The organism is Halomonas sp. BL6, from assembly GCF_006228115.1.
Lineage (GTDB): Bacteria > Pseudomonadota > Gammaproteobacteria > Pseudomonadales > Halomonadaceae > Vreelandella > Vreelandella piezotolerans.
Window position 1 is genome coordinate 533,257 of record NZ_VDGL01000002.1, and the last position, 113,595, is coordinate 646,851.

Sequence of the window (113,595 nt, forward strand, 5' to 3'; positions counted from 1 at the left end):
ATCGCGGACTGGCTAAAACGGCCATCGACGCACTGGGGCGCGAGCTGGTCAAGCTGGGCTATATTCTGCCGCGCATGGCGGCGCTGTTCATGCTCAGCTGGATTCCCGGCCTCAACCTACTTGCGCCGCTTTTGTGGGCGCTGTTTTCCGCCTGGGTGATGGCGATCACCTATCTGGATTATCCAATGGATAATAACAAAGTCACGTTTCGTGATATGCGCAGCCGCCTCTCGCGACGCTGGTGGCCCAGCCTTACCTACGGCGGGTTGATCATGCTGGTTACCTGGATTCCCCTTGCCAACCTGTTTTTGATACCCGGCGCCGTCGCAGGAGCAGTGCTCATGTGGGACGGGCATTATCGCGGCACACAGGATGTAGTGAATCCTTGACGTCGCGTCAGTGGGAGGCATAGACACAAAAAACCCCGCCTAGGCGGGGTTTTAGGGATATAGCGCTGAGCTTACCAACGGATACCGTCACCTTCGTCGCGGTTCAGCTCATTGGCGTCATAGCCCGTTTTGCGGGTGGCTGTATCGGTTGAGTCGTTGGCGCTGCTAGACGTAGAGTAATCCAGCGTGTCACCTTCGTCATGGATCAGGTCACTAGTAGAGTACTGGGCCGGACCTGACGTATTGTGCGAGCTTGGCTCGATAATATCGTGACCTGCAGAACGGTCTTTATTCAATTCAATGGACGTGTGGGCAAAGGCCATTGGACTTGCAACCAAACCGAATGCAACGCTTAGAACAGCCGTCTTTTTCGCTAACTCGTTAAATAACATCGCTACGTACTCCTTTAACGTGGAGCCAGTCGGCGTAGGCCAGAACCAGAACACATGAGCGCCTACGACTAATGGCTAACTTAACACCTAGTTAGTGCACACAAGATGCCAAATTACATAGAAAATAAAAAATTATTTTATAAACATGTATTTATACAAATTACATTGTGCGCAATATAATGCAGCAACGTCAAAAATACCTCAAATATATTGTGCAATAATGACACATGCGCCGTGTACGTGGCGCAGAATGACTCACCTTAAGAAAGATTCCGCAGACTTTCATGCAGGCTCGTTCTAAAGAAAACCTTACATACCCTCTGCATATGCCGCAGGCACAAAAAATTAGACCCCGCAGGGCGGGGTCTTGGTCACTCTTACTTGTCAACGATACTGACGTCTGGCTTCCTATCCTTTTGCGGGGTGCCAACCTTGGTATATCCCCTGACCAGCGTATTGATCGTTATCTGATTCTTTCCATGAATCTTTGAGCATCCTTGCTATAGGACATCCTTGCCCCTTAAATGCTCACTCCTAAGCGTAAGAGTTTTTAACAGCTTTGCAAATAAATGTTACAACTTACATGCCGCTATTTTCTTCCGGAAGCTCTTCGGTGCTGTCGTATGTCGCATCCGAGTCATCGCTCATGGAATTCGGCTCCATATCGCTGGCGTTATCGCCTTCGTCATGGGTTAAATCTTGGTTGCCATGATCAGATGTCATTCCAGTATTGCTGGATTGAGATTCTACCGGCTGCTCATCTGGAGAAATATTGTCGGCCGGGTCAGCAGGCTCTTGGGCAAAAGCCAATGGGCTTGCTACCAAACCAAACGTTACACCTAAAATACCAGCTTTCTTGAGTAGTTCCTTGGACATCATATTCCGCCTCCTCGATCGCTGTGAAATACCGCTTTAGTAAGGAAGAGCGACTTCATGTCTTACCAGTTCCTGCGGTAATCTTCCTTACCAGAATTTTTGCATCCGACATGCCAAAATTTCAAAAAAATAGAAAAATACATATAAATACAATAGTTTATAAAAAAATAAAGCCATGCCAAAATAGCTTCAGCCGCGATTTCATAGCGAGTTAATTGGCTACATATGGCACATGCGCGGTGTTTGACCATGCTTACATGCCAATATGACACACTTGTACATAGATTATGCAAATCGACGAATGAGGAAGGATTGAGTGTACGAGGTGAGGCCGGTGAAACAAGTGGCCGAGCGGCGCTTTTAATCGTTGACCACCCGAGTGGCCGGGAATACGCAACGGAACAGTGCCCCTTCACCGGGCAACGACTCCACTTGGAGCTGCGCATCGTGGCGCAGGAGAACGTGTTTTACAATGGCTAGGCCCAGCCCAGTGCCACCGGTGGCGGTGCTGCGGCCCTTATCGACGCGGTAGAAGCGTTCGGTGAGACGCGGGATATGGACCGGATCGATCCCTTCACCGTCGTCGTCCACTTCGATGCAGGCACTGCCATTGGGCAGAGCCGCCCAGCGGAGCGTGATTTGACTTCCCTCCGGCGTATAGCGCACTGCGTTGAATGCCAAGTTGGAGATCGCACTGCGCAGCTCCTGCTCACTGCCGATTAGGCGCGCTTCGCAATCGAGTACGATCTGCACGCTGTGTTGCTGGTGAGACAGCGCCAGCGCATCGCGGCGAATACTCTCCAGCATCGGCCCGACGGCAAGCGGCTGGTGATCTTCTCCCCCTCGATCGATTTCGAGCCTAGAGAGTAGTAGCAGGTCGTTGACCAAGTTCTGCATGCGCTTGGTCTGCTCCTCCATTTGACCGATGCCTTTGCCCAAACGGGGCGGCAGCAGCTCTTTCAAATCGCCATAGGTTTCCAAGTAGCCCGACAGCACGGTCAGCGGTGTACGCAGCTCGTGAGACACGTTGGCCACGAAGTCACGGCGCATCTGTTCGAGGCGATGCAAGCGCGTAATGTCCCGGGCCATGACCAAGCGCTCGTCATCACCATAGAGCGTGATTTGATACTGCAGAATACGCCGCTCATCGATGGGTGAGGTGAGTGTTAGCGGCTCGCCATACTCCCGGGCATTGAAGTAGCTAATGAAGCGTGGGTCGCGCAGCAAGTTGGTAATATGCTGCCCGCGGTCATGGGCGGTTTGCAGGCCCAACATCTCGGTAGCCGCGCTGTTCCACCACTCTAAATCACCATGCCGATCCAGCATCACGACGCTATCACGCATCGCTTCCGAGGATTCCTGAATACGCGCAAGGGTCGCCCGCAGGCGGCTTTGCGTGATGCGTTGGCTCTTTTGATAGCGGTAGAGACGATCGAAAAGCTCACCCCAAAGCCCCGTTGCCGCGGGCGGCTCATCGTGAGGGTGAAGCGTCAGCCATTGGAACAGCGCCTTTAATTGGCGCAAGTGATAAATCAAACAGAATAAGAGGCCAGCGGCGAGCCCCACACCGGGATACCCCACCAGCCACCCCAGGCACATGCCCAATAGCGCCAGCCAGGTAATGCGCCACCATTCACGGCTCCACAGGCGCACGACTACACCCGAGCAGAGAAACGATACCCAGTGCCCCGCACTGTTTGAATCAAATTCTGGTGCGCCTCCCCTAGCGCCTTACGCAACCGGCGAATGTGCACGTCCACCGTGCGCTCCTCTACGTACACGTTGCCGCCCCACACCTGATCGAGAAGCTGGCTACGGGTATAGGCACGCTCTTGGTGGGTCATGAAAAACTGCAGTAATCGATACTCGGTAGGGCCCATCTCTAGCGCCTTGCCATGCGCGCTAACACGATGGCTCACCGGGTCTAACAGCAGCCCATTGATTTCGATGGGATCTTCCACGCCGCGCGGGGTCGCCCGACGCAGAACGGCTTTCAGGCGCGCTACCAGCTCACGGGGCGAAAACGGCTTGGTGATGTAATCGTCGGCGCCCGCTTCCAGACCTTGGATCTTATTATCCTCTTCGCCCTTGGCGGTCAGCATGATGATCGGCAGTTCCGCAGTAGCCTCTTCGCGCTTGAGACGGCGTGCCAATTCGATGCCGCTGGTGCCAGGCATCATCCAGTCCAGCAGCAGCAGGTCGGGCTGATGATCTACGACCATCGCGTGGGCATCCTGGGCGTTATCCGCTTCAAGCACGCGATAGTCAGCCATTTCCAGCGCCACAGCGATCATCTCGCGAATGGGCGCCTCATCATCGACGATCAGTACGGTCTTGGCGGTCATTCCAGGGCCTCACGGTGTGCTAAGAAAGCTCATGTATGCGAAAACGGTTCAGTGACATGTCTGTGACGATAACACCATGACTTAATGACAATTCTATGACACCCAGCAATATTAGCCAGCCACGGGCCACTCGCTTAGAGCAATGCCGGCAAAGACCAAGAGCCCCGACCAGTGATTATTCAAAAACGCTTGGAAACAGCGATCACGCTCCCGGTGAACGATCAAACGCTGTTGATGGGCAAAGGTTGCCGCCATTCCGACCACACCGAGCCAGAAGAAACCGCCCAGGCTCGCCATCAGCCCCACCCAAATCAACAACGCCAGGGTGGCAAGCTGCAGCAAGCCAATGATGAGACGGTCGGCACTGCCAAACAGCACCGCCGTGGATTTGATGCCGATCTTCAGGTCGTCATCGCGATCGACCATGGCGTATTGGGTGTCGTAGGCCACTGTCCATAGCACGTTAGCGCTGAACAGTAGCCACGCCACGAGTGGCACCTCGCCAAGCACGGCGCCAAACGCCATTGGAATCGCCCAGGAGAACGCCGCCCCCAGGACCACTTGGGGAAAGTGGGTATAGCGCTTCATGAAGGGATAAATGAACGCTAGCAGCACACCGCCGAAGGAGAGCAGCACGGTAAACCAATTGGTCAACAGGACCAACACGAAGGCCGCCGCCACCAGCGCCACGAATAGCAGCTGCGCCTCGGTTTCACTAATACGGCCGGTGGCCAGCGGCCGCTGCTGGGTACGCTTTACGTGGCCATCGAAGTGGCGGTCGGCGTAGTCGTTCACCACGCAACCTGCCGCGCGCATTACGTACACCCCGGCAATGAAAATCAGCAGTACATCGCGGCCCGGCACCCCGTCCGAGGCGATCCACAGCGCCCATAGCGTTGGCCACATCAACAGCCAAGTACCTATCGGCCGGTCCAAGCGCATTAGCTGTAGGAAATCGGTCAGGCGGGCCCACCCGGTTGGGCGCAACAGAGAACGGTCCATGCTCATGCTTACCTCGTCGAAAAAGTCGCTGCGTTAGCCTAGCGCGACGGCAGGCCCAGTGCATCTGTCATGGTGGATAAAAAGTACTCCTGCACCAGCAACGACAGCCCGCCGTGCTCAAAGACGGAGCGCCGCCCCCAAAGGCTACTGGACGACGATCCCAGCGTCAGCCGGTTGAATGGCGGCGCGGCCGACGTTACTTCCAGCGGCCCGCGCACCAAATCAGGCTTCTGGAATAGCCAGCTGCCTAGCGAACGCTCACCTAAGTTGCCCAACCCTTTGCCCTGCAGGTGGTGAAGCGGTGCCACCGAACGCGCCACGACCCACGGCGTATCATCGATACACAGCGCCACCTCACGCAGCCACGCATAGCGGCGGTGTGCAATGCCCAGGGCAAGGGCTTCATCGCGCTGGGGCAGGCCGATGGTCTGGCGCAACACGCGCACCCGAAATGCGCCCGGCTTACCGGCGGCCATCAGGCGGGCGGTCAACGAATCCGTGGAGGCGACCCACTGCCACCAAAGCGCGCTCATGGCTGGCCGAGCAGCGGCCACCGGCAGCCACTGAGGAAAGAGTGAAAACTCGGGGGCGGTCACCTAGGCCTCCAGGGCAGTCAATTGAGAGTGAGCTAGTGTAACATGGTGGTTTGTAGGCTTTTGTTCCACCGACGTCAGGGGACGGTATGCCCAACTCACACACGACCTCTTCCACGCCCTCTCCTCACTCAGCTGCGCTGGCGATCGTCGGAACCGGCATGGCAGGCGTGGGCCTAGCGCGTACCCTGCGACGCCAGGGAGATACACGCACTATCACGCTGATCAGTGCAGACAGCGGCGATGACTACAGCAAGCCCCTGCTTTCCACCGGCTTTGCCAAACGCCTCGGCCCCGACAAGCTCGCCCAGCGCGATGCCAGTGCACTGGCAGACGAACTCAAAGCCGAGGTCATTACCCACACCCAAGTGACGCATCTAGATGTGGACAACCAAACGCTACACCTGAGCAGCGGCGCCACGCTTCGTTACGATGACGTGGTGCTGGCCACCGGTGCCGCCCCTCGCAGGCCATTCAGCGTGCCCAGCGCACTGGCGGAGCGTTGCTTTACCGTCAATGACTTAGACGACTACCGGCACCTGCATGAAGCACTCACTCAGCCGAGCCGCGTGGCGATCATTGGGGCCGGGCTCGTTGGCTGTGAATTCGCCAATGACTTGCACGCAGGCGGACACCAACTCACCGTAATCGCGCCGGAGAGCGCCCCACTGCCGCGGCTGCTGCCCGAACCACTGGGTCATGCGCTGGCCAATGCGTTTCACGCGGCAGGCATTCGCCTCGCACTAGGGCGCAGCTTGGACACGCTTTCCCAAGCGGCCGACAACGCCGTAGCTTTGCACTTGGATAACGGCGAGCGGCACGCGGTAGATCTCGTCCTCTTCGCCACCGGCTTGATACCACGCACGGCGTTAGCAGAGGCCGCTGGCCTAACCGTAAGTGCCAGCGGCATTCACGTCGACCGCCAACTCCGCACTCGCCAGCCTAACGTTTATGCCCTGGGTGATGCGGCCTGTATCGACGGTGTGAACGCCATGTATGTCCAGCCGCTGCAAGCCAGCGTTAAAGCGTTGGCGGCGACGCTCACCGGCACGCCTACCGCGGTTCGCTTTGGCGCATGGCCCGTGGTGGTCAAAACGCCGCTACTGCCCATCGTGGCCTACCCACCAACGCAGCCACCCAAACGCTGGCGAATCGAAGGCGACGGTGACGATTTCACCGCCTTGGCCGAAGATAAAGACGGTCGTTTGATTGGTTTTGCGTTGACAGGCGGCTGTGTGAGAAGGAAAGTGGAGCTTTCCAGAGCCGCCCCCACCCTGCTAGGCTGATTTTCGCCGCGTTCGCGACTAGGCTAAAAAAGCTCCGCCTGCTGGGGTAAGCCGAGCAACCAACAACATTGATGTCTGTTTTTTCACAAGGGAGATTCCTTTATGCGCAAACCTGAACTCGCTGCCGCGATTGCTGAAAGTGCTGACCTGTCCAAAGACAAAGCGGGCCAAGTGCTCAACGTCATTCTGGACGAAATCACCAACAGCGTCGCCAAGGGCGAAGACGTCGCCTTGATCGGTTTTGGCACCTTTACCGTTCGCGAGCGCGCTGCCCGCACCGGTAAAAACCCGCAAACCGGCGCACCGCTGCAGATTCCGGCCAGCAAAAACGTGGCATTCAAGCCAGGCAAAGCGCTCAAGGACGCCGTTTCCTAATGAAGCTTTCGCTGACGCTGTGGCTGCTGGGCTTTATGCTCAAGCGAGCCCTGCGCCGCAAGCCGCGCTTTCGTGAGCAGCTCGAGCGCATGCGCGGCCTGGACTGGGGTGTCGCTACGGAAGACTTAAGCACCGCCCGCTACTACCGGATGGCGCCTAACGGCATCACCACCGGCAAGGGGTTGCCCGTCGATCTAGATCTTGAGCTGCGCTTTCGCGATCAAGACGCGGCGCTGCGTATTCTCAAGAAGCCTACCCAGCAGGCGTTTCTAGACGGCATGGTGGCAGGAGACGTCCGCCTCGTCGGCGACTCCTCCGATATGAACAAGCTGCAAAAATTGTTGAAGTATTTGTAGCAAGCTTTGCGGCATGGAACGAACAGTCAAGGGGCAATCCCGCAGAGGTATAACGGCTATCGATGGACATACCTCATCAACGCTTAGTGTACTTCCGCGTTACCCTGGAATCTGGTTCTGTGCGCCGAGCGGCAGCGCGCTTGGATATCGCTCCCTCGGCCGTCAGCAGGCAAATTGCGCTGCTGGAAGAGGCCCTGGGTGCGACGCTCATGGAGCGCCAGCGCGACGGCATCTCACCTACTCCCGTAGGTGAGATGCTGCTTGAGTATTGTGAACGTCGTGGCGCCCTCGATGAAGGATTCATTGCCTCGCTGGAGTCCTATCAGCGCATGGAGACCGGCAAGATATCCCTGACCGTTGGCGAAGGGTTTGTCAGCGACTTGGTGGCTTCTCCTCTGCATGAGTTCACTCAACGCTATGCGGGCATTCAGCTCGACATCCACACGGCGGGTACCTCGGGCATCATCGAGGCGGTGGTGGGCGATCACAGCCACATTGGCTTGATGTTCCATGAGCGCACCCATCCCCAACTTCGTTTCTGGGCCTCCAGCCCGCAGCCGCTGATGGCGATTCTCCCGCCCAGTCATCCCTTAACCTGCCAAGCCACCCCGCTCACGCTAACTCAGCTTAGCGATCAGCCGATGGCCATGTGGGATACCACCCATGGCGTGCGTCAAATGGTCGATCAAGCTTTCCAGCAGGCTCGCATTGCCCCCCGCATGGCGATGAATACCAACTCCATGGTGATTCTGGCGCAATATGTCCGCAGCGGCATGGGTATTACCCTGCTGCCCGCGTTTGCCGTCGCCCACGACCTGGAAGCGGGAACGCTGGTAGCACGCCCCGTCGATCACCCGCTATTTCAGCGCTCCCAGGCCCACATGGTCACCCGTGTAGGCCGCCAACAGCCCAAGGCCAGCATCCTGCTACTGCGCCATCTACAGCGCTGGATGCAAGCCTTCCGCGACCCGGCGTTAGATCAGCCGACGCCACTGCCATAACCAAACGCCACGCTGGCTTCTGGCGCGGTTTCCACCCAGACGCTTTGCGGCACGGTGTATTCGCGTAGGCCATCCAACCCGCTGGAGCGACCAAAACCGCTGTCGCCAAAGCCACCGAACGGTGACATCACGCTGATGGCCTTGTAGCTATTGATCCATACCGTGCCAGCGCGCAGCTGACCGGCCACACGATGTGCCCGCGCCACGTCCTGGCTCCATACCGCCCCCGCCAAACCAAAGCGGGTGTCGTTCGCCAATCGAATGGCTTCCTCTTCATTGTCAAAGGCCATCGCGACGAGCACTGGCCCAAAGACCTCTTGTTGGGCAATCTCCATATCAGGGGTGACATCCACCAGCACGGTAGGCGCGATAAAATAGCCCTGGGCGTCGTCAGGCAAACCTTCAGGACGTTTGCCACCCGTCAGCACTCTCGCGCCTTGCGCTTCTGCGGCCTCGATCATGCGCGTTACCTGCTCGAATTGACGACGATTCTGCAGCGGCCCCATACGGGTGGCTTCATCGCTGGGCAGGCCCACGTGAATCTGCTCCGCCGCGCGAGCCAAACGCGTAGTGACTTGCTCAAATACCGAACGCTCGATCAACAGGCGCGATCCTGCCACACAGCTTTGGCCCGCCGCCGCAAAGATGGCCGCCTGGGCGCCAGCTACCGCTTCGTCTAACTTGGCATCGGCAAACACGATATTGGCGGATTTACCGCCCAGTTCTAATACGCTGGGCACCAGGCGGCGGGCCCCCGCCTCGGCAATCATCCGTCCACTTTGGGGCGAGCCGACAAATACCAATTTGCCTATGGCGGGATGGTCGGTCAGCGCCGCGCCGGTCGTTTTGCCTAGCCCGTTGACGATATTGATCAACCCCTTAGGTAGCCCACCACGTTCGAGTTGTTTGGCAATCACGACCGAGGTGAAAGGGGTCAGCTCGGAAGGTTTCAGCACCACCCCGTTGCCCGCCGCCATGGCCGGTGCCAGCTGCCAGGCACAGGTGAACATCGGCGCGTTCCAGGGCGTGATCTGCCCCACCACTCCATAGGGCACGTGGCGCACATAGTTAAGATGCGAGGTAGGCACTGGAATGACCTCGCCGTGCTGCTTGTCGCACCAGCCCGCGTAGTATTCGAACATCTCGCGCACTTTGCCTACTTCGGCCCGGCAGTCACGAATGGGCTTACCGGCCACCACGCTTTCTAACTGCGCCAGCGCTTCTTCATGGCCCTCTAGCGCACGTATGGCAGCATTCATGCGCCGCCCACGCTCGCTGGCGGTCAGCGCCATCCATTCGCGTTGCCCCCGCTGCGCCGCTTGTGTCGCCCGCTCAATCAAGCCCGCACCCGCATCGCGGTAGCTGACCAGCGCATCCCCCGTCGCCGGGTTGATCAGCGTGATCTCTTCACCTTCTCCGGCCACCAGATCACCATCGATCCAGTTGCTCAACGGCGTTTTTGCCGCTAACCCAAAGCCGTTTAGGAGTGCGGCAAGCTGGTCGCTGGCGTGTTGGCTAAGTGAATTCATTGGTTACCCTCCGCTTGGCTGGCACGGGCTAAAATCGGCGTGGTGATATGGTTGAAGTCATCGCTATCGGTGGGCTGTTCGGTGTTGTCGTGCCAAGCATCGACAACCATTTGTAGCAGCGGTAAAGGAAGGCCCAACTGCTCAGCCGCCTCCCGCGCCAGGCGCAGGTCTTTACGCATCAATCCCGTGGTAAAGCCAGAGTCGAAGCGCTCGCTCAGCACCCACTCGGGGAAATTCACCTCACTGATAGCGCTACGCCCGGAGCCGCTATTGATGCCTGCCAGACAAGCAGCGGGGTCAACACCGGCTTGGGCGGCCATGGCAACTGCCTCGGCGGTCGTGATCAGGTGCGCCGCACACAGGTAGTTATTGGCCAGTTTCACCACATGGCCGCTGCCTGGGCCACCAACATGGGTGCATTTGGCGGACATCGCCTCCAACATCGGCCTGACCCGTTCAATGGTGGTTTCATCGCCGCCTAGCAGCATGCCTAGCTTGCCGCTGGCCGCCCCTTTGGGGCCGCCGCTGACCGGGGCATCCAGCCAATGAAGCCCTGCGGCCATCACTTTTTCAGCCAATTCACGACTCATGGCAGGGTCACTGGTAGAGGTATCGACAATCACACTGCCCCGAGGCGCCCGCGCGAGTAAACCAGGGGAGGTTTCAAGCACCTCACGCACATGGGCTGAGGTCGGCAGCGATAGAAGGTAGACATCACTGGCTGGTAGGGCATCAGGCGTCACAACATTCAAGCCAAGTGATGCGAGCTTGGTACGCGCGGCGTCAAAGACATCCGTGCCGGTTACAGCAAACCCTGCTGCTTTAAGCGTGAGCGCCATATTGCCGCCCATCTGTCCCAACCCAATCACCGTCAACGATAAAGACCTTGAGGTTTGAGGCATCACAAAACTCCTTACAGTGCAGAAAACGCTGAATGCTGGGTAGACGCTCCCCTACCCAGTGGGCATAAGGAAGCGAATAACGCGAGTTAAATCGTTTGGCTATTTAGACCAAGAGCGCTTTGACCAACTCCACCCAGTAGCGCGTTCCTAGCGGCAATAGCGCATCGTTAAAATCGTAGTGGGGGTTATGCAGCGACGCCGAGTCCTCACCGTTGCCCATCCAGATGTAAGCACCGGGCCGTTCGGCAAGCAGGAACGAGAAATCTTCGGACGCCATGCTAGGTGGCGGGTTACGCAACACATTTTCTTGGCCTAGCAAGCCCGCTAATACCGTTGCGCAGTGCTGGGCATGCGCTGGCGTATTGATCGTGGCGGGGTAGCAACGCTGGTAATCCAGCTCAACGGCTAAACCATGGAAGTCGGCCAAGCTAGCAATCGCCTGTTTGAAACGCGCTTCTAGGCGTTCTTTCAGCGCCATATCGAAACAGCGTAGCGTGCCGCGCAGCGCCACCTGCTCGGGAATCACATTGAACGTGTCTCCCCCGTTGATGCTGGTCACACTCAGCACCGCCGATTTATCCGGTGGCGTTTCACGGCTTATCAGGCCTTGCAGTTGGCTGATCAGTTGGCAACTCGCCAGCACCGTATCAATGCCTAGATGCGGCATCGCTGCATGGCAGCCTTTACCGGTCAATGTCAGGCTGAAAATATCAAACGCGGCCATGACGTCGGTATCGTGCACCGCTGCCACACCAACGGGCAGCCCAGGCCAGTTGTGCAGGCCGTACACCGCGTCCATCGGAAAGCGCTCGAACAGGCCGTCCTCCACCATGGCACGGCCACCGCCTTCGTTCTCTTCGGCGGGTTGGAAGATGAACACCACCCGCCCTTTGAAGTCGGGCTGCTGCTTCAGCGCCCAGGCCGCCCCCAGCAACATCGTGGTATGGCCGTCGTGACCGCAGGCGTGCATCTTGCCCGGCGTCTGCGAGGCGTAGGCAAGCCCGGTCTCTTCACGGATATCCAGGGCATCGATATCGGCCCGAAGGCCGATCGTTTTACCTTCACCCTGCTGACCGTCTAACGCGGCGACCACGCCCGTTCCAGCGATTCCAGTGGTCACTTCAAAGCCCCACTCACCGAGCAGCGCGGCGATACGTGCACTCGTGCGCTGCTCCTCGAACGCCGTTTCCGGATGCTGGTGGAAATCGTGTCGCCAAGCGGTGAGTTCTTTACTATCAGGCAAGGGTATTGACGTCGCCATGTTTTGTATTCCTTAAAGCATCACGTGAGCCACCACCGCCGACCCAATAAAGGTGCCGGTGAAGACGAGAAGGGCCACAATGACCAGCTTCCAGCCGGTCTGCTTGAACATCGAGAATTCACGGTGGGTCAGCGCTAGTCCGGCATACGCCAGTACGGGGGTGACCACCGCCAAGAAATTCACCTCTGCCAACTGCCCAATGATCCAGCCGTTACCCGGAAAGACGGGGAGCGTCGCGATGATACTAATCAGCGAGACCCACGCCACACTAGGCAGATAAAAAGGGCATAGCCGCCCGACCACTAAGCCGATGATGACCATGACATACAAAATTAGCATGCCAGGCAGCGCATCCAACAAAGGCGAGCCGTTGACGATGTTGCTAAACCACGCCGCCACACAGACAGCCGCCAGCACAAGGGCTGTTTTACCTAGCTGCTGTTCGGGGCGCAGCTCTTTTAATGCCTCAGCGTCGAACTGATCGACGGTGCTCTCATGAGTTTTCATGGCGAACCTCCTGACGGGTACCCTTCAAACGCGTAAACATCCACTCGGTGACCGGTAGCGCAATAAAGAGCGATACATACAATCCGGTGGCGTAGGTGAGCAGATTGCTGGCGCCGGCAAAGGCAAGCAGCTCATCTTTGGCGGCAGGGACGGCTTCTGCCAACGCTGCCGAGCATGCCGCTACCATGCTGCCACTGCCGACACCGCAGGCCATGGCCAGCGCGCGGATATCGAGGATATCTAGCGAGGCGATGTAGCCCGCCATCAGGGCAAAGTAGAGCGTACCGAACATAGTACCCACCACGTACACGCCCATAATGCCGATGCCTTCAGGGCTTCTTAGCCCGTAACGGTCTGAAATAATGGCAATGTTGGGTTCGCGGGCAATGGAGTAGGTCGCACCAATCGCTTCCCGGCCCATTTTGAGCACGAGTACCGCAAAGGGCAGCGCGATCAGCATGGTGCCAAGATTCCCCAGCTCTTGAAGAATCAGCGCAGGACCCGCCGCGATAATTTGCTCGATCGCTGGCCCAATGGTGGAGCCAAACTTGGCAATGAACGGCAAAATGGCGATCAGAATGATGGGGCCCGCGGCATGACTCACCGGCTTGGGAATGGCCTTGCCCATTGCTGAAAAGAGATGAGGATTGAAGAGTACGCCAATGATAAACGCGTAGAGGAGTGGTAATAGTAGTAATGTTCCCGGCCCAAGCGGAATCCGAATGATGCCGATCCACTCGGAAAACATCGACGTCAGTATCACCAGAAGATGTAGACGCCAGTCCAGCAGCAGTTTTAGATCCATGGGAGTGATCCTATTTTTTTTAGAGTCACTCCGAGTATCGAAAGGTTACTGTTTCAATCATAGCGTTTTGGTGCACTAATTTTTAGAACACATGGCCGCGATAGCATTAGCGTTGATAGGTCAAGAGCGACATCATCGTTGCGATGCCTCTATACTAACCAAGACTAAAGTCTAACATCACTTGTCACACGAGCCTCTATGCCCCTGACCCATTCCCTGCGCCGCCTTTGGACACTGGACAAGTTCGCTTACAGCCTGCGGGTGTTCATCGCCTTCAGCGGGGCGCTGCTGTTGAGCGGGCTAGCGGGGGATGTGGCACTGGTCATTCCGCTATTTTTGGGCATCATTGCCAGTGCCCTCTCCGAGACCGACGATAGCTGGCAAGGGCGTTTGCAGGCACTGGTAGTGACGCTGCTCTGCTTTGCATCGGCGTCGTTCGTGGTGCAGTGGCTGTTTCCGTGGCCGTGGCTATTTGCGGTCGGCTTGGCGCTCTCTACCTTCACGCTGATCATGCTGGGGGCGATTGGCCAGCGCTACGCGACGATTGCCTCGGGTACGCTGATTCTGTCGATCTACTCCATGATCAATATCGAGCAGCACGGTGGCGTGGATGAAGACGTCGCCTCGCGCCAGCTGCTGCTTTTGGCCGGAGCGGCCTGGTACGGCGCGATTTCCGTGGTGTGGTGTGCACTGTTCTCCCGCCAGCCGGTCAAGCAGAGCATGGCGCGGGTCTACAAAGCCCTGGGGGAGTTCTTGATCTTGAAGTCGGCGCTGTTCGAGCCGGTACGCGGTGTGGATGTCGAAGCTCGCCGCGTGGCATTAGCACGGCAGAACGGCCAAGTGGTGGAGGCGCTCAACCAAGCCAAGGAGATGATTTTTCGCCGCCTGGAGGGCCAGCGCGGCAACCGTAAGCTCAACCGCTACCTGCAAATTTACTTTATCGCCCAGGATATCCACGAACGGGCCAGCTCCACCCACTACCCCTACAGCGCGCTTACTGACGCCTTTTTCCACCACGATGTGCTGTTTCGCTGCCAGCGGCTACTCGACCAGCAGGGCCGCGCCTGCCGCCAGCTGGCCAAATCGCTGCTGCTGAATCGCCCTTTTAGCCACGAGCAGAGCGAGCAGGCGCTAGCCGACCTGCGCGCCTCGATCGATAATCTGAGCGAGCGCGGCAAGCCCGAATGGCGGCCACTGATGCGCCCGTTGAATGCCTTAGCGGACAACCTCACCACGCTCGAGGCGCAGATTGCCAGCGCCCACAACCCGGATACCGACGACGAACGCCGGGATAGCGCGCTCTACGACCGCTCTCCTTCGAGTCTGCAGGAGGCCTGGAAACGGGTGCGGCTCAATATCACGCTAGGCTCGCCTACCTTTCGCCACGCGGTGCGCCTAACCACCGCGCTAGTGGCGGGCTATGGGCTGCTGCAATGGCTCGATCCCCAGCAAGGGTTCTGGATTTTGCTGACCACGCTGTTCGTATGTCGACCTAACTTTGCCACCACGCGGCGCTTTCTCTCCCAGCGGATAGTGGGCACGGTACTCGGGCTGGTGGCAGGCTGGGCCTCCATCAGCCTGTTTCCCCAGCCGCTAATCCAGAGCATGATTGCCGTGGCGGCGGGCGTGTCATTCTTTGCCAATCGTGAAAAGCATTACGTGATCGCCACGGCCTCGATCACCCTGCTGGTGCTGTGCAGTTTCAATCAGGTGGGGGATGGCTTCGACCTTATCTGGCCGCGGCTGTTCGATACGTTGATCGGCTCGCTGATTGCGGGACTGGCGGTATTTTTCATTCTGCCGGACTGGCAGGGCCGCCGCCTCTACCGTGAGGCCGCCAAGGTGCTGACCAACCACCGCCGCTACTTGGACGAAATCGTCCACCAGTACGAAGAGGGCAAGCAGGACGACCTAGCTTACCGCTTGGCACGGCGCAATGCGCACAACGCGGATGCGGCGCTCTCGACCCTGCTCACCAACATGCTCCACGAGCCAGGGCACTACCGGAAGCAGGATGCCGACAACGGGCTGCGCTTTTTGGTGCTCTCCAACACGCTGCTCAGCCACCTCTCCGCGCTAGGTGCCCACCGCCACCGGCTGGCAGAGGATGAAGACGATGCCACCCTCGTGCCGCAGGCCAAGCGGATCAGCGCCTTACTGGAACAGCTAGCGGAACAGCTGGATAAACGCCTACCCGTGGAGCCGCTGACCGCGCCTGCCAACGAGCTGCTGAGCCAGCTAGGTGAGCACGGCGGCAGCGGAGAAGAGAAGGCCATCACGCTCTATCGACCCATTCAAAGCCAGCTGCGCCTGATTGCCGAGCAGCTTGGCCCCTTGAGCGATGCCGCCCATCGTTTGACCGATTCGAACGCAGAGTCGCTGCACGCCCTCGATACGGCCACGTGACCCTTGGCCACGCCTCGATGCCACTTCACTACACCGCCATTACACCTGCCCGTAGCGGCCCGCCGCCTCGCCCAGCCAGCGGCGCACCAGCACGGCAGTGACCTCGGTGTTGCCCTGGAGCGCCTGAGCCAGGGCGGTGACCCGCTCTAGCTGGTCGGCATCGCGCTCTAGATCGGCGATTTTCATCTGTGCGAGGCCGGTTTGGCGAGTCCCTAATACCTCGCCAGGGCCGCGGATTTCCAAGTCTTTTTCAGCAATACGGAAGCCGTCGGTGGTTTCCCGCATCACGCCGAGCCGTTCCCGAGAGCTTTTGGAGAGCGGTGGGTGGTACAGCAGCACGCAGAAGCTTTCGGTGCTGCCGCGTCCCACCCGGCCGCGCAGCTGATGAAGCTGGGAAAGCCCCAAACGCTCAGGGTTTTCGATGATCATCAAGCTAGCGTTGGGCACGTCGACTCCCACCTCGATCACCGTGGTCGCCACCAGCAGGTCGAGCTCACCGGCTTTGAAGGCCTCCATCACCTCGGCTTTTTCGGCCGCCTTCATACGCCCATGAATCAGCCCGATGGCCAACTCGGGCAGCGCCTGGGTGAGTTCATCGCGGGTCACTTCAGCGGCCTGGCACTGCAGCGCCTCCGACTCTTCGATCAGCGTACACACCCAATAGGCTTGGCGACCGTCACGGCAGGCGTTGCGAATACGCTCGACCACCTCGGGGCGGCGCTCGTCCGACACCACCACGGTTTTCACCGGCGTGCGTCCCGGCGGCAGCTCGTCGATCACCGAGACGTCCAAGTCCGCATAGGCGCTCATCGCCAGGGTGCGGGGAATCGGCGTGGCGGTCATGATCAGCTGGTGGGGCGTCAGTCCACCGGCTTCGCCCTTTTCCCGCAGGGCAAGGCGCTGGTGAACGCCAAAACGGTGCTGCTCATCGATGATCGCCAGCCCCAGACACTGGAAATGCACGTCGTCTTGAAACAGCGCGTGGGTGCCCACCACCATCCGCGCTCGGCCGTCGGCAATGGCGGCTTTGGCATCCAGCCGCGCCTTGCCCTTTAGCTTGCCTGCCAACCACGCCACTTCGATGCCCAGCGGCTCGAACCACGCTTTGAAGGCGCGGTAGTGCTGTTCGGCGAGGATCTCCGTGGGTGCCATCATCGCCGCTTGGCAGTTGCCCGCCAGCGCCGAGAGCGCCGCCATGGCCGCCACCACCGTCTTGCCCGACCCAACGTCCCCCTGCACAAGGCGCAGCATGGGCGCGGGGCGGGCCAGGTCGAGGGCTATTTCTTCCAGCACCCGACGCTGGGCACCGGTGAGCGCAAACGGTAGCTGCGCCAGAAAGCGCGTTTGCAGGCTGCGCCCCGACGGTAGCTCCGGTGCGCCGTCGGCCTGAATACGCAGGCGCACTTCCCGCAGGCTCAACTGATGGGCCAACAGCTCTTCCAGTGCCAGGCGCCGCGTGGCGGGGTGGTGACCATGGGCCAGCTGCTCCAAATCCACGTCCGGCGGCGGCTGGTGCAATAGCTGCAAGCTAGCGTGCAGCCCCGGCAGTTGGAAGCGCTGACGCAGGGCATCGGGAATCACATCGGGTAACGCTTCGGGCGCTTGCTCTAAAAGGCGCAGCGCCTGCTGGGTCAGCGCCCGCAGACGGGTTTGGTGCAGCCCCTCGGTGGTGGGGTAAATCGGCGTGTAGTACTCCTCCACCGGCGTTTCACTGCCACCGCTAAGGCGGTATTCCGGATGATAGATCTCTAGCCCTGTGGCGCCTGCCCGAGCTTCGCCAAACGCCCGAACGGTCACGCCGGGGCGAAGCTGCTGCTGTTGCGCAGGCGAGAAGTGGAAAAAGCGTAGACTCAAAATGCCGCTATCGTCGCGCAGACGAATCAGCAGGCTGCGCCGTCGCCCTTTGACGATATCGCTGGCGGTCACTTCCCCCTCGACCACCGCTTCATGGCCTGCCCGCAGCAGGCCAATGGGGGTAAGTCGCGTGCGATCCTGGTAGCGTAGCGGCAAGTGAAACAGCAGATCACTCACGCGCTCCACACCTAGGCGGGCCAGCTTGATGGCCAGCGCCTCGCCTACGCCCTTGAGCGCCGTCACCGGTGCGGACAGCTCACTCATGGGGCTTGCTTCACCTTATGCACCGGCTGCTGGCACTGGCTGATCGCGTTGGCCAAGGCATCGATGGCCTTCGGGCGCGGAAAACTGGCTCGCCAGGCAATGGCCACCGTGCGCGAGGGTGCTGGTTCTACGAAGGGGCGGCTGACCAGCATGGCGTTCTCGTACTGGTCGGTGCCGAGCGCCGACTGCGGCAGCACGGTAATGCCGAGTTTGGACGCCACCATATGGCGAATCGTCTCGAGCGAACCGCCTTCGGCAATCAGGGTATTGTTGGGACTGTTGAGCTTTTGCGTAATCGCCGGGCAAGCTTCGAGGATTTGGTCGCGGAAGCAGTGGCCTTCGCCCAGCAGCAGCAGCCGCTCTTCTAATAGATCTTCTTTATGGATCGCCTCGCGCTCGACCCACGGGTGGCTGGCAGGCATCAACACCTCGAAATGCTCGTCGTAGATCGGCTTGGTGACCACGTCGGTTTCGGTAAACGGTAGGGCCACGATGATCACGTCCAGCTCGCCGCTACGCAGCTTGGCGCGCAGCGTGCCGGTCATGCCCTCTTCGATATACAGCGGCATTTGCGGGGCAGCGCTGGCCAGTGCTGGCACCAAATGGGGGAATAGGTAAGGTCCAATGGTATAAATCGCGCCGATGCGCAGCGGGTTAGCGAGCTGGTCTTTGCCCGCGCTGGCCAGCTCGTAGATCAAACCGCTCTGTTCCAATACGCGCTGGGCCTGGGCAACGATCTTTTCGCCCAAGGGCGTGACTTGCACGGTGGATTTAGAGCGTTCGAACAGCGGAATGTCCAGCTCGTCTTCGAGTTTTTTCACGGCGACCGAGAGCGTCGGCTGGGAAACATGGCAGCGCTCGGCGGCGCGGCCAAAATGGCGCTCTTGGGCAAGGGTTACGATGTAGCGAAGTTCTGTTAAAGTCATAGCAATGCCAGTGGCATCCTCTCGTTGCAGCTCGAGTCATCGTGTTAGCGAGACGGAAAAGGACAGACAAGCCCTATTGAAGATGGCACATCTCATAGGGACTTTGTATCTGATAGGGAATATTTATCAAGAGGGGTGAGCAAGGTGAAACTAACGGTACTGATTATCGGCTGTGGAGACATCGGCGTCACGCTTGGACAAGAGCTGCTAAACGATGGGCATCGCGTGATAGGTGTGCGCCGCCAAGCCAACGCATTAGAGCATACCGGCATCGAGCCGCTATCCCTCGATCTCAACGACCTGGAAGGAGCCGACGCCAGCGCCCTGCCCCAAGCCGACTACGTGATTTACACCGTCAGTGCAGACCGCTTCGAAGAGAGTGCTTACCAAAGCGCCTATCCAGACGGTCTCAAGCGTGTGCTCAGCGTACTGGAGCAGCACGACACACCGCCACGGCGCATCTTCTTCGTCTCCTCTACCAGTGTCTATGGTCAGCAAGAGGGCGAGGTGGTCAACGAGGAGAGCCCCACGGAATCCACTAGTTTCTCCGGCACCCTGATGTGCGAGGCCGAACAGGCGCTGCTCAATCACCCGCTGCCCGGCACCGTGGTGCGCTTCTCCGGTATTTATGGCCCAGGGCGTGATCGTTTGATTCACCAAGTGGCCGAAGGCCGACTGGCCGCCGTCACGCCGGTGATCTACTCCAACCGCATCCATCGGGACGACTGCACCGGCATTCTGGCGCACCTGATCCGCTGCCAGGAGAGCGGCACACCGCTGGCCGACCTTTATCTCGGTAGCGACTGCGAACCGGTGACCATGCACAACGTGATGGCGTGGTTGGCCAAACAGTTGAAGGTGGAGTCCACCGACACCATGCAGTCGCCGCTGCGCCGTCGTGCCAGCAAGCGTTGCGACAACCGCCGTATTCTCGAAACTGGCTACACCTTCCGCTATCCGACCTACAAAGAGGGCTATGCCCAGGTGTTGAAAGAGGGCGGTTTTTTAGAGTTGCAAAAAGCCTAGCGCTCCAGCCGCGAGTCGATTGGAACGCTAGAAAACGCAAAGAGCGAGCCTCATAGGCTCGCTCTTTTTGTATGCGTCGGTGTCACGCCGTTTAGTCGCCGATCACCATCACGGCTTCGGCTTCTACTTGGCTGCCTTTGGGCAGCGCCTTCACGCCGACCGCCGCACGCGCCGGGAACGGCGTGGAAAAGAACTCTTCCATCACCTTGTTGACGATCGCAAAGTTGTCCAGATCGACCAAATAGAGGTTGAGCTTGACGATATCGCCCAGCGACCCAGCGGCTTCTTCACACACGGCCTGCAGGTTGGTAAAGACCTGACGCGCCTGAGCTTCGAAATCGTCCGAGACGATTTCCATGGTGTCTGGGTCGAGCGGAATCTGGCCCGACAGATACACCGTGTTGCCTGCTTTGATGGCCTGGGAATAAGGGCCGATGGCGGCAGGGGCCTTTTCTGTGTTGATAACCGCTTTGTTGCTCATTGGGTGTCCTTCTCCTGTAAAAATGAAACGTTGCTTATTATCGCCATGGCTGACGCTGCCAGCGTGAAACGCCAGCCGTCGACGCATGGGTGTTTAGTTAGCGGTACGGGTAATTTTGCCAACGTTGGGCAGGTTACGGATGCGTTTAATGATGCGGGCGAGGTGGACACGCCCTTTGACCGACAGCGTGAGATTGACGGTGGAGAGGCGCGCGTCGCGCTCTTCGATACCAATGCGCTCGATATTGGCATCGGCATCGGTCACCAGTCCCGCCAGCTCGGCCACTAAGCCACGGCGGCTTTCGATTTCGATACGCAGTGCCACCGGGAAGTCTTCGTCGATGTGTTCCGACCACTCCAGCGCAAACAGCTTTTCGGGATCGTTTTTACGCTCGGCGAGATTTTTACACTCGCTGCGGTGTACCACCAGCCCTTTACCGACCGAGAGATGTCCTACCACCGGGTCGCCGGGCAAGGGGTGGCAACAACGGGCAAAGTTGATCACCATGCCTTCGCTGCCGCTGATGACCACGGCCTTGTCGTTGCTGTCAGACAGTGTCTTATCGAAGCTGTCGCCATGGGCGACATCCACCAAGCGACGCGCGACCACGTGCGCCATGCGGTTGCCTAACCCCAACGACTCGAGCAAGGCATCCAGCGACGGTGCGTCCAGCTGCTCGAGCGCCTGCTCGAAGATACTTTCGTCGAGCTCTTCCAGGCTCGTTTCGAACGGTGCCAGCGCCTTGTTGAGCAGTCGACGGCCCAGCATCACCGCCTCCGCCTGCTGCTGATGCTTCAACGCATGGCGAATGGCGGAGCGCGCCTTGGCCGTGGTGACGAAATTCAGCCACGCCAGATTGGGACGCGCGCCGGGGGCAGTAATGATCTCCAGCGTCTGGCCGCTTTCCAGCCGCGTGGAGAGCGGCGCGAGGTGACGGTCGATCCGGCAGGCGATGCAGTTATTGCCGATATCGGTGTGTACGCTGTAGGCGAAGTCGATCACCGTGGCTCCCTGGGGCAGCTCCATGATGTCGCCTTTCGGGGTGAACACGTAGATATCGTCGGGGAACAGGTCGTTCTTGACGTGCTCGATGAACTCCAGCGAATCCCCCGCGTGGCGCTGCATCTCCAAAAGCCCCTTCACCCAGGCGCGGGCGCGAGCGTGGCTACCTTCGGCAATCGGGTGCGCGGTCTGGCCGGCTTTATAGAGCCAGTGGGCAGCGATCCCGTTATTGGCCATGGCTTCCATCTCTCGGGTGCGGATCTGCACTTCGATGGGCATGCCCCGCTGGCCAAACAGCGTAGTGTGCAGGCTTTGATAGCCGTTCGCTTTGGGAATCGCAATGTAGTCTTTGAACCGCCCCGGCACCGGCTTATAAAGGTTGTGCACGACGCCTAGGATTCGATAGCAGCTCGCCACGTCTTCGGTGATGATCCGAAAACCGAAGACATCCATGATCTCGATGAAGGGCTTACGCTGATCGCGCATCTTCTTGTAGATCGAGAGCAGGTGCTTTTGGCGACCAATCACCGTGCCTTTCAGGCCTTCATCGTCGAGGCTCTGCTGCAGAGATGACTGAATTTCCCGCATGGCGCTGCGACGATTGCCCCGCGCACTGGCCACGGCGCGCTTGATACGCTCGGCGCGCATGGGGTGAATCGCCTGGAACGAGAGGTCTTCCAGCTCGACACGAATGGTATTGATGCCCAACCGACCCGCAATACGCGCATAGATTTCCAGTGTTTCCCGGGCAATGCGGCGCTTTTTGTCTGGGCGTAACGCGCCCAAGGTGCGCATGTTGTGCAGCCGGTCGGCCAGCTTGACGATGATGACGCGAATATCCCGCGACATCGCCAGCACCATCTTCTGGAAGTTTTCCGCCTGAGCGACGGCTTTGTCTTCGAAGGTGATCTGGGTCAGCTTGGAAACACCGTCGACGAGCTCGGCTACCGGCTTGCCGAACTGGGCCGCCAGGGCTTTTTTGGACACGCCGGTGTCTTCGATCACGTCGTGCAGCATGGCGGCCATCAGGCTTTGATGGTCCATGTGCATGTTGGCGAGAATATTGGCGACCGCCAGCGGATGGGTGACGTAAGGTTCACCCGAGCGGCGGCGCTGGCCATCGTGGGCCTGCTCGGCGTAGTAGAAGGCGCGCTTGACCTGCTGGATCTCGTCCGGGGGTAAGTAGCCGCCGAGTCGATCGGCCAGGTCATCGATGGTGAACATGTACCGCGCCTCTAATCGCTGCCTGCTTAATCGTCGATTTGAGTGCTAGGCGTCATGGCGGGACGCGCGCGCACCGGCGCTTCGACCGGCTCGTCCAGAACGCTGTGATCCACCAGGCCTGCGGCGATTTCGCGCAGCGCCATGACGGTGGGCTTATCGTTTTCCCAGGGCAGTTGAGCATCGCGGGAGCCGCGGGCCAGCTGGCGAGCACGCTGGGTGGAAATCATCACCAGTTTGAAGCGGTTTTCTACATTTTCCAGACAATCTTCAACGGTTACGCGAGCCATGGGGCCTTCCTGTAATGACGACGCCGGGCCGGCGTTGTTGAACAACGTCGCCGACCCAGCGAAAAGAGTGGTGATAGGACCTGATAGATTACTCGACGCTAGGCGCCTGTGACAAGAGTGCATCGAGCAGCGGCGCGTGGCGTTCCTGCATGGTGGCGCGCGTCAAGCGGCGGCTGATCACCAGCGATTGGAGTTCCTGAAGCGCCGTGGTGAAGTCGTCGTTGATGACCAGGTAGTCGTACTCGTCGTAGTGGGACATCTCACTGACTGCATCGCGCATGCGTCGGGCAATCACCGCGTGTTCGTCGGTGCCACGGCTGGAGAGACGTCGCTCCAGCTCGCTACGCGATGGCGGTAGGATGAAGATCGACACGGCAGAAGGCATCTGCTCGCGTACCTGCTGCGCGCCCTGCCAATCGATCTCTAGGATGACGTCTTGCCCCGCGTCTAGCAAGGTTTGGACCGACTGACGCGACGTGCCATAGTAATTGTCGAAGACCTTGGCATACTCGAAGAAGTCGCCGCGGCCGATCATCGCTTCGAAGTCAGGCACTTGGGTAAAGTGGTAATTGACGCCATTGACCTCACCTTCGCGTTTGGCACGCGTGGTATGCGACACCGACACCTGAATACCGTCCAGGCTTTCGATCAGCTCACGAACGAGGCTGGTTTTACCCGCGCCCGACGGGGCAGAAACAATAAACAGCGTACCCTGGGACATGAAGCGCTTCCCTAGTTAGTCAAAATGGTCGTTCGTCATCACGCAGGCTGGCCACTGCCGACGTCATAGGGTGCGCAGTATCGCACACCCATGGCAGGGACTGTAGCGTTTCCAAACAGCCGCAAGGAGGTCAGCATGCGCAGCACATTGTTCATTTTATGCTTGATTGCGCTGGGAGTGGCGCTGCAAAAAGGGATGATCGAGATTCCCCGGCACTGGGCTCCCTGGGCGCCGTTACACGTCGATGACCCTATCACGCCCATTACCCAACTGAAGCTCAAGCGCTTGAACGACGACCGCACCGCCTGCCTCGCAGCGCTCGACACCGTGCCCGAAGGCGAACTGCGCTACACGCCACTGGCCGATTACACCCCTACCGCCAGTTGCCCACTCAGCAATATCGTACGCATGCAACGCAGTAGCGTGCGCTTCAACCAGAGTTTCGTGGCCTCCTGCCCGCTAGCGCTGGCGTGGGTGATGTATGAACGCCATGCGTTGCAGCCTGCCGCACAGGCCATCATGGGCAGCCGGGTCGCCCAAGTGAACCATGTGGGTAGTTTTGCCTGCCGCAACGTATATGGCCGTGAGACGGGGCGACGTAGCGAGCACGCAACCGCCGAAGCGCTGGATGTGGTGGGGTTTCAGTTCGAGAACGGCCAGCGAATATCGCTCATTAGCGACTGGGACGATACGGGTAACGCGGGAGCGTTTTTGCGAGCCGCGCGGGATGGCGCGTGTGAGACGTTCGGCAACGTACTTGGTCCTGAGTACAACGCCGCGCATGCCGACCACTTTCATCTAGGCATGCGCGGTTTTAGCCTATGCCGCTAGGCAGGTGAGTTATTCGAGGTTGATATCCTCTTCATCGGTGGCTGCCCCCGTGGCGGCACCCACACCACCACCAATGACAGCCCCTTGTGTGACGCTACCACCGGTCACGGCAGCGGCCCCTGCACCAACCGCCGCCCCGACACCGGCACCGCTGGTGGCCCGCTCACCGGTCGTGGAACCACAGCCCGCCAGCCCGATGGTCAGTGCAGCAATGGCGCTCAACGTGACAAGACGCGAAGTATTCACTGAAGTATGCATAGGTCACCTCCTTATGGATTGCACCTTTACACCCTAGGAACGATACGCGCTTTTTGCCACTTTAAATGACATCAGCATTTATTTAGCCATACCTTATTTACAACCATGAGCAACCGTTGGTTGCGCTGACCCCGTGCGCTTCTCCAGCCAGCGCCCCCAGGCAAAAATCACCAGGCCACACAGCGCAAGCCCCGACCCGACCAGTCCCGTGCTCGACCAGCTAAACCCAGCGCTAATCGCCAAGCCCGCCAGCCACGCGCCCAGCGCATTGGCACCGTTGAATGCCGCGTGGTTCATGGAGGCCGCCATGGTTTGGGCGTCTTCGGCCACGTCCATCAGCCGCGTTTGCAACGACGGGGCCAGCGCCATGCTGGTGCCGACCAACCCCACGAACAGCAGTCCCGACCACACCTGGTTGGCAGCAAAGTAGAACAGCCCCTGCACCACAGCGCACCACACCAAAATGGTAGGAATGGCCCGCATCAGGTTTTTATCCGCCATGCGCCCGCCCACCAAGTTACCGGCGATGGAGCCCAGGCCAAAGATGACCAACACCAAAGGTCCCAGCGCTTCGCTCATGCCCGCCTGCTGGGTCAGCGTCGGCATGACATAACTGAAGATCGAAAACATACCGCCGCAGCCGATACAGGCAATCGCAATGGTCACCAGCACGCGCTGTTTGACCAGTGCGGAAAGCTCTCGCAACGGGCTGGCGTGAGCATCGACAGGCTGCACAGGCACAAACAGGCGAATCAACAGCGCCGTGAGCAGCGCAATGCCGCCGACCGCCGCAAAGGCGATCTGCCAGCCCAACAGGTTACCCGCCCAGGTGCCCAACGGCGCACCGATTAGGATGGCCACCGTCAGCCCCATCATGACGCGGGCGATGGCGCGCGCCCGTTGATCGACCGGCACCGCGCCGGCGGCCACCAGCGCCGCCACACCAAAATACGCCCCATGGGGCAGCCCTGCTAAAAAGCGCAGCCCGACGAACGACCAAAATCCCGGGGCCATGGCGCTGGCAATGTTGCCCAAAGCAAATACCAACATCAGTGCGATCAGCAGGGCTCGTTTAGGCACCCGCGCGGCCAGTGTCGAGATTAGCGGCGCCCCCACCACGACCCCCAGCGCATAACTGCTGATGGAGTAGCCTACTTGCGGCACGCTCACGGCTAGGTCTTCCGCCACGCGGTTCATCAACCCCATGATGACGAATTCGCTGGTGCCGATGCCGAACCCGCCCAGCGCCAGCACGAACTCCGCCCATCGCGGATGCCGCGCCAGCTCCGTTGATGATGATTGCATACCTCTCTCCCCAGGCGCTGTGTAAAGCGCCTGTTCACTGAAACGATCCTGGTTAACCGCAAATGATGGCAGGATTAGACGAAAGTATAAATATACGACGCTAAAAAAGTTAGCATGCAAAGGGCAAGGCATTCTGCACTTTCGCGTCATCATCAAAGTAGCAACTGCTAGGATGTTACGATGCTCTATTGATCAAGAGAGGTGGCCATGACTCCCTGTACCCTCGAGCGCGCCATGCAGGCCTTGACCAGCGCCGATCCCGACATTGCCCGCGCTTACCCCTTGGTCGGCGCGCCCAACCCGCGCCAGCGCGACCCGGGGTTTGCCACCTTCTTTTCGACCATCGTCAGCCAGCAGATCTCCACCGAGGCCGCTCGGGCGATCATGGGCCGGGTGAATACGCTGCTGCCCGAACTGCATGCCAAGGCGGTGATGGACGTAGAAGGCCAAGCACTGCGCGATGCAGGGCTATCGTGGCGTAAGATCGAGTACGCCAAAGGACTGGCAGAGGCGGAGCTTGCGGGTACGTTTAGCGCCGATGGTTTGGCGCATCTCAGCGATGACGAGGCCATTGCCGCGATTACCCAACTGCGTGGGTTTGGCCGCTGGAGCGCGGAGATCTACCTGATGTTCTCGCTCCAGCGCCCCGACATTTTCCCCGCCGACGATCTTGCGTTACGTGTCGCGCTGGGCCGGTTGAAGGGCCTGGAAGAGAAACCTACGCCGAAGCAGGCCCGACAGTTGGTAGCGCACTGGTCGCCCTGGCGCAGCGTAGGGTCGCTGTTTTTATGGCACTACTACCGCGGCGAGCCGGTGTAGAAGCAGCGCTTATCGACTTGGCCCTGCGCGTATGGCGTCATCGTCAGCGCCCTCCTCGTAGCCTTGGCTATCCACCGAGACGCGCCCTCGTCGCACGCGAAGAACGTCCGCCATGATCGCCAGGGCGATTTCCGCCGGGGTTTTGCTGCCCAAATCGAGGCCGATGGGCATGTGGATACGCTCGATCTCTGCCTCGCTCAGCCCGCCGGTTCGGCGCAGGCGCGCGGCCCTGGCTCGGGAGGTTTGTCGAGAGCCCATGACGCCAATGTAGCTCGCCGGGGTTTTGACCGCTTCCATCATGGCCAGGTCGTCGATTCGCGGATCGTGGGTCACGGCCACCACGGCGGTCGACGACGTACACATCCCCGGCAGGGCAATGTACTGGGACGGCAATTGGGGAACGAACGTCATCCCCTCGGGCCACTCGACACTGGCCGTGACCTCCTCCCGCGGATCGCATAGCACGACCTGATACCCCAACCGCAGGGCGAAGTGCGCGCACGCTTCGGCCACCGAGGAGTATCCGGCGAGAATGAGTTTGGCCACAGGCCCCACGCGCAGGAGCACGCTCTCCCCATGCGCCTCGTAGCACACACGCGGCCCGCCAGCGCTCGCGGGCGCAAGCGACGCGGCGCCATCGGCCAGGCTGACGCGTCGCAGCAACTCCTGCTCACCGGCCAGCGCCGCGCTGAGCTGTTCGAAATGCTGAACGTTCGCCGACGCCGCCTCGCGTCGCTCGACCAGCACATCGAGTATGCCGCCACAGGGCAGGCGCACCTGGGGATGGCCATCCCCACTCCCGGGGGCGCCATAGCGCACGATCACGGCGGGCATCGTGTACTCACCGGCCATCACCCGTGCGAGGAAATCCTCCTCGACACACCCGCCGGAGAGCGACCCCACGTGGTCACCGCTGGCGTTGGCCACCATGATGGAGCCCGGCTCCCGTGGGGACGAGCCAAAGGTCGACAGGACCGTGCAGTACCAAACCGTGTCGCCGCCCCTGGCCCACTCAAGGGCCTGCGCGACAACTTGGGCATCCAGACTCTGCATGCTCAAGTACTCAGCTGGTCAGCAACGGGCAATTGCCGGATACGCTTGCCCGTCGCCGCATAGATCGCGTTGCACAAGGCAGGAGCGACCGGCGGCAAGCCGGGCTCGCCGACGCCTCCCATGGCATCACCGGGATTGTCGATGAGATGCACCCTCACGACCTTGGGCGCATCCGGCATGCGGGGTATGAGGTACTTGTCGAAATTGCTCTGCTGGGCGACCCCGTCTTCAAAGGTCACTTCGCTCTTCAGCGCAATACCGATTCCCATCACGCACGCTCCTTCGAGCTGCGAGCGGATCCGCTCGGGGTTCGCCTGCGGGCCGCAATCGAAGGCGATGTCCGCCTGATGGATGATCACGCCGCCCTCGCTGTCGACTTCCACATCGAAGACGATCGCGGTATACGACACGAAGCTATGGTGAAACGCCAGCCCCAATCCACGCCCCTCGGGCATCTCGCGGCCCCAGCCCGCTTGCTCGGTGGCGCGCTCGATGACCCGGCGCAGGCGCGCGGTATCGATGGGATACAGGTCAGGGTTTTCACCGTAATTCCAGCCGTCCCCCAGGGTCAGGTTATCGATTTTGCGGTCGGGGCCGAGCAACGCCAGCGCGTACTCTTTGTGGTCACGGCCAGCGGCCACGGCCATTTCATGGGCAAAGCTCTGGATCGCCCAGGCGTGAGGCAGGTTGTAGACGGCGCGAAACCAGCCGATGCGCACATGGGCGGGGGCAGGCGGGTTTTCCAGGCGCACCGAGGGAATGTCGAACGGCATCGTATTCAGGCCCATCCCCAGCTCGAACGCTTGCTTATGCTCAGGGTCCGGGGCAAACAGCGAGGCAATGCTGGGCGACAGGGTGCGGTGGAGCCAGCCCGTGGCGTTACCGTCGGCGTCGAGACTCGCCTCCAGATGGTCCACGGAGACCGCGTGAAAAAAGGCGTGCTGCACGTCGTCTTCACGGGTCCACTGCAGTTTGACCGGCCGGCCCTCGAACGCCTGGGCCACCCAGGCCGCTTCGCTCACGAAGTCCGGCTTGGACTTACGCCCAAAGCCACCACCCAGCAGCGTTTGATGGACGGTCACGTTCTCTAGCTCAAGCCCCAACACACTGGCCACCCCCTCGCGGGCGGCTCTGGGGTGCTGAACCGGCGCCCACGCTTCGGCTTTGCCGTCTTGGACACGCACGATGGCTACCGGGGGTTCCATGGGGGCCTGCGCCATGTGCGGCATATAGTACGTCGCCGCGACGCGCCGGTGGGCGCTACTCAGCGCGGCGTCCACATCGCCGGACTGACGAACCACCTTACCCGGCGACTGCGCCGCCTGCTCCAGCGCTTGCCGGTAAGCTTCTGAACGATAGTCGGCGTTATCGCCCGCGGCGCCGGTATCCCACTCGATGTTCAGCGCCTTGCGCCCCTCGATGGCCGCCCAGGTATTCGAGGCGATCACCGCAATGCCGCCCAGCGGATTGAATGCCGCGGGCTGTGTCGCCGTGTCGATGCGCATCGTTCGTTGAACACCGGGCACCTTGAGCGTTTCGCTGTCGTCGACGCTTTGGATGGTCGCCCCGTACACCGGTGGGCGAGCCACCACGGCGTAGAGCATGTCGTCCAGCGCCACGTCGGCGCCGAAGATCGCTTTACCGCTGACAATATCCTCGCCATCCGATGCCTTGGGCGACGACGACGTCAACTCACCGTTGACCCAGCCGCTCTCCTTGCCGACGAAGCGCAGCTCACTATCGGACTTCAACACCAGATCATTTCTGCTCGGCACGTCCAATTCACGCGCCGCCTCGGCGAGCTCGCCAAAGCCCAGCTCCCGCCCGGTGGCCGGATGGGTCATCTTGTGCAAGTCGGCGTGGACTTCCCAGACCGGCACTTCCCACCGCTGGGCAGCGGCCTGCTGTAGCATGAGTCGTGCCGCAGCCGCAGCGCGGCGAATCGGATCGTACCAGTGGCGCATGCTGCGGGAACCGTCGGTATTTTGGTTACCGTACTTCTCTTGGTCGGCGGGTGCTTGCTGCACGCGCACCTGCTCCCACTGCGCGCCCAGCTCATCGGCCGCCACCATCGCGAGACTGGTGCGAATCCCCTGGCCCATCTCGGCACGATTGTTGATGAACGTCACCAGGCCATCGGTATCGATCTGGATGAACACGTTGGGATCGTCCACCCAGCCACCCGGCATGGCGCCCGCCCCAAACTGCGCCTGTTGATTGGCCATGCTCATGTCCCAGCGAGCCGCCAGCAGCAGCGCCGACATACCGGCGATGCCTTTCAACACGCCCCGACGGCTGACGTTGGCCAGCAGCAATGCATTGCGAGAATCGCTCATGAGTTGGCCTCCTCACCGGCGGCGCGCTCCACCGCCGCCAAAATGCGGTTGTAGGTGCCACAGCGACACAGGTTGCCTGACATGGCGTCGATGATCTCCTGGGATTGCGGCGTCGGGTTGTGCTTGAGCAACCCCGTCGCGTTCATGATCTGGCCACCCTGGCAGTAGCCGCACTGGGCGACCCCTAGGTCCAGCCACGCCTGCTGCACTTTTTGGCCAACGGGGTCGTCCGCCATGGCTTCGATGGTGGTGACTTCACCGGTGACGGCAGAGACCGGCATCACGCAGGAGCGCGTCGCCACCCCATCGATATGCACGGTGCACGCGCCGCACTGGGCAATGCCACAACCGAACTTGGTGCCCTTCATGCCCACGACATCGCGAATCGCCCAAAGTAGGGGCATCGTGTCGGGGATATCGAGTGAATGCGACTGTCCATTGATGGTCAGGTTGATCATTGGTCTCTCCCAGTCCCGGTTATTGTCATTCGTTCACGGCGTTGCAGCGTCACTGCCTTGAGTCTAGCCAGTGAACAAAAATTAACCATTTCGCGCCATGATAGGGAACGAGAACCGCCAAGATTCCGACGAATCATCAAATAAATCGGACGAATAGGCATGAAAACGGTGCGCGACGACGTGTCCGCGCACCGCTCGCTATGCCGCCATGCGGCGACTTACGCGTCTAGCCCGCCAAACTTGCCGTTCTGGTAGTCTTCGACCGCTTGCACGATCTCGTCGCGGGTGGTCATCACGAAGGGGCCGTGGGAGTAGACCGGCTCATCGATCACCTCGCCATGACCAAACAGCAGGCGCGCGTCGCTGGCGGCCTCGATGGTGAGGTGGTCACCGTCGCGGTCGACTTCGATCAAATGGTGCGCTTTGACAGGCTCGCCACCCACCGTCACCTCACCACTCACCACGTATAGAAACACCTGCCGCCCAGGGGCGACGGGAAGCTGCTCACGCGTACCCGCAGGCAGGGCGAGTGTGGACATGAACACGCCGGTCAGCGACTCGATAGGGCCTGACTGCCCCTGCCACTCCCCGGCGATCAGGTTGAGCGTACCGCCGCCCGCCAGTGGAACGGCGGGGATGCCGTCCTCCTGCAGGCCTACGTAGCGGGGCTCGCTCATCTTGAGCCGTGACGGCAAGTTGACCCACAGCTGCAGAATTTCCAGCGGCCCGCCGTCGCGCAGAAACTCCTCCGGCGAAATTTCCGCATGCACGATGCCGCTGCCTGCGGTCATCCACTGCACGCCGCCTGCGTGAATCACGCTCTGATGCTTGGCGCTATCCGCGTGGGCCAATGAGCCTTCCAGAATGAAAGTGACCGTCTCGAACCCGCGGTGCGGATGCGGCCCGAACGGCAGCCCCTGGTTGTTGGGCGGGTACGTCTGGGGGCCGTGGTGGTTCAAGAACAGAAACGGATCGAGCTGATCCAGCCCCGGCCCCGGCAGCGGCCGACGGGTGACCAAATCGCCGATGTCGTCCCGACGAGCCGCATGCTGAGCGACCACGCGGCGAACGGATGGGGTATTGGCTGATGACATAACGTCCTCCTTATCGATACGCCCAGCGTAAAACCTCAGTTGATGGATGAGGAGCGAATAATTTACCCCGGTTCATTGAAGGAAATGCACAGAAACCGCTAGCGGCTGGGAACGTTCAGCCGCCCCACCACCGTAAAACCCTCCTCTTGGGGGCGCACGACCACCATTTCTCCAGAGCTGACGCCGCCGCCGGTCAGCGCCGTGATATTCACCTGATGCGTGACCAGCAACAGATTCCCCGGCCCCTGCCACCCCGCCATACGTTCACGAGCCGCTTGGGTAATGGCCACCTGATCCCCACGCCCGCGAAAGAACGAATTCAGCCACGGCGCAGACATGACAGGCCCCACCGCCATCAGCTCAGCGGTGTCCAGCGCTCGGCACCACTGGGAGCTGTACACTGCATCGATCGCCACGCCCTGCTCCCGTAACGCCTGCCCCGCTGCCACGGCATGGGCGCGACCTTCGCTGGAGAGGTTGCGCTGGGTCTCGCACGCCTCCAATACGAACCCCGGCGGGTCGCCAATGCCGGGCGCCAGCGAATGGCGCATGAGAATGACCAAACCGCCCTCTTGGAGGGCTTGCCAGGTGGCGGTGTTGGCCTGAGCAGTGAGGGGTACAAGGCAAATCAGGCCCGAGAGCATGTACAGGATAAGAATGCGGAGCGGGGACATTGGCAAACCCTCTGATGAGAACGAACTCCCCCTCTTTTATCAAAATTTCGTGACGACGGTGACTCCCACGCCTTCGAACTTATCCATATCGATCAACGCCTGCACCGACTCCTCCAACGTAATGCGGCGGCCAATCAGCCGTTCGGGTGCCAGTTTGCCCGACTGGATCATCGCCAGCATGGCACCGTAGCGATGCGCCTGCATGCCGTGGCTGCCCAGAATTTCCAGCTCGTTGGCAATCACCTTGCTCATGGGGATGGCAGGCGTGCTGTAATCTGCCAGCATCAACCCTACCTGGACATGCTTGCCGCGCTTGCGCAAATTGCTAATAGAGTTGAAGCAGGTGGTGGGGTGGCCCAGCGCGTCCAGCGAGATGTGCGCGCCCCCTTGGGTGATCTCGACCACCGCTTCCACCACGTCGGCCACTTGATTGGCATTCACCGTAGCCACCGCCCCTAGCTGGCGCGCCAGGGCCAGCGCCTGCTCGGAAATATCCACCGCCACCACGTTGGCACCGGCTGCGCTGGCGATCATGATCGCCGACAGCCCCACGCCACCACAGCCGTGCACGGCCACCCACTGCCCGGCGGACACGCGGCCCTGGTCTATCACCGCACGAAAAGAGGTCACGAACCGGCAGCCCAGGCTGGCGGCGGTATCGAACGTCAGGGTGTCCGGCAGGGCGACCAGGTTTACGTCGGCGTAGTGAATGCTCACATTCTCGGCAAACGAGCCCCAGTGGGTAAAGCCCGGCTGAAACTGGTGATCGCACACCTGATGGTGACCCGCGTTGCACTCCGGGCAGGTGCCACAGCCGCCCACGAACGGCACGGTCACCCGATCCCCGACCCGCCACTTCGTCACGTCTTTGCCTACCGCTTCCACCACGCCGGACAGCTCATGGCCCGGCACATGGGGAAGCTGGATATCCGGGTCGTGGCCCATCCAACCGTGCCAATCGCTGCGGCATACGCCGTTGGCCATGACTTTGACCACGACGCCGTGGGGCTCGGGAGTCGGATCCGGCACCTGCTGAATAGTGGGCGGGGTAGAGAACTGCTCGAATACGACGGCTTTCATGGGCCACTCCTCAATATCTAGGCGGATGATTCGCTAAAGTGACTATAGCGAGCCTGACCTGAAATGAGCTTTCCATATCATGGACAACACTGACCAATGTGAAGCACTCTTTCTTTTTATAATGTGTATAAGAAAGGGACTTGCAATATGAGCTCACTGGATAAAAAAGACGCCAAATTAGCAGAATTACTTCAGTCAGACGGAAGGATGCCCAATGCGCGACTGGCTGAACAGCTGCATCTGAGCGAAGCCACCTGCTGGCGACGGCACAAACGCCTGGAAGAACTGGGGGTAATCGAAGGCTACCAAGCCATCTTCAATCGACGCAAAGTCGGTGCCAGCGTTCTGGCCTTTGTGCAAATTACCTGCACCCAACACAGCGAAGCCGCGACGGCGGAGTTCGAGCGCATCATCCAATCAAGCTCTCGGGTGCTAAGCTGCCACAACACCACCGGCGAGGCCGACTTCCTGCTACAGGTAGTCGCCAAAGACCTGGACGACTACAGCCACTTCGTCGAAACGGTGCTGCGCCAGCTGCCTGGGGTATCGAGCATCCGCTCCAACCTCTCGCTGAGGGAAATGAAAGCGACCAGTCATTTGCCGGTTGAGGAGTTGTTGGGGCTGTGAGCGAGGCAATGGAGAAGAGCGCTGAAAGAAGGTGTATTCAGCAGCCATAAGATGGATATAACCATGTCCATAAATGGCTAAAATAGCCTAAAATGGATATAGTAGTATCCAGATAAAGAAAGTGAGCTTATGCCCCGTGTTCTGTTGTTAGACGATACCGATGTTCAGCAGGCCTTTGCTGCCCACCTACGCAGGTTGCGTGAGCAGGCCAAGCTATCCCGTGCGGCGCTGGCGCAGCGCAGCAACGTGCCCGCCCCCACCATCAAGAAATTCGAAACGACCGGCCAGATATCCTTTCGCCAACTGCTGTTGCTCTGGCAAAGCCTGGATGACCTGGCACGGCTCTATGCGCTGACCCAACCCAATACCCTCGCCGCTAAACAGCCCTCCTCCATCGAAGAGGTGCTCAAAGAGGGTCTAGAAGTTTGAGCAGCGGTTGAACGTCAACGAACTAAGCTGATCGCGTTACTCAACCATCTGGCTCAACGCACTCCCGCGCGGTAGCTATCGGGCTCCAGCCAGAGCTGTTCGTGGAGATCGCCTTTCAGGAAAAATAGTTTCGGGCCCTTACGGAAGTTGAACAGGCGGAACAAATGATAGTGTTCAGAATGGGTGCGCGAACAGTTTAGCTCGTTAGGTGTGATGAAAAACGCGCACTCCTTGGCAAACGCGGTTGTTTTGACTTCGATCAGCCGGTCACGGCCGTCAGGCTCGAAGGAGCGGATATCGAACCCTAATCCATCGCCCTCAGTCACCGCGACGTGCTCTACCCGCTCAGCCAGCTTATCCAGCCCTGCTTGGAGCAGCCGATGCTGCTCAAACCGCATCACTAGGTGCTCACCTGCAAGCCCTAGCTCACGATTGCGGGTTTCCCGAGCCAGGTAGTCGCGTTTTTGCGGCGGGCGGACCGAATAATCAGCATGAAATTCGCGAACGCCTTGTTGCGGTGGTGTCGTTCTAGGAGGTTCGACAATGATACGTTCATCGACGATGCCAACGGTATCCACCACTGGGAGATCAGCAGCCAAACGTGCTGCTCGATCAACGAGCTCGTTGCCTAGCAACAGCTCCTCGACAACGTCAACTAGGCTTTGTTGATAGTTACTACGAGGCTTGTAGCCATCGACATAGGGGCAGTTAGCATCGCGCAACACTGCACTGATATTACAGTGCTTGAACTCAATGGCACCGGCCGAGCGGCCATCAAGCTGTGCCATCAGTGTTCGGTTAAGTGCACGCTTGTTATAACTTTGCCCGCTCAGTTCCGCTACTAACATCTGCCGGTAGGTAGCAACGGTTGCCTCTACCTCCCTTGCACTCCAAGCTATCGCTCGACTCATGTTCATCACTCAATATTCTGAATCTGCTCCCGCATCTGCTCGATCAACACCTTCAGCTCCACCGCGCAGCGGGTGGTCTCTGCCACCACGGATTTCGATGAGAGCGTATTCGCTTCGCGGTTGAGCTCCTGCATCAGGAAGTCCAAGCGGCGGCCTTTGGGGCCTTTTTGGGCGAGCTGGTGGCGCACTTCGTCGATGTGCGCGGTGAGGCGGTCCAGCTCTTCGTCCACGTCGGCTTTTTGGGCCACCAGTACCAGCTCGGCTTCCAGACGCTGGGGGTCGAGTTCGGTTTTGGCGATGTCTAAACGCTCTAGCAGTTGGGCGCGTTGGCGCTCCAGAATCTGCGGCAGCAGGCTGCGTACGGTGGCCACTTGCTCGCTGACCGCCTCCAGGCGGGTGGTGATCATCTCGGCGAGCTTGTCGCCTTCGCGGGCGCGGGCGTCGATCAGCTCGTCCAGGGCTTGGTCAAACAGCGCGTTGGCGGCGGCTTTGATGGCGTCTTGGTCGAGGTGTTGGGTTTCCATCACGCCGGGCTGGTTGAGCAGTGCTAGCGTGGTGGGCGGCACGGCGCCGGGCACCTGCTGCTGAATGGCGACCAGGGCATCGGCTATCTCTTTTAGTCGCTGGGCGTTCACGGCCGGTGCTTGGGCGGTATCAGCGCTCTCAAAGCGTACGCTGCACTCCACCTTGCCACGCGCCAGGCGCGTGCGCAGCGCTTCGCGCAGCACCGGCTCTAGATCCCGCAGGCTTTCGTGTAGGCGAAAGTGCGGCTCTAGGTAGCGCTGGTTCACCGAGCGAATCTCGACCTGCAGGGTGCCAAACGGGGCGGCCTGCTCGGTGCGGGCGAAAGCGGTCATGCTATGTACGTGGCGGGAAGCGGCCATAAGTGAGCATCCTATCCATCAATGTGATTCCGGACAGTCTAACCGATAGGCCCATCCACGCACGCTCAGACGTGTACAATAGAGGGCTTTCCACTTTTAACATGATGTGAGGTGCTATGCGTCCTGATGTTGTTCGCCCCAGCGGTCGCGAGGCCGACCAGCTCCGTGAGATTCGCTTGACCCGTGACTACACCCGCCATGCGGAAGGCTCCGTGCTGGTGGAGTTTGGCGATACCAAGGTGCTGTGCAACGCGAGCGTGGAAGCGGGCGTGCCGCGCTGGCTGCGCGGTAAGAATCAGGGCTGGATTACCGCCGAGTACGGCATGCTACCCCGCGCCACCCACTCCCGCAGCGGCCGCGAAGCGACCCGCGGCAAACAGGGTGGCCGCACGCTGGAGATTCAACGGCTGATTGGCCGCAGCCTGCGCGCGGCGGTGAATTTGAAGAAACTGGGCGAATTCACCATTACCGTGGATTGCGATGTCATCCAAGCCGATGGTGGCACGCGTACAGCGGCGATTACCGGTGGCTGCGTGGCGCTGGTGGACGCGATTCGCTATCTGCAGCGGGAGAAGAAGATCAAAGGCGACCCCTTCAAGCAGCTGGTCAGCGCGATCTCGGTGGGTATTTACAAGGGCGTGCCGGTGCTGGACCTGGACTATCCCGAAGACAGCAAGGCCGACACCGACCTGAACGTGGTGATGACTGAAGACGCTGAGCTGATCGAAGTGCAAGGCACGGCGGAAGCGGGCGCGTTCAGCCGTAAAGAGCTGAATGCCATGCTGGACCTAGCCGAAAAAGCCGGTAATGAGCTGCGCGAGAAGCAGCGTGAAGCACTGGGCATTCGACCTTGAGCGAGCCAAACGCAACAGGCCAGCGGTAAGCTGGCCTGTTGGCGGTGCGACGCGGGAAGTAGCTAACGCTTAAAGCGCTAGATCGTACTCGACGATCAGCGGTGCGAACTCGGAGAAGGTCGCATCGTAATCGATCCACGCGTCGACCACGTGACGACGGAAGTTGGGGCCGACCAGCTGATAGTCGATCCGCCAGCCCTCTTGGCGATCACGGGGCACGTCTTGGTCAAGCTTTGGCCACCAGGTGTATTCGCCAGCGTCGCGATTGATTTCGCGGAAGGTGTCGATAAAGCCGGTGGGGCCAAGCACCTGGTCCATCCAGGCACGCTCTTCCGGGCGGAAGCCGGAGGTGAGCTGATTGTCCGACCAGTTGGCCAGGTCGACGGTCTTGTGGGCAATGTGCCAGGTACCGCAGATGATGTATTCGCGGCGCTTGCGCGACATCTTCGTCAGGTACTCCTGGTACTGCTCCATGAACGCCTGCTTGGCTTTCTGGTCACTTCCGTCGGGCATCAGGAAAGTGGCAATGCTGAAACGGTCATAGTCCGCCTGCAGAAAGCGCCCTTCGTGATCGCACTGAGGAAACCCCAGGCCGTACATGATGGCCTTGGGGATTTTGCGGCAATAGAGCGCCACACCGGCGAAACCATCCTCCTCGGCATCCAGGAAATAGCCTTCGTAGCCTTCCGGATAGAGAATATGGTCACCCAGTTCAAAACTTTTTGCCTTGATGTTCTGCACGCAGACCACGTCGGCATCCTGCTGAGCCAGCCAGTCCAGGAAGCCACGGTCGACGGCATCACGAATACCATTGACATTGATGCTGGCAATTTTCATAAATCGTCCCTTTTGCGTCGCTGCTGTATGATACCCGACGTTTAGACGTTTGGGTAAATAGACAAACCAATTCTTGCTATTTAGCCCCGTTTTATTGTTGCGTTTGACTTACATTCCTATCGACCACACCTACCGACAAGAGAACACCGCCGTGGCCACCACTCTACAACCCTACCAACGCGATTTCATTGCCTTCGCTATTGAGCAGGGCGTGCTCAAGTTTGGCGAGTTCACGCTGAAGTCGGGGCGAGTAAGCCCTTACTTTTTCAACGCGGGCCTGTTCCAGACGGGCCGAGCGCTGGCCAAGCTGGGGCGTTTCTATGCCCAGGCGATTGTCGATAGCGGCCTGCAGGCCGATGTGCTGTTCGGCCCTGCCTACAAGGGCATTCCCCTGGCGGCGGTCACCGCGGCGGCCCTGGCCGACCACCACGACCGCGACATGCCCTACGCCTTCAATCGCAAGGAAGCCAAGACCCATGGTGAAGGCGGTAACATCGTGGGGGCTGAGCTGGCGGGTGATATCTTGATCATCGATGATGTGATCACGGCGGGCACGGCCATCCGCGAAGTCATGACCCTGATCGAGCAGAGCGGCGCTCGGGCGGGCGGCGTGATCATTGCTCTGGACCGCCAGGAGCGTGGCCAGGGCGAGCAGAGCGCCATCCAGGAAGTGCAGTCCCAGTATGGCATGCCGGTGGTCAGCATCGTGTCGCTTGAGCAAGTGCTCACCTACCTGGAAGAGCAGTCAGGTAGCGACCTCAGCAGCTATGCCGAGGCCGTGCGTGCGTACCGCGACCACTACGGTATCGCCGGTTAGGTTGCGTCACCCATGGGCAGTGCGCCAGCGTAGTCTTGTTGGCGCCACGCTTCGTAACTGACCACCGCCACGGCGTTGGAGAGGTTCAGACTGCGGTTGTTGGGCTGCATGGGAATGCGCAGTTTTTGCTCTGCGGGCAGCATGGCGTGCACCTCGGGGGAGAGCCCGGCGGTTTCCGAGCCGAACAGCAGCACATCCCCCGGCTTGAAGGCGGCATCGCTGTGGGCGCGGGTGCCTTTGGTGGTAATCGCCCAGATGGTGCGCCCCTGCATGGCGGTGTAAAACGCCGTAAAATCCGCGTGTCGGGTCACGTTGGCGAGGTCGCGGTAGTCTAATCCCGCGCGGCGCAGCTTTTTCTCTTCGAGATCGAAGCCTAGCGGCTCGATCAAATGGAGTCGGCAGCCGTTGTTCGCCACCAGGCGCATAATGTTGCCCGTATTGGGAGCCATCCGCGGCTCGAATAGCGCTACTTCAAACATCACCACCTGCCTATGAGTTACCTGCTGTATTTGCCCGCTGCGCCTTCGTCAGCGCCGCTGATTGTAATGGAAATCGCTCCGAAACACTTGTAGAGGTCACCCTTCGCCATGACGCCCCAACCGCCAAAGAGCATTCTTAGCCGTATCAAAGGGCTCAACCCACGCCAGCAAGAGGCGGTGCGCTACATCGATGGCCCCTGCCTGGTGTTGGCGGGCGCGGGGTCGGGCAAAACCAGCGTGATCACCACCAAGATTGCCTACCTCGTGCAAGAGTGCGGCATGAGCGCCCGCCGGATCGCCGCGGTGACCTTTACCAACAAGGCCGCCCGAGAGATGAAAGAGCGGGTGGGCCAGATGCTGAAGGGCAAGGAGGGCCACGGGCTGACGGTTTCGACCTTCCACAACCTGGGGCTCAACATCATTCGCGGCGAGCTGAAGACCTTGGGCTACAAGCCGGGGTTTTCGCTGTTCGACCCGGAAGACGCCAAGGCGCTGCTGCGGGACTTGATGAACAAGGACGCTCAGGTGGATGCCGAGCAGATCAACGCCGTTCAGGCGAAGATTTCCCAGTGGAAGAACGACCTGGTGCTGCCCGGGGATGCGCTTTCGTTTGCTGCCGATGACGACGAGCATTTCGCGGCACGGGTGTACGAAGCCTACGTTCGCCACCTGAAAGCCTATAACGCGGTGGATTTCGACGACCTGATTCTGCTGCCCGTGGTGCTCTTGCAGCGTGACCCGGAAGCACTGGCCCGCTGGCGGCGCAAAATCCACTACATGCTGGTGGATGAGTACCAGGACACCAACGTTTCCCAGTACCTGCTGGTGAAGCTGCTGATGGCCGAACGCGCCACCTTTACCGTGGTCGGCGACGACGACCAGTCGATTTACGCCTGGCGGGGCGCTCGGCCGGAAAACCTGGTCACCCTGGGGGAGGATTTCCCGCGATTGAAGGTCATCAAGCTGGAGCAGAACTACCGCTCTACCGGCACGATACTGCGCGCCGCCAACACGCTGATTGCCAATAACCCCCACGTCTACGACAAAACCCTGTGGTCGGAGATGGGCGACGGCGCGCCGATTCGCGTGGTGGTGAACCGCCATGAGGAGGCCGAAGCCGAGCGAGTGGCCAGCGAGATGCTCACTCGGCGCATCAAGGAAAAAGCCGAGTGGCGCGATTTCGCGGTGCTTTACCGAGGCAACTTTCAGGCGCGGCTGCTGGAGCTGAAGCTGCAGCACTACCAGATTCCGTACAAGCTCTCCGGCGGCACGTCGTTTTTCTCGCGTAACGAGATCAAGGACGCCATGGCGTACCTGCGGCTTTTGATCAACCCCGCCGATGACAACGCCTTTTTGCGCATCGTCAACGTGCCCCGGCGTGAAATTGGCCCCGGTACGCTGGAAAAGCTTGCCAACTACGCCACCGAGCGCTCCATTTCGCTGTTTTCCGCCTGCCACGAGCTGGGCCTGGAACAAACGCTGCCCACCCGCGCCGTGGAGCGGCTGTCGCGCTTTACGCACTTCATCGATGGCGTGCGCAAGCGGATGGACCAGGGCGATGCCATTGCCGCGATACGCGACATGCTGCGGGATATGGATTACGAGGCGTGGCTGTACCAGAACGCCAGCGCCCCGACCATTGCCGAGCGCCGCATGGCCAACGTGTGGATCCTGATCGACCAGCTGGAAAAGTCGCTGAACCGCGACCCGGAAGAGAGTACCGCCAGCACCGAGACGGAAACCGACAGCGTCGAGGCCGCTATCTCGCGGCTGGTGTTGCGCGACATTCTGGAGCAGCAGGCCGAAGAGGACGATTCGGATCGCGTGCAGCTTCTCACCATGCACGCTTCCAAGGGGCTGGAGTTTCCCCACGTTTACCTGATGGGCTGGGAAGAGGATCTGCTGCCCCACCGTAACGCCATCGAGATGGGCACCGTGGAGGAGGAGCGCCGCCTGGCCTACGTGGGCATTACCCGCGCACGGCGCACGCTCACGCTGACGCTGGCCCGTCAGCGCAAGGCCTACGGCGAGCTGATGGACTGCCAGCCCAGCCGCTTTTTGGATGAGCTGCCCGCGGATGATTTGGAGTGGGAGGGCCGCGCCGATAAAGAGGACCCGGAGAAGAAGCAGGCGCGCGGCAAAGACGCCATTGCCGGGCTGCGTTCGCTGCTGGGATGAGCGTACGAAGCAAAGGGCGCACATAAAAATATCCACAGGGGGTTTGGTACACCCGCCTGTGGATATTTTATAGGACTGACGGCCTCACCCTACGGTTAGGGTGAGGTATCCACTTACTGTACTTGCGAGACCATGTAGTCGACGACGGCCATGATCTCTTCATCGGACGCGCTGCTGCCACCGCGCGGCGGCATCACGCCTTTACCGTTGAAGACGCTTTGGTAGAGTGCGTCGGTACCCTGCTCAATGCGCGGGCCCCAGGCTTCCGCATCACCGATGGCGGGGGCACCCGCCACACCAGCGGCGTGACACGCTGCGCAGCCAATGCTAGCGTAGAGGGCTTCACCGTCTAAGCCGCTATCACCACCGGCTGCCTCGGCATCACTGGCGGCAGTGGCTTCCTCAGCGGGCGCTTCAGTGGCTGCTTCGTTAGCCGCCATGTCGTCGCTCGCGCCTTCGTCGGCGGCTTCTGCTGTTGCTTCTTCACCGCCACCCAGTTCAGGTACTTCCATCACGGGAGAGACCAAGTGAGCAACAGCGGCTTCCATCTCTTCATCAGAGAGGTTGGGGTTACCGCCACGAGCAGGCATTGCGCCAATACCATTAATGGCGTGGTCTAGCAGGGTGTCAAAGCCTTGCTCGGTGCGCTCGGCCCAGGCCGCTTCGTCACCGCGCACCGGTGCTCCAGCGGCACCCGTTTCGTGGCACGCCATACAGACATTGTTGTAAATACCGGCACCGTCAATTTCACCACCACCGCCACTGCTGGCCGCGGCCGGAGCTGCCGCCGTGCCGCAATCTTGGCCTTGAAGGCAGAGTTGTCCTACCGGCGCTAGGCGCTCAGCGATTGCGTCACGCGCTGCATCTTGGGCATAAGCACCGGATGTGCCTGCCATGACGCCGAGGGCCGCCAGCCCGCTCATGATCAGCTTAGATTTCACTCTCACCACCTCTTGAGTTTTATGTAATAAACGCGTTGCGCTTCAAAACGAGTGCGTCCGTTTTTGCTCATGCTGACTACCTAGCGCTTGGAGACACCGCTCTTGCCGAAGTGCGGCCATGCCACTATCGATGAACGCTGCCACCGGGACACCGAAACGCCAAGACATACGTATAGAGTTAGTATACCGAGAACATAAAGGGTAAGAAAATGCTACTAAGCGCGGCAATTCAACCCACGGTAATGGTGCTCATTCGTTGCGACCGCTGAAGACGACTTCAATACCACCCTAACAGTCGCTCGCGCCCCCGTAGTTCGAAGCCTGTGTGGTCATATACACGCCGTGCGGGTGTGTTTTGCGCATCGACCGTTAAGCTCAGGCTCTGCGCCCCAGCCTCGGCGGCCAACGTTTGCGCATGGCCGATGATGGCTCTCCCCAACCCTTGGCCCCGCCATTCGGGCACCAGCCCCATCAGTTGCAGGCTCCAGTGTGAGGAAGAGGTGCCCAGTAACAATACCCCCACCTCTCGCTGCTGGTACGTCAACCCAAACCAATGCGATGGTTGAGACGACCCCGCCTGAGCCTGGAACCCCGCCAGCAAAGTCGTCACGGGCAGTGCATCGCGCAGCGCTGGGCAATCCAACGACGCTTCCCCCACCCGCGCCAACAGCGCATGCTGCTCAGCCAGAGGAAACATCGTGAACGGACGTAACCCCAGCGATGGCTGGGGAGCAACGGGAGTTTGGCATGTCCATACCCGATGCTCCAGCGTGGCCATGGCCCGCATTCCGCCATGAACCAGCGTTCTTTCCCATGCGTCCCACGGCGCGGGTAGTACCACGTGGCACAACGCGATGGGCTCGCGCCTTATCCACTCTCGTAGGGCGTTTAACAAGGGCAGCGCGGCATCGACGTGCTTGGGCAACCATAGCTGCGCCGTTTGGCTCGACAGCGGCTGCACCCAAGCAGCCGCGAGAATATGCTCGCCCGTCATGGCCACCCATAGGCCTCGCCAATCGGCCGAGCGGGCCGTGGTCAGGGCGTGCTGCAAATCCGCCTGCTGGGTAGCATTATGAACAGCTGCCAAATGCAGCAGCGCCTCGCGCCGACGGTGGTCGGAGCAGGGCCGAACGACAAGGTGGCTGAGTGGCGAACGACGTGTCATGTTAGATAACCGGGTAATATGAAATAGCCCCTATGAGTCAAGGAGGGTCCCCCTACGTTATGCGCCTGTTATTAGTAGAAGACGACCCCAGCTTAGCATCGGGAATTCGCATCGCCCTAAAACCCGAACACTATACGGTGGATCATCTTACCGATGGAGAGAGTGCGCTCAACGCACTCCAAAGCGAACCCTTTGATGCCGTCATACTGGATCTCGGTTTACCCAACGTGGATGGTATAGAGGTATTACGGACGATTAGACGTCACGGCAATCACGTGCCCATTTTAGTACTCACTGCCCGTGATGCCGTGGATCATCGCATTGAAGGACTCGATTCAGGCGCCGATGACTATCTCACCAAGCCATTTGAGGTGGATGAACTCAAGGCACGTTTACGCGCCCTGCTACGTCGTAGCCAAGGCCACACGAATGACGTGTTGAGATTTCGCGGCATTAGCTTGGATCCTCAATCGTTGATCGTGACCTATCAACATCAGACGATTCCCCTGTCACGTCGTGAACTCGCGTTGCTTCAAGAGTTTATGAGTCATCCAGGACGTGTTTTCACCCGCGATACGCTCACTCGATTGATTTATGGGTGGGAAGAGGAGGTAGAGAGCAACGCCATTGAAGTTCATATCCATCATTTAAGGCGCAAGCTATTTCCCGATGTGGTGCGAACGGTACGAGGGATTGGTTATGTCATGGATAAACCCGAGCAGGTAGCTCCATGACCTCCATTCGCCGTCGCACGTTAGGCCTCGTCCTACTCGTCTTTGGCATTAGCATGCTGATCATTGGCTATATCAGCTATCGCTATGCCGCTCGCGAAATCGAGGCGTTGCACGATAGGAGCTTGGCGCAAAATGCCGTGTTGCTAGAAGGACTACTTCAAGCCCCTTTGCCCGAATACGAACAGTCATTGCTGATTAGTAGCCTAGAAAAAGCCCTATCGGCCCCCCACCAACGTGTTACCTCTGCGACAGCTGACACCCTGCGTGAACTCGCCTTTCAATTGTGGGAAGAGGACCGTCTGCTTCTACGCTCTGCCAGCGGACCGAGCACGCCGCTGGTTCAGCAACCGGCTGGCTACTCGACGATCACGGTGGACGAGTACGAGTGGCGCGTGTACGTCCTGGATGTTCCTAACAGCCCCAAACGCGTGGTGGTCAGCGAGCGCGAGGACGTGCGCGGCGAGCTGATCAGCGCCGTGGCGCTTCGCACGCTGCTGCCCGACCTCATCGGGCTGCCCTTCCTGACGCTGCTGCTATGGTGGTCCATTGGCTGGGGATTGGCACCTTTGTCTCGCCTGGCAGAGCAGATTCGTAGTCGAGATCCGCACAATCTCAAACCATTACCGCTCTATCCGATGCCACAGGAGTTGGGCACCATCGCTGGCGCACTGAACAGGCTGTTAGAGCGGCTGCGTCAACTGCGAATACGCGAAAAACGGTTTATTGCCGACGCCGCCCACGAACTGCGCACCCCTTTGGCCGTGCTGGATCTTCACGCCCAGAATGCGCTAGCGGCCGATAACGCCGAAGATCGTGAAGCGTCGCTGCACTACTTGCGTAGCGGTGTCGCTCGCTCGACGCGTCTAGTGTCCCAGTTACTCACCCTGGCGCGCCTCGACCCCGAAGAGGAGCCGCTGCCAGAAATACGCTTCGCCAACGTGCTGCAGGAAACTCAGGAAACCCTGGCAAAGCTCTCGCCACTGGCCGCCGAACGCCAACAGCAGCTGCTGCTCAATGCCGATCAGCATGCCGACTGGCAGATGGAAGAGGAGCCTGGCGCCATCGAAACACTCATACAGAATTTGGTCGGCAATGCCATGCAACACTCCCCGGCTCAGAGCATCGTGACGGTGACGCTCGAAGCCGCTTCCCAGGGCATCACGATCATGGTCGATGACCAAGGTCCCGGCATCCCTGTCCAAGCACGCAGTCGGGTCATCGAACGCTTCCAGCGTGCAGGCCCGGGAGCAGGCGCGGGACTTGGGCTTTCCATCGTCGAGCGTGTGGTCAAACGCCACGAAGGCTTGTTGCGGTTGGAAGAGGCTCCAAACGGCGGCCTGCGGGTGAGAGCGGTCGTGGCAAGAGATGCGTTGACGCAGCGCCAGGCAAAAGAATGAGAAAAAATGTAACACGGGGGATGTCTTAAGATTGTGATAAGAATTCCGTGCAAATGTGAAGGTACAAAGCAGGCGCGTGGTGAATGACCTGCTTCTTCACAACCACGGAGGTACCCCTCGATGAACCAACTCATGCACTCACATAAGCCGCTCGTTCAGTTTGGTGCGACTCCGTTGCTCACGACGCCGACGCCCAAGCAGTTGACGCCCGATAGCCCGGCCATGTCGGTACTCACCGACTTTACTCATGTCATGCCGCAATCGATCGCAGGCGACACGCCCATCGATGACGCTCATCTGAAAATGCGCCATGGCGGTATTCGTTTACTATTCGTGATGGACAAACAGTCCCACTGCGTGGGCGTGCTCACCGCCAAAGAGGTCATCGGTACCCGGCGCATCAATCTGGCCATGCAGCAGCGTAACCTAGAGCGCTCCGAAGTGACCGCCGCCATGATCATGACACCCTGGGAGAAACTCAGCGCCATGCCGCTGGAGCAGCTCGCGTCGCTCACCATCGAAGACCTCGTCCTCTCCATGGAAAGCTTTACCGAGCAGCATCTGTTGATTACCGAGCGCAAGCCAAACCAGGAGCTCAGCGTAAGAGGCATCATTTCTGCCACTGATATCCAGTCGGCCATGGGCAGCCGTTTAAATACCCAACCACCCACGACGGTGGTTCCCATGGCGCGCAGCTTCGCCGATATCTGCCAAGTCATTACCGGCCACGACTTATAAGCCACCAAGGCGCGTGGTCTTAAGTGCCATGCCGCCTGTCGACATATAGGCTCCTAACGAAACGCCCCTTATCCAGCGATAAGGGGCGTTTTTATTGGCCTGCCTAACCAAACGGCTAGGCAGGATAGCCAACCGCCTTAGAAAAGACTGGCGTTGATCAGCAGGTGTGCCACGATACTGGCTACGTAACCTAACAAAATAGCGGGCACCCAGCGCAAATGCACCGCAAACGTGTAGATACCACGGGCTTGCCCCATCAGCGCTACCCCGGCAGCCGATCCCATGGAGAGCAGGCTGCCCCCCACACCGGCCGTCAGAGTGATCAGCAGCCAGTTGCCTTCCGACATATCCGGCGCCATGGAGAGCACGGCGAACATCACTGGAATGTTATCCACCACCGCTGAGATCAGCCCCAGCACGACGTTGGCCCACACCGGGTCCCAGCCGCCGTAAAGCGTTTCCGAAAGCAGGCTGAGATAGCCCATGAACCCCAGGCCACCCACACACATCACCACCCCGTAGAAGAACAGCAGCGTGTCCCACTCGGAACGGGCAATACGGCTGAAGATATCGAACGGCACCACGCTGCCTAGCTGTTCCAGCTTTTTCCAATCTCCGCGGCGGGAGTAACGCTCACGTTTGCGCTCCAGCGAACGGGGCAAACTGCGACGCAGGTAATAGCCAAAGAATTGCAGCAGGCCTAGACCAAACATCATGCCCATAGCGGGCGGCAGGTACAGAATCGAGTGGCACAGCACCGAGATCGCCACGGTGATCAAGAACAGTACGATGATGCGCCGGGCGCCCCGCTTCAACCACACGTTTTCGGTGAGCGCAGCGGGCTGACGATTGACGATGAAAAAGTTCATGATCACCGCAGGCACCATGAAATTCACGATGGCAGGTACCAACAGTGCAAAGAAGCCTTCGAAAGGCACCTGACCGGCTTGCCACACCATCAGTGTGGTGATATCGCCAAACGGGCTGAACGCACCACCGGCGTTGGAGGCCACCACCACGTTGACACAGCAGAGGCTGATAAACTTGTTATCCCCCTCGGCGACCTTTAGCACCACCGCACACATCAGCATGGCAGTCGTCATGTTGTTGGCGATGGACGAAATACCGAACGCCAAACAGCCGGTAATCCAGAATAGGCTCCGGTAGCTAAACCCCTTGCGCACCAGCCACGCACGCAGTGCATCGAACACACGACGCTCTTCCATGGCGTTGATGTACGTCATCGCCACCAGGAGGAACAGCAGCAGCTCGGTATACTCGAGCAGCGTCTCTTTGAAGGCGCTCTCTGCCTCATGGGGCATACCCGCTTGTACGTAGACCCACGCGACCATGGCCCAGATCAGGCCAGCGGCCACCAGAACCGGTTTGGATTTACGCATGTGGATGATTTCTTCACTCATGACCAGGGCATAGGCCAGAATGAAAATGGTCACGGAGGCAATACCGGCAAGCGAGGTGGTGAGATCGAGGGGGCCAGCAGCAGCAAAAGCAAGAGAGGGAAAAGCGAAGAGGCAGAGTGCGGTCAACAACCAAGCAACGCGGCAAGCGGGATGCCGAGTTGCAAGGACGTTAGGTGGTTTCATAGCAGCGTGATCCTGGCAGGGTTAGAGAGTACCGCCACGATCATAAGCACACTAACTATGTGCTGCAACGCAGCGATGGCGCATAAGATGCGGCCATTTGCCGCATCTTGTAAAGCGCTTTATTCATTCGATTGCAATTAATTGTGACGCTTCGATCATTCAACGGTCACGCTCTTGGCAAGGTTACGCGGTTGATCCACATCGGTGCCTTTCAGGACCGCCACATGATAGCTCAGAAGCTGCAGTGGCAAGGTATAGAGTAGCGGTGCTAGCGCTTCATGAACATTCGGTAGCTCCAAAACGTGAATATCGTCTTGGGAGTTAATCCCTACCTTTTGATCGGCAAATACGAATAGCTGTCCCCCACGGGCGCGTACTTCTTGGAGATTGGATTTTAGCTTTTCCAGCAGGTCATCGTTGGGGGCTACCGAGATGACCGGCATCTCGCTATCCACCAGCGCCAGCGGGCCGTGTTTGAGCTCGCCGGCCGGATAGGCTTCCGCGTGGATATAGGAAATCTCCTTGAGCTTTAGCGCGCCTTCTAAAGCAATGGGGTAGTGCGCCCCACGACCCAGGAAGAGCGCGTGATGCTTCTCTGCAAATGCCTGAGAAAGCACTTCGATCTGCCGATCGAGACCCAACACCTGCTGACAGAGCGCGGGCAGTGCCTGCAGGGCGCCAATGATCTCTGGCTGCGCTGGCTGGCCCTTTGCTTTACTGACCGATAGCGTCAGCAGCATCAGCGCAATCAACTGAGTGGTAAACGCTTTGGTCGAGGCGACGCCAATTTCTGGGCCCGCGCGGGTCATCAGCGACATGTCGGACTCCCGCACCAGGGAGCTTCCGGGCACGTTGCAGATCGCCAGCGAGCCGACATAGCTCAGCGTCTTGGCAAAGCGCAGCGCCGCCAGCGTATCGGCGGTTTCGCCCGATTGGGAGAGCGTGACGAACAGTGTCCCTTCCGGCACGACTGGGTGACGGTAGCGATACTCGGAGGCCACTTCGACCTGTACCGGCACCCCGGCGTAGCGCTCCAACCAGTAACGCGCCACCAAGCCTGCATGATAGCTGGTGCCGCAGGCAATGATATGCACCTGCCGGGCTTTCTGGAACAACGCCTGGGCCTCTGGCCCAAAACTTTCGACCAGTACGCTGTTGGCGCTCAGCCGACCTTCCAGAGCGGCTTCGATAACCTTGGGCTGCTCGAAAATTTCCTTGAGCATGTAGTGACGATACTCGCCCTTGCTGGCTGCGCCGTCGCCATGCTCGAAGGTATGCACCGGGCGCTCGGCCGTATCGCCTTGCCGATCGACGATGCGAAGGGCACCGCCCTCACGCAGCTCGACTACATCGCCCTCTTCCAGATAGATAAAGCGATCGGTCACCTGTAAAAGCGCCAGCGGGTCAGAGGCTAAAAAGGCTTCGTCGATCCCGACACCCACGACTAGCGGGCTTCCTTGGCGCGCGCCCACCACCACATTGGGTTCGGTCACGCTCATCACGCCCAGTGCGTAAGCACCGCCAAGACCATGCACGATCTCCTGCGTCGCCTCGAACAGCGTTTTGCCCGTAGCGAGTGTTTCCGCCAGCAAGTGGGCGATCACTTCGGTATCGGTTTCCGAAGTGAACGTGTAACCGCTACCTTGCAGCGTCTCTTTGATCTGCTCGTAGTTTTCGATGATGCCGTTATGAACCACGGCAACGGTATCGCTGCTGTGATGCGGATGCGCATTGGCCTCGGAGGGTTTACCGTGCGTGGCCCAGCGAGTGTGCGCAATACCGCTACTGCCCGGTAACGCCGCAATATCCAATCGTTCGGCCAGTGCCGAGACCTTACCCAAGGCACGGTGTCGCGTTAAGGCACCGTCGTTCAGCACCGTCATGCCAGAAGAGTCATAACCGCGATACTCCAGACGTTTGAGTCCTTCCAGCAAAATTCCCTGCACATTGCGTTGTGCAACCGCTGCGACGATGCCACACATAACTCTTTCTCCTAGGGCGTTTGCACGCCGCATTATTCAACGTGTCGATGCACTTATTTAGTCGTTTTCACCGGGCGCGGCCAGTCGGGCTTCTCTAGCTGTCGGCTGCGGGTCACGGCCAAGGCGTGCTCGGCGACGTCTTTGGCAATCGTGGATCCCGCGCCGACGGTGGCCCCTTTGCCCACCGTGACGGGTGCCACCAGCGCGGTATTGGAACCGATGAAGGCATTATCGCCAATCTCGGTGCGGTGCTTGTTTACGCCGTCGTAATTGCAGGTGATGGTGCCCGCGCCCACGTTCACATCGCGCCCCAGACGAGCATCCCCCACATAACTCAAATGATTGATTTTGCTTCCTTCACCCACGTCAGCGTTTTTGGTTTCGACAAAATTACCGACCTTGGCTTTGACCGCCAAGCGGGTTCCGGGGCGCAGCCGCGCGTAGGGTCCCACCTGGTTAAGGCCCGCCGCCACGGTCGTATCGACCACGCTGTGGCTGTGAATCTCGCTTTCCGCGCCGATGGTGCTGTCCTTGATGACGCAGTAGGGCCCGACCCGCACGCCTTCGCCAAGTTCGACGTTCCCTTCGAACACGCAGCCTACGTCGATGAAGACGTCGTGGCCGCAGGTGAGCTTACCGCGCACGTCGATGCGTGCGGGGTCGGCCAAGGCAACGCCTTGAGCCATCAGCGTCTCCGCCGTTTGCTGCTGGTAGGCACGCTCTAGACGGGCCATTTGCACGCGATTATTGACCCCTTCCACCTCTGTGGCAGCGTGTGGCTGTGCGGTGGCGACCTTGATGCCCTCACTGGCCGCCATGGCGATCACGTCGGTCAGGTAGTACTCTCCCTGGGCATTCTCTGCCGAGAGTTGGGGCAGCCAACGCTTCAGTTGAGCGCTGGTCATGGCCATGATGCCGGTGTTGCACTCGTTAATCGCCAGCTGCTCCTCATTGGCATCTTTCTGCTCGACGATCGCCACGGCGTGGCCCTCGACATCGCGCACGATACGCCCATAGCCACTGGGGTCTTCCAGCGTGACGGTGAGCAGGCCCATGTGCTGCTCATCCACCTTAGCCAGCAGGTCGGCCAACGTATCGCGACGAATCAGCGGTACGTCGCCATACAGTACCAACACGATACCGCTGCCCAACTGAGGCTGCGCCTGAGCCACCGCATGTCCGGTGCCTTTTTGCTCTTCCTGCAGTGCAAACGAGACATCATACTCCGCCAACGCGTCGCGAAGTTGGTCAGCACCATGGCCAATCACCACGTGGGTACGACTCGGATTCAGGCCACTGGCCGTTGCCAGTACGTGCTCTACCATGGGCTTACCCGCTAGCGTGTGCAGTACTTTGGGCAACTGAGAGCGCATCCGTGTGCCTTTACCTGCGGCTAAGATGACGATATCGAGGTCGTGCATGTCATTCACCTGTTTGCATTTGGCGATTCGCTGAGGAGGCCGTCCAGGGCTCGATGCCCAGTTCATCGATCAGCGCATCACCGAAATAGTTGACGAAGGCGGGGCTCGCCAAGCTACGCCAACGCTCCCCCTCACGTACTAACATCAAAATATTGAGGTTGTTTTCGACGGCCAGCTGCATACCCTGCTCGCTCCCCACGACGGTGAGCGCCGTGGCCCAAGCATCGGCCCAGGCATTGGAGGGGTGGAACACCGATACCGACGCTAGCTGATGCTTGATGGGCTGACCGGTTCGCGGATCCAGAAGATGAGAGAAGCGCTCGCCATCGACTTCAAAGTAGTTGCGATAATCGCCCGACGTGGCCACTGACATCCCCTCCAGCGCCAACACGTGCTGCGCTTCCGGCACGCCGCTTTGCGGCACTTCAATGCCGACACGCCAAGGCGTTTGATCTTCGATGTCCCGGTAACCGCGGGCAATCAGCCCGCCACCGATATTGACCAGGTAATTATCGATGCCCTGCTGATCCAGATACGCCGCCACGCGGTCGGTGGCGTGGCCTTTGGCGACGCCGGAGAGATCGGCAAAGACATCACGCAGGCGACGTGCTTGCATGCGCTGGGTATCGACTTCCACCGCATCGAAACCAATGGTGGCCATACGCTCGCTGAGTTCGGCATCGCTGGGCACCTCTTCGGGACGTGCCTCGGGCCCAAAGCTCCATAGATTCACCACATCGCCAATGGTGATATCGAAGGCCCCTTCGCTTGCTTCCGACACCGAACGGCTAATCGCCAGCACTTCGATCAGCTCGTTGGAGAGCGGCTGCCACTCCCCAAGCGGCGCTTCGTTAAAAGCGACCAGCTCGGAGTCGTCGCGGTAGGTCGACATGGCGTGGTCCACGTCTTCCATCTCGGCTAGGATGCCCTCTTCCAATGCGTTCGCGTCGCCCTGGGTGAGTGGGTCGACCAGAGTCATTTGATAATACGTACCAAAAATACCGCCCTCGAAGCGCACCGGAGACTCCAGTGGCCGATCACTTTCCGAACAGCCTGCCAATAGCGTGCCGAGCAGTGCCACGACGCCCAGTCGCCTACACGCGGTTTGATAGCCCTTCATCCGATGTCCTTCATTGAACGCGCGGGTTAGAAATGAAAAAACCAGAGTAGCCAGGCACCAAACAGCACGCGGTATACCACGAACGGCTGCATCCCCAGCTTTTTGATTACGACGAGAAAGTAGTGAATACACACGAAGGCGCTGATACCCGATAAAAGCGCCCCTATTAGCATAGCGGGTACGTCGATCGAGTGAGGCGCTTTGAAGAGATTCACCGCTTCGAGGCCACCGGCGAGCACGATGACGGGAATCGAGAGCAAGAACGAGAAGCGCGCGGCGCCTTCTCGATTCATGCCAACCATCAGCGCCGCGGTCATCGTGATCCCCGAGCGCGACGTACCGGGGATCAGCGCTAATACCTGAGCGCCGCCGATGATCAGCACGTCTTTTAGCGTCAACTGATACTCGCTGCGGATACCACGCTTTTTCCAGTCGGCGTAGCCTAGCAGTAAGCCAAAGCCGATCAGGCTAAGGCCGATGATCAGCGTCGAGCGCATGTAGCCTGCGATCAGGTCATGGAGAAGAAAGCCGACGATGCACACCGGCAAGGTGGCCACGACCACCCAAAACGCCAGACGCGCATCCTCATTGACGCCTTTGCCTCTTACCGCCGTGAGGCTGCTAGCGATCATTTGCCAAATTTCCTGGCGAAAATAGAGGACGACGGCGCTCAAGCTACCCAAGTGGAGTGCCACATCGAACGCGAGACCTTGGTCTTCCCAGGTGGTGAGCACCGGCACCAAAATCAGATGAGCGGAGCTGGAAATCGGAAGAAATTCAGTGAGCCCCTGCACCACCGCCAATACTACCACTTGGAGCCAATCCATAGGTCGTCCTGTCTATGTTCTGTGTTGCGTTATGAAATGAGGTCGTCTCACCTGCAGCGGCGCTTAGGATACACATCCCAACTTTCATTGTCCGCACCGGTAACGCCTGAGAATGCACAAGAGGGTATAGAGCTTGCCCGGCGGTAAGCTACAATGGGCATCTAATGGAAGTGTGCGTCCCTGCAGGTACCTCATGACTCAGACCGTAGAAACGCCAGTGGTTCCCAACCACGAGCTAGATAGCCAAGAAGCCAAGCGCGTGACCTATATCGGCGCTTGGCTAGACGGTTTCCTGAGCGTCATTAAAGTCGCTGTGGGCTTTTTGGTCGGTTCGGCAGCCCTCATTGCCGATGGTATCCATTCGCTCTCCGACCTCGTGACCGATGGGTTCGTGCTGGCAGCCATTCACTATGGCCGCCAAGAGCCCGATAACGACCACCACTACGGCCATGGCCGGATCGAAACCCTGACCACGCTGCTGCTCGGTAGCGTGCTGATTTTCGTGGCCGGGGGTATTGCCTGGTCGAGCCTGGATCGCCTGTTCAGCGGCACGGAGGTCAACGCCCCTGGCCTGATCGCCATTGCCATTACCGTTTTGGCCCTACTTAGCAAAGAGTGGATCTTCCGCTACACCATGCGAGTAGCAAAGCGGGTGAAATCCAAATTGCTGGAAGCCAACGCTTGGCACTCGCGCAGCGATGCCCTGTCGACTGCCGTGGTACTGGTGGCACTGGTAGGCGCTCAGTTTGGCCTGGGTTGGCTGGACGCCATCGCCGCGATCATCGTCGGGCTGTTGGTGGGTAAGGTGGGTTGGGATTTGTTGTGGGAGTCCGCACGCGAGCTGGTGGATACCGCGCTGCCCGAAGATATTCAGCAGCAGATGCACGACGTCGCCTGCAGCGTGCCGGGGGTGGATAGTGTCCACGACCTGCGCACTCGCCAGTCTGCCGGGTGGGTGATGGTGGATCTGCACGTGGTGGTCGGGCCGAAGATCACCGTGTCGGAAGCCCATGAAATCGGCAACGAAGTGAGCCGTCGCCTGCGCCATGAATTCCCACTGCTGACCGACGTCATCTTTCACGTCGACCCAGAAGATGACGCTGGTGAAGGCGACCCGAGCCGCCTACCCGGCCTGCCGCTGCGTCCAGAAGTGGAAGCGGCGCTGAACGAGCGATGGTACCGCCATCCGGTGTGGCGCACGCTGAATGACCTACAGCTTCACTACTTGGACGATAAGGTCTCGGTGTCGCTGATCATTGGCGACGCCGTTCACCAGCCGCCTCAGTGTTTGGCGAGCCAGCTCAAGGCGCTCGCCAGCGACATCGAGTGGCTGGGTCATGTGGAGGTCATGTTCATCACCCGGGCGGCCAGCAGCGCCATGCGCTAGGCTACCCTAACCCAGATCAGACGCCGGCAAGTATGGCCGTTGCAATACTGAAGTAAATCAGTACGCCGGTGGCGTCGATCAGCGTGGTCACCAGCGGAGCCGAGGCCGTCGCGGGGTCTACTTTGAAGCGCTCCAAAACGAACGGCAAGCACATGCCGATCAAGCTGCCAAACAGCACGATGGTCACCATGCTGAGCGCCACGATGATGGCCACCGCTTCCCCGCCACGAAAAATCCCAATGGGGGCGACGGCAATGGCCATGGTCAAACCCAATGAACCGGCCACCAACAGCTCACGCCCAAGCATCTTGCTCCAATCCTTCACACCTACGTCGCCGGTGGCCATGCCGCGCACCATCAGCGTGGCGGCCTGCGCACCGGCATTACCGCCGCTACCGATCAGCAGCGGTAAGAAAAATACCAGCGCCACCTGAGCAGCAATGGTCTCCTCGAAATAAGCGATGCCCGCCCCCGAAAAAAGGTTGGCAAAGACCAGCAAGACCAGCCAAAACACGCGTTTGCGGTAAAGACTCCACAGCGGTACCCGGCTCACGCCATCCTCTAGCTGACCGATGGACATCCCTTTGTGGATATCTTCGGTGGCTTCCGACTCAGCGACGTCCATGGCATCGTCGTGGGTGACGATCCCTACCATACGCCCATCGGCATCGATCACCGGCAGCGCCAGCAAATCGTAGCGGGCCACGATACGCGCCACCTCCTCCTGCGCTTTGTCCACAGGCGTGTTGATGACGTCTTTAATCATGATGTCGTCGACCACTGCCCCAGGACGCGCGACCATGAGTTGACGCAGCGACATGGTGCCGATCAGATGGCCGTCGCTGTCCAACACATAGAGCTGGTAGACCGTTTCCGCATCGGGCGCGGTTTGGCGCACGCGCATCATTGCTTGTGACACCGTCATGCCACTGGCTATGGCAACATAGTCAGAGGTCATGATGGCGCCGGCAGTGCCCTCTTCATAGCTCGCCAAGCGCTTGAGATCCTCGCGCTCCTGGTGCGCCATACGACGCAACAGCGCTTCGCGACGGTCTTCCCCAAGCCGGTTGAACAAATCCGCCCGCTCATCGGAGCCCATCTCTTCGAGCAGCTTGAGCACCTGGGTATCGGACAGTTCACCTACGACCTCGAGCTGGCTCTCTTTGGGTAGATAGCCCAACACATTGGCGGCTCGTTCGGTGGAGAGAATGTCCAACACCGTCAAAGCGGCGCTTAACTCTTCATCTTCTTCGATCAGCTCTTCGAGCACTTCGCCGATGTCAGCCGAGCGGATTTCGGCGAGGCGTTCCGCCAATTGCGACTTACTGGGATCTTCCTTGACCAGCTCATCGAGCAGCTCGGTCTTCAACGCCTGTAAGGCTTCTTCGTTTAGCGCCATCGCCCGCTCCTAAGACGTTCAACTCTGGGATAACTCACCCGCATATTAACAGACAAAAAAAAACGCCCCTTAAACCCTGAATCGGGTTTAAGGGGCGTTTGATTACGCAGAGCGTCTAACTAGCCTTTACCCGCCTTTTTACGCAGCTGCTGAATCGTTCGCAGCTGAGCAACGGCTTCGGCAAGTTCAGCGGCAGCACGGGTATAATCCAGCTCCGCTGACTTCTCGTTAAAGGCTTTCAGCGCCTGCTGACGCGCTTCCTCGGCAGCGGCCTCGTCGAGGTCGCTGGCACGCGCCGCAGCGTCTGCCAGGATCGTCACGACATCTGGCTGGACTTCCATGAAGCCGCCAGAGACAAAGAAGTTCTCTTCCTTGCCATCATCGTGGATCACGCGGATCGGGCCCGGCTGAAGCTCGGTCAGCAGCGGGGCGTGCCCCGGCAAAATGCCGAGGTCACCCATAATCCCGGAAGCAATCACCTGCTCAACCTTACCTGAGAAGATGGATGCTTCTGCGCTGACGATATTGCAAGTGAAGCTATTCGCCATAGCGAATCCCCCTAATGGACGGGATTACTTCTTCATCTGGTTGGCTTTTTCGACAGCTTCGTCGATGGAGCCGACCATGTAGAAGGCCTGTTCCGGCAGATCGTCGTAGTCACCCGCGAGGATGCCCTGGAAGCCACGAATGGTGTCTTTCAGCGACACGTACTTACCGGGCGAGCCCGTGAAGACCTCGGCCACGAAGAACGGCTGCGACAGGAAGCGCTGGATCTTACGCGCACGGGCAACGGCCAGCTTGTCTTCGTCAGACAGCTCGTCCATACCCAGAATCGCGATGATGTCCTTCAGTTCCTTGTAACGCTGCAGAACGTTCTGAACGCCACGCGCTACGTCGTAGTGCTCTTCACCGACGACCAGCGGATCCAGCTGACGCGAGGTGGAGTCCAGCGGGTCGATCGCGGGGTAGATACCCAGCTCGGCGATGGAACGCGCCAGTACCACGGTCGCATCCAGGTGCGAGAAGGTGGTGGCTGGCGAGGGGTCGGTCAAGTCATCCGCCGGGACGTAAACGGCCTGTACGGAAGTGATAGAGCCCGTTTTGGTCGAGGTGATACGTTCCTGCAGAACGCCCATCTCTTCGGCCAGCGTCGGCTGATAACCTACCGCAGACGGCATACGACCCAGCAGGGCGGATACTTCGGTACCGGCCAGGGTGTAACGGTAGATGTTGTCGACGAACAGCAGAACGTCGCGGCCTTCATCACGGAATTTTTCCGCAATGGTCAAACCGGTCAGCGCCACGCGAAGACGGTTACCGGGCGGCTCGTTCATCTGACCGTAGACCAGCGCTACCTTGTCGATAACGTTGGATTCGGTCATTTCGTGATAGAAGTCGTTACCCTCACGCGTACGCTCACCGACACCAGCGAAGACAGAGTAGCCGCTGTGCTCGGTGGCGATGTTGCGGATAAGCTCCATCATGTTAACGGTTTTACCAACACCCGCACCGCCGAACAGACCGACCTTACCGCCTTTCGCGAAAGGGCAGACCAGATCGATGACCTTGATACCGGTCTCGAGCAGCTCGTTAGACGCTGCCTGATCGGCATAGCTCGGCGCTTTGCGGTGGATCGGCATACGCTCTTGCTCACCGATCTCACCTGCTTCGTCGATCGGCTCGCCGAGTACGTTCATGATGCGACCCAGCGTTTCCTTACCGACCGGTACGGAAATCGCGGCACCTGTGTTGGTTACGTCCAAGCCACGTTTCAAGCCCTCGGTGGAGCCCATGGCAATGGCGCGTACTACGCCGTCGCCCAGCTGCTGCTGGACTTCGAGGATGGTCTCAACGTTGGAGACCTTCAGCGCGTCGTAGACCTTGGGCACAGAGTCCCGCGGAAACTCTACGTCAATCACCGCGCCGATGATTTGTACGATACGTCCGCTCATCTTGGTTCCTCTCAAAAACCTGCAAATGAAACCTGTTTGCCGGGAGCCACCTTAGCGATGGCAGGCTCCCTTGGCGTTATACGGCTGAAGCGCCGCCGACGATCTCGGAAATTTCCTGGGTGATGGCGGCCTGACGGGCCTTGTTGTACACCATTTCCAGATCGTCGATCAGGTTGCCCGCGTTATCAGTGGCACTCTTCATAGCGATCATTCGGGCGGCCTGTTCGCACGCACCGTTTTCGACTACCGCCTGATACACCTGCGATTCGATGAATCGAACCAACAGGCTGTCTAGCAACGCCTTGGCATCCGGTTCATACAGGTAGTCCCAGCTTCCGGGACGGGCGTTTTCTTCGTCATGCTTAGCGTCAGCGCCCATGTCAGGCGACAGCGGAAGAAGCTGACGCACGACGGGCCGCTGGGTCATGGTGTTGACGAACTCGTTATACACCACGTACAGACGATCCAGGCGTCCTTCGTCATACGCTTCGAGCATGACCTTGACACTACCGATCAGACCCTCGACGGTCGGTGCTTCCCCTAGTCCGCTCTTGGCCGCAATCAAGTTGCCGCCATAGTTGCGGAAGAAAGCACCGGCTTTCGAACCGAGGGCACAGAAGTCCAGCTCAGCGCCTTGCTGTTTCCAGGCAACGGCGTCTTTCACCACTGCCTTGAACAGGTTGACGTTCAAGCCGCCACACAGGCCACGATCGGTGGAGACCACAATGTAACCAACACGCTTTACCTCGTTACGCTCGACCATATAGTCGTGCTTGTACTCGGGGTTCGCGTCGGCAATGTGGCCTACCACGTTACGAATCTGCTTGGCGTACGGCTGGCCAGCCTTCATCAGATCTTGCGCTTTACGCATTTTCGATGCAGCCACCATTTCCATGGCGCTGGTAATCTTCTGCGTATTTTTAATGCTCCCGATCTGGGTGCGTATCTCTTTTGCAGCTGCCATAGCGATCTACCTTTCGTTCGTGGCTCTCAGAAAGCATGCAAGCCCGCCCGTAGGCGGGCCGGACATTACCAGCTCTGAGTCGCCTTGAACTTCTCGAGACCTGACTTCAAGCCGTCCTGAATCTCACCGTTGTAGTCGCCGGTCTGGTTGATCTTATCGAGCAGCTCGCTGTGCTCGGACTTCATGTAGTCGTGCAGGGCACGTTCGAAGTCCAGCACCTTGTCGACGCTCACATCGTCCAGGTGACCTTCGTTAGCGGCGTACAGAGACAGCGCCATTTCCGCCACTGACATCGGCGAGTACTGCTTCTGCTTCATCAGTTCGGTCACGCGTTGGCCGTGCTCGAGCTGCTTGCGCGTCGCTTCATCAAGGTCAGAGGCAAACTGCGAGAACGCCGCCAGTTCACGATACTGAGCCAGGGCCAGACGAACACCGCCCCCCAGTTTCTTGATGATCTTGGTCTGCGCAGCACCACCGACACGAGAAACCGAGAGACCTGCGTTGATCGCGGGACGAATACCGGAGTTGAACAGGTTGGTTTCCAGGAAGATCTGACCATCGGTGATAGAGATAACGTTGGTCGGAACGAACGCCGATACGTCACCACCTTGTGTTTCGATGATCGGCAGTGCGGTCAAGGAACCGGTTTTGCCCTTCACTTCGCCGTTGGTGAACTTCTCGACGTAGTCGGCGTTGACGCGAGCGGCACGCTCCAACAGACGCGAGTGGAGATAGAACACGTCACCCGGGTAAGCTTCACGGCCCGGCGGACGACGCAGCAGCAGCGATACCTGGCGGTAGGCAACGGCCTGCTTGGAAAGATCGTCATACACGATCAGTGCGTCTTCACCGCGGTCACGGAAGTACTCGCCCATGGTGCAGCCAGAGTAAGCGGCCAAGAACTGCATCGGTGCCGGGTCGGCAGCGCCCGCGGCCACGACGATGGTGTGATCCATCGCGCCGTGCTCTTCTAACTTGCGCACCACGTTGGCAATGGTCGACTGCTTCTGACCGATGGCGACGTAGACACAGGTCACGCCTTTGCCTTTCTGGTTGATGATCGCATCGATGGCAATGGCGGATTTACCGATCTGACGGTCACCGATGATCAACTCACGCTGACCACGACCGATCGGTACCATGGCGTCGATGGATTTCAGACCGGTTTGGATCGGCTCGTCAACGGACTGACGGGTAATAACGCCAGGCGCCACTTTTTCGACCGCGTCAGTCTGTTTGGCGTTGATGTCGCCTTTGCCGTCGATGGGGTTACCCAGCGCATCGACCACACGACCCACCAGCTCCGGGCCTACCGGCACTTCCAGAATGCGACCGGTACACTGGGCGGTCATGCCTTCTTCGAGCTGCAGGTAGTCACCCAGGACAACGGCACCCACGGAGTCACGCTCCAGGTTGAGTACCATGCCGAAGATGCTGTTGGGGAATTCGATCATTTCACCGAACATCGCGTCTTCGAGGCCGTGAATTTTCACGATACCGTCGGAAACGCTGACGATGGTGCCCTGATTACGGGCTTCGGATGCGACGTCAAGCTTCTCGATTCGCTGCTTGATGATGTCGCTGATCTCGGAAGGATTCAGTTGCTGCATGCCATGTCCCTCAGACTCAAGCGGTCAGCGCTTCGGAAAGTCGGTTCAATCGACCACGCACCGAACCGTCAATGACGGTATCGCCGGCACGCAGGATGACACCGCCAATCAGCGCCTTGTCCACCTGAGTAGTAATGGAGATTTCGCGATTCAGACGTTTCTTGAGCGCGTTTGCTAGCTTGGTCTGCTGTTGGCTGTCCAACTCGTAGGCGGACGTGACCAATACCTCGACTCGCTGCTCATGATCGGCACGCAGGTGCTCGAACTGTTCAGCGATGAAAGGCAGAGCCAACAGACGACCTTGGTCGGCCAGGGTATCCAGAAAGCGCGACACGTCGGTGCTCTGCTCCGGCAACATATCAGAGAGCAGAGCGACCTTTTTGTCGTTCTCGAGCTTTGGACTGCCCAGCAGGCGACGTACATCGCTGTTGGCAACCGCTGCGCTTAAAAAACCCAGCGCTTTGGACCAGCTATCAAGCGCCTCATGATCACGCGCGTATTCAAACGCCGCCTTAGCGTAAGGACGAGCGACGGTCAATAATTCCGCCATGGGTCACCTCCTTACAGTTCAGCAGCAAGCTCATCAAGTAACTTGCGATGTGCTTTCTCGTCGACCGAAGCTTCAAGGACACGCTCGGCACCTAGGATGGCGAGGTGAGAAACCTGGGCACGAAGCTCGTCTTTTGCACGATTCACTTCTTGCTCGATTTCGGAACGAGCGCTTGCCATCAGGCGTTCGCCTTCAGCGCGAGCCTGTTCGCGTGCTTCTTCGATCATTTGAGCAGAGCGCTTGTTGGCTTGCTCGAGAATTTGAGAAGCCTGCTCCTTGCTTTCACGCAGCGTTTGCTCAGCACGCTCTTGAGCAAGCTCAAGGTCGCGCGTCGCACGGCTGGCTGCGTCCAAGCCATCAGCAATTTTCTTCTGACGCTCGTGAAGCGCGTTGCTGATCGGAGGCCACACATACTTTATGCAAAACCAGACAAAGATCGCGAAGGCGATCGTCTGCCCGATAAGCGTCATGTTGATATTCACAGGGATGTACCTCTGACAAGTTCGTGGCGACCGGAGTGAAACAAAACCGAGCGGATGACCGCTCGGTCAAGCTGCATTAACCGGCGACAACGAAGATCAGGTACATCGCGATACCAACACCGATCATCGGAACGGCGTCCAGCAGGCCGGCCATGATGAAGGTTTTGGTTTGCAGCTGGTCGCCCAGTTCCGGCTGACGCGCAGTCGACTCGAGCAGTTTGCCGCCCAGAAGAGCGAAGCCAATACCGGTAGCCAGTGCGCCCAGACCGATGATGATAGCAGCTGAGAGATAAACCATTTCCATGATGTTGCTCCTGAGTTTAAGTTTTGGTTAAGGGTTGAGGGTTAATGAAAACGTCGTTGCTTGGTTTAGTGGTGTTCGTGCGCCGCGCTGAGGTAAACCACCGACAGCGTGGTGAAAATGAAGGCCTGCAGCGTTACCACGAGGATGTGGAAGATGGCCCATGGCACGTCCAACAGCCAGATTGCCCAGAACGGTAGTAGCGCAATCAGGATAAAGATAACTTCACCGGCGAACATGTTACCGAACAGACGCAGGCCGAGACCCAGCGGCTTCACCAGCAGGCCAATCACTTCCAACACTAGGTTGAAGGGGATTAACGCCCAGTGATTGAACGGCGTTAGTGACAATTCTTTGGCGAAACCACCGGCACCTTTGACTTTGATGCTGTAGTAGATGATCAAACAGAACACGCCTAGCGCCATACCCAGCGTGGCATTGGGGTCCGTGGTCGGTACGATTTTCATGTACTCGACGCCCAGTCGCTTAAAGAGCTCGGGGCCATAGTCGACCGGGATGATCTTCAGCGTGTTCATGAGCAGAATCCACACGAACAGCGTGAGCGCTAGAGGCGCAATGATGGGGTTGCGGCCATGGAACGTGGCCCGCGTGAGGTTTTCGATGAACTCGACGACCATCTCAACGGCATTTTGCAGGCCGCTGGGAACGCCGGTGGTCGCCGCTTTACCGGCTTTACGGAAAATCCAGATGAACAGAAGGCCCATGGCGATGGACCAGCCCATGGTGTCCAAGTGAATGGCCCAAAAGCCCATTTCACGGGCTTCTTCGGCGGAGTGCGCCAGCGACCAGCCATTCTCTGGGTGTTTACCAAAGGTCAGGTTCTGCAAGTGGTGCTGGATATAGTAAGTCGATGAGACTTCGTTTCCTGCGGCCATAGACATGTCACCTCAATCAGTTGTGCGATTTCCCAGGCATTAGCCAAGGCGCAAGCCAATGCGTCAGAACAACCGCAACATAAGCACTAAAAAAGAAAGCGGGGTTTGAGGGGGGCACTACCACGAACAACAGCGCAAACAGCGCCACCGTCAAACCAAACTTGCCTGCCTCGGCACGAAACAGGTCCATTGCGCCCGATATTCGGCGCGTATTGCGAAAAATTCCTAACCGCTGTATGAAGAAAGCATGCGGTAGCAGTGCTACCAACGCTCCCGTTATGACCGACACGACCCCTGGCACCTGAGCAAAGGGGTAAACAAGCACTGCGCCGACTAGCATGACAACGAGCTGGGCGCAGATAAGTCGGACTACATAGGCTCGCCTGCGCTGGGTTTCAATTCGCTGCATATGCGTTCAACATCGTGCCTGTTAGCCAACGATTCCCCAGCGCGTTAAGCGGGTTGCTCACGGTGTCTTCTGGCATACCTATAAGCAACCTGCACAAATCTTGCGCGATTATAGGGAAGCGCTATCACACCTTCAACCGAAGTTGCACGGATTTCGCGCGTTTCAGCGCCGACTTGCGACCAAAGGGTGAAAAACTGGCCGCATCTTCCATTAGCCTGCTATTTAATATGCGCCAGGATTCCGTCCAACTCTTCGAGGCTAGTGTAGCGAATGGTGACCTTCCCCTTGCCCTTTTGGCCATGGTCGATCGACACCGGGGCACCCAGCAGTTCGCCTAAATGCGTCTCGAGCCGAGCAACGTCCGGTGTTTTGGAGACCTGCTTGGGAGATGAGGTAGACGCCTGTTGAGTCTGAACTTTTTTTACCAATGCCTCGGTGTCGCGCACCGTAAGATCTTTATTGACCACTTCGTGGGCCACCTGACGCTGCTGGGCACTGGACAGCGATAGCAGCGCTCGGGCGTGGCCCATATCGAGATCTCCCCGCTCCAGCAGTGTCTGCACTTCCGGGTCGAGGGCGAGCAGGCGCAGAAGATTGGCCACTTGGGTCCGGGATTTTCCTACTGCATCGGCGATCTGCTGCTGCGTTAGCTCGAATTCGTCGCCCAGGCGCTTCAAGGCCAATGACTCTTCGATCGCGTTGAGATTTTCCCGCTGAATGTTTTCGATCAGCGCCAGCGCCAGCGCTACCTCATCGCTAACGTGGCGAATGACGGCGGGAATGACGTCTAGCTCGGCCAACTGCGCCGCTCGCCAGCGCCGCTCACCGGCAATGATTTCGTAACGCTCTTGGCCAATGGGACGAACGACAATGGGTTGCATGACCCCTTGGGCGCGAATGGAGTCGGCAAGCTCTTCCAGCGCTTCGGGCTGAATGTCGCGGCGAGGTTGATACTTGCCACGTGTCAATTGACCCAGCGGCAGGCGCTCCAAACGTTCGGGGGCGTCATCCGACATGCCCTCGGGTAGGGACGCCTCAGCGTTGTCCAGCGTTGTCTCGCCGGTGAGATCCAAACTGTCACGACGACGGGCGCCCGCACCAATCAGGGCATCCAGGCCACGTCCTAGCGCGCGTTTACGCGTCATTCGCTTTCCCTCGTACTTTTTATGTTACGTACTGTTAACGCTACGGTAGCCACCGTTACAACGATAGGCGCCGAATCATCTCTTTGGCCAGCACGCGATAGGCTTGGCTACCCCGCGAGAAACGCGCATATTGGGTCACAGGAACACCATGGCTCGGCGCTTCAGCGACTTTGACGTTGCGCGGAATGGTCGTTTTGAGCAGCGCATCACCGAAAAAGTCGCGCAGTTGCTTATCCACTTCCCGAGTGAGGCTGGTGCGCTTGTCGTACATGGTGCGCAGAATGCCCGACACGGCAAGCTCGGGGTTCACACTTTGCTTGATCTGTTCCACGGTATCTAGCAATGCCGAGAGGCCTTCCAGCGCATAAAACTCGCACTGCAGCGGGATCAGCACGCCGTGGGCTGCCGTCAGAGCATTCACGGTCAGCATGTTCAGCGACGGGGGGCAGTCGATCAGCACCACGTCATAGTCGTTTGCAACGCTGGCGAGCGCTAGTGACAAGCGACTTTGGCGTTGGTCGCTATCCAGTAGTTCCACTTCTGCTGCGGTCAGGTCGCCGTTACCAGGGAGCACATCGTAGCGCACCGTCTGCCCGCGCACGATGACGTCACCGGCGGAGGCCTCGCCAAGCAGCACGTCGAGCACGCTTTTTTCAAGATCGTATTTATCGATCCCGCTGCCCATGCTGGCGTGTCCCTGGGGATCGAGATCCACCAACAGTACGCGGCGATCCAGAGCCGCCAGGCTCGCGGCCAGGTTAACGGCTGAAGTGGTCTTGCCCACGCCGCCTTTTTGGTTGGTCAGGGCAATGATCTGGCTCACTACGCAACTCCTTTTGGGGTCAGGATCAACAGCTGCCGCTCGGCGGTTTCGAAGGGTACATTCAACAAGTGGCGTTCACTCAGTGCAATGCCGTCGGGCAATTCACGCAGCTCATCATCGGCACCGGGACCTTTCATCGCTAGCCACTGACCGTCGGCGGCAGGCAGTGAATGGGTCAACGTCACGAAGTCGACCAGACTGGCAAACGCCCGCGAAATCACTTGATCGAACGATTGCCCGGTAAACTGCTCGACGCGGGCTTGGGTCGGGGTCACGTTCGTCAGTGACAGCTCCATCACTGCTTGACGCTGGAAACGTACTTTTTTGCCATTGCTATCCAACAGCGTTACCCGAAGCTCCGGGTTCATGATGGCCAGTACCAAGCCCGGCAGGCCTGGCCCCGCCCCTACGTCGAGAAGCTCAGGACCATGAACGTAGGGCGCCACGGCGGCGCTATCCAGCACATGGCGGGAGACCATCTCCTCGACATCGCGCACTGCAGTGAGGTTATAAGCCCGATTCCACTTGTGCAACAGCGCTAGTAATCCGAGCAGTTGCTCTCGTTGCGTCGTCGTCACGGATACGCCCAGGTCGGCCAGCCCCTGGTCCAACTTGGGCGCAACGCCGCTGGGCAGCAGATCGATCAATGGCTGCAGTGCGCTCATCCGTTGGCGACCTCGGTATGACTGACCAAACGGCGCTTTTTCAGGTGAATCAACAGAATCGATAGCGCCGCTGGCGTCACACCGGAAATACGTGCGGCTTGCGCGAGGGTTTCCGGGCGCGCAGCGCTGAGCTTTTGGCGGATCTCATGGGAGAGCCCTTCCACCGTCTGATAATCCAGTTCGGCGGGTAACGGGGTCGCTTCGTGGCGCTTCAGCTTATCGATTTCATCCTGCTGACGGTCGATATAGCCCTGATACTTGGCCTGAATCTGCACCTGCTCGGCGACCGCGTCGTCGTCGATATCGCCGCTCTCCATGCCAGGTAGCTCGGCGATATCGGCATAGGTTAGCTCGGGCCGCTTCAGTAGATCACTCAGATTGTACTCACGCGGCAGCGGTTTACCGGTCTTTTCGGCAATTTTCGCAGCGGCCGGGCTGTTGGGCTGTACCCAAGCAGTGGCCAGACGCGCCGTTTCACGCTCGATGGCGTCACGCTTTTGACTAAAGGCTGCCCAACGAGCATCGTCGACCAAACCCAAAATGCGGCCTTTCTCGGTCAAGCGCAGATCGGCATTGTCTTCACGCAGCAGCAAACGGTACTCCGCACGGGACGTGAACATACGGTAGGGCTCTTTGGTGCCCATGGTGATCAAGTCGTCTACCAGTACGCCCAAGTAAGCTTCATCACGGCGCGGGTACCACGCCTCGAGCTGCTTGGCGCGGCGAGCGGCGTTCAAGCCCGCCAAAAGACCTTGCGCACCGGCTTCTTCGTAACCGGTGGTACCGTTGATCTGTCCGGCAAAAAACAGGTTGTGGATAAATTTCGTTTCCAGGGAGTGTCTCAAATCCCGTGGATCGAAGAAATCGTACTCGATGGCGTAACCAGGACGCGTGATGTGCGCGTTTTCGAGCCCTTTGATCGAGCGCACCACCTGCAACTGCACGTCGAAAGGCAGCGAGGTCGAGATGCCGTTGGGGTAGAGCTCGTGGGTATCCAAGCCTTCCGGTTCGATGAATACCTGATGGCTCGATTTGTCGGCAAAGCGGTGCACTTTGTCTTCGATCGACGGACAGTAGCGAGGCCCGATGCCCTCGATCACGCCGGAGTACATCGGCGAGCGATCCAGGTTACCCAAGATGATCTCGTGGGTGCGCTCGTTGGTGTGTGCGATATGGCAGCTCATCTGCCGGGGATGCATGTCGCGGGAGCCAAGGTAGGACATCACCGGCGTTGGCGTATCGCCTGGCTGCTCTTCCAATTGGGAAAAATCGACGGTCTTGGCGTCGATACGCGGCGGCGTACCGGTTTTGAGCCGGTCAACGTGAAATGGCAGTGCCCGCAGTCGTTCAGCCAGTGCGTTGGAAGGCGGATCACCGGCGCGGCCGCCGCGGCTTTGATCGAGTCCAATGTGAATAACCCCACCCAGGAAGGTGCCGGTCGAGAGCACGACGGATTCTGCGTGGAAGCGAATGCCCGTCTCGGTCACGACGCCACGCACGGTGTCGTTATCCACAATGAGATCGCCAGCCGCCTGCTGAAAAATCGTCAGGTTGGGTTGGTTTTCCAACATGCCGCGAATGGCGGCTTTGTAGCGGACGCGATCAGCCTGGGCACGAGTTGCGCGTACCGCGGGCCCTTTACGTGCATTGAGCACGCGAAACTGGATGCCGCCTAAATCCGTGGCTAGCCCCATTGCACCGCCGAGCGCATCGATTTCTTTGACCAAATGACTTTTGCCAATGCCACCGATGGCCGGGTTGCACGACATTTGGCCGAGCGTCTCGATGTTGTGGGTCAGCAATAGGGTTTGACAGCCCATACGAGCAGAGGCCAGTGCGGCTTCGGTTCCCGCATGGCCACCGCCGATGACAATCACGTCAAAGCGGTCGGGGTAATTCAAGAGACACCTCGTCTTGCGCCTATTGGCACGATGATGTGGTCAGCGATTCGCCGCTGATGAAATTAGCCCGCCAGTATAAACCTCCTGTGGGTAACCGTCAGGTTTTTCCACACCCCGTATGCAACGCAGTGTCGTTATTAATAACAAAATAAAAATATATAAGAGAAGTTCTGTTGATGTTGTAACTACTGGTGTGGACAAAATCTGTTGATAAGTCAATATTCTCTATATTTTTTATAATCTTATATTGTTGACCTTTACGTGATTAAAGGGCGGAGTGCCTGCGTAGAAGCGGTGGTGGAGCTGTGGATGAAACATCGACTTACCCACAGCGCTGCTTGACAACGGGTTATCCACCTATGGATACCGTGCTTGTTACCGTACCTGTGAACAAGCCGGTCGATACGGCCGTATCGCTTGGAGAGCTGCTCATGCTGGGGGCCGTAGCGCTACGGCGGGACGCGTGTAAAAAATAGTATCCACAGGCAAAAAAATGGCCTGTCAGGAAGACAGGCCATCGGGTGAGTCGCTTTTTGTGCTTTGGTCGCCCTTAACAGAGCGGAGATCAAGTGCGTATCAGTGCTTGAGTACGCGCGCCAAAAACGATTGGGTGCGCTCGTGTCGAGGCGCATCAAAGAGTTGCTCGGGTGGGCCTTGTTCGGCAATTTCGCCCTTATGGATAAAGATGATGCGGTCGGCTACCTCACGGGCAAAGCCCATTTCGTGGGTCACGATCACCATGGTCATGCCCTCCTTAGCTAGCTCTCGCATGGCATCCAGCACTTCACCAATCATCTCGGGATCGAGCGCCGACGTTGGCTCGTCGAACAGCATCAGGCGCGGCTCCATCGCCAACGCACGCGCCAGCGCCACACGCTGCTGCTGGCCGCCGGAGAGCTGGCTGGGATACTTGTTGGCCTGATCGGCAATGCCGACGCGCTCCAGCAGCCGCTTGGCGGTCTCTTCGGCGTCTTGGCGGCTCCAGCCGCGGACCTTCATGGGTGCCAGCGTAATGTTGTCGAGCACGCTCAGATGGGGAAAGAGATTGAACTGCTGGAACACCATGCCCACTTCGGTACGGATGGTTTGCAGCGCCTGGCTGCTTTTACCGTTGGGCAACAGCGTGTTGCCGTCGACCTCTAAACTACCTGACTGAAACTCTTCCAAACCGTTGATACAGCGGATCAACGTGGACTTGCCGGAACCACTGGCTCCGATGACCACGACGACCTCACCCGGGACGATGTCCAGGTCGATATCCTTGAGAACGTGCAGACTGCCAAAGTGCTTGTGGAGCTTTTGCATACGCACAATGGGCGTTTGAGTAGAAGTCATCGTGCGCTCCTTATTGTCCGGCGAGGCCACGGCGCTCTAGTTGACGCAGCACCAGGGAAAGGGTCCAGGTAATGGCGAGATACATCAGCGCCACCATGAAATAGACCTCCAACGCGGTGAAGGTGGTCGCGATATAGATCTGTCCTTGGCGGACTAGCTCACTCACTCCGATGACGGAGAAGAGCGAGGTGTCTTTGATACTGATGATGCCCTGATTGCCGAGCGGCGGAATCATGCGGCGCAGTGCCTGAGGCCAGATGACATAGCGGAAGGCCTGTACCCTAGAGAGGCCAAGCGAAAGCGATGCTTCTCGCTGGCCGCGTTCGATGGATTGCACGCCGCCGCGCACGATCTCGGAGATATAAGCCCCAGAGTTGACGGCAATGGCGGCAATGCCCGCGACCAGGGCGTTGATGGGCCCACCCAGCAGTTGCGGCAAGCCGTAAAAGATGAAAAGCACCTGGACCAAGATGGGGGTGCCGCGGAATACCTCGACGTATACGATGGCAGGCCAGCGTAACCAGCGCACGGGACTAATGCGCAGCAGGCCGAAGAAAATACCGATGAAAAAGCCAATCGCTAGACCGCCAAAGGAGATCAGTAGCGTCCAGGGAATACCGGGTAATAAATAGGGGATCGAGCTAAACGCAGCCGACCAGTCGAACTGAAAGTTAACGTCCACGCGTTATCTCCAGGTAAAGAAAACAACGACACAGGGCCGGGGGAAATGGCCGCCCGGCCCTGTGGTGAGAATCGCTTCAAGCGTTGGCGATGAGCTATTGCGCGATTTAGTCAGCGCTAGGGGCTTCACCGAACCATTTGGTGTAGATCTCGTCGTAGGTGCCATCTTCACGCATAGCGGCTAGTGCCTCATTGGTCGGCTCTACCCACTCGCTGCCTTTGTGGAAGACGATGCCGTACTGCTGACCTTCGTATAGCGGGCCGACGACCTTAGTACGTCCCTCACCACGGGTTTGTGAGAAGTAAGCTACGTTGGGCGCATCGTAAAGTACGGCATCGACGTTACGGCCCAGCAGTGCCATGTACATATCGGCGGTACCGGGATAGGGCGTGATGTCGGCGTTCTCGCCTAGCTCTTGTTGTAGGAAGTCGTAGCTGGTAGAGCCGATTTTAGTGGCCACTGACAGCCCTTCGAGATCCTCGATGGAGGAGACCTCTTCGTTGTCGGCGCGTACGATGATTTGCAGACCGGAGTCGTAGTAGGGATCGGAGAAGTCGACGACTTGAGCGCGCTCTTCAGTGATAGTGGTGCCCGCAATGGCGATTTCTTGACTGCCGGTTTGCACCGCAGGAATGATGCCCGAGAACTCCATGGTGGTGAGATTGACTTCGAAGCCAGCGCGCTCGGCCACTTCGTTGATGATGTCCATGTCGAAGCCGATCATTTCACCGGTATCGGGGTCGAGCATTTCGAAAGGCACAAAGCTTGGGTCAGTGGCCACGTTGACGGTAGGCGTTTGCGCAAACGCAGTGGTACTGCCCAAGCCCAGTGTAATGGCCGTGGCGATCGCAGAGGTAGTGAATAGGTGTTTCATTAGTTTCCCCATGTTTTATGTGGTTAGCCACGCAATTTATAGAATTTTTTTTCTTATAAATCGGCTAGGCAACCGTTATTGACCTTTCAACCTTGGCGAGAAACCGCCAAGGCGTCAAGTCATGGGGAGCGGTTGTCACCAACGCTGGTCACACCATAAACGAGGCGCCACACCCGCAAGTGGTGGTGGCATTGGGGTTTTGGACACGAAAACGCGCACCCGCCAGGCCCTCTTCATAATCGACCGTGGAGCCGACCAAGTACTGGTAGGAGAGCGGGTCGACGACCAGCGTGGCGTCGCCAAACTCGATCAGCGTGTCGTCGTCGGCAACGCTATCCGCGAAGTCGAAACCGTACTGAAAACCCGAGCAGCCGCCACCGGTGACGTAGACGCGCAGTTTTAGTGCCGGGTTACTCTCTTCGGCCATCAACGCTTTGATACGTTTGCGTGCGCTGTCCGACAGTAACAGGGGGGTTGGAACAAAAGCTTCTGCACCGCTCATGGGTACCTCCCGCGAGCTTTAAAAACGAATAATCCGCAATGAGGGACGATTATGGGTAATTCCCAGCAAATTGGTCAACTATTGCATCGGCATATCAAGCAGAGGGCAGCTCGCCGAGGAGGCGCTGTGAATCCTTCCATGGAAGCTACATTTGCCCCTTGGCAAATGACCTCCTCTCTGAGCTGCCCTCTGCATGCTGGTTTTGCGAGTTGTTTAAGGCATCAGCGCAGGAGCGTTCAGGCCCATGTGTTCGTCGAAGCCAAACATCAGGTTGAGGTTTTGGATGGCTTGACCCGAGGCACCCTTCACGAGGTTATCGATGACCGACAGGACCACGACCGTATTGCCGTCATTCGGGCGGTGGACGGCGATCCGGCAGGTATTGTTGCCTTTGACACTGCGGGTTTCCGGATGGCTACCGGCAGGCATCACGTCGACGAACGGCTCATTGGCGTAGCGTTGCTCGAACAGTGCCTGTAGATCCTCTGGCTCGGCGGTGAGCGTGCCATAGAGCGTGGCGTGAATGCCGCGGATCATGGGCGTTAGATGAGGAACGAAGGTCAATCCCACCGGGTGGGACTGCATGTCGCTCAAGCCTTGACGGATTTCCGGCAGGTGCCGGTGGCCGCTCGCGCCGTAGGCTTTCATGGACTCACTGGCCTCGGCCAGTAGCGAGCCGACCTTGGCACCGCGACCAGCGCCGGTTACGCCGGATTTACAGTCGGCAATCAGCTGGCTCGGATCGATCAAGCCAGCCTCCAATAGCGGTAAGTAACCAAGCTGAACCGCCGTGGGATAGCAGCCGGGCACCGCGATCAGGCGCGCTGTCTTGATCTTTTCGCGATGCATTTCAGGGAGGCCGTAGACGGCTTCTTCGAGCAGTTCGGGCGCGCCGTGGGGTTGGTCGTACCAGCGGCTCCACTCGTCGGCATCGCGCAGCCGGAAGTCGGCGGAGAGATCGATCACCCGAGTGCCGTTGGCCAGCAGCTCGCCGGCAAGCGCGTGAGCAACGCCATGGGGCGTGGCGAAAAAGACCGCATCCATCGCGCCCAGCGCCTGAGCGTCGGGTTCGCTAAACGCCAAGGTGTCATAGTGGCCGCGCAAATTAGGGTACATGTCGCACACTTTTACGCCCGTCTCCGAGCGCGAGGTAATGGCCTTGACGTTTACCTGAGGGTGCTGAGCCAGCAGTCTGAGAAGTTCGACGCCGGTATAACCGGTGCCGCCCACGATGCCAACGTTTATCACAAACCACTCCTTGTGCGCTTCGCGCAATCGACGCTTGAATAATTAACAGCCTAATGAGTGTGACCAGGCTGTCGAAGTGTATCCAGCTATGATACACAAGAGAGGCAGCGCTTGAGAGCGCTGCACAGCACGAGACAATGAAACGAACAACAAACGCAAGGACGGACGTTGTGGCACGTTTTTCTCGGTCAGACTTCACCCTAGAGAGCTTTCGCCGCCAATTGGCGAACGTGGATGCGTTGCCGCAGCTATGTGTGCTGGGGCTGGTGTCCGGGGTGATTACCGGGGCGGTGATGGTGGCGTTTCGCCTGCTGCTGGAAGCGGGGGCGGCGCTCTACATGCCGGACGGTGATCCGGAAGCCTTCGAAGGGTTGACGCCTTGGCTAAGAGCACTTCTGCCGATCATGGCCGTCACGTTGATTGGTCTGTTGCTCTATCGGCAGCGGTCTACCGCACGCAAACTCGGCGTCAGCCATGTGATCGAGCGACTGACCTATCATCAGGGTCGCTTCCCGCTGCGCAACTGGCTGAATCAATGGTGGGTGGGTGTGGTTTCGGTGCTTGGTGGTTTGTCCGCCGGGCGCGAAGGCCCGGCGATCCACTTGGGCGCGGCGGCGTCCAGCGGGTTAGGGCTTAAGCTGCGGCTGCCCAATAATAGCTTGCGGGTGTTGGTGGCTTGCGGCACGGCGGCGGGTATTTCCGCTTCGTTCAATACGCCCATTGCGGGGGTCATCTTTGCCATGGAAGTGGTGATGATGGAGTACACCCTGATGAGCTTCATGCCGGTGATCCTGGCCTCCACCATGGGCGCGCTGGTGGCGCAGGTGATGTATGGCAACGAGCCTGCGTTTCGCATTCCCGAGGTGGCGTTAGGCTCGCTGATGAATCTGCCCTGGATCGTGGTGATTGGCTTGGTCATAGGTTTGATGGCAGGGCTCTTCATCCATATTTCACGAAGTCAGCGCCTACAAACCCTGCCGCTGTGGTTGAGATTGGGCGTCGTGGGTGTCGGCACCGGGGTATTGGCGTGGTGGTTTCCGGAGATTCAAGGAATTGGCTATGACAGTGTCGCCGCGGCACTGAATAATCAGTTGGCTATCAACGTTCTGCTGGCGCTGATGGTGGCCAAACTGTTGATCACGGCGATAACCGTCGCAGGCGGTGTGCCGATTGGTATTATTGGCCCGGTACTGGTGGCGGGGGCAGCCACTGGGGCCCTGGGTGGCATGCTCGGCGGCTGGCTATGGCCCGAGAAAGCCGCTGACCCGGGCATTTACGCCATGCTCGGCATGGCAGCGATGATGGGGGCTGTTCTACAGGCGCCTCTCGCGGCGCTGATGGCGCTACTAGAGCTGACGCATACCCCCAATATCATGTTGCCGGGAATGCTGGTCGTGGTGGTGGCCTGCTTGACGTCGCGCCAGCTGACGGGCTGTGAAGGTTTCTTCATTAGCTCGGTACGCTACGGGTTACACCCCCTTCAGCAGCCGCTGATGCAGGCGCTTTCCCGGGTCTCAGTCCCAGCGGTCATGGAGCGTCGCTTAGTGCGCACTGAACGAATGATCACACCTGACCAAGCCCGCCGCTTGCTGGAAACCAACCCCATGTGGCTGGTGATCGAGCGCTCCAGTGATGACAAGCCCGTGCTGGCGCTGAAGGCGGCAGAGCTTGCTCGCTGGCTCTTGGAGCATGACGAAGCGCTCAATGGCGAAGCACCGCCGGAAGATGAGTTGGTGGATCTCTTGGAGATTCCCGGCCAACGGTTGGAAATGGCCCCGATTGGGCTACAGGCCACACTATCCGAGGCGTTTTTGAAGCTTCAAGACAGCGCGCTTGGGGCACTGTACGTCGTACATGGCTACCGACCAAAGCAGCAGCGAATTTCAGGTATCATTACTCGTGGCGCGATCGAGCGTTATTACCACTACACTGACGCTCGACAGCCGGATGTCCGTGATACTGATCCCTAATAAAGAGCCCACCGCCTAAGGAGAGACCATGTACGAATGGGTAAAGGCCATTCATTTGATGGCCGTTGTGACCTGGTTTGCCGCACTGTTCTATTTGCCAAGACTGTACGTGTACCACGCCATGGCACGCGACAAAGGCGATGAGCAAGCGATCACTTACTTCAAGACCATGGAGCGCAAACTCTATCGTGGCATCATGACGCCATCGATGATCCTGGTGCTGATTTTTGGGGGCTGGATGCTCTATTTGGTGCCCGCATGGTTTAGCCAAGGCTGGATGCATGCCAAGCTCACGCTCGTGGCGCTGCTGATTGCCTATCACCACGTTTGCTTGATTTATTTAAAACAGTTCGATCAGTCGCGCTGCACCAAGAGCCATGTCTTCTTTCGCTGGTTCAATGAAGCCCCGGTGATTGCACTGGTCGCGATTATTTTACTGGCGGTAGTGAAGCCCTTTTGATGCGTCGTCCCCTTCCCCCTGTCGTCTTAGTGTTAGCAGGCCATGATCCAACGGGCGGTGCCGGGCTGATGGCCGATAGCGAAGCCGTCGCCGCCTGTGGCGGGTGGGCCGTCACCATCCCCACGGCGCTGACTGTACAAAATTGTCATAACGTGTCCCGCGTGATGCCCGCTGACCCTGGGTCCATGCGGCAAATGGCCGAAGCCGTCAGTGACATGCAGATTGCGGCGATCAAGCTGGGGCTGCTGGCAGACGAGGCCACGCTGCGCGCTGCCGAGCAGATCATTCGCCGTTTTCCTGGCGTGCCGGTGGTGGCCGATCCGGTGCTGAAAGCAGGAGGGGGCGCTGTGTTATCCACAGCCGCTTTACAGACGCTTTACCGAGACCGGCTGTTGCCGCTTGTGGATATCTTGACGCCGAACCGCTTTGAGTTGGCGGCGCTGACACCGGAAATTCTAGAGTCCCATGACGACACTGCCCGGGCGGTGTCACTGCTGTCACAAGGTTGCCAAGCGGTGCTGGTGACGGCAACGGATGACCCCTTACCCGGTTCAGCCGAGCAGGTGGTGCATACGCTGCACTCGCCCGATACCACTCGCCAGTGGCAATGGCCGCGCTTACCTGACGTCTTTCATGGTTCTGGCTGTACGCTCGCGTCTGCCCTAGCAGCCCGATTAGCGGTTGGTGAGCGCTTACCAACTGCCTGTGAACAGGCCCAGCACTTTACCTGGGAGAGCTTGTCTCACGGCTACCAGCCCCCGAGTGGCCAATGCTTGCCGAATCGCTTGCCACGTCCCGTGCGCTTTTGATCTCATTGGTAGTAAGTCATTTATACAGAGGATGCCATGACCACATCTGCTGAACTGTTCGACCTCGCGAGTCGCCATATCCCTGGGGGCGTGAACTCTCCCGTCCGTGCCTTCAAAGGGTTGCACCGCCCACCGGTCTTCATGGAACGTGCGCAGGGCGCTTACCTCTTCGATGTCGAGGGCAACCGCTACGTCGATTACATCGGCTCCTGGGGACCGATGATTACCGGTCACGCCGATCAAGACGTATTGGCGGCCGTACGTGCGCGGTTGGATAATGGGCTCTCGTTCGGTACCCCCACGGCCGTGGAAACCACCATGGCAGACCTGATCTGCGACATGATTCCCTCCATGGAAATGGTACGCATGACCAGTTCGGGCACGGAAGCCACCATGTCAGCGATTCGGCTGGCGCGGGGCACCACGGGACGGGATAAGATCGTCAAATTCGAGGGTAACTACCACGGCCACTCGGACTCCCTACTGGTGAAAGCGGGCTCCGGTGCATTGACCCACGGCGAGCCCAGCTCACCGGGCGTTCCGGCGTCGTTGGCCGAACACACCATTACACTCTCCTATAACGACCCGGAGGGGGTGGAAGCGTGCTTTGCCGAGATCGGTGAGCAAATTGCCTGCATCATCGTCGAGCCGGTGGCGGGCAATATGAACTGCATTCCCCCTCAGCCAGGTTTCTTGGAAACCTTGCGCCATGTCTGTAACGAGTACGGTAGTATTCTGATTTTCGATGAGGTGATGACGGGTTTCCGCGTAGCGTTGGGCGGAGCCCAGGCGTACTACGGTGTCACGCCGGATTTGACCTGCTTGGGTAAGATCGTCGGCGGTGGTATGCCGGTCGGTGCGTTTGGCGGCAAGCGCGACATCATGCAGAACATCTCGCCGCTGGGGCCGGTGTATCAAGCGGGCACGCTGTCGGGGAACCCGCTGGCCATGGCCGCCGGGGTGGCACTACTCACCAAGCTGCAGGTGCCGGGCTTCCACGATGCCTTGAGCCAGCGTGTACAAACGCTGTGTAACGGTCTACAAGAGCGCGCCAATGCAGCTCGCGTGCCGATGATGACGCAATCCGCAGGCGGCATGTTCGGTGTGTTCTTCACCTCACAATCCCGTGTGGATAACTTTGCTCAAGCCACGGCGTGTAACCCCGATGCTTTTCGTCGCTTCTTTGGCGCGATGCTGGATCATGGCGTGTACCTTGCGCCTTCTGCCTATGAAGCCGGCTTTATGTCTAGCGCACACACGCCCGAGGATATCCAGCTCACGCTGGATGCGGCCGAGAAAGCCTTTGCCGTTATGTAACGTTAAGTAACTATCTGGCCAAGTGCCTGCTACACTGCAAGAGCCGCTCTTATCGAGCGGCTCTTGTGGTTACCGAGGTAGCTAACATGAAACGATTATCGGCTTGGCACGCGTCACGACGATACGGTGCGTGGTTGACCACCGTTCTTACCCTTGGCTTGTCTTTCCCAGGGCTAGCCGCACAGGAGCAGGATATGACCCAAATCCACATCACCATGAGCGGCTCTCCCGGCGCTGAGTTTTCGGCCGAGTGGCGCATTACCCAGGACGGCGACACCATCGAACATCCTGAAACTCGAGGCACGGTGCCCGCAGAGTTCACCTTCGAAGGAGATACCCTAGAAGGTACCGTTAAACTCCTGAGCGACGATGAGCGGTTGGAAGTCGATATCGTCAAAGGCAGCAACCGTTCGCGCTCTTCTACCCAAGGCAAAGGCGGGACGCTGACGGTGGTGGTACGTTAGGTGACAGCACAAAAAAACCGCCCCCGGAAGGGGCGGTTTTGACGACAAGGCCAAATGTTAGTTGCCTTGACTGACCACGTTATAGTTGCCACTACCAGTGGTTAAGATTTGCGAGAAGTGCTGTCCAGCCCCCCCGAACGCACCACTTTGGTTTACAAAATGGGTGTTGCCATTGCCATTGGTACTGATGAAGGAGTCATGCCCGTAACCCGTTTGGGTCACCGCTGCATAGTTAAAGTCGCCGTCGAGGATGATGTCGCTGTCAAGCTCATCACCTGTTTGGGTGGTATATGTCCGGTTAAAGCTACCGTCAGCATTCACGTAGCTATCGTTTAGCTCGCCGTCCTGGACGACATTCGACTCGTTGAACCAACCTTCCTGTTGTACCCAAGAGTCGTTTAGTCGGCCCTCTTGCATTACATTAGCCATATTAAATCGACCTTCTTGAACAACAATGGAATCGTTGGTAATGCCCTCTTGAGTTACATAGGCGGTATTTTTAAAGCCGTCTTGATCAATGCTGGAGTAGTTATTGCCTGGTGAAGTAAGGGCCTGACCTACAACATCGTCTTGAGTGACGTTGGCTTTGTTTGAAGTACCCTCTTGCTTGATGCGAGAGTCTTGTGTACCCCATTGTGTTACGGATGTACTGTTAAAATTACCATTTTGCTCGATTTGTGAGTCACTACCCACGGCGCTACCGTTGTAGAGAGAACCACCCATGCTGTCGATATCGGCACGCGAGCCGTTGAACTGCCAGCTCGGTGCAGTTTGAGCCATTGCAGCAGCGCTCATGGTCAGAGCAACGGCAGCAGCGATAGTGGTCATTTGAGTTTTCATGGTTACATCCCCTTTATGATGCTCTTACTTTAGTTATTACTGAGGCCGTATCGACTGCTCAGTAGGTGTCGACGGTGACTGGGCGCGCATTGCCTGAGTAGGCGCGTTGTTCGACGCTAATGCTGCGATAGCCACTCCCCGATTGAGAGACTTGAACATCGCTACGTTGGCCCAACTGAGTCACGTAGGTTTCAAGCGGTTGATCGTTGCCTGTCTGGATGACATTAGCGGTGTGATAATTGCCCTTTTGCAAAATGACACCTGCATTATTGCCACCCACTTGTTCGATATTGGCGTTATTCCAATCTCCTCGCTGGCTAATGCGAGAGAAGTTACCTGTTTGATAACTCGCAGAATACGACTGGGTTACGTTCGTACGATTGTTGTTACCAATCTGTTGGATAATGCTGAAGTTACCTTGATAGCTCTGCGCATTGGTATCGTTGAAATACTGCTCAATGCGATGGCTAAAAGAGTCTGCAAAGGTAGGTAATGAAACTGCAGAAGCAATCAAGCAAGCAGCAATAGGTGTCGCTAAGCGAAATGTTGCAGTGCTTTGCTTCGAATCGTTAGGTTTCATTTTTATTCCCTCTGCAACAATTTGTATCTTTTTGTATTTCATGCGTTGAGTTTGGCTGATTTATATTTTGACGCCATAAGTAAAAAATGTATGTTGCAGGCGATTTTTTTAGTTAAATCGAGAAAGAATAGTATGAGAAAACTCATACTTTTATTGGCATATAAAAACGGCTTTGCGTGGTGGCAAAGCCGTCAATAGTTTTATATTGCGTTTCTTTGGTGATAAGTTCAGTAATTCTTATAAAAGCGGCGTGGGGGCATTTAAATAATCGGCCAATACTGAGTTTTGCAAGCTAGCCCCGTTCGATAAATTCCATAGGTTATTCTCTACGCCTCGAGCAATTAAGTGGATAACGGCAGATTCTATGGCTGACATGACGGCAAGCTGGACAGGTTCATTGGTCGTAATGCCGGCTTCCGCTTCCAGGAGCCGCCTAAAATCAATAAAGCGATACACTCCTGCCCGAAGCTCTTTAGAGTAAATGGTTTTGGTCGTCGTCACGTTAGCCAGTATTTCGCCTGTGGATATCTCGACGGCTCGTAAATTGACCGTTACCTGATCCACCTGATACTGCCCTGATGCTCCAATGCCGAAATATTCTGCACCCGCACCACCGGTTCTGACGTTGGACTCATAAGCAATGATGCCTCCTTCAAGCATGACCGATGCTGCTCTTAACGAGGGCAAAGTATCGGGTTGATTAAAGCGCTCAAATTCAGCACGAATGATACGTCGCTCGGTCAGCAGATTTTGCAGCCCCACGCGCTCCAAAGGGATAAACCAACCAGAGTCAGCTAATGCGCCTGTCAACATCGCTGCGGCACCTTGTGTCACGGCGGTGGAAAAAGTACTGGCTGGAGCAGGGCGGTACTGACCCGTTTGGTCTCGAAAATCATACACAGAGACGAAGATTTTCCCTGCCGGTGGAGGTAACGAGACTAAATCTTGATAGGTCGCTCCACGGGGCGTCAGGGTTGCCTGTGCACCCTCTAGATTTTCGGACGTAGCCACCATCCCCGCGCACCCACTTAGGAGACTGACCATTATAATTGAAGCGATGATTTTCATGTTGATCCCCTGGCGACACTTATAGCGTCAGTGTTCGGTTGTTAAACCGTTTTGATTTTCTTAAGTGCCTGTTTTGTTGTTAAGGATTAAATAATCCACCCACGCTAATGTTGGTGACATCCCCTGTTACTTTATCAACTACTCTTACAATAAGCTGTCCACCTTCATCGCGTACAACGACACTGAATTCTCCACTATCGAAAGAGCCTTCACCAATTTCGCCAGCGCCTACATCGCTAATGAGCTGCGAGATGAGTCTGCTTTCAAGACTTTGAATAAGCCGCTCAGTAGAGGATAGAGGTTCGATGCTTCTTGCATTAGGGTCGCTATTGGTGTCCTGTGATTGTGCCTTTCCTAGCAAATAGCTACCCATGAAGGGGTCACCGCCAAAAGATGGGTTGAGAGGCTCGTAAATAAGTTCTCCAGCGGTGCTTTTAAGAGAGAGCGACGCTGCCAAACCAGATATTATCAAGGCACTCAATGTGCTTTTTTTAAGGTTAGCACTCATTAGTTTAACTCCTCTTTTCCTAGGTCTTTGTCTGAGGTAAGCGCTGCCGTGAGCTGCTGTTGCAGAAGCGCTTCTTGGACAACTTGTACAGCTTCTCCTGCGACGCGATCAGCCTCGCTAATACGAGGAGAGAGCTGGGTTCTGAAGTACATTTTATTGCCTTCCATTATCCATAGTTGGCTACCCCAGCGTGCATCGGGGCGTTCCTGTATGGTGAGTGTTGCGTTCCCTATAATGCGGTTGTCCATGGCAAGTTGACTAAATGCACGATAAAAGGTCTTACCTGCCATTGTGATCGTGCGATCCACCATGATGCCGGTCAGCTCACTGCTGCCATGCAGACGGTTCTGTATTTCTGGGCCATCAGGGCTTGATAGCTGGTTAATGTCATCAACAGCTTGGGTATCGCTAACAGACTCTTCCTCGCTAGCGTTAGCACTACCCATTAGGAGTACAAAAAAAAGTAATCCTAATACGTTGGCTGAATGACTTAGGAGGGTTTTTAACATGTCATCAACCTTCATTTAGCTAACGATGGCGCTGCAAACTGCGCGCTGTTTCGATATTGGGTAAAATGGGGCCTAAGTTTTGGTGAATCCAGTTCAGCGCTTGTATACGGTTATGCACATTGATTTTTCTAAAAATATTGTAAAGGTGTGATTTAACCGTGTGCTCACTCACAAAGAGTTTGTCGGCAATCTGTTGATTGGAGGAGCCAGCACTAAGTAGCGAAATGATCTCCATTTCTCGATTGGTTAAGCCGCAGGCAGGTCGAAACGCGTTGCTTTGATATTTGCGGTAAAAAAGGATCAAACGGGCCATCAAATCGCGTGACATCCAAAGCTCACCTTCGAGTAACGCGTGAATCCCTTTACAGATCACTTCAAGACTCTCGTCACGGTAAAAGACGCCTTTGAGCTGGGCGCATGACAGCGCTTCCAGTGCATGGTCCATATCGCGAATATTGAAGGCGGCCAGCGAGGTTTTGGCCAAGTTATCAGGAAGATTTTCCTGCCACTCGGGTAGCTCTTCTACGCCGATATGGTCACTATCGATGAGTATTAACAGCTTGTTTGGAATGATCGTGGGTAGTGAACTTTTAGGTGAGTGAATGCTTACCGTACACCCTGTGTGTTCGTGTAAGTAATCGGCAAAAAGCTGCGCCTGTGGGCTTTTTTCGGTGATGATGTACACCAAGCCGTGCGTTTTTTCTTGGGACATTGGGGAGGCCTCATGAGCGTAAAGCGTGAGCAGGTGACTAAATGAGTGTTGCCTATAAGCTACATTTCGTAAAGATTTGTTATCAAAATAATTATAAAAGTAATTTGCACTTTGTTATTACTTTTTAGAATATATAGTTCAAGCTATTGTTTTTATATACATTTACTAGTGGATAATGGTCAATGATTGCGCTGAGTGACAAGATACACTGAGTAACATTGTGTTGCCTTTAGCTGTGTTCTCGATAGGCGTAAACTGGCCCCATCATGTGAAGAGGTCGCCCCTATGAATGCAGCCAATACGCTCGTTTTAGCCAGTGGAAATTCTGGAAAATTAAAAGAATTCAATCAGTTGCTATCGCCCCTTGGACTGGATGTACGCCCCCAGGCTGAGTTTGGTGTGCACGATGTCGAAGAGACAGGACTGACGTTCGTTGAAAATGCGCTGTTAAAGGCCCGTGAAGCGAGTCGCGTAAGCGGGTTACCGGCGCTCGCCGACGACTCAGGTCTGGAGGTCGATGCGTTGCATGGAGCGCCTGGCATTTACTCTGCTCGCTATGCCGGTGAGCCGAAAAGTGACGAGCGTAACAACGAGAAACTGCTGGCAGCACTCAGTGAGTGCGCGGAAGGCCAGCGCACGGGCCGTTATTGGTGTGTCTTGGTCTATTTACGCCATGCAGCAGACCCGGTACCTGTGATCGTTCAACGAAGTTGGGAAGGAGAAGTATTGGCTCATCCCCGGGGAGAGGGCGGTTTTGGCTACGATCCGCTGTTCTGGCTACCCGATCAGGGGATGAGCGTGGCAGAACTGCCCAGTGAAACGAAGAACCGCTTGAGCCATCGCGGACGTGCGTTACACGCGTTGGTGGACATTCTGAAGGTGGCGCATGGCTAATCGATTGCCGCCGCTCTCGCTTTATATTCATACACCTTGGTGTGTACGCAAGTGCCCTTACTGCGATTTCAATTCTCACGAACCTGAATCTGGCGCCAATGACCTACCCGAAGCGGCCTATTTGGCCGCCTTGCTGAGTGATTTGGACGGCGATTTGGCGCTGGCGTCTGGCCGTACTCTTCAAACCATTTTTATTGGCGGCGGCACGCCTAGCTTGCTATCGCCGACGTTTTATCGACAGTTATTCGATGGCATTCGTGAGCGGCTCGCCTTTTCGCCTAGCATTGAAATTACCCTGGAAGCCAATCCAGGCACGACCGAGCAGCAGCGGTTCATTGGTTATCGGGAAGCCGGTATCAATCGATTGTCTTTGGGGGTGCAGAGTTTCCGCCACACTCAACTGAGTGCGTTGGGGCGAATTCATACCGGCAACGAAGCGGTGACTGCCATCGGTGAAGCCAGAGCGGCGGGATTCGATAACCTCAACATCGATCTCATGCACGGATTGCCCCAACAAACACCTGAGCAAGCCATGGAAGATATCGATCAGGCGCTTGCCCTCGATCCTGAGCATCTTTCGTGGTACCAGCTCACCCTGGAGCCCAATACGGCGTTTTTTTCTCACCCTCCTCCTTTGCCAGAGGAGGAGGCGTTGTGGGACATTCAGGAGGCGGGGCACCAGCGCCTGGAGCGAGCCGGGCTGCGTCGATACGAGATATCGGCCTACGCCCGTCCGGGATGTCAGAGTCGCCATAACCTAAATTACTGGCGATTTGGCGATTACCTAGGAATTGGGGCAGGCGCTCATGCAAAGCTCTCCTCCATAGATTCCCAAGGGAAGTGGCAGATCGAACGGCGTTGGAAGACGCGCCAACCTAATGCGTACTTGCGCCGTGCCAATGACCCGCGTGGCTTCCTGGCAGGCCAGCAACTCATCGAGCCCCGCGAACTACCACTGGAGTTTGCCATGAACGCGCTCCGACTGACCGAAGGGGTACCATTGGCGGATTGGGCGGCTCACACTGGCCAGCCAGAGGCACTGTTACTTGCGCGTTTACACAGTGCTCAAGAAAAAGGACTTTTAATGGAAATGCCTGAAAAGCTGCGTGCATCGCCCCAAGGTCTATTATTCTTGAACGAGTTGCTGGCCTTGATCAGCGAAGAGTGACCAGCGATCGATTCGGTACACCTCAATCATAAACAAGGAGTGAGTGATGCGTATTTCTCGACTACTGACCCCACTGGCAGCGGCGATATTACTGGCTGGCTGCGCGACGTCCGATCCTTACGGCGGTCAAACGCAGCGCTCGAGCACCGCCATGGGCACCGGCATTGGTGCAGCGATTGGTGCAGCGGCGGGCGCTTTATCCGGTGATGGCAGTACGAGCCGTCGTGACCGTGCGCTAATTGGTGCCGCTGTGGGTGCGGCCGCCGGTGCAGGCGTGGGTGCCTATATGGACCGTCAAGAGCAGCAGCTTCGCAATAACCTGCAAGGATCGCGTATCGAGATCGATCGGCGCGGTGACGATATCGTGCTCAACATGCCCAGCAGCGTTACGTTCGGATTCGATTCTGCCGAGCTCACCTCGGATGCGCGCAGCGCTCTAAACGAAGTGGCGAATGTCCTCACTCAGTACACCGATACCCGCGTAAACATTGCTGGCCATACGGATAGCACCGGGGATGCCAGCTACAACCAGCGCCTCTCAGAGCGTCGTGCCCAATCGGTCGGCAGCTACCTGAGCCAAAATGGCGTCTCTTCCATGCGGTTGAATACCATGGGCTACGGTGCTAATCAGCCGGTGGCTAGCAATGCTACCGAGCAGGGGCGCGCGCAGAACCGTCGCGTAGAAATCACCCTGACGCCTACCGGCAACGGCCAGTAATATGCGTTAATCCCGGCATTGCCGTCCAACGCCCGCTATGCTCACATAGCGGGCTTTTTTTGTTCAATTGCTAGCGAGCTGCCATGCTGTCGTATCAACACGCCTACCACGCCGGTAACTTTGCCGATGTTCATAAGCATTTAACGCTTTACGCGGTGACAGATTATTTATTACGTAAAAAAACATCAATTACATATATTGATACCCATGCAGGCAGAGGGCTCTACCCGCTCGCCACGAAAGAGACTCAGCGGCTTCAAGAGTATCGAGAGGGCGTCGCACCGCTCTGGCAGGTTCGGCAGCAGTTGAGTGATCCGTTACTTGGTAAATGGATGGCGTCGTTGGAAAGCGCGCAGCCCCAATCGACTGTGCTTTCGTACTACCCTGGCTCACCCTGGTGGCTGGCTCAGGGGCTGCGTGAGCAGGACTCACTGCGCCTATTTGAGCTGCACCCTGGTGAGCACGAGCATTTGAGCGGGCAAGCGTTGCCCAAACAGGCCCGACGCGTTTATGGGGATGGGTTGCTGGGCCTGAAGCAGCTGTTGCCGGTGGCAACGCCACGGCTGTGCGTGTTGATAGATCCGAGTTACGAGCGCAAAGTGGAGTATCAAGAGGTCGTCGACGCGGTGGCCTATAACCTCGAAAAAGCACGCCACGCCGTGGTGATGATCTGGTACCCGCTACTGCCCGCCGGGCATCATGACACGTTGCTCAGCGGCCTTGAAGCGAGCGGAATTCGCAAGATTTGGCACAGTGAGCTGCTGTTACGCGCCTCGGCGGAGGGCACGCATGGCATGTATGGAAGCGGCATGGTGGTGATCAATCCACCCTGGGGACTGGATGAGCAATTGTCAGCAGCGATGGCTCAGGTGGCACCGCTGCTGGGGAGTGACAGCCACTACCGCGCTAAATGGCTCGTAGGTGAGTAGTGGCGGTGAGTGGTGGGGGACTATTTACCGATACAGAAGCTGCCAAAGATTTCACCCAGCAGGTCATCGGCACTGAACTCACCAGTGATCTCTCCTAGTGCTTGCTGCGCATCTCGTAAATCTTCGGCAAGAAGCTCGCCAGCACCGTAGCCATCCAGTTGGGCTCGCCCGGTGTCTAGCGCCGCCATGGCGCGGTCAAGCGCATCCAGGTGACGTCGGCGGGCAGAGAAGCGGCCTTCGGTCGTGGCAGAGAAGCCCATCACCTCCTTTAGGTGCGTTCTCAAACTATCCACACCCTCTCCGGTTTTCGCCGATAGGCGGATGATCGGTGTGGCTGTGGATAAGTCAATGCCTGGCGTTTCTGCACTCGCGTCGATCTTGTTGCGCACCAGAGTTAGCCGCCGTTGATCCGGAAGGCGCTCCACGAACTCTGGCCAGATACTCATTGGGTTGGTGGCATCCGTGGTGGAAGCATCCACCATGAGCAGTACCCGGTCGGCCTTTTCAATCTCTTCCCACGCCCGGGCAACGCCGATTTTCTCTACCGCATCGGGCGTATCGCGCAGGCCAGCGGTATCGATGATGTGCAGCGGCATACCGTCTAGGTGGATGTACTCCCGAAGGACGTCCCGTGTCGTACCCGCGATATCCGTGACGATGGCGGTGTCTTGCTCGGTCAGCGCGTTCAGAAGGCTCGATTTACCGGCATTGGGACGCCCTGCAATCACTACACTCATGCCCTCGCGTAGCAGCGCGCCCTGCCCAGCGGCTTTGCGAACGGCGACGAGTGCTTGCTGAACGCTCTCCAAATGCGTAGCGACATGGCCATCGGCGAGAAAGTCTATCTCTTCCTCTGGGAAATCGATGGCGGCTTCCACGTAAACGCGCAGTTCGATCAGCCGTTCTACCAGAGCCGATACGCGCTGGGAGAATTCGCCCTGTAACGAGCGCACGGCGTTTTCAGCAGCGGATCGGGAAGTGGCATCGATCAAATCGGCAATCGCTTCTGCCTGGGCCAAATCCAGCTTGTCGTTGAGGAACGCCCGTTCGGAGAACTCCCCCGGCCGGGCCAGGCGAGCACCGAGCTGCAGGCAGCGCTCTAGCAGCATATCCATGATGATGGGACCGCCGTGGCCCTGCAACTCCAGCACGTCCTCACCGGTGAAGGAGTGAGGACTATTGAACAGTAGCGCGATGCCCTCGTCGATAGTGCCCTCAGCGCCGTGAAACGGCCCGTAGTGGGCGTAGCGAGGAGCAGGGCAGGTCCCGAGTATCTCGGCGGCTATCGTACGGCAGGCGGGGCCTGATACGCGAATGATGCCCACGCCGCCACGGCCAGGGGGGGTTGCCAAGGCGGTAATGGTGTCTTGGGTATAGAGTCGGTCGGCCATGACGCTTCCTAAAGACGAAAGAGGGAGAGAGTGTTTCGCGATGGTGCTCATGATGAGTACCTTCGCCCTATAACGCCAGACCCCCGCAAAGGCGGGGGTCTGGGAGTAGCAGAGGGGGGGCTATTACTTGGTTCGCATCCCTTTGCCGACGCTTGGATCCTTCTCGATGCTGCGCGTAATGAAATACTGCTGCGCCACCGAGATGATGTTGTTGACCACCCAGTAGATGACCAGGCCGGCCGGGAACCACAGGAAGAAGAAGGTGAAGATGATCGGTAGCATCTTCATGATCTTCGCCTGCATGGGGTCTGGCGGTGTCGGGTTCAGCATCTGCTGAACGAACATCGAGATACCCATCAGAATCGGCAGGATGAAATAGGGGTCTTTCACCGAGAGATCCTGGATCCAGAACATGAACGGCGCGTGGCGCAGCTCGACGGATTCCAGCAACATCCAGTACAGGGCGATGAATACCGGCATCTGTACCAGAATCGGCAAACAGCCGCCCAGCGGATTGATCTTCTCTTTCTGATAGAACTTCATCATCTCTTGAGACATTTTCTGGCGGTCGTCGCCATACATCTCTTTGAGACGCTGCATCTCTGGGCCCAGTTTGCGCATACGCGCCATGGACTTGTAGGCCTTGGCAGAGAGCGGGAAGAGCACCAGCTTCACCAATACGGTGAGCAGTACGATGGACCAGCCCCAGTTGCCCACGATGTCGTGGATCTTATCCAGCAGCCAGAACAGCGGGTTGGCAATGAACCACAACCAACCGTAATCCACGGTGAGCTTGAGGTTCGGTGCGACTTGCTCGAGGTAGTCTTGCACCTTCGGGCCCATGTAAAGCGTTGCGCTCAGCGTGGCTTCACCCTCGGCAGCCACGCTGCTGGTGGGGCCAGCGAAGGCCACTACGTTACGATCTCGAGAATCGGTCGTTACGTAGTAGAGATTCTGCTGATTTTGAGGCGGTGCCCAGGCGGACACAAAGTAGTGCTGGATGATCGCTATCCACCCGCCTTGGGCCTCGCGATTCTCGAAGTTACGTTTTTGGATCGTATCGAAATCGATCTTCTCGTAGCGCGCTTCAGGCGTGGAATAAGCAGCCCCTAGGTAAGAATTCATCCCCATGGCCACCCCGCTAGAGGGGTCAGGGCTATTGTCACGGGCTAGCTGACCAATGAATCGAGCGGAAACCGGTGCTTCGGTATTGTTGGCCAGGTAGTAACTCACATTGACCGCATAGCTACCGCGATCGAATGTTAGACGTTTGATGACGTCGACACCATTCACGTCAGCCGTCAAATCGACGCTGATCTGCTCTTCGTCATCGCCCAAGCGGTACTCGTTACGCTCGGGAGTAAAAGCAATGCGGCTTGCCTGACCATCCAGTTGAAGGCCGGAGCGAGCAACATAGCTGCGCGTGGCGTTATCTGACAGCAGCACGTAATTACGGTCGGAATCCAGCGTCAGTTTGTGCTGCGGCAAGGCTGCGTAGACGATATCGCCACCGAAGGGGTCGATGCGTACGTCCAGAACATCCGTGGTGACCGCAATGAAATCACGGCTGGCGGTGTCGCTTTGCTCATCGCCAACGCCTTCGCTAATAGCGTTGTTAGGCGCCGAAGTACTGGGCACGGAGAGATCGTCGCTACCGCTTTCGTTCGCAGGAGCCCCATTGCTGCTTTGGGTGATCTCTGGCGTCGAATCGTAGGTGGTCTGCCCGTAATCCTGATTCCACTGTACAACCAGAAGGTAGGCTAGTACGGCCAGTGGAATCAGTAATAAAAGTCGTTTTACGTCCATGAGGGTTCTGCCCGATGGGTGGTGAACATGCTAATGGCGCAGTGTCATTTACTCGACCCATGACACACGAAAGCCTGCCAAGCGGCAGGCCGAGGTCGAGCGGCGAGGTGTGTCGTCAAGCGTCACGTGTTACGCCATGAGGCGGGAGAGGTGTTGATGCCGCCTGTGCGTCGCGCTGAAGCCGTTTCCACATGCCGTATAGTTGACGGCTGAGCGTTTCGTTATCGACATCCTGCACGCCTCGCTTTGCCAATATCACGATATCCACAGAGGGTAAGTGATCTTGACGCAGACGAACGGATTCGCGAACGAGTCGCTTGAAGCGGTTACGATCGACAGCAAGCTTTACATTTTTTTTGCTAACGACCAGTCCGATGCGGGGGTATCCCCGGGTAGTCATGCGCGCTAGCGCCATCATACCTTTGCCATGGACTTTGAGGTCAGCCTGCTCAAACACGTGACTGAAATCCCCGGCAGTTAGCAACCGCAAGCACCGGGGAAACCCTTGAGGCGACACACGCAATCCGAGATCAGGCGCTCAGACGCTTGCGGCCTTTGGCACGGCGGCGTGCGATCACGGCACGGCCGTTTTTGGTTGCCATACGAGCACGGAAGCCATGCGCGCGCTTGCGCTTGAGAACGCTGGGTTGAAAAGTGCGTTTCATAACTCGTTATTCCCACGTGGTTTAGGACGGAAAGTGAATTCCAAAAGACCCGGTCCAGTGAGGAACTAGCCGGGGAGTTTCAATTCAAGACCGGAAATTGTAGAGACTTCCCGCGCTGGGTGCAATTTTTCCTTGCATAAAAAGCTCGAAAAAGGCAATGGCGGCGCGGCTTGGCGCCCACCACTCGTTTTCTTGCATCGCACTACTATTACTAATGAAGTTATTTAAAACCTACTGTTATTAATAGTGGGGATACTATTTGTGGATAAGTCATTTTAATACATTTTTATCAACAACTTGAAGTAATAAAAAATCTGTGAATAAGCATCGAATAACGCGCGAATAAACTGTGAATTTGGTGTGGTCAGGCGGTGACAACTTGCTCGAAAGGAGGGTTGTACCCATGGCGTCACCGGGTTTTCCTAAGCCCTTACGGAAAGTTGTCCACAGGCGAAAAAGAGCCGTTAGCTCGTGTGGATAACCGTGTCGTTGGGCGCTACAATGGTCGGCCGTTTTCAACCGATGGTGAGATGAGTGTCACTCGCGCTTTGGCAACAGTGCCTGGACTACCTGCAGGACGAACTGAATTCACAGCAGTTCAATACCTGGATACGTCCGCTGCAGGCAGAAGAAGGAGACACCAATGAGCTGCGTTTGTTGGCGCCGAATCGCTTTGTGCGCGACTGGGTGAGTGATAAGTACGCCAAGCGTATTAGTGAATTAATGCGCGAGCTTGCACCCTCCAAGCCCCCTAAGGTCAGTTTGACGGTAGGTAGCCGCCGGGCCGCTGCTCCAGCTCCCCAGCCTCGCGATCTGGGTAATCCGGTGTCAGCCGCCCCGGCTCAGCCGACGTCGCCCGCCGTACATACCCCGCCCCGGGGTGATATTGCCGACGAGCGTGAAATCGATCAGCTGCGTGAAGAGAATGCCTCTCCTCGTCGTGGCAACGAGCGTCAGGTGCAGGTAGAAGGCAGCTTGAAACACAATAGCGGCCTAAACCCCAATTTCACGTTCGATACCTTTGTGGAAGGTAAATCTAACCAGTTGGCACGTGCGGCGTCTCGCCAAGTGTCTGAAAATCCTGGCGGTGCCTATAATCCACTGTTCTTATACGGTGGCGTGGGCTTGGGTAAAACCCACTTGATGCATGCCGTAGGCAATGCGTTGGCAGGTCGTCGGGAAAATGCCCGCGTGGTTTATCTTCACTCTGAGCGCTTCGTGGCTGACATGGTGAAGGCGCTGCAGCTCAATGCGATCAACGATTTCAAACGTTTCTACCGCAGTGTCGATGCCCTCCTGATCGATGACATTCAGTTCTTTGCCGGTAAAGAGCGCTCCCAAGAAGAGTTCTTCCATACGTTCAATGCCTTGCTAGAGGGCGGTCAGCAGATGATCTTGACCTCTGATCGCTATCCAAAAGAGATCAGTGGTGTCGAAGAGCGGCTGAAGTCGCGCTTTGGCTGGGGTCTCACCGTCGCCATCGAACCGCCAGAGCTCGAGACGCGCGTGGCGATTCTGATGAAGAAAGCCGATCAGGCCAAGGTGGACCTGCCCCACGATGCGGCTTTCTTTATCGCCCAAAAGATTCGTTCTAATGTGCGTGAATTGGAAGGTGCGCTGAAGAAAGTCATTGCTGATTCACATTTCATGGGCAAGACCATCACCCAAGAGTTCATCCGTGAATCGTTGAAAGATCTTTTGGCGCTACAGGACAAGCAGGTCGGGGTGGATAATATTCAGCGCACGGTGGCTGAATATTACAAAATCAAAGTGGCGGATCTGCTCTCCAAGCGACGCTCGCGCTCGGTGGCGCGCCCCCGGCAGGTGGCGATGGCACTGGCAAAAGAGCTCACCAATCATAGCTTGCCGGAAATTGGCGATGCGTTTGGTGGCCGTGATCACACCACCGTGCTGCATGCCTGCCGAAAAGTAAAAGCGCTGCAAGAAGAGAATGCGGATATTCGCGAGGATTACAAAAATCTTCTTCGCCTGCTAACAAGTTAACCTTTTTTCGTTTACGCCTGCCAAGCGGCAGGCCTTTCAGGATAGAAAACCGGAGTTTCGATGAAATTTACCATTTCCCGAGAGGCGCTGCTTCGCCCGCTGACTCTGGTGGCGGGCGTAGTGGAACGGCGCCAAACGCTGCCTGTGCTCTCTAACGTCTTGATTCAAGTGGAAGGTGACCAGGTCGCGCTGACCGGCACCGACTTGGAAGTCGAGCTGGTAGGCCGCACGGTGGCCAGCCAAGTGGACCAAGCAGGGGCGGCAACCGTACCGGCTAGAAAGCTGATGGATATTTGTAAGTCGCTGCCCGATCAGTCCGACATTCAATTAGCCGTCGAAGAGGGACGCGCCGTATTACGTAGTGGTCGTTCGCGCTTTACACTTTCTACACTTCCTGTGGCAGAGTTTCCTAATATCGAAGATGCCGATGGAAGTCAGGAGCTTAGCGTTCCCCGTGGCACGCTCAAGCATCTGATCGAATCCACTTCCTTCGCCATGGCTCAGCAGGACGTACGCTATTACCTCAACGGTATGCTGTTAGAGATTCAGAGCAACCTGCTACGCACGGTCGCTACTGACGGACACCGATTGGCGATGTGCTCGCGTCCTATCGAGGTCGCGGTGAGCCAAGCCCAAAAACTCATCGTGCCTCGCAAAGGTATCTTGGAGCTGTCCCGTCTTCTGGATGACAGCGACGAGCCGGTTAGCCTGACGCTTGGTTCGACCCATGTGCGTGCCCACACGGGTGACTTCACGTTTACGTCGAAGCTGATCGACGGCAAGTTTCCGGACTACGAACGCGTGGTGCCGCGTAACGGCGATAAAGTGCTCATCGCCGAGCGTGCCGAGCTTCGTCAAGTGCTGTCACGTACCGCCATTCTCTCCAACGAAAAGTATCGCGGGGTGCGCCTCTATCTGGAGGAGGGCAACCTCAAGGTCATGGCGAACAACCCTGAACAGGAAGAGGCCGAGGAGAATGTCGCCGTCGAATACAATGGCAGCGCCATGGAGGTCGGTTTCAACGTGGGTTATCTGGTAGACGTGCTTTCCGTATTGGATGAAGACCGCGTACAGATGACGTTAGCCGACCCCAATAGCAGCGCACTGCTGGAAGAGCCGGGCGGCGGCGATGCGCTTTACGTCGTGATGCCGATGCGCTTATAACGCAAGGAATGGGATGAAGAACGGCGCTTCTGGTTGCAGAAGCGCCGTTTTCGCATAGGGCACGTCTGGCGATTGGAACGGTCTTACAAGGTGCATTGACGGATGAGCGTGACACAACTCACTTTTCAGGGACTGCGCAATTTAGCGCCAGTCACGCTTCATCCCTCATCGCGTATCAACGTGATCCATGGCGTGAACGGTAGCGGAAAGACTAGCTTGCTAGAGGGGATTCACATCCTCGGCATGGGACGCTCTTTTCGCACGCGTCAGCTCAAGAATGCTATTCAAATGGACGCCCCTTATATGACGCTATATGGACGTTTAGCGGGGGATCCTGAGGTGACGCTTGGTGTCAGGCGTATGCGTGCTCAGCGTGAGCTGGAGCTACGTCTGAGGGGAGAGAAAGGCGTAAGGTTAGCCGAGCTCGTCGAAGCCATGCCGCTACAGCTCATCAACCCGGATGCGTTTCGTTTGCTGGAAGGTTCACCCGCCGGCCGTCGCGAGTTTTTGGATTGGGGAGTGTTTCACGTGAAACACCACTTTCTGGATGCTTGGCGTCGGACCCGGCGTGCGGTGAAACATCGGAATGCGCTTCTCAGGCGTGGTAGAATAGTGCCCAATGAAATAGCGGTTTGGGAGCAAGAGTTAGCACTCTGGGGCGAACAAATGGATGCGCTCCGCCAAGCATGGTTTAACGAATTTCTTCCCGTGTTCAACGAGACCCTGAAGACACTATTGCCGCTACCGGGATTAACGTTGCGCTATGCGCGTGGTTGGGATAGACAGCGCTCGTTGGCAGAAGTGCTGCACGATAGCCGTAACACGGACCAGCAGATGGGCTTTACCCAGCAAGGCCCTCAGCGTGCGGATTTGCGCATCCGGCTGAATAAACAGCCTGCCATTGAGGTGCTTTCCAGAGGCCAGCAGAAGCTCGTGGTGAGTGCATTGAAGCTTGCTCAAGGTAGGCTTCTGGAAAGTACCGCACAGCGGCACTGTATTTATTTGATTGACGATTTACCGGCAGAGCTAGATGAGCATCACCGCCGCCAGTTCTGTACGTTACTCGAAGAGATGCAGTGCCAAGCATTTATTACCAGCGTCGAACCCACCGCGCTGAGCGACGTCTGGCAGCCTTCTACAGCCGTGGAGTTGTTTCACGTGAAACACTCCACGCAAGGGCTTAGCCAATGTCAGCCAGATGGGTAGACGACACGGAACGAGACAGACTTCACGACGGAGTGGTCAATGAGCGAGCAGGCTTACGATTCATCAAGCATCAAGGTGCTCAAAGGGCTAGACGCAGTACGTAAGCGTCCAGGCATGTATATCGGTGACACCGACGACGGCACCGGGCTGCACCACATGGTTTTCGAGCTGGTGGATAACTCCATCGATGAAGCCCTGGCCGGCCACTGTAGCGAAATTCGTGTGGTGATCCACCCGGATGAATCGGTAACCGTAAGCGATAATGGTCGAGGGATTCCGACCGAGCTACACGAGGGCGAGGGTGTCTCTGCGGCGGAAGTCATCATGACGGTGCTCCACGCGGGTGGCAAGTTCGACGATAACTCTTATAAAGTATCGGGCGGCTTGCACGGTGTGGGTGTATCGGTGGTGAACGCACTCTCCGAAGAGCTGCGCCTGACGATTTGGCGCCAAGGGGAGGTGTTTGAGCAAATTTATCACCATGGCGTGCCGCAAGCGCCGCTAGGCGTCGTAGGCAAAACGGAAAAAAGCGGTACCCGCGTGCATTTTCGCCCGTCTCCGGCGACGTTTGCCAACATCGAATTCCACTACGATATTCTGGCGAAACGCCTGCGTGAGCTCTCCTTCCTCAACTCGGGTGTAGCCATTCGCCTGATGGATGAGCGTAGCGGCAAAGAGGAGCTGTTCCATTACGAAGGTGGTCTGAAAGCCTTCGTTGACCACTTGAACAAAAACAAAACCGTTCTGAACCCGGTATTCCACTTCAACGCTGGGCGTGATGATGGCGTGGAAGTCGAAGTGGCCATGCAGTGGAGCGATGCCTTCACAGAGAACATCTTCTGTTACACCAACAACATTCCTCAGCGGGATGGCGGTACCCACTTGGCAGGGTTCCGCGCTGCGCTAACGCGTACGCTAAACCATTATATCGAAGCGGAAGGCCTGCTGAAAAAAGCCAAAGTGAACACGTCGGGCGACGACGCCCGTGAAGGCCTGACGGCGATCATCTCCGTCAAAGTGCCCGATCCGAAGTTCTCATCGCAAACCAAGGACAAGCTCGTCTCGTCCGAGGTGAAGACGGCGGTGGAGCAGGAGATGGGTCGCTTGTTTGCCGACTACCTGATCGAAAAACCTAACGAAGCCAAAGCCATCGTCAACAAGATGCTGGACGCGGCACGTGCCCGCGAGGCGGCGCGAAAAGCTAGAGACATGACCCGCCGCAAGGGCGCTCTGGATATCGCGGGTTTGCCGGGCAAACTAGCCGATTGCCAGGAGAAAGACCCCAGCCAGTCGGAGCTTTACCTGGTGGAGGGTGACTCGGCGGGGGGGAGTGCCAAGCAGGGGCGTGATCGTCGTACCCAGGCCATTCTGCCGTTGAAAGGTAAAATCCTGAACGTCGAAAAAGCGCGGTTCGATAAGATGCTCTCGTCCGCTGAAGTAGGGACGCTGATTACGGCGCTGGGGTGTGGCATTGGGCGCGAAGAGTTCAACCCTGACAAGCTGCGCTATCACTCGGTCATCATCATGACCGACGCCGATGTCGATGGATCCCACATTCGCACGCTGCTGCTGACGTTCTTCTTCCGTCAGATGCCCGAGCTTATCGAACGTGGCCACATTTTTATCGCGCAGCCGCCGCTTTACAAAATCAAGCGCGGTAAGCAAGAGCTCTATCTGAAAGATGAGCAGGCGATGATCGATTACCTGACCACCACCGCACTGGATGGAGCAGGGCTGCACGTCAATGCAGACGCGCCTGGCATTACCGGGTCGCAGTTGGAAGCACTGGTCAATCAGTACCGTAACGTGATGAAACGTATCGATCGCTTGGCACGGGTGTATCCCATCGAAGTGCTCAAGCAAGCCGTCAATGCGACAGCGTTGCAGGGTGAGACCAGCTTGAAAGATCGCGTCACCATGGAGAACTGGATCGCCGAGCTGCAAAAAGCCATGGACGACAGGGTGGCTTACGAGGGCGGCCCACGCTATCAGTTCTACCTGCAAGAAGACACCGAGCGTGGCCTGCATTTACCGGCGGTATCGCTGATTGCCCACGGCGTCACCACGGAATACGTGTGGGGCCTGGACTTCTTCGAAAGCGCCGATTACCGCGCCATGGCAGGGTTAGGGGACACCCTCAACGGCTTGCTGGACGAAGGCGCCTACATCGCCCGTGGTGAGCGTCAGAAGCCCGTTGGACACTTCTCTGAAGTGCTGACGTGGCTGATGCAGGAAGGCCAGCGTGGCCTCTCTGTACAGCGCTATAAAGGGCTAGGTGAGATGAACCCGGACCAGCTGTGGGAAACCACTATGGACCCGGATAGCCGTCGTATGCTGCGGGTTACCATCGAAGATGCGGTAGCAGCAGATATGATGTTCAACACCCTGATGGGTGACGAAGTGGAGCCGCGTCGCGACTTTATCGAGACCAACGCGCTCGTTGCTAACCTCGACATCTAAGTGGCTTCTTTACTGTGTTTCACGTGAAACATTGAAAAGCAAAAACCGCAGGCAAAGCGCCTGCGGTTTTTTATGGTTAGTGTTCAAGGCCAGCGTGAAAACCGTATCGAAAGATTAATCCAAGGCCTCTGCTAATAAGTCGTCAACAAATGCAGCCAAGTCAGCGTAGACCAAGGCGTGCTCCAGCCCGTTCCCGTTTGCGAGGGTCTTTTCGCCTTTACCTGTCTTCACGAGAACGCTACGGCAGCCCATCACTTCACCCGCTTGCAGGTCGCGAAGGCTGTCACCCACCATCCAGCTGCCTGTCAGGCTGGGAAGCGTCAGTTTGTCACGTATGTCGGTCAACAGCCCGGGCAGTGGTTTACGGCAGCCGCACTGATCATCTGGCCCGTGAGGGCAGTAAGCGATATGCGCTATATGACCACCTTCCGCCTGCACCAGAGTATGCAAACGCTCGTGCATGGCACTGAGCGTGGCGTCATCGTAGTAGCCACGAGCGATGCCGGATTGATTGGTGGCCACTGCCACGGTAAAGCCTGCCTGGGTTAACCGCGCAATCGCGCGAATGGCAGACGGGTAGGGGATCCACTCGTCCAAGGATTTGATATAGGCATCCGAGTCGTGATTAATCACGCCATCGCGGTCCAGTATCACGAGTTGCTGAGCGGTGATCATAAGGCTCCCTTCAAGAAAACGTCTCTGCTTAGCGTAAGCGCTGACGAGGCAATGAACGAGTGTTTCACGTGAAACACTCCATTACTCAATAGAAAGCCCGGCTTGTCAAAAGCCGGGCTGTCGGTTGTGCCTCTAGAGCAGTCGATGCGCTCAATCCTTCACCGTCTTACTGGGGGAGCTGAGAGATATCGGCTACTTCCAGGAACAGCGCTTGCAGGCTGGCCAGCAGGGCAAGGCGGTTACGGCGAATGGCATCGTCGTCCGCCATGACCATGACCTGATCGAAGAAAGCATCGACAGGCTCGCGGAGGGTGGCCAGCGCGTCTAGCGCCTGCTGGTAATTGCCTGCAGCAAACAGCGGCGCCACCTGCTGTTGGCTAGCCGTAACCGCTTCGAACAGGTCTTTTTCCGCCGCTTCTTGAAGAATCGAGGCGTCTACCTGAGTGCTGCCGTCGTGCTCCTGCTTGCTCAAGATATTGGAAACACGCTTGTTGGCAGCGGCCAATGCCGCGGCTTCTTCACGCTGGGCGAAGGCTTTCACGGCACGTAAGCGGCGCGCAAAATCCAGCGGTTTGGTCACCGGGCGAGCACGAACGGCGAGATACATCTCAGCAGAGATACCCTCCTCCTGGCCCCAGGCGCGGAAGCGGTCGAGCATGTAGGTCAACACGTCTTCTACGAGGCCCTCGGCTTTCGGGAGATTCTGGTGCTGGTCAGCAGTGACCTGCAGCAGCTCGCGTAGGTCGAGGTTCAACTCGCCTTTGACCAGGATGTTCAATACGCCAATGGACGCGCGGCGCAGGGCGAAGGGGTCCTTGGCGCCGGTGGGGCGTTGACCAATACCGAAAATGCCTACCAGCGTATCCAGGCGGTCGGCCAGAGCCAGCGCTTGGCCGGTCAAACTGTGCGGAATCGCGTCGCTGGCAAAGCGAGGTAGATACTGCTCCTCCAGCGCCTGGGCAACCTCCGCCGGTTCGCCATCCTGCTCGGCGTAGTAGCGGCCCATAATGCCCTGCAGCTCGGGGAATTCGAGCACCATTTCGGTAACGAGATCACATTTGGCCAGGGCCACAGCGCGTTGCGCATGAGCCACGTCACCCTGGATGCGCTCAGCGATGAAAGTGGCGATGGCCGTGCTGCGGCGGGCCTTGTCCGCCAACGTGCCCAACTGCTGCTGGAAGACTACGCTTTCCAGTTGCGGTATGCGTGAGCCCAGCGTTTGCTTCCGGTCGGTATCGTAGAAGAAGGCGGCATCCGCCAAGCGCGGACGAATAACCTTTTCATTACCGGAGATCACCTGGTCGGGATCCTGGCTCTCGATGTTCGAGATGGTGATGAACAGCGGCTTCAACTTGCCCTGATCATCCAGCAGGTGGAAGTATTTTTGATTGGCCTTCATCGAGGAAATCAGGCACTCGGCAGGTACTTCCAGGAAGCGCTCGTCGAAGCTGCCGGTGAGCGCCACGGGCCACTCCACCAAACCGCTCACCTCGACCAGCAGGTCTTCATCGATGACGGCGTTGGCTTCCTGAACCTCGGCCTCGGCGAGCACCTGCTCACGAATACGCTCGCGGCGCTGCTGGCGGTCGGCCAGAACGTAGGCATTCTCGAGTGCCGCTAGATAGTCATCGGCGTGCTCGAGCTGGATGGCATCCGGCGCGTGGAAACGGTGGCCGTAGGTGGTACGGCTGGCTTCCAGCCCCAGCGCTTCTGCTGCAATGACGTCTTTGCCATACAGGGCCACGAGCCAGTGCACGGGGCGCGAGAACTCGACGCGGGACGCGCCCCAGCGCATATTCTTGGGCACTGGAAGCGAGTGTAGCGTCTTGCGCACCATCTCCGGTAGCAGCGCTTGAACGCTGTCACCTTGCTGCTGCTCGCGGTAGCCAAGCCAGGTGCCTTTATCGGTTTCCAGATGGATCAGATTCTCCACGCTGACACCGCAGGAGCGAGCAAAGCCTTCCGCCGCCTTGGTGGGGACGCCGTCTTTGAAAGCGGCGGCCAGCGCGGGTCCGCGACGCTCTACTTCGCGATCCGGCTGTTTGTCGGCGAGTCCGGTAACTTTCACGGCTAGGCGCCGAGGGGTGGCGTAGGCGGTCACCGCCTCGAAGGGAATCTCGGCGTCCTGCAGACCTTTTTCGATGCCATCGGCAAAGGCGTCTGAGAGCGCGTCCAGCGCGGTCGGCGGAAGCTCTTCTGCGCCCAGTTCTAATAAAAGCGTATCAACGGCCATTATGCGTCTCCCTGCTCGGCGAGCTCATCTTGTAACAGTTCACGGCGCAATTCCTCCGATGCCATGGGGAATCCTGCTGCTTTACGAGACTCGAAGTAGGCAGTGGCAACATCACGCGCCATGGTGCGCACGCGCAAAATGAAGCGCTGACGCTCGGTCACAGAAATGGCGTGGCGCGCATCCAGCAGGTTGAAGGTATGCGACGCTTTGAGCACCTGCTCGTAGGCGGGCAGCGGGAGGCTCGCGGCCAGCAGCTTGCTGCACTCTTTTTCCTGATGGTCGAAGGCAGCAAAGAGCTGCTCGACGTCGGCGTGCTCGAAGTTATACGCCGACTGCTCGCGCTCGTTTTGCAGGTAGACATCGCCGTAGCTGACTTTGCTGCCGTCCGGCGCGATGGCCCATACCAGGTCGTAAACGCTCTCCACGTTTTGCAGGTACATGGCGATACGCTCGAGTCCGTAGGTCAACTCGCCGGTGACGGGGTAGCACTCGATACCGCCCGCCTGCTGGAAGTAGGTGAACTGGGTTACTTCCATGCCGTTGAGCCATACTTCCCAGCCCAATCCCCAAGCGCCGAGCGTCGGGGATTCCCAGTTATCTTCTACGAAGCGCACGTCGTGAATCAGCGGGTCAAGTCCTAAACGCTTCAGCGAACCCAGATACAGATCCTGCAAGTTGCTGGGCGAAGGCTTCATTACCACCTGAAACTGGTAATAGTGCTGCAGGCGATTGGGGTTCTCGCCATAGCGGCCGTCGGTTGGGCGGCGGGAAGGCTGAACGTAGGCAGCATTCCAGGTTTCTGGACCAATCGCCCGCAGGAACGTGGCGGGGTGGAAGGTGCCCGCGCCGACTTCCATATCGAGGGGCTGAAGGATGACGCAGCCCTGTTCTGCCCAATACTGTTGCAGAGCAAGGATCAAGCCTTGAAAGGTCGACACATCGGGTGTCGATTGGTTTGTCGAAACACTCATCGCGGAAAGCACCGTTGGCCATGAATTCATAAGCCGTCAAGTATACAATCACAGGCAGATGGGTTATAGGCACGTTAGCCAAAGAGCCGCTTTTGGTAAGGAGAACGAGATGATCGTGGTAACAGGCGGGGCCGGGTTCATCGGCGCCAATATTGTCAAAGCGCTAAATGCTCGCGGCCGTGACGATGTGATGGTGGTCGACGACCTGCGCGATGGCACCAAATTCGTCAATTTGGCGGACTGCACGCTGGCTGACTACTTGGATAAAGACGATTTCATCGCCCGCGTGAAAGCCGCGCTACGTGGTGAAACAGTGGACTTGCCCACCATCGATGCGATTTTCCATGAAGGGGCCTGTTCGGACACCACCGAGTGGGACGGGCACTATATGATGGAGAATAACTTCGAGTACTCCAAAGTGCTGCTCAACTACTGTGAAAAACTGGGCATCCCTTTTCTGTACGCATCGTCGGCGGCGACCTACGGTGGCAGCGAGGTGTTCAAGGAAGCGCCGGAGCATGAGAAGCCGCTCAACGTCTACGGCTACTCCAAGCTACTGTTCGATCAGCACGTTCGCTCGCGCTGGAACGAGCTGACGACTCAAGTGGTAGGTTTCCGCTACTTCAACGTTTACGGGCCGCGAGAGCAGCACAAAGGCAAGATGGCCAGCGTTGCCTATCACAACCATCTGCAGATCCGTAACGGCGAAACGCTGAAGCTGTTCGGTGCTTACGGTGGCTATGAGGCGGGCATGCAGAGCCGCGACTTCGTCTACGTGGGCGATGTGGTCGATGTGAATCTCTGGTTTTTGGATAACCCTCACGCATCAGGCATCTTCAATTTGGGCACCGGGCGTGCCGAGCCGTTCAAGGCGATTGGCGAAGCGGTCATCGATTTTTACGGTCAGGGCGAGATCGATTACATTCCCTTCCCCCAAGAGTTGAAAGGGCGCTACCAAAGCTACACGCGTGCCGATATTAGCCAACTGCGTGCGGCAGGTTGTGACGTGGAATTCAAAACCGTCGCCCAGGGCGTCAAGGCGTACTTGGAGTGGTTGAATGGCTAACTCGGCCAAGCGGCTGCTGGTCGTCGGTCCTTCCTGGGTCGGCGATATGGTCATGGCGCAGAGTCTGTTCATGACGTTGAAGGCGCGCTATCCAGGCGCCACGCTAGGTGTGGTCGCTCCGGGATGGTCCCAGCCGATCTTAGAGCGCATGCCTCAAGTGGACGAAGTGCTACCGCTGGCGGTAGGCCACGGAGAGTTTGGCCTTGCCAGCCGTCGCGAGCTGGCGGCACGGCTACGCGGTCGCTTCGATCGCGCCATCGTTCTGCCGCGCTCTTGGAAGGCCGCCTTGGTGCCCTTCATGGCCCGCATTCCTGAGCGCGTGGGTTTTTTGGGAGAGCACCGCTACGGCTTGCTAAAAGAGCGTCGCAAGCTCGACAAGCAGGTGCTGGATCAAACCGTCAAACGGTTCGTCTCGCTGGGGCTGCCATTGGAAGAGGCACAAAGCGGGCAGTTCTCGATTCCCAAGCCACGGCTCACCATTGACCGTGATAACTTGGTGAATTTGCGCCTGAGCCATACGCTGTCCTCTCGTCCCGCCATCGGCATGATGCCCGGCGCGGAGTATGGTCCTGCCAAGCAGTGGCCGTTGGCGTATTTTCATCAATTGGCTGCGAGACTGATCGACGATGGTTTCGAGATTCGCGTGCTAGGCGGAGCGAAAGATCACCCTGCAGGGCAGAGCATCGTGAATGGCTTGCCGCATGCGCATAATTTATGCGGAAAAACACAGCTGGCCGATGCCGTGGACCTTTTGGCCGACTGTCGCCAGGTCGTTACCAACGATTCAGGGCTCATGCATGTCGCGGCGGCGGTAGGGGTGCGCATCCAAGCGCTATATGGCTCGTCATCGCCCGCCTATACGCCACCGCTAACGGATAACGCGGACATCCACTACCTCGGGCTCTCCTGTTCGCCGTGCTTTCAGCGTACCTGCCCGTTAGGCCATACGAACTGCTTGAACGAGCTAGGCGTAGAACGGGTGTATCAGGCCATGCGCACCTAGCGCATGATCTCCATTTCGTCAGCTTGATCGGCGGGTGTTTCGATGATCTGATCGGTGGCGCTCTCTTCAGGCGCACGCCGCTGAGGGGTTAGCCCGTCCCAAAGGCGATGCTGCAGCGCGGTCTCCTCCCGTAGACGTTCATTCAGCGCCTCCAGCCCATGAATCTCGACCAGCGTGGGTTGGCTGCCAAGTAGTGAAGCGCCAAGGCCCGCGCGGTGATCGTTCAATGTGAGGCCCATAGCGTCGAGGATCGTGGGGAAAACGTCTAGCATGGTGGCGCCTCGCCTTACTCGCTGCGGACGGATATCCTCGCCCAGCATGATGAGCGTATTGTCGCGATCCAAGGTGGTGAGCTGATCCCACACCGACACGCGCATGGTGAGATGATCACTGAGTACCACCACTAGCGTGTTTTCCAGCAGTCCTTCTTGCTCTAACCGTTCAACGAGGTCTCGGGCTTGGCGCGCAGAGCACTCTACCGAGTAGAGAATATCCTGACCATCGAATTCGCCCTGGCGGTCCAGACAGGTTTGCGAGGGAAAACCGCTGGGCGCATGGCCCGCAATGCTCAGGTTCACCACGGCCCAAGGACCGTCATCCTCCTCGCTCAGTCGACGTATTTCGTCGACGGTCACATCGTATAGTGTATCGTCATAAAGACCCCAACTGTTCACATACTCAGGATCCTCGAGATCCGGTAGCAGTTCTTCTTTACCTTTGACGGTATCGAACTGGTGACCACGATAGAAAAGCCCTTTACCAGCAAACTGCGTGCTGGCGCCTCCCAAAAAACTGAGCCGGTAGCCCTGACCGGCCAGCACGTCTCCCAGACACTCAACGCCGGGTACGACTTGGCTGAGCGGTTCGAACTGACTATCGTGCAGCAGGCCGGCGGGCATGAGGGGGACGCCGCACTGGCTGGCGATCATCCCAGCCATGGTCCAGCCCGTATTCTCCATCTGCTGAATGCCCTCGAACACCAATCCGCGCTCGCCCAGTGCCGCTAAATCTGCGTAGGCGTCGCCAAATAGCTCGTTGCTATAGGTGCGCTCCATGCTCTCCAGGTACATCAGCAGTAGGTTGGGTGCATTGGGTTGGTCGCCGGTGGGTGGCGCAACATAGCGTCGATCTAGCCAAGCGCCATCGTCCGTCACTATCGCGGCGCTGCGTTGACCAATGCCGTAGAGCAGTGGGTTGGCCGCCAATAGCGCGATGGCAAAGAAGCGCTCGGTCAAACGCCAGCGCTGATCGTGGCGCGACAACCACGTCACCGATACCAGCACCGCCAACACGGTGAGCGTGTAGGTCAGTGCCAGCAGCATTTTACCTGCCCCGCCATGCTCCGCCATGCCCGCCTGTAAATGAAAAAACACCGCCCCGAGGTCGACGTTTCCGAAGCTGTCGGCCAAATAAACATAGACGCTGAATAGGCTAAGTGGCAGCAGCGACCATGGCCACATTGGACGGTAGCGTGCGTTGATCGGCGCGCCCCAGCGCAGCTTGAGCCCCACCCCAATCCATGCCGCTGCTATCAAAAAGAGCGTCCACCAGGGCAGACGCGTGAGTACGGTGACGGCATAGCCAAGGCTAAGACCCATGACGACGAGCGGTAGCCAAGGGGTGAGTTTGAGTGACCGTGAAGCGAACATCCTGTATCCCTTTTCAGAACGTGCTAAATGAAGCGTCAGCTTATCAAAAGTCGCGCCCCGTGGCCGTGTTAGCATGTCACTAAAATGGGCAGGATCACGGACGAGCCGTGTATGCCTCAAACTGAGTGGGTAAAGGTGAGACGTGTCTATTTCCGCTGTGTTGATTGTCAAAAACGAAGCGCACCACTTACGTGAGTGTCTGGAAACGCTGACGTGGGCTGATGAAATCGTCGTGCTGGATGCGGGCAGCCAGGATGCCACGTGCGAGATTGCGCGAGAGTTCACCCAGAATGTGAACGTCAACGCCGACTGGCAGGGGTTTGGCATTCAGCGCCAGCGGGCAGAAGCCCTGGCAAACGGTGAGTGGATTTTGATGGTCGATGCCGACGAGCGCGTGACGCCTGAATTGCGTGACAGCATTGAGGCGGCCATTCAGCAGCCTCCCGCTGCCTATAGCGTGAGCCGCCTATCGTGGTGCTTCGGCCGCTTCATCCGCCACTCGGGCTGGTACCCAGACCGAGTGCTGCGTCTCTACCCAAGAGGTCAGGCGGGCTATAACGCCGCGCTGGTGCATGAAAAGCTAGTACTCAACGAAGGCTTGGCCGAAAAGCCGCTATCCGGTGACCTGCTGCACTACACCTATCGCGACCTGCGCCACTATCTGGAGAAATCCGCCCACTATGCCCAGGCTTGGGCAGAGCAGCGCGCCGCCCAGGGGAAAACGGCCACGCTAGGGCAGGGCATGGGTCACGGGTTGGCTTGCTTCCTCAAGATGTACGTGCTGAAAGCAGGCTTTAAAGATGGCAAGCAGGGGCTATTGCTGGCGCTGCTCTCCGCACATTCCACTTTCGCCAAGTACGCCGATCTCTGGGTGCGTACCCGCACTGCCGACAAGCAGCGCTGAAATCCGTTCGGCGGCGTTGCCGAGGTCGATCGTGGTCATATCCTGTTGGTCGGCATCAGCAGGGGGGCTAAACGCCAGACGCTTTTCCGCTCGGTTGCAGGTTTGCCAGCGCAGCGGCGTAGCGGAGCGTTTGGCGGGATAAAAACCCGCCGTGGCGATATCGAGACAGCCTGCAATATGCAGCGGCCCGGTCGAGCCGGCAATCAGCATATCCGCTCCGCCAAGCTGCAGTGCAAAGGCATCCACGCTGGGAGTTGCTGGAAAGTGGTCTGCCTCGACGCCTTTTTCGGCTAGTTGTTTCCTCAAGTCTTGTGCCTGTGGCTGTTCACTGGGGCCAGCGCTGATGAGCCAGCGTAGTGGCAGAGGCTGGCACTGTCGGTGAACGTGAGCGATCAGCTCGGCGTACTGCGCAACCGATAGATTGACCGCCGAGCCGCCGCTGCCAGGATGAACCACCACCACGCGTTCTGAGGTGTCGTTGGCCAACGTTTGGCGTTGGACAAGACGCTGCGCGCCATCCATCGGCCAGAACGGGGGCGAAGGCAGGGTGGTCAGCGTTAACGACAGTCGAGCCAACAGTTTACAGGCCAAGTCGACGTTGTACTGGTACTCGGGTTTGGCGGAATGGGAGCGGCGTTGGCGTATTCGCACGTTATAAAACACCTGTGCCCACTTGGTTGCAGGGGCAACGCGCAGCGGAATGCCTGCTTTCATGCCTAGCCAACCGATACGCGGTGTCGAAAACAGCGTTAGCAGTGCATCGAATTTCGATTGTTTCACGTGAAACAATAGCGCCTGCTGCGTCGCTTTATCAGCCTGGCTACCGGGGTCGATGATGACGTCATCGACCCATGGGCACGCCTTGGCTAAGGGGGCTGTATAGGCAGGCACCAGCACGGTCACGTGGGGCATAGGCGAGGCCTGTTTCAAGCACGCTAGCGCTGGCCACGCCAGCATAAAATCGCCGATTTTGTCGTTACGGACGACAAGCAGTTTCTGCGCCATGATTTAGGCCCCGTTAAAAGCAGCCTGTATACTACAAGAGATTGTAAGGATTGTTTAACGGTGCGCGGCTAGGTAGGGCATGCGATGGCGAAGAAGGTACTGCAACTGTGTCTTTCTGATGGCAAAGGCGGAATGGAGCTGTATGTCGATCGGGTGATTGAAGACCTAGTGTCTGAAGGCTGGGAGGTCAGGGGCATCTGCCTGAAAGATACCAAGGTAGAGAGCTATATGCAGCGTAAGGAAGTGCCCTATAAAGCCTTTTCGAGCAACGGCCAGGCGCTGTCCCAGCTATTCTCGATCCGCCGCTGGCTCATCAAGGAGGGCATTTCCGTCATTCACTGCCATAAATCGAGTGATCTGCGCCTCACCACCTTGTTGAAAGCACTGCTGCCGACACTAAGGATCATCTACACGGACCACGTGGGCGGGCAGCGGCCGAAAAAAAGCCCCTATCATCGCATGGCTTATGGCTGCGTGGACCGCGTGCTGTCTATCAGCCAGGCAACATACCAGCGCAATATCCGTAATTTGCCGCTTCCCCAGGAGCGGGTGGTGTGTTTGCCCCACGGCGTCGATATCGATAAGTACCAGCCCAATCGTGACCCCGCAGCCATCACGGCTAAGCGCGAAGCACTGAATGTTCCGGCCGATGCTGTATTGATCGGTCTGCCTGGCCGCGTGACGCCGGGTAAAGGCCAAGACATATGGGTAAAAGCGCTGCTGGAATTAGACCCCTCGCTCCATTTCTATGCGCTCTCGATCGGAGGCACGGACTATGCCTCGGGGGGTGTGGAGACATTTTATGCCGAGTTGCAGCGCACCATCGCGGGCACGCCGCTGGCGGATAAGATCGCCTTTCTAGGGCATCGCAGTGACCTGACGGAGATTCTACCCGTGCTGGACGTGGTGTGTATTCCTTCGGAAAACGAAGCGTTCGGTCTGACGATCATCGAGTCCATGGCCTGCGGTATGCCGATCATAGGCTCGAATACCGGGTCGTTGCCGGAGCTAGTAGATGCTGATTCCGGGGTGTTGGTAGGCCCGTTTGACGTGCCCGCCTGGCGCGATGCCATGACCACGTTGATTCGCGATGCCGACACACGCAAGGCCATGGGACTGGCCGCTCGGCGACGAGTCGAAGAGCGCTTCAGCAACAAGCAGCACGTAAAGCGCTTGATCGAGATCTACTCGGCGTCGGCATAGCCTGAGTAAAGCGGCGCCATCAGACGCTTCTCTTGGCCAGGGGCAAACTTCGCCACCGAGCGCTCCAGCCGCTGCAGGTTACGTGCCTGCCACTTGCCAGGCGGGCGCAGTCGGCAGCGGTCGAGATCGATCAGCCAGGGCTTGCCAGCCTCATCCACCAGAATGTTGCGGGCGTTGAGGTCGACATGGTCCAAGCCCGCTTGATGAAATCGCTTGATCATTGCGCCAACGCGCTTTAATAGCGCCTCGTCAGCCTCTTCATTGGTGAGGAGTGAGGCGAGCGCCCGAGCGCTGGGGATGCGCACGGTCAGCAGTGCCGCCTCATAAGTCAGCCCAAACCGGGTGACACAGCAGGCCACCGGACGCGGGACGGGCAGGCCTTGCTCATACAGTGCGGCGGTCAAACGCATTTCACGAAACGCCCGGGTTCGCTCGGCCCCCAGCCACACATAGCGCTGCTGGCTGAGCTTGGCGATAAGCCCGCCGCGCTGGTAAGGGCGCAGCACCCACTGCTCGTCGTCGCGCGCCTTCAGGAACAGGCTGCTACCTCGGCCCGGCGCTTCGCCGACCACCAGACCTCGCGTTCGCCAGTACGCTGCCTCGAACAGCGCCGCGCTTAGGGGGTGAACCGGGGAGGAGAGTTGGTGTGTTGCGCAGGCGTCACTTAAACTGTCTGCATCGTGTAGAATCAGCCCATTTTTCTGCCGGAGTGCCGCTAAGCGCATGAAGCCCTCTCTGCCTGTTCAACCAAACCATATTGCCATTTTGCGCCTCTCCGCGTTGGGAGACGTGTGCAATCTCGTGCCAACGGTGCGAGCGTTGCAGCGCCAGTGGCCGCATGCGCGCATTACCTGGATTATCGGCAAGGGGGAGCACAGTTTACTGGCCGGGCTTTCCGGGGTCGAGTTCGTCGTGTACGACAAAGCGACCGGGCTTACCGGCATGCGGGCCATCTGGCGTGAGCTGGCCGATACCCGCTTCGACGTACTGCTGCATATGCAACAGGCCATTCGCGCCAGCGTGCTCTCGCTTGGTCTCAAAGCCAACGTCCGGGTAGGGTATGACAAGGCCCGTGCCAAGGACGCTCAGCACTGGTTCACCCAGCACCAGTTGGCTCCCCATGCGAATGCCCATGTGCTGGAGTCGTTCATGGATTTTGCCCGTCTGCTGGGCGTCGAAGACGACCGCTTGGAGTGGAATCTTGCGGTGCCTACCATCGCCTACGAAGAAGCCAGAGGGATCAGTGGTGAGACGCCTTACTTGGTGATCAACCCCTGTAGTAATGCGCGGCTACGTAATTTTCGCAACTGGTCGGTGGAAGGGTATGCGAGCGTGATTGAACACGCCTGGGTACAGCACGGTCTGAAGAGCGTACTCACGGGGGGCGGCAGCCCCTTGGAGCGCGAAATGGGCGACCAGATCGAAGCGCTCTGCCAGTCGGGTAGCGTCATCAACGCCATCGGCGGCACCTCATTGAAAGGTGTCCTGGCGCTGATCGATAACGCCCGCGCAGTGATTGCTCCGGATACCGGCCCAGCCCATATGGGTAATGCCATGGGCACGCCGACGCTTGGCCTCTATGCCACCACTAACCCTCAACGGGCTGCGCCCTATCTGTGGCGCGATTTTGCCGTCGATGCCTACCCCGATGCGGTACGCACTTATCTGCATAAATCGGTGGACGAAGTGAGCTGGGGGCAGCGGGTGCGCCATGCCGATGCGATGGACTTGATCAAAGCGGACGACGTCATTGCCAAGTTAGACGCGCTGCTGGCGCACAGCGCAGCACACACCACAACAGGACTCTCGGATGAAAGTTGATCTAACCGCCCTGGAACATGCCCGCGTACTGGTGGTCGGGGATGTCATGCTCGACCGCTACTGGCACGGCGGCACCTCGCGGATCTCCCCGGAAGCGCCGGTGCCCGTGGTACGCGTGGAAGATGCCGATGACCGGCCCGGCGGCGCCGCCAACGTGGCGCTCAACGTGGCGTCCTTGGGCGGGCACGCCGCGCTGGCGGGTCTGGTGGGCGAGGATGACAATGCCGAGCTGCTCTCAAAGCGCTTGGCGGCAGCCAATGTAAGCACTTACTTCCAACGCAGCCCTGATATACCCACGATTACCAAGCTACGCGTGATGAGCCGTAACCAGCAGCTGCTGCGCCTGGATTTCGAGCAGCGTCTCGACAGCGTGGATACCAGCGCCCTGCTGGCACAAGTGGAACAGGCACTGCCCGAATGCGACGTGGTGATCCTGTCCGATTACGGTAAGGGCACGCTCAATCAAGTGGAGCATTTAATCGACATGGCGCGTCAGCACGGCAAGCGGGTGCTGATCGATCCCAAGGGGCAGGATTTCACCAAGTACCGAGGGGCTAGCCTGATTACCCCCAACCTCACCGAATTCGAGGCCGTGGTGGGGCCTTGCGCCACGGACGCCATTCTTGCCGAGCGTGGCGAAGCGCTGCGTGCCGAACTCGAACTCGAAGCGCTGTTGATTACCCGCAGCGAAAAAGGGATGACGCTGATCCGTGAAGGCCATGCGCCGCTGCATCTGCCCACCCGTGCCCAGGAAGTGTTCGATGTGACCGGTGCCGGTGACACCGTGATTGGCCTGATGGGGTTAGCGCTAGCCGCTGGCCACTCGCTGCCGGAAGCAATGATGCTGGCGAACCTCGGCGCGGGCTTAGTGGTGGCCAAGCCGGGCACCGCCACGCTCTCCATTGCTGAGCTCTACACCGCGCTGCACGGCGATAAGCTGGCCGAATTTGGCGTGATTACGCAGGCAGCATTGGTGGAGGCCGTGCGCGCCGCGCAGCGTCGCGGCGAGCGCGTGGTGATGACCAACGGCTGCTTCGATATTCTGCATGCGGGCCATGTGGGGTATTTAGAGCAGGCCAAGCGCCTAGGCGACCGCCTGATTGTGGCGGTGAACGACGACGCCTCCATTGGCCGCTTAAAAGGGCCAAAGCGCCCCATCAACCCGCTGAACCGGCGGATGCAAGTACTGGCCGGGCTTGGCGCGGTGGATTGGGTGGTGCCGTTCAGTGACGACACGCCTGCCGCCCTGATCGAGCAGGTACTGCCGGATATCCTGGTCAAAGGCGGTGACTACCGCCCCGAGGATATTGCTGGCGGCAGCGCCGTGATCGCCAACGGTGGCGAGGTCAAGGTGCTGGGCTTCGAAGATGGCGTGTCCACCACGGCAATGATCAGCTCGATCCTGGATCGCGAAAGCTAATGGCCCGCTGGCCACGGCTGGCCTACTCAGCGGCGCTGTATGGCTTAGCGCCGCTGATTGGCTGGCGCATCTGGCGTGAGCAAGTGCCCACTTACTCACGGCTCCAGCGGTTGGGGCTGCGCCTTGAACCACTGCCACCCGAACCGCGCCTTTGGCTGCACTGTGCCTCGGTAGGCGAGGTACGCGCTGCCCGCCCGCTGATCGAAGGGCTACTGGCGCGCTTTACTCACCACAGCCTGCTGCTGACCACCATGACGGCTACCGGCGCCAGACAGGCACAGGCGTTGATAGCAGAGCAGGGTACTGCCGACCAGACGCGTCTTGCCCACCGTTTTCTGCCGTTGGATTTTCCCGGCGCGGCCAGGCGTTTTGTGGCTTGCGTACAGCCGGACCTTGCCATCCTGTTTGAAACCGAGCTGTGGCCGAACCTGCTTCACGCTTGCCATCGGCAGGCGGTGCCCGTTGTCGTAGTGAACGGCCGACTATCACCCCGCGCGTTTGGCCGCTACCAGCGTTTGCGCCCGCTGATGCAGGGGGCCTTGGCCAACGTGACGTGGCTGGCCGCTAAATCACCAGAAGACGCCGAGCGTTTTCAAGCGCTGGGCTGTGCCGCTGAATCGATCTCCGTGGTGGGATCGCTGAAATTCGAGCAAGCCTTACCTGAAAGGGCGCTGGAAGAGAGTGAGCGCTTACTTCATGCGTGGGGTCAGCGTCCCGTCTGGGTCGCGGGCTCAACACGCGATGGTGAAGAAGCGCTGCTGCTCACGGCCCACCGCCAACTGCTTGAACGCTTTCCAGACGCACTGCTGGTGCTGGTGCCTCGCCACCCTCAGCGCTTTGACGAGGTGGCGGCACTGTGCGAACGCGAGGGCTGGGCAATGAGCCGCCGTAGCCAGCAGCAGCCTGTCACGTCCGCCACCCAGGTCTACCTGGGCGATACGCTGGGCGAGCTGGCGATGCTGTACGGCGCGGGGAGCGTGGCTTACGTAGGCGGAAGCTTGGTGCCACTGGGCGGGCATAACGTATTGGAGCCTGCCGCACTGGGTAAGCCCGTACTGTGCGGGCCGTCGCTGGAGAACTTCAGTGATGTTGCCGAGCCGCTGTTGGTGGCCAAGACACTGACGGTGGTAGCTTCCCACGATGCACTCGCCAGTGCGCTGGTAGATGCCTTTACCCACCCGGCCCGCGCCCTGCAGGCGGGCCAAGCGGGTAAGGCGGTCATTAAAGCCCAACGCGGGGCGCTCGCGCGTACCTTAACGGGTATTGAGCAGATGATCTCGATGCCGTCTTGATAGTAAGCATTCACTCCCTTCTTGCCCTGGCGGCCTACTTATGGGGCTGCAGCATGAACGTTTGGAACGTGAGCTGCTCAAACTCATGATCGAGTACCGCAAGCCCCACCAGCGACGTAAACAGCAGTGACAGCGCATAGCCATAGCCGTAAAACACTGGCCCTAGCATCTGGCTGAGCAGGGTGAGAAGCACATTGGCGATGAAAAATAGCAGGCATAGCCACAGCGCGGGTTTTAGGCGGTCGAGATAAAATAGCACGTTGAGGATTGCCATAAACAGTACTTGTATGGCGACTGCCACGATGTCGATATTAAATAGCGGCAGATACCAGTGGGAAAAACCGAGCCAGGAAAAAAGCATCGGTCCGCTGAGCAGTAAGGCCACGACCGTTATGCCCTGCACTTTAAAGATGTCATAAATGCCGTGCCGTACGCTGGCCATCATCTCACCGCGCAGGTCCTCAATATGCAGCAGCGTATCGCCTTGGCGTATGGCGTCGTAATACGCTTGGCAGCGCTCTGCGAAATCCGTCTCCATACGCATGATGAATACGGCCATGCCCGGTACGATGGAGAGGTACGCCAAGAAGATCGGCAGGTCGTAAATGGGTGAGGCGCGCAGCGGGCCAATAATGGTCTCCGAGGTGCCAGAGTGAAACCAAAAGACGAGCTTGTCTGCCCAGATACCGAGCTGATAAAACAAGCCAATGGCCATCAGCGCCCGCTGACACTGCCCTGCGCGGTGCAGGTCAAAGGCCCATAGCCGATCGCTTGGGTAGTGGCGAATCACCATCGCCAGCAGCGTAAAGAGCAGCAGGCTCTGGCCCAGCACAAAGCCCCCCAGTAACCCTATCAATCCGTAGCTGCTCAGCAGCATGCCACCCACGAAGGTGGCGCCATAGCCAAACGCAAAGGCCCACAGGACTTGGCGATAGGCCTTAACACCGGCAACGAACACCGTGACGCACCAGATCATGCTCAGCACGATAAAGCTCATCAGCATTTCAAGCTGATAAAGCCATGGCGTGCCTTGAAAGGTGAACCATAGAAGGCTTGTCCCGACGCTGGCCGCGACGAGTACCACCAGCGTGAGCAGACCAAACAGGTTCGGCAGAATCGCGCTGTCGCGCTTTTCAAACAGGCGGTCGGCCACAAAGCGGGTAAACAGCAGCTGCACCAGTGACGTTAGCAGCAGTGAACTAGCCACCAGCCAAGTCACCGAGACCAAAAACTCCGTTACATGGGCACTGCCACTGGGACTGGTCGCTGCGGACAACACCCCAAGCGCCATGACTGCCAGTATCGACAGCACCCAGGGCCCGGAACTGATCAAGCCTGCGTAGCCATAGGCACGCAGCAGGCTGACGTAGCTGTCCTGGCGCAGTAATCGCCGAAGCTCAAAACCAATGCCTGCCATAACCCCCTCCTCAACTAGGTATTAGCGCCTGCCAAGCGCGGTGAACAGGCGAGCTGCTGCCGTCATCGGGAGGGCGTCGGGGTACATGACCTCGTCATACAGCTGCAGATAGCGCGCCATCATTAAGGCCTCGGTATAGTCGGCCTCTACGCGGGCGATGCCTGCTGCGCGAGCGTCCAGCCATCTAGCGGGCTGCGTTAGCAGCTGCTCCATGGCATGGGCAGTGGCCATGGGGTTGGCGATGGGCACAATATGGCCCGCTGCCTGCTGTTGAGCAGGGTCGCCGATGACCAGCTCCCGGCAGGCGCCCACATCGCTGCACACCACCGGTATACCCGCCGCCATGGCTTCCAGTACTACCAGCGGCTGAGCCTCGCTAATAGAGGTCAGTACCACTAAGCGCACCTGGGCCAGTATCTCCTCGGTACGTTGGAAGCCAAGAAACCGCACCTGCTTTTCAACGCCTAGCTGCTGGACTAAATCGCGGCACTCTTGGGCGTAAGCTG

111 protein-coding genes (2 of these 111 cut by a window edge) are annotated in these 113,595 nt (G+C 58.3%); 38 read left to right on the forward strand and 73 right to left on the reverse strand.

The genetic code is table 11. The features are described 5' to 3' along the window. Nucleotides 1–389: the 3' portion of a sulfate transporter CysZ gene (cysZ, locus tag FHJ80_RS06040; RefSeq protein WP_139526110.1), read on the forward strand. The gene continues 343 nt to the left of window position 1, outside the view; the window shows 389 of its 732 coding nt (coding positions 344–732); the start codon falls outside the window, past its left edge; it ends in the stop codon at nt 387–389. Nucleotides 390–460: 71 nt separating this feature from the next. Here the strand turns inward: cysZ and FHJ80_RS06045 are convergent, their stop codons facing one another. The 6 genes from FHJ80_RS06045 to FHJ80_RS06070 form a co-directional block, all read right to left on the reverse strand. After that, nucleotides 461–781 carry a hypothetical protein gene (locus tag FHJ80_RS06045; RefSeq protein ID WP_139526111.1) on the reverse strand — a complete coding sequence of 107 codons (321 nt, stop codon included), beginning with the start codon at nt 779–781 and terminating at the stop codon, nt 461–463. A 579-nt stretch (nt 782–1,360) separates the two neighbouring features. Further along, nucleotides 1,361–1,660 (reverse strand): hypothetical protein, encoded by a 300-nt coding sequence (locus tag FHJ80_RS06050; RefSeq protein WP_331250800.1) that lies wholly within the window; start codon nt 1,658–1,660, stop codon nt 1,361–1,363. A 357-nt stretch (nt 1,661–2,017) separates the two neighbouring features. Next, nucleotides 2,018–3,310: a phosphate regulon sensor histidine kinase PhoR gene (gene phoR / locus FHJ80_RS06055; RefSeq protein WP_139526112.1), complete on the reverse strand. Its 1,293-nt coding sequence runs from the start codon at nt 3,308–3,310 to the stop codon at nt 2,018–2,020. Nucleotides 3,311–3,312: 2 nt separating this feature from the next. Then, nucleotides 3,313–4,002 (reverse strand): phosphate regulon transcriptional regulator PhoB, encoded by a 690-nt coding sequence (gene phoB, locus FHJ80_RS06060; RefSeq protein ID WP_054640735.1) that lies wholly within the window; start codon nt 4,000–4,002, stop codon nt 3,313–3,315. Nucleotides 4,003–4,113: 111 nt separating this feature from the next. Next, nucleotides 4,114–5,004, reverse strand: a complete 891-nt coding sequence (gene ubiA / locus FHJ80_RS06065; protein ID WP_139526254.1) for a 4-hydroxybenzoate octaprenyltransferase — start codon at nt 5,002–5,004, stop codon at nt 4,114–4,116. Nucleotides 5,005–5,042: 38 nt separating this feature from the next. Next, complete coding sequence (locus FHJ80_RS06070) at nt 5,043–5,600, reverse strand: chorismate lyase (protein WP_239285766.1); 558 nt, start codon at nt 5,598–5,600, stop codon at nt 5,043–5,045. An 86-nt stretch (nt 5,601–5,686) separates the two neighbouring features. On the opposite strand from FHJ80_RS06070, the gene FHJ80_RS06075 reads away from it, so the two are divergent. The 4 genes from FHJ80_RS06075 to FHJ80_RS06090 all read left to right on the forward strand — a co-directional run bounded on the left by FHJ80_RS06075 (nt 5,687) and on the right by FHJ80_RS06090 (nt 8,615). Continuing rightward, a complete protein-coding gene (locus tag FHJ80_RS06075) occupies nt 5,687–6,883 on the forward strand; it encodes an NAD(P)/FAD-dependent oxidoreductase (RefSeq protein ID WP_139526113.1) in 1,197 nt (398 codons plus the stop codon). 102 nt (nt 6,884–6,985) lie between these two features. Next, nucleotides 6,986–7,258, forward strand: a complete 273-nt coding sequence (locus tag FHJ80_RS06080) for an HU family DNA-binding protein (RefSeq protein WP_018918476.1) — start codon at nt 6,986–6,988, stop codon at nt 7,256–7,258. Beyond that, a complete protein-coding gene (locus FHJ80_RS06085) occupies nt 7,258–7,614 on the forward strand; it encodes a hypothetical protein (RefSeq protein WP_044629301.1) in 357 nt (118 codons plus the stop codon). Before FHJ80_RS06080 ends, FHJ80_RS06085 begins: the two co-directional genes overlap by 1 nt. 62 nt (nt 7,615–7,676) lie before the next feature. Beyond that, nucleotides 7,677–8,615, forward strand: coding sequence for a LysR family transcriptional regulator (locus tag FHJ80_RS06090; protein WP_139526114.1), 939 nt, complete (start codon nt 7,677–7,679; stop codon nt 8,613–8,615). Here the strand turns inward: FHJ80_RS06090 and FHJ80_RS06095 are convergent. The 5 genes from FHJ80_RS06095 to FHJ80_RS06115 form a co-directional block, all read right to left on the reverse strand. Then, complete coding sequence (locus tag FHJ80_RS06095; RefSeq protein WP_139526115.1) at nt 8,594–10,144, reverse strand: aldehyde dehydrogenase family protein; 1,551 nt, start codon at nt 10,142–10,144, stop codon at nt 8,594–8,596. The genes FHJ80_RS06090 and FHJ80_RS06095 overlap by 22 nt on opposite strands. After that, on the reverse strand, nt 10,141–11,046 hold the full coding sequence (locus FHJ80_RS06100) for an NAD(P)-dependent oxidoreductase (RefSeq protein WP_139526116.1): 906 nt from the start codon (nt 11,044–11,046) through the stop codon (nt 10,141–10,143). Before FHJ80_RS06100 ends, FHJ80_RS06095 begins: the two co-directional genes overlap by 4 nt. Nucleotides 11,047–11,149: 103 nt before the next feature. Then, nucleotides 11,150–12,307 (reverse strand): M20 aminoacylase family protein, encoded by a 1,158-nt coding sequence (locus tag FHJ80_RS06105; RefSeq protein WP_139526117.1) that lies wholly within the window; start codon nt 12,305–12,307, stop codon nt 11,150–11,152. 12 nt (nt 12,308–12,319) lie between these two features. Further along, nucleotides 12,320–12,814, reverse strand: a complete 495-nt coding sequence (locus FHJ80_RS06110; RefSeq protein ID WP_139526118.1) for a hypothetical protein — start codon at nt 12,812–12,814, stop codon at nt 12,320–12,322. Next, nucleotides 12,801–13,619, reverse strand: coding sequence for a DUF3100 domain-containing protein (locus FHJ80_RS06115; protein ID WP_139526119.1), 819 nt, complete (start codon nt 13,617–13,619; stop codon nt 12,801–12,803). Before FHJ80_RS06115 ends, FHJ80_RS06110 begins: the two co-directional genes overlap by 14 nt. A gap of 198 nt (nt 13,620–13,817) precedes the next feature. Between FHJ80_RS06115 and yccS the strand changes: the two genes are divergently transcribed. Next, on the forward strand, nt 13,818–16,025 hold the full coding sequence (gene yccS, locus FHJ80_RS06120; protein ID WP_139526120.1) for a YccS family putative transporter: 2,208 nt from the start codon (nt 13,818–13,820) through the stop codon (nt 16,023–16,025). A gap of 39 nt (nt 16,026–16,064) precedes the next feature. Here the strand turns inward: yccS and recG are convergent, their stop codons facing one another. Both recG and FHJ80_RS06130 read right to left on the reverse strand, forming a co-directional pair. Continuing rightward, the gene (recG, locus tag FHJ80_RS06125) at nt 16,065–18,143 is read right to left on the reverse strand and encodes an ATP-dependent DNA helicase RecG (RefSeq protein ID WP_139526121.1); all 2,079 of its coding nucleotides are present in this window, start codon (nt 18,141–18,143) and stop codon (nt 16,065–16,067) included. Next, entirely contained in the window at nt 18,140–19,069 is a 930-nt protein-coding gene (locus tag FHJ80_RS06130) for a hydrogen peroxide-inducible genes activator (protein WP_139526122.1), read from the reverse strand. The genes recG and FHJ80_RS06130 overlap by 4 nt, the downstream gene beginning before the upstream one ends. A gap of 144 nt (nt 19,070–19,213) precedes the next feature. Between FHJ80_RS06130 and FHJ80_RS06135 the strand changes: the two genes are divergently transcribed. After that, nucleotides 19,214–20,095, forward strand: coding sequence for an SDR family oxidoreductase (locus FHJ80_RS06135; RefSeq protein WP_139526123.1), 882 nt, complete (start codon nt 19,214–19,216; stop codon nt 20,093–20,095). 91 nt (nt 20,096–20,186) lie between these two features. Here FHJ80_RS06135 and FHJ80_RS06140 read toward each other — a convergent pair whose 3' ends face one another. The 4 genes from FHJ80_RS06140 to gmk all read right to left on the reverse strand — a co-directional run bounded on the left by FHJ80_RS06140 (nt 20,187) and on the right by gmk (nt 23,810). After that, entirely contained in the window at nt 20,187–20,576 is a 390-nt protein-coding gene (locus FHJ80_RS06140; RefSeq protein ID WP_139526124.1) for a RidA family protein, read from the reverse strand. A gap of 93 nt (nt 20,577–20,669) precedes the next feature. Continuing rightward, the gene (locus tag FHJ80_RS06145; protein ID WP_139526125.1) at nt 20,670–22,802 is read right to left on the reverse strand and encodes a bifunctional (p)ppGpp synthetase/guanosine-3',5'-bis(diphosphate) 3'-pyrophosphohydrolase; all 2,133 of its coding nucleotides are present in this window, start codon (nt 22,800–22,802) and stop codon (nt 20,670–20,672) included. Between the two features lie 26 nt (nt 22,803–22,828). After that, a complete protein-coding gene (gene rpoZ, locus FHJ80_RS06150) occupies nt 22,829–23,089 on the reverse strand; it encodes a DNA-directed RNA polymerase subunit omega (protein ID WP_139526126.1) in 261 nt (86 codons plus the stop codon). An 88-nt stretch (nt 23,090–23,177) separates the two neighbouring features. Next, nucleotides 23,178–23,810 (reverse strand): guanylate kinase, encoded by a 633-nt coding sequence (gene gmk / locus FHJ80_RS06155; RefSeq protein ID WP_139526127.1) that lies wholly within the window; start codon nt 23,808–23,810, stop codon nt 23,178–23,180. A gap of 135 nt (nt 23,811–23,945) precedes the next feature. Here gmk and FHJ80_RS06160 point away from each other — a divergent pair, with 135 nt between their 5' ends. After that, on the forward strand, nt 23,946–24,641 hold the full coding sequence (locus FHJ80_RS06160) for an extensin family protein (RefSeq protein WP_139526128.1): 696 nt from the start codon (nt 23,946–23,948) through the stop codon (nt 24,639–24,641). Between the two features lie 9 nt (nt 24,642–24,650). On the opposite strand, the gene FHJ80_RS06165 is transcribed toward FHJ80_RS06160, so the two are convergent. Both FHJ80_RS06165 and FHJ80_RS06170 read right to left on the reverse strand, forming a co-directional pair. Continuing rightward, nucleotides 24,651–24,899 carry a hypothetical protein gene (locus FHJ80_RS06165; RefSeq protein ID WP_139526129.1) on the reverse strand — a complete coding sequence of 83 codons (249 nt, stop codon included), beginning with the start codon at nt 24,897–24,899 and terminating at the stop codon, nt 24,651–24,653. Nucleotides 24,900–24,992: 93 nt separating this feature from the next. Next, the gene (locus tag FHJ80_RS06170; protein ID WP_139526130.1) at nt 24,993–26,204 is read right to left on the reverse strand and encodes an MFS transporter; all 1,212 of its coding nucleotides are present in this window, start codon (nt 26,202–26,204) and stop codon (nt 24,993–24,995) included. A gap of 207 nt (nt 26,205–26,411) precedes the next feature. On the opposite strand from FHJ80_RS06170, the gene FHJ80_RS06175 reads away from it, so the two are divergent. Further along, nucleotides 26,412–27,023, forward strand: coding sequence for a DNA-3-methyladenine glycosylase (locus tag FHJ80_RS06175; RefSeq protein ID WP_139526131.1), 612 nt, complete (start codon nt 26,412–26,414; stop codon nt 27,021–27,023). Nucleotides 27,024–27,032: 9 nt separating this feature from the next. On the opposite strand, the gene FHJ80_RS06180 is transcribed toward FHJ80_RS06175, so the two are convergent. The 6 genes from FHJ80_RS06180 to FHJ80_RS06205 form a co-directional block, all read right to left on the reverse strand. Then, nucleotides 27,033–28,076, reverse strand: coding sequence for an XdhC family protein (locus tag FHJ80_RS06180; RefSeq protein ID WP_139526132.1), 1,044 nt, complete (start codon nt 28,074–28,076; stop codon nt 27,033–27,035). A 2-nt stretch (nt 28,077–28,078) separates the two neighbouring features. Next, nucleotides 28,079–30,412: a molybdopterin cofactor-binding domain-containing protein gene (locus FHJ80_RS06185; protein WP_139526133.1), complete on the reverse strand. Its 2,334-nt coding sequence runs from the start codon at nt 30,410–30,412 to the stop codon at nt 28,079–28,081. Then, nucleotides 30,409–30,870 (reverse strand): (2Fe-2S)-binding protein, encoded by a 462-nt coding sequence (locus FHJ80_RS06190; RefSeq protein ID WP_139526134.1) that lies wholly within the window; start codon nt 30,868–30,870, stop codon nt 30,409–30,411. The genes FHJ80_RS06185 and FHJ80_RS06190 overlap by 4 nt, the downstream gene beginning before the upstream one ends. Nucleotides 30,871–31,088: 218 nt before the next feature. After that, a complete protein-coding gene (locus FHJ80_RS06195; RefSeq protein WP_139526135.1) occupies nt 31,089–31,964 on the reverse strand; it encodes a pirin family protein in 876 nt (291 codons plus the stop codon). Nucleotides 31,965–32,062: 98 nt separating this feature from the next. Then, nucleotides 32,063–32,638: a histidine phosphatase family protein gene (locus tag FHJ80_RS06200; protein ID WP_139526136.1), complete on the reverse strand. Its 576-nt coding sequence runs from the start codon at nt 32,636–32,638 to the stop codon at nt 32,063–32,065. Nucleotides 32,639–32,677: 39 nt separating this feature from the next. Beyond that, on the reverse strand, nt 32,678–33,718 hold the full coding sequence (locus tag FHJ80_RS06205) for a zinc-dependent alcohol dehydrogenase family protein (RefSeq protein WP_139526137.1): 1,041 nt from the start codon (nt 33,716–33,718) through the stop codon (nt 32,678–32,680). Between the two features lie 147 nt (nt 33,719–33,865). Between FHJ80_RS06205 and FHJ80_RS06210 the strand changes: the two genes are divergently transcribed. Together FHJ80_RS06210 and FHJ80_RS06215 are read left to right on the forward strand one after the other, a co-directional pair. Then, the gene (locus tag FHJ80_RS06210) at nt 33,866–34,345 is read left to right on the forward strand and encodes an Lrp/AsnC family transcriptional regulator (RefSeq protein WP_139526138.1); all 480 of its coding nucleotides are present in this window, start codon (nt 33,866–33,868) and stop codon (nt 34,343–34,345) included. A 129-nt stretch (nt 34,346–34,474) separates the two neighbouring features. Next, nucleotides 34,475–34,774: a helix-turn-helix transcriptional regulator gene (locus tag FHJ80_RS06215; protein WP_139526139.1), complete on the forward strand. Its 300-nt coding sequence runs from the start codon at nt 34,475–34,477 to the stop codon at nt 34,772–34,774. A 53-nt stretch (nt 34,775–34,827) separates the two neighbouring features. On the opposite strand, the gene FHJ80_RS06220 is transcribed toward FHJ80_RS06215, so the two are convergent. Then, nucleotides 34,828–35,562, reverse strand: coding sequence for a DUF3883 domain-containing protein (locus FHJ80_RS06220; protein ID WP_218013967.1), 735 nt, complete (start codon nt 35,560–35,562; stop codon nt 34,828–34,830). 128 nt (nt 35,563–35,690) lie between these two features. Beyond that, entirely contained in the window at nt 35,691–36,569 is an 879-nt protein-coding gene (locus FHJ80_RS06225) for a YicC/YloC family endoribonuclease (protein WP_139526140.1), read from the reverse strand. A 116-nt stretch (nt 36,570–36,685) separates the two neighbouring features. Here FHJ80_RS06225 and rph point away from each other — a divergent pair, with 116 nt between their 5' ends. Next, a complete protein-coding gene (gene rph / locus FHJ80_RS06230) occupies nt 36,686–37,423 on the forward strand; it encodes a ribonuclease PH (RefSeq protein WP_139526141.1) in 738 nt (245 codons plus the stop codon). Nucleotides 37,424–37,492: 69 nt separating this feature from the next. Here the strand turns inward: rph and FHJ80_RS06235 are convergent, their stop codons facing one another. Next, nucleotides 37,493–38,260, reverse strand: a complete 768-nt coding sequence (locus tag FHJ80_RS06235) for an exodeoxyribonuclease III (protein WP_139526142.1) — start codon at nt 38,258–38,260, stop codon at nt 37,493–37,495. A 151-nt stretch (nt 38,261–38,411) separates the two neighbouring features. On the opposite strand from FHJ80_RS06235, the gene pyrE reads away from it, so the two are divergent. Continuing rightward, nucleotides 38,412–39,077: an orotate phosphoribosyltransferase gene (gene pyrE, locus FHJ80_RS06240; protein WP_139526257.1), complete on the forward strand. Its 666-nt coding sequence runs from the start codon at nt 38,412–38,414 to the stop codon at nt 39,075–39,077. On the opposite strand, the gene FHJ80_RS06245 is transcribed toward pyrE, so the two are convergent. Continuing rightward, a complete protein-coding gene (locus FHJ80_RS06245) occupies nt 39,074–39,556 on the reverse strand; it encodes a tRNA (cytidine(34)-2'-O)-methyltransferase (protein WP_139526143.1) in 483 nt (160 codons plus the stop codon). The two genes, pyrE and FHJ80_RS06245, sit on opposite strands and share 4 nt — an antisense overlap. A 108-nt stretch (nt 39,557–39,664) precedes the next feature. Here FHJ80_RS06245 and rep point away from each other — a divergent pair, with 108 nt between their 5' ends. After that, on the forward strand, nt 39,665–41,734 hold the full coding sequence (gene rep, locus FHJ80_RS06250; RefSeq protein WP_139526144.1) for a DNA helicase Rep: 2,070 nt from the start codon (nt 39,665–39,667) through the stop codon (nt 41,732–41,734). A 113-nt stretch (nt 41,735–41,847) separates the two neighbouring features. Here rep and FHJ80_RS06255 read toward each other — a convergent pair whose 3' ends face one another. Both FHJ80_RS06255 and FHJ80_RS06260 read right to left on the reverse strand, forming a co-directional pair. Beyond that, nucleotides 41,848–42,675 carry a cytochrome c5 family protein gene (locus FHJ80_RS06255; protein ID WP_139526145.1) on the reverse strand — a complete coding sequence of 276 codons (828 nt, stop codon included), beginning with the start codon at nt 42,673–42,675 and terminating at the stop codon, nt 41,848–41,850. A 277-nt stretch (nt 42,676–42,952) separates the two neighbouring features. Next, entirely contained in the window at nt 42,953–43,840 is an 888-nt protein-coding gene (locus FHJ80_RS06260; RefSeq protein WP_139526146.1) for an N-acetyltransferase, read from the reverse strand. A 59-nt stretch (nt 43,841–43,899) separates the two neighbouring features. Here FHJ80_RS06260 and FHJ80_RS06265 point away from each other — a divergent pair, with 59 nt between their 5' ends. From FHJ80_RS06265 to FHJ80_RS06275, 3 genes are all read left to right on the forward strand, one after another. Continuing rightward, nucleotides 43,900–44,574 carry a response regulator transcription factor gene (locus FHJ80_RS06265; RefSeq protein WP_139526147.1) on the forward strand — a complete coding sequence of 225 codons (675 nt, stop codon included), beginning with the start codon at nt 43,900–43,902 and terminating at the stop codon, nt 44,572–44,574. Next, nucleotides 44,571–45,971 carry an ATP-binding protein gene (locus tag FHJ80_RS06270; RefSeq protein WP_139526148.1) on the forward strand — a complete coding sequence of 467 codons (1,401 nt, stop codon included), beginning with the start codon at nt 44,571–44,573 and terminating at the stop codon, nt 45,969–45,971. The genes FHJ80_RS06265 and FHJ80_RS06270 overlap by 4 nt, the downstream gene beginning before the upstream one ends. Before the next feature lie 120 nt (nt 45,972–46,091). Continuing rightward, nucleotides 46,092–46,709, forward strand: coding sequence for a CBS domain-containing protein (locus FHJ80_RS06275; RefSeq protein ID WP_058577344.1), 618 nt, complete (start codon nt 46,092–46,094; stop codon nt 46,707–46,709). Nucleotides 46,710–46,846: 137 nt separating this feature from the next. Here FHJ80_RS06275 and nhaD read toward each other — a convergent pair whose 3' ends face one another. The 5 genes from nhaD to FHJ80_RS06300 all read right to left on the reverse strand — a co-directional run bounded on the left by nhaD (nt 46,847) and on the right by FHJ80_RS06300 (nt 53,663). Continuing rightward, complete coding sequence (gene nhaD / locus FHJ80_RS06280; RefSeq protein WP_058577343.1) at nt 46,847–48,313, reverse strand: sodium:proton antiporter NhaD; 1,467 nt, start codon at nt 48,311–48,313, stop codon at nt 46,847–46,849. 155 nt (nt 48,314–48,468) lie between these two features. Further along, a complete protein-coding gene (gene glmS, locus FHJ80_RS06285; RefSeq protein WP_139526149.1) occupies nt 48,469–50,295 on the reverse strand; it encodes a glutamine--fructose-6-phosphate transaminase (isomerizing) in 1,827 nt (608 codons plus the stop codon). Nucleotides 50,296–50,348: 53 nt separating this feature from the next. After that, nucleotides 50,349–51,716 (reverse strand): bifunctional UDP-N-acetylglucosamine diphosphorylase/glucosamine-1-phosphate N-acetyltransferase GlmU, encoded by a 1,368-nt coding sequence (gene glmU, locus FHJ80_RS06290; RefSeq protein ID WP_139526150.1) that lies wholly within the window; start codon nt 51,714–51,716, stop codon nt 50,349–50,351. A gap of 1 nt (nt 51,717) precedes the next feature. Further along, nucleotides 51,718–52,836 (reverse strand): FAD:protein FMN transferase, encoded by a 1,119-nt coding sequence (locus tag FHJ80_RS06295; RefSeq protein ID WP_139526151.1) that lies wholly within the window; start codon nt 52,834–52,836, stop codon nt 51,718–51,720. 26 nt (nt 52,837–52,862) lie between these two features. Then, nucleotides 52,863–53,663 (reverse strand): undecaprenyl-diphosphate phosphatase, encoded by an 801-nt coding sequence (locus FHJ80_RS06300; RefSeq protein ID WP_058577339.1) that lies wholly within the window; start codon nt 53,661–53,663, stop codon nt 52,863–52,865. Between the two features lie 193 nt (nt 53,664–53,856). Here FHJ80_RS06300 and FHJ80_RS06305 point away from each other — a divergent pair, with 193 nt between their 5' ends. Beyond that, nucleotides 53,857–55,050, forward strand: a complete 1,194-nt coding sequence (locus FHJ80_RS06305) for a cation diffusion facilitator family transporter (protein WP_058577338.1) — start codon at nt 53,857–53,859, stop codon at nt 55,048–55,050. Nucleotides 55,051–55,066: 16 nt separating this feature from the next. Here FHJ80_RS06305 and mgtE read toward each other — a convergent pair whose 3' ends face one another. From mgtE to argC, 19 genes are all read right to left on the reverse strand, one after another. After that, nucleotides 55,067–56,449 carry a magnesium transporter gene (gene mgtE, locus FHJ80_RS06310; protein WP_058577337.1) on the reverse strand — a complete coding sequence of 461 codons (1,383 nt, stop codon included), beginning with the start codon at nt 56,447–56,449 and terminating at the stop codon, nt 55,067–55,069. Between the two features lie 119 nt (nt 56,450–56,568). Then, a complete protein-coding gene (locus FHJ80_RS06315) occupies nt 56,569–56,997 on the reverse strand; it encodes a F0F1 ATP synthase subunit epsilon (RefSeq protein ID WP_044628606.1) in 429 nt (142 codons plus the stop codon). A 24-nt stretch (nt 56,998–57,021) separates the two neighbouring features. Next, the gene (gene atpD / locus FHJ80_RS06320; RefSeq protein WP_058577336.1) at nt 57,022–58,401 is read right to left on the reverse strand and encodes a F0F1 ATP synthase subunit beta; all 1,380 of its coding nucleotides are present in this window, start codon (nt 58,399–58,401) and stop codon (nt 57,022–57,024) included. Between the two features lie 76 nt (nt 58,402–58,477). After that, nucleotides 58,478–59,365: a F0F1 ATP synthase subunit gamma gene (gene atpG / locus FHJ80_RS06325; RefSeq protein ID WP_058577335.1), complete on the reverse strand. Its 888-nt coding sequence runs from the start codon at nt 59,363–59,365 to the stop codon at nt 58,478–58,480. Between the two features lie 65 nt (nt 59,366–59,430). Further along, the gene (gene atpA, locus FHJ80_RS06330; RefSeq protein ID WP_058577334.1) at nt 59,431–60,975 is read right to left on the reverse strand and encodes a F0F1 ATP synthase subunit alpha; all 1,545 of its coding nucleotides are present in this window, start codon (nt 60,973–60,975) and stop codon (nt 59,431–59,433) included. A gap of 16 nt (nt 60,976–60,991) precedes the next feature. Further along, a complete protein-coding gene (locus FHJ80_RS06335) occupies nt 60,992–61,525 on the reverse strand; it encodes a F0F1 ATP synthase subunit delta (protein ID WP_058577333.1) in 534 nt (177 codons plus the stop codon). A gap of 11 nt (nt 61,526–61,536) precedes the next feature. Next, nucleotides 61,537–62,007, reverse strand: a complete 471-nt coding sequence (locus FHJ80_RS06340; RefSeq protein ID WP_044628601.1) for a F0F1 ATP synthase subunit B — start codon at nt 62,005–62,007, stop codon at nt 61,537–61,539. A 76-nt stretch (nt 62,008–62,083) separates the two neighbouring features. After that, entirely contained in the window at nt 62,084–62,311 is a 228-nt protein-coding gene (atpE, locus tag FHJ80_RS06345) for a F0F1 ATP synthase subunit C (RefSeq protein ID WP_007112217.1), read from the reverse strand. Between the two features lie 65 nt (nt 62,312–62,376). Continuing rightward, nucleotides 62,377–63,204: a F0F1 ATP synthase subunit A gene (atpB, locus tag FHJ80_RS06350; RefSeq protein WP_058577370.1), complete on the reverse strand. Its 828-nt coding sequence runs from the start codon at nt 63,202–63,204 to the stop codon at nt 62,377–62,379. A gap of 16 nt (nt 63,205–63,220) precedes the next feature. Then, nucleotides 63,221–63,613, reverse strand: coding sequence for an ATP synthase subunit I (locus FHJ80_RS06355; protein ID WP_139526152.1), 393 nt, complete (start codon nt 63,611–63,613; stop codon nt 63,221–63,223). Between the two features lie 218 nt (nt 63,614–63,831). Continuing rightward, nucleotides 63,832–64,758, reverse strand: a complete 927-nt coding sequence (locus FHJ80_RS06360; RefSeq protein ID WP_058577331.1) for a ParB/RepB/Spo0J family partition protein — start codon at nt 64,756–64,758, stop codon at nt 63,832–63,834. Nucleotides 64,759–64,813: 55 nt separating this feature from the next. Then, nucleotides 64,814–65,581, reverse strand: a complete 768-nt coding sequence (locus tag FHJ80_RS06365) for a ParA family protein (RefSeq protein WP_058577330.1) — start codon at nt 65,579–65,581, stop codon at nt 64,814–64,816. Next, entirely contained in the window at nt 65,581–66,246 is a 666-nt protein-coding gene (gene rsmG, locus FHJ80_RS06370; RefSeq protein ID WP_058577329.1) for a 16S rRNA (guanine(527)-N(7))-methyltransferase RsmG, read from the reverse strand. The genes FHJ80_RS06365 and rsmG overlap by 1 nt, the downstream gene beginning before the upstream one ends. Continuing rightward, complete coding sequence (gene mnmG, locus FHJ80_RS06375; RefSeq protein ID WP_139526153.1) at nt 66,243–68,147, reverse strand: tRNA uridine-5-carboxymethylaminomethyl(34) synthesis enzyme MnmG; 1,905 nt, start codon at nt 68,145–68,147, stop codon at nt 66,243–66,245. The genes rsmG and mnmG overlap by 4 nt, the downstream gene beginning before the upstream one ends. Before the next feature lie 576 nt (nt 68,148–68,723). Further along, entirely contained in the window at nt 68,724–69,482 is a 759-nt protein-coding gene (locus tag FHJ80_RS06380) for an amino acid ABC transporter ATP-binding protein (protein ID WP_139526154.1), read from the reverse strand. Nucleotides 69,483–69,492: 10 nt separating this feature from the next. After that, on the reverse strand, nt 69,493–70,164 hold the full coding sequence (locus FHJ80_RS06385) for an amino acid ABC transporter permease (protein WP_058577326.1): 672 nt from the start codon (nt 70,162–70,164) through the stop codon (nt 69,493–69,495). Nucleotides 70,165–70,270: 106 nt separating this feature from the next. Continuing rightward, a complete protein-coding gene (locus FHJ80_RS06390; RefSeq protein WP_058577325.1) occupies nt 70,271–71,038 on the reverse strand; it encodes a transporter substrate-binding domain-containing protein in 768 nt (255 codons plus the stop codon). 148 nt (nt 71,039–71,186) lie between these two features. Further along, nucleotides 71,187–71,540: an iron-sulfur cluster insertion protein ErpA gene (gene erpA / locus FHJ80_RS06395; protein WP_058577324.1), complete on the reverse strand. Its 354-nt coding sequence runs from the start codon at nt 71,538–71,540 to the stop codon at nt 71,187–71,189. A 213-nt stretch (nt 71,541–71,753) separates the two neighbouring features. Continuing rightward, nucleotides 71,754–72,788 (reverse strand): N-acetyl-gamma-glutamyl-phosphate reductase, encoded by a 1,035-nt coding sequence (gene argC, locus FHJ80_RS06400; RefSeq protein WP_139526155.1) that lies wholly within the window; start codon nt 72,786–72,788, stop codon nt 71,754–71,756. A gap of 170 nt (nt 72,789–72,958) precedes the next feature. Here argC and FHJ80_RS06405 point away from each other — a divergent pair, with 170 nt between their 5' ends. The 5 genes from FHJ80_RS06405 (at nt 72,959) to FHJ80_RS06425 (ending at nt 77,808) form a co-directional block, all read left to right on the forward strand. Continuing rightward, nucleotides 72,959–74,758, forward strand: a complete 1,800-nt coding sequence (locus tag FHJ80_RS06405; protein WP_139526156.1) for a chloride channel protein — start codon at nt 72,959–72,961, stop codon at nt 74,756–74,758. Between the two features lie 28 nt (nt 74,759–74,786). After that, nucleotides 74,787–75,218, forward strand: coding sequence for a protoporphyrinogen oxidase HemJ (hemJ, locus tag FHJ80_RS06410; protein ID WP_058577321.1), 432 nt, complete (start codon nt 74,787–74,789; stop codon nt 75,216–75,218). Next, entirely contained in the window at nt 75,218–76,027 is an 810-nt protein-coding gene (locus FHJ80_RS06415; protein WP_139526157.1) for a hydroxymethylpyrimidine/phosphomethylpyrimidine kinase, read from the forward strand. The genes hemJ and FHJ80_RS06415 overlap by 1 nt, the downstream gene beginning before the upstream one ends. 36 nt (nt 76,028–76,063) lie before the next feature. Continuing rightward, nucleotides 76,064–77,344 carry a glutamate-1-semialdehyde 2,1-aminomutase gene (hemL, locus tag FHJ80_RS06420; protein WP_058577319.1) on the forward strand — a complete coding sequence of 427 codons (1,281 nt, stop codon included), beginning with the start codon at nt 76,064–76,066 and terminating at the stop codon, nt 77,342–77,344. Nucleotides 77,345–77,538: 194 nt separating this feature from the next. Next, nucleotides 77,539–77,808 (forward strand): hypothetical protein, encoded by a 270-nt coding sequence (locus FHJ80_RS06425; RefSeq protein ID WP_231125630.1) that lies wholly within the window; start codon nt 77,539–77,541, stop codon nt 77,806–77,808. 57 nt (nt 77,809–77,865) lie between these two features. On the opposite strand, the gene FHJ80_RS06430 is transcribed toward FHJ80_RS06425, so the two are convergent. The 6 genes from FHJ80_RS06430 to FHJ80_RS06455 form a co-directional block, all read right to left on the reverse strand. Continuing rightward, nucleotides 77,866–78,648 carry a curlin subunit CsgB gene (locus FHJ80_RS06430; RefSeq protein ID WP_139526159.1) on the reverse strand — a complete coding sequence of 261 codons (783 nt, stop codon included), beginning with the start codon at nt 78,646–78,648 and terminating at the stop codon, nt 77,866–77,868. Between the two features lie 58 nt (nt 78,649–78,706). Continuing rightward, nucleotides 78,707–79,228, reverse strand: a complete 522-nt coding sequence (locus FHJ80_RS06435) for a hypothetical protein (RefSeq protein ID WP_139526160.1) — start codon at nt 79,226–79,228, stop codon at nt 78,707–78,709. Between the two features lie 237 nt (nt 79,229–79,465). Next, nucleotides 79,466–80,296 carry a CsgG/HfaB family protein gene (locus FHJ80_RS06440; protein WP_139526161.1) on the reverse strand — a complete coding sequence of 277 codons (831 nt, stop codon included), beginning with the start codon at nt 80,294–80,296 and terminating at the stop codon, nt 79,466–79,468. 79 nt (nt 80,297–80,375) lie between these two features. Beyond that, nucleotides 80,376–80,804: a curli assembly protein CsgF gene (locus FHJ80_RS06445; protein ID WP_139526162.1), complete on the reverse strand. Its 429-nt coding sequence runs from the start codon at nt 80,802–80,804 to the stop codon at nt 80,376–80,378. Then, nucleotides 80,804–81,313: a CsgE family curli-type amyloid fiber assembly protein gene (locus FHJ80_RS06450; RefSeq protein WP_139526163.1), complete on the reverse strand. Its 510-nt coding sequence runs from the start codon at nt 81,311–81,313 to the stop codon at nt 80,804–80,806. Before FHJ80_RS06450 ends, FHJ80_RS06445 begins: the two co-directional genes overlap by 1 nt. 19 nt (nt 81,314–81,332) lie before the next feature. Then, on the reverse strand, nt 81,333–82,025 hold the full coding sequence (locus tag FHJ80_RS06455) for a LuxR C-terminal-related transcriptional regulator (protein WP_139526164.1): 693 nt from the start codon (nt 82,023–82,025) through the stop codon (nt 81,333–81,335). A gap of 285 nt (nt 82,026–82,310) precedes the next feature. On the opposite strand from FHJ80_RS06455, the gene rdgB reads away from it, so the two are divergent. The 4 genes from rdgB to FHJ80_RS06475 all read left to right on the forward strand — a co-directional run bounded on the left by rdgB (nt 82,311) and on the right by FHJ80_RS06475 (nt 85,734). After that, nucleotides 82,311–82,919 (forward strand): RdgB/HAM1 family non-canonical purine NTP pyrophosphatase, encoded by a 609-nt coding sequence (gene rdgB, locus FHJ80_RS06460; RefSeq protein ID WP_139526165.1) that lies wholly within the window; start codon nt 82,311–82,313, stop codon nt 82,917–82,919. Further along, nucleotides 82,912–84,087, forward strand: coding sequence for a radical SAM family heme chaperone HemW (gene hemW, locus FHJ80_RS06465; protein WP_139526166.1), 1,176 nt, complete (start codon nt 82,912–82,914; stop codon nt 84,085–84,087). Before rdgB ends, hemW begins: the two co-directional genes overlap by 8 nt. Nucleotides 84,088–84,133: 46 nt before the next feature. Next, nucleotides 84,134–84,805 carry an OmpA family protein gene (locus tag FHJ80_RS06470; protein WP_139526167.1) on the forward strand — a complete coding sequence of 224 codons (672 nt, stop codon included), beginning with the start codon at nt 84,134–84,136 and terminating at the stop codon, nt 84,803–84,805. An 83-nt stretch (nt 84,806–84,888) separates the two neighbouring features. After that, nucleotides 84,889–85,734 (forward strand): 23S rRNA (adenine(2030)-N(6))-methyltransferase RlmJ, encoded by an 846-nt coding sequence (locus tag FHJ80_RS06475; RefSeq protein WP_139526168.1) that lies wholly within the window; start codon nt 84,889–84,891, stop codon nt 85,732–85,734. Nucleotides 85,735–85,754: 20 nt separating this feature from the next. Here the strand turns inward: FHJ80_RS06475 and mnmE are convergent, their stop codons facing one another. From mnmE to rpmH, 4 genes are all read right to left on the reverse strand, one after another. Continuing rightward, complete coding sequence (gene mnmE, locus FHJ80_RS06480) at nt 85,755–87,125, reverse strand: tRNA uridine-5-carboxymethylaminomethyl(34) synthesis GTPase MnmE (RefSeq protein ID WP_139526258.1); 1,371 nt, start codon at nt 87,123–87,125, stop codon at nt 85,755–85,757. A 123-nt stretch (nt 87,126–87,248) separates the two neighbouring features. Further along, nucleotides 87,249–88,931, reverse strand: a complete 1,683-nt coding sequence (gene yidC, locus FHJ80_RS06485; RefSeq protein WP_139526169.1) for a membrane protein insertase YidC — start codon at nt 88,929–88,931, stop codon at nt 87,249–87,251. Nucleotides 88,932–89,046: 115 nt separating this feature from the next. Continuing rightward, nucleotides 89,047–89,448, reverse strand: coding sequence for a ribonuclease P protein component (gene rnpA, locus FHJ80_RS06490; RefSeq protein WP_176558221.1), 402 nt, complete (start codon nt 89,446–89,448; stop codon nt 89,047–89,049). A 13-nt stretch (nt 89,449–89,461) separates the two neighbouring features. Next, nucleotides 89,462–89,596: a 50S ribosomal protein L34 gene (gene rpmH, locus FHJ80_RS06495; protein WP_009723348.1), complete on the reverse strand. Its 135-nt coding sequence runs from the start codon at nt 89,594–89,596 to the stop codon at nt 89,462–89,464. Nucleotides 89,597–90,130: 534 nt separating this feature from the next. Between rpmH and dnaA the strand changes: the two genes are divergently transcribed. The 4 genes from dnaA to gyrB all read left to right on the forward strand — a co-directional run bounded on the left by dnaA (nt 90,131) and on the right by gyrB (nt 96,430). After that, nucleotides 90,131–91,600, forward strand: coding sequence for a chromosomal replication initiator protein DnaA (gene dnaA, locus FHJ80_RS06500; protein ID WP_139526171.1), 1,470 nt, complete (start codon nt 90,131–90,133; stop codon nt 91,598–91,600). Between the two features lie 60 nt (nt 91,601–91,660). Continuing rightward, nucleotides 91,661–92,764 (forward strand): DNA polymerase III subunit beta, encoded by a 1,104-nt coding sequence (gene dnaN, locus FHJ80_RS06505; protein ID WP_139526172.1) that lies wholly within the window; start codon nt 91,661–91,663, stop codon nt 92,762–92,764. 102 nt (nt 92,765–92,866) lie between these two features. After that, entirely contained in the window at nt 92,867–93,970 is a 1,104-nt protein-coding gene (gene recF / locus FHJ80_RS06510) for a DNA replication/repair protein RecF (protein ID WP_139526173.1), read from the forward strand. A 39-nt stretch (nt 93,971–94,009) separates the two neighbouring features. Beyond that, nucleotides 94,010–96,430: a DNA topoisomerase (ATP-hydrolyzing) subunit B gene (gyrB, locus tag FHJ80_RS06515; protein WP_139526174.1), complete on the forward strand. Its 2,421-nt coding sequence runs from the start codon at nt 94,010–94,012 to the stop codon at nt 96,428–96,430. A gap of 114 nt (nt 96,431–96,544) precedes the next feature. Here gyrB and gmhB read toward each other — a convergent pair whose 3' ends face one another. The 3 genes from gmhB to glyQ form a co-directional block, all read right to left on the reverse strand. After that, nucleotides 96,545–97,105 carry a D-glycero-beta-D-manno-heptose 1,7-bisphosphate 7-phosphatase gene (gene gmhB / locus FHJ80_RS06520; protein WP_139526175.1) on the reverse strand — a complete coding sequence of 187 codons (561 nt, stop codon included), beginning with the start codon at nt 97,103–97,105 and terminating at the stop codon, nt 96,545–96,547. A 166-nt stretch (nt 97,106–97,271) separates the two neighbouring features. Next, nucleotides 97,272–99,338, reverse strand: a complete 2,067-nt coding sequence (gene glyS, locus FHJ80_RS06525; protein ID WP_139526176.1) for a glycine--tRNA ligase subunit beta — start codon at nt 99,336–99,338, stop codon at nt 97,272–97,274. After that, the gene (gene glyQ / locus FHJ80_RS06530; RefSeq protein WP_139526177.1) at nt 99,338–100,309 is read right to left on the reverse strand and encodes a glycine--tRNA ligase subunit alpha; all 972 of its coding nucleotides are present in this window, start codon (nt 100,307–100,309) and stop codon (nt 99,338–99,340) included. The genes glyS and glyQ overlap by 1 nt, the downstream gene beginning before the upstream one ends. A gap of 109 nt (nt 100,310–100,418) precedes the next feature. Here glyQ and rfaD point away from each other — a divergent pair, with 109 nt between their 5' ends. Then, nucleotides 100,419–101,375, forward strand: a complete 957-nt coding sequence (gene rfaD / locus FHJ80_RS06535; protein WP_139526178.1) for an ADP-glyceromanno-heptose 6-epimerase — start codon at nt 100,419–100,421, stop codon at nt 101,373–101,375. Beyond that, nucleotides 101,368–102,378 carry a lipopolysaccharide heptosyltransferase II gene (waaF, locus tag FHJ80_RS06540; RefSeq protein WP_139526179.1) on the forward strand — a complete coding sequence of 337 codons (1,011 nt, stop codon included), beginning with the start codon at nt 101,368–101,370 and terminating at the stop codon, nt 102,376–102,378. Before rfaD ends, waaF begins: the two co-directional genes overlap by 8 nt. On the opposite strand, the gene FHJ80_RS06545 is transcribed toward waaF, so the two are convergent. After that, entirely contained in the window at nt 102,375–104,027 is a 1,653-nt protein-coding gene (locus FHJ80_RS06545) for a sulfatase-like hydrolase/transferase (protein ID WP_139526180.1), read from the reverse strand. The two genes, waaF and FHJ80_RS06545, sit on opposite strands and share 4 nt — an antisense overlap. Nucleotides 104,028–104,169: 142 nt before the next feature. Here FHJ80_RS06545 and FHJ80_RS06550 point away from each other — a divergent pair, with 142 nt between their 5' ends. Further along, entirely contained in the window at nt 104,170–104,931 is a 762-nt protein-coding gene (locus tag FHJ80_RS06550) for a glycosyltransferase family 2 protein (protein WP_139526181.1), read from the forward strand. Here FHJ80_RS06550 and FHJ80_RS06555 read toward each other — a convergent pair. Beyond that, nucleotides 104,842–105,936, reverse strand: a complete 1,095-nt coding sequence (locus FHJ80_RS06555) for a glycosyltransferase family 9 protein (protein WP_139526182.1) — start codon at nt 105,934–105,936, stop codon at nt 104,842–104,844. The genes FHJ80_RS06550 and FHJ80_RS06555 overlap by 90 nt on opposite strands. A gap of 84 nt (nt 105,937–106,020) precedes the next feature. Between FHJ80_RS06555 and FHJ80_RS06560 the strand changes: the two genes are divergently transcribed. Beyond that, entirely contained in the window at nt 106,021–107,139 is a 1,119-nt protein-coding gene (locus tag FHJ80_RS06560; RefSeq protein WP_139526183.1) for a glycosyltransferase family 4 protein, read from the forward strand. On the opposite strand, the gene FHJ80_RS06565 is transcribed toward FHJ80_RS06560, so the two are convergent. Then, a complete protein-coding gene (locus FHJ80_RS06565; RefSeq protein ID WP_139526184.1) occupies nt 107,121–107,864 on the reverse strand; it encodes a 3-deoxy-D-manno-octulosonic acid kinase in 744 nt (247 codons plus the stop codon). The genes FHJ80_RS06560 and FHJ80_RS06565 overlap by 19 nt on opposite strands. On the opposite strand from FHJ80_RS06565, the gene FHJ80_RS06570 reads away from it, so the two are divergent. From FHJ80_RS06570 to waaA, 3 genes are read left to right on the forward strand one after another with little or no spacing between them, the layout of a single operon-like run. Then, nucleotides 107,863–108,960, forward strand: coding sequence for a glycosyltransferase family 9 protein (locus FHJ80_RS06570; protein WP_139526185.1), 1,098 nt, complete (start codon nt 107,863–107,865; stop codon nt 108,958–108,960). The genes FHJ80_RS06565 and FHJ80_RS06570 overlap by 2 nt on opposite strands. Continuing rightward, entirely contained in the window at nt 108,950–110,380 is a 1,431-nt protein-coding gene (gene hldE / locus FHJ80_RS06575; protein WP_139526186.1) for a bifunctional D-glycero-beta-D-manno-heptose-7-phosphate kinase/D-glycero-beta-D-manno-heptose 1-phosphate adenylyltransferase HldE, read from the forward strand. Before FHJ80_RS06570 ends, hldE begins: the two co-directional genes overlap by 11 nt. Further along, nucleotides 110,380–111,672 carry a lipid IV(A) 3-deoxy-D-manno-octulosonic acid transferase gene (waaA, locus tag FHJ80_RS06580; protein WP_139526187.1) on the forward strand — a complete coding sequence of 431 codons (1,293 nt, stop codon included), beginning with the start codon at nt 110,380–110,382 and terminating at the stop codon, nt 111,670–111,672. The genes hldE and waaA overlap by 1 nt, the downstream gene beginning before the upstream one ends. A gap of 34 nt (nt 111,673–111,706) precedes the next feature. On the opposite strand, the gene pelG is transcribed toward waaA, so the two are convergent. Both pelG and pelF read right to left on the reverse strand, forming a co-directional pair. Beyond that, nucleotides 111,707–113,089 (reverse strand): exopolysaccharide Pel transporter PelG, encoded by a 1,383-nt coding sequence (gene pelG / locus FHJ80_RS06585; RefSeq protein WP_139526188.1) that lies wholly within the window; start codon nt 113,087–113,089, stop codon nt 111,707–111,709. A 21-nt stretch (nt 113,090–113,110) separates the two neighbouring features. Beyond that, on the reverse strand, nt 113,111–113,595 hold the final stretch of the coding sequence (gene pelF, locus FHJ80_RS06590; protein WP_139526189.1) for a GT4 family glycosyltransferase PelF. It continues 1,090 nt past the right edge of the window; 485 of the gene's 1,575 nt are visible here — the last part of the coding sequence; the start codon falls outside the window, past its right edge — the gene reads right to left on this strand; its stop codon occupies nt 113,111–113,113.

Bases quoted from the DNA above. Each gene is read 5' to 3' on its own strand.
- rph (WP_139526141.1), top strand. From the start codon at position 36,686: ATGCGTCCTGATGTTGTTCGCCCCAGCGGTCGCGAGGCCGACCAGCTC.
- FHJ80_RS06425 (WP_231125630.1), top strand. From the start codon at position 77,539: ATGACCCAAATCCACATCACCATGAGCGGCTCTCCCGGCGCTGAGTTT.
- FHJ80_RS06265 (WP_139526147.1), top strand. From the start codon at position 43,900: ATGCGCCTGTTATTAGTAGAAGACGACCCCAGCTTAGCATCGGGAATT.
- FHJ80_RS06095 (WP_139526115.1), bottom strand. From the start codon at position 10,144: ATGAATTCACTTAGCCAACACGCCAGCGACCAGCTTGCCGCACTCCTA.
- FHJ80_RS06555 (WP_139526182.1), bottom strand. From the start codon at position 105,936: ATGGCGCAGAAACTGCTTGTCGTCCGTAACGACAAAATCGGCGATTTT.
- FHJ80_RS06190 (WP_139526134.1), bottom strand. From the start codon at position 30,870: ATGATCAACCTGACCATCAATGGACAGTCGCATTCACTCGATATCCCC.
- FHJ80_RS06210 (WP_139526138.1), top strand. From the start codon at position 33,866: ATGAGCTCACTGGATAAAAAAGACGCCAAATTAGCAGAATTACTTCAG.
- FHJ80_RS06355 (WP_139526152.1), bottom strand. From the start codon at position 63,613: ATGCAGCGAATTGAAACCCAGCGCAGGCGAGCCTATGTAGTCCGACTT.
- FHJ80_RS06545 (WP_139526180.1), bottom strand. From the start codon at position 104,027: ATGTTCGCTTCACGGTCACTCAAACTCACCCCTTGGCTACCGCTCGTC.
- FHJ80_RS06335 (WP_058577333.1), bottom strand. From the start codon at position 61,525: ATGGCGGAATTATTGACCGTCGCTCGTCCTTACGCTAAGGCGGCGTTT.
- FHJ80_RS06245 (WP_139526143.1), bottom strand. From the start codon at position 39,556: ATGTTTGAAGTAGCGCTATTCGAGCCGCGGATGGCTCCCAATACGGGC.
- dnaN (WP_139526172.1), top strand. From the start codon at position 91,661: ATGAAATTTACCATTTCCCGAGAGGCGCTGCTTCGCCCGCTGACTCTG.
- FHJ80_RS06235 (WP_139526142.1), bottom strand. From the start codon at position 38,260: ATGAAAATTGCCAGCATCAATGTCAATGGTATTCGTGATGCCGTCGAC.
- FHJ80_RS06270 (WP_139526148.1), top strand. From the start codon at position 44,571: ATGACCTCCATTCGCCGTCGCACGTTAGGCCTCGTCCTACTCGTCTTT.
- yccS (WP_139526120.1), top strand. From the start codon at position 13,818: ATGCCCCTGACCCATTCCCTGCGCCGCCTTTGGACACTGGACAAGTTC.
- hemJ (WP_058577321.1), top strand. From the start codon at position 74,787: ATGTACGAATGGGTAAAGGCCATTCATTTGATGGCCGTTGTGACCTGG.
- rpmH (WP_009723348.1), bottom strand. From the start codon at position 89,596: ATGAAACGCACTTTTCAACCCAGCGTTCTCAAGCGCAAGCGCGCGCAT.
- waaF (WP_139526179.1), top strand. From the start codon at position 101,368: ATGGCTAACTCGGCCAAGCGGCTGCTGGTCGTCGGTCCTTCCTGGGTC.
- gmhB (WP_139526175.1), bottom strand. From the start codon at position 97,105: ATGATCACCGCTCAGCAACTCGTGATACTGGACCGCGATGGCGTGATT.
- FHJ80_RS06050 (WP_331250800.1), bottom strand. From the start codon at position 1,660: ATGATGTCCAAGGAACTACTCAAGAAAGCTGGTATTTTAGGTGTAACG.
- rfaD (WP_139526178.1), top strand. From the start codon at position 100,419: ATGATCGTGGTAACAGGCGGGGCCGGGTTCATCGGCGCCAATATTGTC.
- FHJ80_RS06170 (WP_139526130.1), bottom strand. From the start codon at position 26,204: ATGCAATCATCATCAACGGAGCTGGCGCGGCATCCGCGATGGGCGGAG.
- waaA (WP_139526187.1), top strand. From the start codon at position 110,380: ATGGCCCGCTGGCCACGGCTGGCCTACTCAGCGGCGCTGTATGGCTTA.
- rsmG (WP_058577329.1), bottom strand. From the start codon at position 66,246: ATGAGCGCACTGCAGCCATTGATCGATCTGCTGCCCAGCGGCGTTGCG.
- FHJ80_RS06165 (WP_139526129.1), bottom strand. From the start codon at position 24,899: ATGCATACTTCAGTGAATACTTCGCGTCTTGTCACGTTGAGCGCCATT.
- FHJ80_RS06275 (WP_058577344.1), top strand. From the start codon at position 46,092: ATGAACCAACTCATGCACTCACATAAGCCGCTCGTTCAGTTTGGTGCG.
- nhaD (WP_058577343.1), bottom strand. From the start codon at position 48,313: ATGAAACCACCTAACGTCCTTGCAACTCGGCATCCCGCTTGCCGCGTT.
- FHJ80_RS06455 (WP_139526164.1), bottom strand. From the start codon at position 82,025: ATGTCCCAAGAAAAAACGCACGGCTTGGTGTACATCATCACCGAAAAA.
- FHJ80_RS06565 (WP_139526184.1), bottom strand. From the start codon at position 107,864: ATGCGCTTAGCGGCACTCCGGCAGAAAAATGGGCTGATTCTACACGAT.
- FHJ80_RS06140 (WP_139526124.1), bottom strand. From the start codon at position 20,576: ATGAGCAACAAAGCGGTTATCAACACAGAAAAGGCCCCTGCCGCCATC.
- phoB (WP_054640735.1), bottom strand. From the start codon at position 4,002: ATGACCGCCAAGACCGTACTGATCGTCGATGATGAGGCGCCCATTCGC.
- FHJ80_RS06470 (WP_139526167.1), top strand. From the start codon at position 84,134: ATGCGTATTTCTCGACTACTGACCCCACTGGCAGCGGCGATATTACTG.
- FHJ80_RS06180 (WP_139526132.1), bottom strand. From the start codon at position 28,076: ATGCAGAGTCTGGATGCCCAAGTTGTCGCGCAGGCCCTTGAGTGGGCC.
- FHJ80_RS06305 (WP_058577338.1), top strand. From the start codon at position 53,857: ATGACTCAGACCGTAGAAACGCCAGTGGTTCCCAACCACGAGCTAGAT.
- atpA (WP_058577334.1), bottom strand. From the start codon at position 60,975: ATGCAGCAACTGAATCCTTCCGAGATCAGCGACATCATCAAGCAGCGA.
- FHJ80_RS06085 (WP_044629301.1), top strand. From the start codon at position 7,258: ATGAAGCTTTCGCTGACGCTGTGGCTGCTGGGCTTTATGCTCAAGCGA.
- FHJ80_RS06160 (WP_139526128.1), top strand. From the start codon at position 23,946: ATGCGCAGCACATTGTTCATTTTATGCTTGATTGCGCTGGGAGTGGCG.
- mgtE (WP_058577337.1), bottom strand. From the start codon at position 56,449: ATGGCGCTAAACGAAGAAGCCTTACAGGCGTTGAAGACCGAGCTGCTC.
- FHJ80_RS06380 (WP_139526154.1), bottom strand. From the start codon at position 69,482: ATGACTTCTACTCAAACGCCCATTGTGCGTATGCAAAAGCTCCACAAG.
- FHJ80_RS06045 (WP_139526111.1), bottom strand. From the start codon at position 781: ATGTTATTTAACGAGTTAGCGAAAAAGACGGCTGTTCTAAGCGTTGCA.
- FHJ80_RS06435 (WP_139526160.1), bottom strand. From the start codon at position 79,228: ATGAAACCTAACGATTCGAAGCAAAGCACTGCAACATTTCGCTTAGCG.
- FHJ80_RS06445 (WP_139526162.1), bottom strand. From the start codon at position 80,804: ATGAGTGCTAACCTTAAAAAAAGCACATTGAGTGCCTTGATAATATCT.
- hemW (WP_139526166.1), top strand. From the start codon at position 82,912: ATGGCTAATCGATTGCCGCCGCTCTCGCTTTATATTCATACACCTTGG.
- FHJ80_RS06195 (WP_139526135.1), bottom strand. From the start codon at position 31,964: ATGTCATCAGCCAATACCCCATCCGTTCGCCGCGTGGTCGCTCAGCAT.
- FHJ80_RS06475 (WP_139526168.1), top strand. From the start codon at position 84,889: ATGCTGTCGTATCAACACGCCTACCACGCCGGTAACTTTGCCGATGTT.
- rep (WP_139526144.1), top strand. From the start codon at position 39,665: ATGACGCCCCAACCGCCAAAGAGCATTCTTAGCCGTATCAAAGGGCTC.
- FHJ80_RS06360 (WP_058577331.1), bottom strand. From the start codon at position 64,758: ATGACGCGTAAACGCGCGCTAGGACGTGGCCTGGATGCCCTGATTGGT.
- FHJ80_RS06110 (WP_139526118.1), bottom strand. From the start codon at position 12,814: ATGAAAACTCATGAGAGCACCGTCGATCAGTTCGACGCTGAGGCATTA.
- FHJ80_RS06075 (WP_139526113.1), top strand. From the start codon at position 5,687: ATGCCCAACTCACACACGACCTCTTCCACGCCCTCTCCTCACTCAGCT.
- FHJ80_RS06390 (WP_058577325.1), bottom strand. From the start codon at position 71,038: ATGAAACACCTATTCACTACCTCTGCGATCGCCACGGCCATTACACTG.
- hldE (WP_139526186.1), top strand. From the start codon at position 108,950: ATGAAAGTTGATCTAACCGCCCTGGAACATGCCCGCGTACTGGTGGTC.
- FHJ80_RS06560 (WP_139526183.1), top strand. From the start codon at position 106,021: ATGGCGAAGAAGGTACTGCAACTGTGTCTTTCTGATGGCAAAGGCGGA.
- glmU (WP_139526150.1), bottom strand. From the start codon at position 51,716: ATGCACGACCTCGATATCGTCATCTTAGCCGCAGGTAAAGGCACACGG.
- gmk (WP_139526127.1), bottom strand. From the start codon at position 23,810: ATGTCCCAGGGTACGCTGTTTATTGTTTCTGCCCCGTCGGGCGCGGGT.
- rdgB (WP_139526165.1), top strand. From the start codon at position 82,311: ATGAATGCAGCCAATACGCTCGTTTTAGCCAGTGGAAATTCTGGAAAA.
- atpB (WP_058577370.1), bottom strand. From the start codon at position 63,204: ATGGCCGCAGGAAACGAAGTCTCATCGACTTACTATATCCAGCACCAC.
- recG (WP_139526121.1), bottom strand. From the start codon at position 18,143: ATGAGTGAGCTGTCCGCACCGGTGACGGCGCTCAAGGGCGTAGGCGAG.
- atpD (WP_058577336.1), bottom strand. From the start codon at position 58,401: ATGAGCGGACGTATCGTACAAATCATCGGCGCGGTGATTGACGTAGAG.
- mnmE (WP_139526258.1), bottom strand. From the start codon at position 87,125: ATGGCCGACCGACTCTATACCCAAGACACCATTACCGCCTTGGCAACC.
- yidC (WP_139526169.1), bottom strand. From the start codon at position 88,931: ATGGACGTAAAACGACTTTTATTACTGATTCCACTGGCCGTACTAGCC.
- FHJ80_RS06430 (WP_139526159.1), bottom strand. From the start codon at position 78,648: ATGAAAACTCAAATGACCACTATCGCTGCTGCCGTTGCTCTGACCATG.
- ubiA (WP_139526254.1), bottom strand. From the start codon at position 5,004: ATGGACCGTTCTCTGTTGCGCCCAACCGGGTGGGCCCGCCTGACCGAT.
- rpoZ (WP_139526126.1), bottom strand. From the start codon at position 23,089: ATGGCTCGCGTAACCGTTGAAGATTGTCTGGAAAATGTAGAAAACCGC.
- FHJ80_RS06090 (WP_139526114.1), top strand. From the start codon at position 7,677: ATGGACATACCTCATCAACGCTTAGTGTACTTCCGCGTTACCCTGGAA.
- FHJ80_RS06200 (WP_139526136.1), bottom strand. From the start codon at position 32,638: ATGTCCCCGCTCCGCATTCTTATCCTGTACATGCTCTCGGGCCTGATT.
- atpG (WP_058577335.1), bottom strand. From the start codon at position 59,365: ATGGCAGCTGCAAAAGAGATACGCACCCAGATCGGGAGCATTAAAAAT.
- FHJ80_RS06225 (WP_139526140.1), bottom strand. From the start codon at position 36,569: ATGGCCGCTTCCCGCCACGTACATAGCATGACCGCTTTCGCCCGCACC.
- FHJ80_RS06175 (WP_139526131.1), top strand. From the start codon at position 26,412: ATGACTCCCTGTACCCTCGAGCGCGCCATGCAGGCCTTGACCAGCGCC.
- glyS (WP_139526176.1), bottom strand. From the start codon at position 99,338: ATGGCCGTTGATACGCTTTTATTAGAACTGGGCGCAGAAGAGCTTCCG.
- FHJ80_RS06185 (WP_139526133.1), bottom strand. From the start codon at position 30,412: ATGAGCGATTCTCGCAATGCATTGCTGCTGGCCAACGTCAGCCGTCGG.
- FHJ80_RS06440 (WP_139526161.1), bottom strand. From the start codon at position 80,296: ATGAAAATCATCGCTTCAATTATAATGGTCAGTCTCCTAAGTGGGTGC.
- atpE (WP_007112217.1), bottom strand. From the start codon at position 62,311: ATGGAAATGGTTTATCTCTCAGCTGCTATCATCATCGGTCTGGGCGCA.
- recF (WP_139526173.1), top strand. From the start codon at position 92,867: ATGAGCGTGACACAACTCACTTTTCAGGGACTGCGCAATTTAGCGCCA.
- FHJ80_RS06115 (WP_139526119.1), bottom strand. From the start codon at position 13,619: ATGGATCTAAAACTGCTGCTGGACTGGCGTCTACATCTTCTGGTGATA.
- erpA (WP_058577324.1), bottom strand. From the start codon at position 71,540: ATGAGCGGTGCAGAAGCTTTTGTTCCAACCCCCCTGTTACTGTCGGAC.
- pelG (WP_139526188.1), bottom strand. From the start codon at position 113,089: ATGGCAGGCATTGGTTTTGAGCTTCGGCGATTACTGCGCCAGGACAGC.
- FHJ80_RS06300 (WP_058577339.1), bottom strand. From the start codon at position 53,663: ATGGATTGGCTCCAAGTGGTAGTATTGGCGGTGGTGCAGGGGCTCACT.
- hemL (WP_058577319.1), top strand. From the start codon at position 76,064: ATGACCACATCTGCTGAACTGTTCGACCTCGCGAGTCGCCATATCCCT.
- FHJ80_RS06450 (WP_139526163.1), bottom strand. From the start codon at position 81,313: ATGTTAAAAACCCTCCTAAGTCATTCAGCCAACGTATTAGGATTACTT.
- FHJ80_RS06220 (WP_218013967.1), bottom strand. From the start codon at position 35,562: ATGGCACAGCTTGATGGCCGCTCGGCCGGTGCCATTGAGTTCAAGCAC.
- FHJ80_RS06415 (WP_139526157.1), top strand. From the start codon at position 75,218: ATGCGTCGTCCCCTTCCCCCTGTCGTCTTAGTGTTAGCAGGCCATGAT.
- FHJ80_RS06130 (WP_139526122.1), bottom strand. From the start codon at position 19,069: ATGACTTTAACAGAACTTCGCTACATCGTAACCCTTGCCCAAGAGCGC.
- FHJ80_RS06315 (WP_044628606.1), bottom strand. From the start codon at position 56,997: ATGGCGAATAGCTTCACTTGCAATATCGTCAGCGCAGAAGCATCCATC.
- FHJ80_RS06260 (WP_139526146.1), bottom strand. From the start codon at position 43,840: ATGACACGTCGTTCGCCACTCAGCCACCTTGTCGTTCGGCCCTGCTCC.
- FHJ80_RS06570 (WP_139526185.1), top strand. From the start codon at position 107,863: ATGAAGCCCTCTCTGCCTGTTCAACCAAACCATATTGCCATTTTGCGC.
- FHJ80_RS06205 (WP_139526137.1), bottom strand. From the start codon at position 33,718: ATGAAAGCCGTCGTATTCGAGCAGTTCTCTACCCCGCCCACTATTCAG.
- FHJ80_RS06080 (WP_018918476.1), top strand. From the start codon at position 6,986: ATGCGCAAACCTGAACTCGCTGCCGCGATTGCTGAAAGTGCTGACCTG.
- FHJ80_RS06295 (WP_139526151.1), bottom strand. From the start codon at position 52,836: ATGAAGGGCTATCAAACCGCGTGTAGGCGACTGGGCGTCGTGGCACTG.
- FHJ80_RS06145 (WP_139526125.1), bottom strand. From the start codon at position 22,802: ATGTTCACCATCGATGACCTGGCCGATCGACTCGGCGGCTACTTACCC.
- glyQ (WP_139526177.1), bottom strand. From the start codon at position 100,309: ATGAGTGTTTCGACAAACCAATCGACACCCGATGTGTCGACCTTTCAA.
- FHJ80_RS06100 (WP_139526116.1), bottom strand. From the start codon at position 11,046: ATGCCTCAAACCTCAAGGTCTTTATCGTTGACGGTGATTGGGTTGGGA.
- gyrB (WP_139526174.1), top strand. From the start codon at position 94,010: ATGAGCGAGCAGGCTTACGATTCATCAAGCATCAAGGTGCTCAAAGGG.
- FHJ80_RS06105 (WP_139526117.1), bottom strand. From the start codon at position 12,307: ATGGCGACGTCAATACCCTTGCCTGATAGTAAAGAACTCACCGCTTGG.
- FHJ80_RS06215 (WP_139526139.1), top strand. From the start codon at position 34,475: ATGCCCCGTGTTCTGTTGTTAGACGATACCGATGTTCAGCAGGCCTTT.
- glmS (WP_139526149.1), bottom strand. From the start codon at position 50,295: ATGTGTGGCATCGTCGCAGCGGTTGCACAACGCAATGTGCAGGGAATT.